Origin of the sequence: Rhizobium sophoriradicis, assembly GCF_003939025.1 — a bacterium.
GTDB lineage: Bacteria > Pseudomonadota > Alphaproteobacteria > Rhizobiales > Rhizobiaceae > Rhizobium > Rhizobium sophoriradicis.
Genome location: NZ_RQIH01000013.1, coordinates 1 through 112,468, shown reverse-complemented (window position 1 = coordinate 112,468; position 112,468 = coordinate 1). Strand labels below are relative to the sequence as shown.

The window sequence follows — 112,468 nt, the reverse complement described above, 5'->3', positions numbered from 1 at the left end:
GGGATGTCAGCGGCTCCGGAGGAGCCGCCGAGAGGTCGACGAGGAATGCCGGGAGCAGGCTGTTTAACGTCTCAGCCTGCTGTTCGCGCAGGGCCTTGCCCTTACGGCGACCGAAAAAGGCTTCGGTCGCCCGGCCCCGGCGTTCCATATCCGTCATGCAGCAGCCTTGATCTTGACGGCTTCCTTCAGCGCCTTGACGAGGTCGGTGCGCTCCCAGGAGAACGAGCCGTCGCGGCCGGCCTTGCGGCCGAAATGGCCGTAAGCGGAAGTCTTGGCGTAGATCGGCTTGTTGAGGTCGAGGTGACGGCGGATGCCCGACGGCGACAGGTCCATATTCTCGCGGATCGCCGCTTCGACCTGGTCCTCGGAAACGCCCTTGCCGGTGCCGTGCAGATCGACATAGATCGACAGCGGCTGGGCGACGCCGATCGCGTAGGAGAGCTGGATCGTGCAGCGGTCGGCAAGGCCGGCGGCCACGACGTTCTTGGCGAGATAGCGGGCAGCATAAGCGGCCGAACGGTCGACCTTGGTCGTGTCCTTGCCGGAGAATGCGCCGCCGCCATGCGGTGCGGCGCCGCCATAGGTATCGACGATGATCTTGCGGCCGGTGAGACCGGCGTCGCCGTCCGGGCCGCCGATGACGAACTTGCCGGTCGGGTTGATGTACCACTTGCAATCATCGGCAATCTTCAACTCGCCGAGCGCTTCGCGGATATAGGGTTCGACGACGGCGCGGACCTTCTTCGAATCCCAGCTCTCATCGAGATGCTGGGTGGAAAGCACGATCGAGGTCGCTTCCGACGGCTTGCCGTCGAGATAGCGCACGGTCACCTGGCTCTTGGCGTCGGGGCCGAGCTTGGCGACTTCGCCATCACCCTTCTTGCGGGCGGCCGCCAGCAGCTGCAGGATCTTGTGGGAATAATAGATTGGCGCCGGCATCAGGTCCGGCGTCTCGCGGCAGGCATAACCGAACATGATGCCCTGGTCGCCGGCGCCCTCGTCGCCCTGCTGGTCGGCGGCGCTGTCGACGCCCTGGGCGATGTCGGCCGATTGCGAGTGCAGAAGCACGTCGATCTTTGCCTTCTTCCAGTGGAAGCCGTCCTGCTCGTAGCCGATATCCTTGATCGCGCGGCGGGCGGCGGCCTTGAACTTGGACGGATTGATGACGTCGTTACCGTCCTTGTCCTTCTTCATCAGGCTCGGCGGCAGGCGGACCTCGCCGGCGATGACGACGCGGTTGGTCGTCGCCAGCGTTTCGCAGGCAATGCGCACGCCCCACGGATTGACGCCGGTCTTGGCCGCTTCGCGGTAGACCAGATCGACGATCTCGTCGGAGATGCGGTCACACACTTTGTCCGGGTGACCTTCGGCAACAGATTCGCTGGTAAAGAGATAATTCGCGCGCATTCCGGGATTCCCCTCAAAGAATAAAAGCCTGCTAGTAGGTACTCAGTTCGTGCGCTGATGACAAGCGCAGAAGGACATAAATATATCTTTATATCTGCGGCAAAGTGACAAATTTTGCCCCAAAAACGCAAAAAAGCGGCCTTTCGGCCGCCTCCATGCTGCGAAGGGAGCTGTGATCAGTCGGCGTCGGCTTCGGCTGCGAGCGCCTTGACCAGTTCCACGACCTTGCGGCGAACCTTGGGATCGGAAATCTTCACGAAGGCGCGGTTCAGCTGCAGGCCTTCGGAGGAGGAGAGGAAGTCGACGACATAATTCGAGCTCGAGGTTTCGGCCATGCCGCCGATGGCGCCGGAATGTTCGCCGGGCGCATCCTCGAAGAAGAAGGAGACCGGAACATTCAAGATGCTCGAGATGTTCTGCAGACGGCTTGCGCCGACGCGGTTGGTTCCCTTTTCATATTTCTGGATCTGCTGGAAGGTGATGCCGAGGCTTTCGCCAAGCTTTTCCTGGCTCATGCCCAGCATCGTTCGGCGAAGGCGAATGCGGCTGCCAACATGGATGTCGATCGGATTTGGCTTCTTTTTGTTTTCAATCATGGTCGTGCCCTAGCTACGAATTTCAACCTGTTTCTAACCGGCATGCCCCTGATCCATCCCAAAACGCCACGTTGCAGTTGGTGGGAACCCACCTTCCAACATCCGTTAAGAACGCCGATTGTCATCACTATGCAATTTTAGGGGTTTTTGGTCAATTCAACCCTAAAATAAAACCTCCGCGTGAAATCAGCGCAATCAAAATCAGCAGAGCCTCGGTCAACCAGAAGTATGTCTGGTGGGGGTATGTGGTTCCGAACCCTTCACCGAAGCTATCGACAGTTGCATCAATAAAGCCGGTTTCTCCAAGATCGAGGCCGGCGATTATTTCTCCATGGGCGTTCACCAGCGCCGAAATACCGCTATTGGCATCGCGAATCAGCGGCAGGCCGGTCTCGACCGCCCGCACCCGCGCCTGCTGGAAATGTTGGTAGGGGCCAGGGGTCATGCCGAACCAGGCATCATTGGTGAGGTTGAGGAGGGCGTTGGCGTCTTTTATGTCGCCGGTCATTTCACCCGGAAAAATGATCTCGTAGCAGATCAGCGGATAAAGATTGAGGCCGCCGGGCAGCGCCAGCAGGTGCCGGCTTGCGGCAGCCGAAAACCCGCCCGGTATCTCGACGACGTTCTGGATTCCGAATTCGGTGAGCAGGTCTTCGAAGGGCAGATATTCGCCGAAGGGCACCAGATGCACCTTGTCGGAGGCGGCGATGATCTGACCGCGGCCGTCGATCACATAGATGGAATTATAGTAGCGCACCGGCGTGCCCGGCCCCATTTCCTCGGCGCGCACTGCGCCGGCGATCAGGATCTGGTCATCGTCGAGCGTATCGGCGATCCGCGTCAGCGCATCCTGGTTGTCGGTCAGGATGAAGGGGATCGCGGTTTCCGGCCAGACGATGATATTGGGCTTGCGCCCGCCATTTCTGGGCGCCTCGGCCGAAAGCTTCAGATGCGTCTCGAAGATCGCATTGCGATCGGCGTCGTTGTCCATCTTCGCCGCCTGATCGATATCAGGCTGCACCAGCCGCACCACCGGCCGCTTGTCCTCGGGCAACGGCGCCGGCCGCGGCGCCAGATAGAGAGCGTAGGCGCCGTAGCCGAGATGGGCGGCAAACAGCAGGACGGCAAGCGCAATGCCGGTGCGTGCGCCCTGCCGGGTCCCGACAAGGGCGGGCGCGGAAAAGACGAAGACGGCAAGGGCAGTCACGCCCATCGCCCCGATCACGTGCGCCGACTGCATCATCAGCGGAACCGGCATCAGGCCGTAGCCGATGGCGTTCCAGGGAAACCCGGTAAGGATGACGCTGCGAAGCCATTCCATCAGCCCGAAGCCAGCCGCAAGTGCGGCGATCCGCCCCATGCCGTCGGACCAGAAGATGCGGGCCAGCGCAACAGCCAGCCCGTAGAAGATCGCCAGACAGGCCGGCAGACCGAGGATGGTGAGCGGCAGCGCCCAGGCGAACTCCTCCGAATCGACCAGCAGCGCATGGCCGAGCCACCAGAGGCCGGCGACGAAATAGCCGAAGCCGAACAGCCAGCCGACCGCAAAGGCTGGCCACAGCCTGCCGATCAGGCCGCTTTCAGGCGAAGCCGCTGCCCCGTCGATCAGCCAGACGAGCAGCGTGAAGGAGAGAAACATCGCCGTGAAAAAACCGAAGGGCGGCAGCGCCAGCACCGCGAACGCCCCTGCGCCGATCGCCAGCAACGACTGTTTGAACCCCCAGACGAGGATAACCCTGTCCGCAAGCCGCTCCATGCACACTCCCGTCAAGCCGCGAATCAACCGATCCGCAGTCTTTCAAAAAAGCGGCGCTTTGTCCTGTTAGAGCATGTCGCGCAAAAGTGTGCCGCGGTTTTGCGGCAACGACATGCGCAAAAACAAAGAGCCAAATTAAAGCGCAAGGAGCGAATCTGAAAGATCGCGACACGCTTTAATGCATGTCGTCAGGAACTGTGCGGCAGTTCCTGACGACATGTTCAAGCAAGGGACTAGTTGGCGGTCGATTCGGCCGGCCGGTCGTCGCCGGTCTCGGAGCCGGGCGTGATGTCGCCGGCCTCTTTGGCGCGGCGGCGGATCGCGTGGCGCTTGCGGGTGATGCGCAGCCGTTTGATGCGGCGCGGATCGGCGTCGAGGATGTGAAACTCGAAATTCGGCAGCGCCTGAACGACCTCGCCGCGCACCGGAATGCGGCCGAGTGCCGAGAAGATCAGCCCGCCCAGCGTATCGACCTCGTCGACCTGCTCGCTGATGTCGAAATCCGGCCCGATCGCTTCGGCGATCTCTTCCAGTTCGACCCGGGCGTCGGCGATGAAAACGTCTTCGGCGACGCGTTTGAACATCACCTCTTCGTCATCATGTTCGTCGTCGATGTCGCCAACCACCATTTCGACGATGTCCTCATGCGAGGCGAGACCGTCGGTGCCGCCATATTCGTCGATGACGAGGGCCATCTGCGTGCGGTTCACCTGCATGCGGCGCAACAGATCGGAGGCCAACATCGACGGCGGTACGAACAGGATCTTGCGGATGATGCCGGCCTCGGCCAGCGTCTTCTGCAGATCGACGCGGGCAAGATCGAAATTCGACTTGGCCGAACGCGGCGGCTTCTGGATATTCTCAGGCGCAACCTCGATCGCCGGCACCGCGACCGAAGGTTTCGTCGGGCCGCGGCGCTTGTTGCGCGCCTGCTTGGCGACATAGGAGAGCAGGTCGCGGATATGCACCATGCCGCGCGGATCGTCGAGTGTATCGGCATAGACCGGCATGCGCGAACGGCCGGATTCCTCGAACAGGATCATCAGCTCGCCGATGGTGATGTTCTGATCGACCGCCTCGATGTCGGCCCGCGGCACCATCACGTCGGCAACGCGCACCTCGCGGAAGCGCAGGATATTGTGCAGCATCGCCCGCTCGTCGGGAGAAAAGGCGTCGTCGCCGGCCGCGTCGGTCATCAGCGCGTCGGCGAGATCCTCGCGCAGTCGTGAACCTTGTTGTGGGCGAAGTATGCGCGCGGCGCGCGACCAGAAGGATTGGGATCGGCCGGATGGCCGACTACTACTGCCCGCCTCGTCCGAAGAAGAGGATGGCTCAGAGTCCTTGGCGTCTGCCGCCGGCTTCGTCGTAAAGTCGCTCATGGTTCCATTTTAAGGTCTTGACCCTCGTAAGGATCAGATAGGCCGAGCTGCGCCAAAATGCGAGTCTCCAGCCCCTCCATAATTTCGGCTTCGGTACTATTCATATGGTCGTAGCCGAGAAGATGCAAGAAACCGTGCACCAGAAGATGGGTCAGGTGGTCGTCGAAGCTTTTTTCGAGCTCATGGGCCTCCCGCTCCACCGTCTCCCGGGCGATGATGATGTCGCCGAGCATCGGGCCGGGCATTTTGCCTGGCTTGACCGGAAAGGCCGGGAAGGACAGCACGTTGGTCGCCTTGTCCTTGCCGCGCCATTCGGCGTTGATGTCCTGGATCGAGGCGTCGTCGGTAAAGACCAGCGACACCTCGGGCGGCATCGTCGGAAAGGGCTGCTTTTCGCTGTCGCGGAGATAGATCGCCGCTGCCCCGAGCACGTGGCCGCAAAAAGCCAGCAGCGTCTCCTCCTCGGGCCAGCCGATGTTCTCGATGCTGATCTGGATGTCGAGCTCGGCCATCAGTCGGGCCGGCTGACGTCTTCGGCTTCGACGGCATAGGTGGAATCATAGGCTCTGACGATGCGCCCGACCAGCGGATGACGCACGACGTCGGTATCCTTGAAGCGCACGATCGAGATGCCCTCGACGCCGTTCAGCAGTTGCAGGGCCTCGACGAGGCCGGATTTGACGCCGCGCGGCAGGTCGATCTGGCTCGGGTCGCCGGTGACGATCATCCGGGCATTCTCGCCGAGGCGCGTCAGGAACATCTTCATCTGCATCGATGTGGTGTTCTGCGCTTCGTCGAGGATGATCGCGGCATTGGCGAGCGTGCGACCGCGCATGAAGGCGAGCGGCGCGATCTCGATGACGCCGGCGGTGATCGCCCGGTCGACCTTGTCGGCCGGGATCATGTCGTAGAGCGCATCATAGAGCGGACGAAGATAGGGATCGACCTTTTCCTTCATGTCGCCCGGCAGGAAGCCGAGGCGCTCGCCGGCCTCGACGGCCGGACGCGACAGGATGATCTTTTCGACGGCGCCGCGTTCCAGCAGCTGGGCGGCATGGGCGACGGCGAGATAGGTCTTGCCGGTACCGGCCGGGCCGACGCCGAAGACCAGTTCGGAGCGTTCCAGTGCCCTGATATAGGCGTCCTGGGTCGGCGTGCGGGCAATGATCGTTTTCTTGCGGGTGGAGACCTGCGCCATCGTCAGCTTGGCCTTGCGCTCCATCGTCGGCAGGCTGAGCTGGTCGTCGGCGGCGACCGCCATGCGGATTGCGCCCTCGACGTCGGATCTTTCCACGCTGCCGCCTTTCTGAAGCTTTTCATAGAGATAATCGAGCGTGCGCCGTGCCTGGTTGGTGGTCACGACATCGCCCGATATGACGACGGAATTGCCGCGCGCCCGCGCATCGATGTTGAGCCGCTCCTCGAGCAGCTTGAGGTTCTGGTCGAATTGACCGAAGAGCTCGCTGGCGAACCGATTGTTCTCGAACGTCAGGACGAAGTGATTGGTGTCGCTCGGCGTGCGGGGGTGGCGCGGTGAAGAAGAAACCAATTCTTGTCCGTTCAAGCGGTCGGGCTCCTTGGGTTAAACCGCAGCCTCTGCGCGCTCGGCAAACAGGCTGTTCGTTCCGGTTCCGGTGATTCGCACTTTAATAATGTCACCGATTTGCGATGCTTTTGCATCAACATTCACAGACTGAAGCCAGGGAGAACGTCCGATTAACTGGCCGGGCATGCGGCCGGGCTTTTCGAGCAGCAGATCGATCTCTTTGCCGATGCAGGATTCGGCAAATTCCTGCTGCTGCTTCAGGAGAAGCGCTTGCAGGCGTTCCAGCCGTTCTGCCTTGATTTCTTCCGGCACCTGGTCCTTCAGTTCCGCGCCGGGTGTGCCCGGCCGTGTCGAGTATTTGAATGAGAAGGCCTGCGCATAGCGCACCGTCTTCACAAGTTCTAATGTATCCTCAAAATCTTCGTCTGTCTCCCCCGGAAAGCCGGTAATGAAATCGCCGGACAGGGCAATGTCGGGCCGTATCGTGCGGATGCGTTCGATCAGCGAAAGATATTCGGCCGCCGTGTGGCGCCGGTTCATCGCTTTCAGGGTGCGATCGGAACCCGATTGCACCGGCAGATGCAGATAGGGCATCAATGCTCTGAGGTCGCGATGCGCCTCGATCAGCCGGTCGTCCATGTCGCGCGGATGGCTTGTGGTATAACGGAGCCGGGCGAGGCCGGGGATTTCGGCAAGGCGGTAGAGCAGGTCGCCGAGGCTCCATGTCCCGCCCCGCGGTCCGGCGCCGTGCCAGGCATTGACGTTCTGCCCGAGCAGGGTGATTTCGCGCACGCCGGCTTCGACGAGTTTTTCTGCTTCCTCAAAGATCTGGGAAACCGGCCGCGACACTTCCGAGCCGCGTGTATAGGGCACGACGCAGAAGGTGCAGAATTTGTCACAGCCCTCCTGCACCGTCAGGAAGGCGGTGACGCCGCGGGCGCGGATCTTCCGGCTCTCGGCGATCGGCAGGTGCTCGAACTTGTCCTCGATCGCATATTCGGTGTCGACGACGCGCTGGCCCTGTTTGGCCCGACGCAAAGCTTCCGGCAGGCGGTGATAGGTCTGCGGGCCGATGACGACGTCGACGGCCGGCGCCCGGCGCAGGATCTCCTCGCCTTCGGCCTGGGCGACGCAGCCGGCAACGCCGATCATCATCTCCCGGCCGTCTGCCGCCTTCTTTTTCTTCATCTCGCGCAGCCGACCGAGCGCGGAATAGACCTTCTCGGCCGCCTTCTCTCTTATATGGCAGGTGTTGAGAAGGACGAGGTCAGCCTGTTCCATGTCTTCCGTCGGCTCGTAACCGTCGCGGGCGAGCGCATCACTCATGCGCATGGAATCATAGACGTTCATCTGGCAGCCATAGGTCTTGATGAAGACCTTGCGGCTGTTGGAGCCGTCGCGGAGCATCGGCTCCGGGGCCTGGAGAAGGGCGCTGTCCTGTGTCATGCCGCGCTATTTAGTGGGTTTTGCCGCCCGAGAAAATCGAAATCTTGTTTTCGCAGCTTGCTAGGAGATTTCCCTCCCGCGCAGGCGGCTGTTGAGCAGGTTGCGAATGCGGGAAGCAATGGTCGCGCTGACCTCCTTGCGATTGCTGTCGGCGCGGTAATCCACCGCCTCGCCGAAGGAAACCTCGGCGTCGATGGCGCCGCAGCGCACGATGTCGAGGAGGTGCGGTAAAAGCTCGATATCCCCCGGCCAGGCGGCGAGCGGCCGGTGATAGCGCCCCATGGCGATACCGTGCACCCTTGTATAGGCGACGGCCACCGGCTGAACCACGACGGTTCCGGTCGGCGAGGCGGGCACGGCCATCGCGGCGGCGCCGAACAGCGAGGATTTCACCTCCAGCAGCCGGTTGCCGTCAGAGGTCGTGCCCTCGGGGAAGAGCACGATGATTTCGCCGTCGGCCATGCGCCCGGCGATCTCATTGGCCTGATGGCCGGTTTTGCGCCTCTCCTCGCGCACGACGAAGACGCTTTTCTGCAGCTTGGCAAGCGTGCCGAAGATCGGCCACTCGGCCACCTCGATCTTGGCGATGAAGGCGACGTCGGCAACCGCCGACATCACCATGATATCCATCCAGGACGAATGGTTGGAACAGAGCATCAGCGGCCGGCGGTCTTCCAGCCTGCCGGTGACGCGCACACGAATGCCGAGACAATAGCAGATGATGCGGTGCCAGACTCGCGGCAGCCGGCGGCGCAGCCGCCAGTCGAAACTGAGCGCCAGCAGTTGCAGCGGTATGAGCACGATGCTGACGGCGAGGATAACGACCGCAGCCAGAGCAATGCGCAGCCAGGCGATCAAATGTGCTGCTCCCGGGCACCCATTGCTTCAGAGATCGTCCTTCTTCAACGGAATGCCGTAGAGCTCCAGGCGGTGGTCGACCAGCTTGAAGCCATGCTCGCGGGCGATGCGCTCCTGCAGCGCCTCGATCTCCGGCGAGCGAAATTCGATAACCGTACCGGTTTTCAGGTCGATGAGGTGGTCGTGATGCTCTTCCGGCACTGTTTCGTAGCGCGAGCGCCCGTCACGGAAGTCGTGGCGGGCGATGATGCCGGCATCCTCGAACAGTTTGACGGTGCGATAGACGGTCGAGATCGAGATTTTCGCATCGACTTTCACCGAGCGGCGGTAGAGCTCTTCGACGTCGGGATGGTCTGCCGAATCTTCCAGGATACGTGCGATCACGCGGCGCTGCTCGGTCATGCGCATGCCGCGTTCGGCGCAAAGCTCCTCAAGGGTCTTGGCTACATCAGGCATGGCCCGCCTTCAAAACTATTCACGTTTCGACAACGCCCGCACGGTCGTCGCGCCAGCCTGTCTTCTCTGCCAGGGAACTATCGAAGAACGCGCTTCATGACAAGCGCCGTGGAAAGGGCGCCGTTTTCCTGCTTGTAATAGCCCTGGCGCTCGCCGACCTTCTCGAAGCCGAGCTTGCGGTAAAGGCCGAGTGCGGCCGTATTGCCGTTATCGACCTCGAGAAACATGCTCTCGCCGCCGCGCGCCCGCGCTTCCCGCATCGCGGCCTGCATCAGCCGCCAACCGAGCCCGGCCCGGGCCGCCTTCGCCTGCACGGCAATCGTCAGGATTTCCGCTTCGCCGGCGACCTGGCGGGCAAGGATGAAGCCGGGAAGCGGCTTTTTCAGGATGGCATTGGTCTGGCGCGCGACGAAGCCGAACACGGTCTCCTGCGACAGCAGGCTATGGAACTCGCCGTCGCCCCAGGGCCGCGCGAACCGCTCGCCATGCAGCACGGCAACATCGCGGCAATCCTCGCGCTCCATGGCGATGATTTCGAATTCGGGCTTCAGCGTCAGATAGGCTTCCAGCATCGTCATACTCGTCGGGCGATCGCATATCCGGACTGCGGTTTGGCATCCGGTCCGCGCAGATAAAGGGGCTTCGGCTTTCCGGCATCGGGGGAGGCGGCAGCACCGAGGCGCGCCACAATGGAAATCGGGAATCGGTTGGCGTGGTCGCCGCCGGCGCCGGCCTTCAAGAGCGGCGTCGCCGAACCGGTAATCTCGCCGTCGAAGCCGGCGGCGAAAGCCTGGGCCTCGGCGACGCTTGCCGCCCGCGGCGCATCGAGGGCCGAACCGTCGGCTGAAAAGGATTGGAGGTAGATCTCGTCGCGCTTGGCGTCCATTGCCGCGAGCACCGCGCGGCCGGGCGTCTTCTCGCGCTGGGCTGATGCCATGACCTCGAGCGTGGTGACGCCGACGGCAGGCACATTGAGGGAAAGCGCAAAACCCCGGGCTGCTGCAACGCCGACGCGGATGCCGGTAAACGAGCCGGGGCCGACGGTGACTGCAAGCCGGTCGATGTCGGATAGTGCCAGCCCGGCCTGATCGAGTGCGCGATCGACGATACCGATCAGATGTTCAGCATGCCCCTTGCCGATCATGTCCGATGCCTCCCCCAGCATCGTATTCCTACCGCTGTCATAAACGGCGGCAGCGCAGTCTACACCTGCCGTGTCGAGCGCCAGAACAATCATGCCATCAATTTCCGAAAAATCTATTGTCGCTGGATCATAATTTCATCCGGCCGAACGGGCGGCCGGACGAAGCTACGTTTTTAAGCGGCAATCACTTCCTGCACTTCGGGTACGAAATGGCGCAGCAGGTTCTGGACGCCGTGCTTCAGCGTCGCCGTCGAAGACGGGCAGCCGGAGCAGGAGCCCTTCATGTTCAGATAGACCTTGCCGTCCTTGAAGCCGCGGAAGGTGATGTCGCCGCCGTCCTGGGCAACGGCCGGGCGCACGCGGGTCTCCAGCAGCTCCTTGATGGTCAGCACGATCGATTCATCGCCTTCGTCGAAGAATTCGTCGCCGGCATCGGCGTCTTCGGAAAGGATGGAGGCGTCGCCCATGACCGGCTTGCCGGACATGAAATGCTCCATGATCGAGCCTAATATAGCCGGCTTAAGATGCTGCCATTCGGCATCGTCCTTGGAGACGGAAATGAAATCATAGCCGAAATAGACACCGGTCACCCCAGGGATTTCGAACAGCCGGGCGGCAAGCGGCGAGGCCTGAGCTTCTTCGGCGCTGCGGAACTCGGCCGTACCGTTTTCCATCACCACCTTGCCCGGCAAGAACTTTTGCGTGGCGGGATTGGGGGTGGCTTCGGTCTGAATGAACATCTGGGTCTCCATGCGGCTGCCCACGGCTTCGCCGTCTTTAGAACTCTTCAAAAGAAGATAAGCCGATTGCCGGTTCCATTCAAGAGATTTTTACTCAAGAATTTCTCAGCAGAGGGCGTCGATTTCCTCATTGGTCAGCGTATCCGGCAGCACCGTGACCGGGATCGGAAACGCCGCCGCGCGGCCGGCGATCGATGAGACCAGCGGTCCCGGACCTTCCTTCGCCGAACCGGCGGCTAGGACCAGGATCGCCACATCGCGGTCGTCCTCAATCACCGCGTTGATCTGTTCGGCCGCACCGCCTTCGCGGATGACGATCTCCGGCTCGATGCCGATCGTCTCGCGCACGATCTGGGCGATCTTGGCGACCACCGCCTCGGCCTCTTCACGCGCTTCCGCCCGCATGATCGCCTCGACGCCCAGCCATTGCTGGAAATCGCCATCGGGGATGACGTAGAGCAGCACCAGCCCGCCATTGGAATTCTTCGCGCGCCGGCCGGCATAGTGAACGGCGCGCTGGCATTCGGGTGTACCGTCGATCACCGCCATGAATTTGCGGCGATGACCTTCGAGCCGTGAGAGTCGCTTCGATACCATGGGACGGACTCTGACACCCGAAGCGAAAAAATTGCAAGCTCAGTTTTTGCTCCTCTTCGCCCAGCAGGGAGAAGAGGAGATCGGCCTCAATATAGGAAGCCGATGACGTCGCGTACCTGTTTCATCGTCACCTCGGCTCGCTCCCTTGCGCGCTCGCCGCCCTTGCGCAGGATGGCGTCGATATGGCTGGTGTCGTCCATAAGCCGGCGCATCTCGCCGGTGATCGGTGCGAGCACGTTGATTGCCAGGTCGACCAGCGCCGGCTTGAAGACGGAGAACTGCTGGCCGCCGAATTCGGCCAGCACTTGCGACTTCGACGTGTCGGCGAGCGCGGCGTAGATCGCCACCAGATTGTCGGCTTCCGGCCGGCCCTGCAGCCCGTCGGTCTCGCTCGGCAAACCATCAGGATCGGTCTTTGCCTTGCGGATCTTCTTCGAGATCGCATCCTCGTCATCCATCAGATTGATGCGCGACAGGTCGGAAGGGTCCGATTTCGACATTTTCTTCGTGCCGTCGCGCAGCGACATGACGCGCGGCGCCGGCCCGCCGATCAACGGTTCCACCATCGGGAAATATGCATGCACCGGCTCGTCGCCGACGGTGATGTCGACGCCGTAGCCGGTCCTGCCGATATGCTCGGCATAATCGAGGTTGAACTTCATGGCGATATCGCGGGCGAGTTCCAGATGCTGCTTCTGGTCCTCACCGACAGGCACATGGGTGGCACGATAGACGAGGATGTCGGCGGCCATCAGGCTCGGATAGGCGTAAAGGCCGAGCGAGGCCTGCTCGCGGTCCTTGCCGGCCTTGTCCTTGAACTGCGTCATGCGGTTCATCCAGCCGATGCGGGCGACGCAGTTGAAGATCCAGGCGAGTTCGGCATGCTGCGGCACGGCCGATTGATTGAAGACGATATGTTTTTCCGGATCGATGCCGGCGGCGATGAAGGCGGCGGCGATCGAGCGCGTCTGGCTCGGCATGTCCTCGTGGACGAGCTGAGCGGTGAGCGCATGCATGTCGACGACGCAATAGATGCAGTCATTGCCTTCCTGCAGCGCCACGAAGCGGCGGATCGCGCCGAGATAGTTGCCGAGATGCAGATTGCCGGTCGGCTGCACGCCGGAGAATACGAGTTTCTTGAATTCGCTCATGTCGTCCTCAAAAGGCTGGTGGAGGGCCTACAGCGCGCGCGTCTCTCAGACGCGCAAAGTGGGCTTTTCGCCTATGTTGCTAACGCCGCGGCTTATGCACGGGCAACCCGTCGCAATCAAGGGGTTCAGCCTGCGGCATGCTGGATCAGATCGAAGCTGTTGCCGTAAGGATCGGCAAAGACCGCGACCGTGCCGTAAACCTCATGCCGTGGCTCCTCCAGAAAGCGCACGCCGGCTGCAAGCATCGCGGCATGATCGCGAGCGAAATCGTCGGTCTTCAGGAAGAAGCCGACCCGGCCGCCCGTCTGGTTGCCGATTGCTGCCCGCTGTACTTCGTTTGCTGCCTGCGCCAGCAGAAAGGCGGCGCCGTCTCCGCCTCGTGGCTTCACCACCACCCAGCGTTTCCCCGCCGGCTGCTTCTCGTCCTCAAGGCAATCGAAGCCGAGGGCGCCGCAATAGAAGGCCTTGGCGCGGTCGTAATCGTCGACGACGAGGGTGACCAGGAAAAGAGACTGGATCGTCATGCGACCTCCTGCGTTTGGATGTTTTTTTTATTTTGAGGCAGACACTGCCCCGATTTTAAGCCGAATTGATCAGACGGTTTAGTTATAATTGAGTATAAAATTTCACAGAAAAGCTTTTATTGAACTGAAAATCCTCAACCGCGCGCAGTGTCGGCGGAAGGCCGCCGTTCCAACCGCCCGGAGGGATCATGCAGAACCTCGCTTCGCTCGCCATGGCAGGCCTTTTCGCCCTACAATCAGCAACCAGCGCCGTCGGTCAAGACAACAAAAGGCCGGCCATTCATCTGACGAAACACGAGGCGCGTCTCGCCTATACGGTCCAGACCGTCAGTGTCCGTGCCGGGTGTTTTCCAAATCGTCTTCGGGCGATCCTGTCGCATATCGCTGCAAAAACCGGCCGCCGACCGGTAATCACCTCCGGTCACAGGCCGCATCCCCGCCGTCATGGCTCCCTGCATGGCAAATGCCTTGCGGCCGATTTCAGGATGCCGGGCCTGTCGGAGCGCACCATCATCGCCGCCGCAAAAAGCGCGCCGGGGATCGGCGGCATCGGCAGCTATTGCAACGGCATCATTCATGTCGACGTTGGGCCGCAAAGGCGATGGGTCGATTGTTAGAGCTTACGCATCTTCCGCCGCCGCCGGCTTGCGGTTCAGATTGCGCCGGATCATGCCGAGATTTGCCCCGCCGATCAGGAAGGCGATGGCGAAATAGACCAGCATGGAAATCGCGATCAGCAGCCCCAGCGTGCCGATCTTGGTCAGAAGCGGCGCGCCCGATGCAAGCCAGGACGCGAAATATTGCTTGAGGAAGACGATCGCTGCGCCCATGACGGCGGCAGCGACGATCAACAGGGCGGCGCGTTTTGCCAGCGCCCATTCCCATGTCAGGTGGCCGCGGCGCAGCAGCGTGGTGAACAGCAGCACGGTGCTGATCCAGCCGGCGGTGGCTTCGGCGACCGCGATGCCGGGTGCGCCCATATAGGGGAAGAGTGTCAGCGCCATGGCGCAGTTGGTCGCAACCGCGATCGCCGAGAAACGCATCGGCGTCTTGGTGTCCTCGCGGGCATAGAACCCGGGCTGCAGCGCCTTGATCAGCACGAAGGCCGGCAGGCCGATGCCGTAGATCGCCAGGATCGAGCCGACGACGGCGGTGTTTTCCTGATGGAAGGCGCCGCGCTCATAGAGCACGCGGATGATCTCGTCGGACAGGATCCACAGCGCGAAGGCGGCGGGAATGGTCAGGAACAGCACGAATTCGATCGAGCGGTTCTGCAGGTTGCCGGCCTCGCGCAGCGCCCCGCCCTTCAGCGCCCTGGCGAGCTCCGGCAGCAGCACCACGCCGACGGCGACGCCGACGACGCCGAGCGGCAGCTGGTAGATGCGGTCGGCATATTGCAGCGCCGCGATCGCGCCGTCGCGCGAGGAGGCGATCGCCTGGCCGATCAGCTGGTTGATCTGGGTGATGCCCCCGGTGACCGCGGCCGGCACCGCGAGGATCAGCAGCCGCTTGACGTTCGAGGTCATTTTCGGGAAGCGGAAGCCGATGCTCATGCCGGCGGCAAGCACGCCGACATAGACGACGGCGAGCTGCAGCACGCCGGCGGCAAGAACGCCCCAGGAGAGATACCAGGCGGTCGCCAGCGGATCGGCGCCGGTATAGAGCGCATAGAACAGCGCCCCGATCATCACCACGTTGAGGAAGACGGGAGCGATGGCGGCGGCGAAGAAATGATGCAGCGAATTCAGCATGCCGCTCATCATCGCCGTCAGCGACATGCACATGAGATAGGGAAACATCACGGCCGCCATGCGGATCGTGATCGAGAACTTCTCGGGGTCGTCGGCAAAACCCGGCGCGATGACGAAGCGCACGAGCAGCGGCATGCAGAGCTCCATCACGATGGTGATGAGGAGCAGCACCGAAAACAGGACGCCGAAGACTTCCTCCGAAAAGCGCTTGGCGCCGTCCGTGCCGTTCGCCTCGATCTCCTTGGCAAAGAGCGGCACGAAGGCGGCGTTGAAGGCGCCTTCGGCAAACAGCCGTCGGAAAAGGTTCGGAAAGCGAAAGGCGGCGTAGAAGACGTCGGCCATCGGTCCGGTGCCGAGCGCTGCCGCCATCAGGGTTTCGCGGGCAAAGCCGAAGATGCGGCTGCCGAGGGTGGCGCCGCCGACGGTCGCGAATTTCTTGACGAGACTCATGCTGGGGAATCGGCTTTCTTTTCGGCTGTGGTCGAAGTCCGGGCGGTGGCGGCGGGCGCGATGATGCCGGAAGGCATGCGCTCGCGCAGTTCGTCCTCCTCCTCGGCCATCACGGCCTTCATCCGGGCGGTGATGTTGGCGCGCTTGCTGTCGCCCGAGATTTTCTGTCCCACAAGATCAGTGACGTAGAAGGTGTCGATCACCTTCTCGCCGAAGGTGGTGATGCGGGCCGACTGGATGTCGAGCGACAGATCGGAGAGCACCGCGGTGATCTCCGACAACAGGCCCGGCCGGTCGAGGCACTCGACCTCGATGACGGTGAACTTGTTCGACAGGCTGTTGGTGATGTTGACCGACGGCGGAATGACGAAGGCCTTGTTCTTCTTGCGGTTGCGCGCCCGCGTGGCGATCACCTCGGGCAGGCGCTTGCGCCCCGACAGCACGTCCTCGATCATCCGTCCGATCGTGCCGGCACGGCGCAGCTCGTCGGCATCGTCGGCAAATTCACGGCTGACATGGATCGTGTCGAGCGCCCGTCCGTCCGAGGTCGTGAAGATCTGCGCGTCGACGATGTTGGCACCCGCCGCCGCACACGCCCCGGCAATGACGGCGAGCAGGCGCGGATGGTCGGGCGACAGCACGGTGATCTCGGTGATGGCGTGGAAACTGTCGGTGCGCACCATGGTGGCGAGCGCCTGGCCCGCCTTGTCGGCCTGGCGGATGAACTGGGCGTGGCGGAGCTGGTCTTCCAACGGTACCGAAAGCAGATAGGGCTGGTAATGCAGCTTGGTATAGGCGTTGCGATCCTTCTGGCTCCAGTCGGAGAGCGCACCGCGCAGCGCCTCGGCGGCGGCATTCGCCCGCTCCTTGCGGGAGACCTCCGAGAAGCCGCCGGCCAAGAGCAGCTCGGTTTCATAATAGAGCGTACGTAGAAGCTGGCCCTTCCAGCCGTTCCAGACGCCGGGGCCGACGGCGCGAATATCGCAGACCGTCAGGATCAGCAGCATCTTCAGCCGGTCGAGCGACTGCACCCGGTCGGCGAAATCCGTGATGGTCTTGCGGTCGGTGAGGTCGCGGGTCTGCGCCACCATCGACATGGTCAGATGTTCCTCGATCAGCCAGACGACGATTTCCGTCTGCTTCTGCGACAGGCCGAAGCGGGCGCAGAGCTTGCGGGCGACGCGGGCGCCGGCGATCGAATGATCCTCCAGCCGGCCCTTGGCGATATCGTGGAGAAGAACGGCCAGGTAGAGCGCCTCGCGGTCCTCGATATTCGAAATCAGCTTGTTGGCGAGCGGGTGCAGATCCTCCGAACGCGACTTGTCGATCTCGGAGAGAACGTCGACGGTGCGGATCAGATGTTCGTCGACCGTATAGTGGTGATACATGTTGAACTGCATCATCGCGACGATTTTGCCGAAATCGGGAATGAAACGGCCGAGTACGCCGGCCTCGTTCATCCGCCGGAGGATCAGCGCCGGGTCGTGTTTCGATGTCAGGATCGACATGAACAGGCGGTTCGCCTCGTCGTTTTCCCGTAAGCTGTTGTCGATCAGGGCAAGCGAACGGGTGACGCGTTTCAGCGCATCGGGATGAAATTCCAGGCCGTTGATGTCGGCGACATGGAAGAGCCGCAGGATGCTGACCGGATCGCGCTTGAACACCTCCGCGTCGGCGAGTGCGATGCGGCCGCGGTCTTCGACGAATTCGACGCTGCCGGCGATCTTGCGGGTGCGATGGGTGAAACGGCTGATGACGCCGGTGAGGCCGGGGATCGACTTCGCCTGCTGGTCTTCGAGTGCGGCGCATAGGATGCGGGTCAAATCGCCGACATCCTTTGCAACGAGGAAATAATGTTTCATGAAGCGCTCGACGGCCGAAAGGCCGGGGCGGGTGTGATAGCCGAAGGCTTCGGCAATCTCGCGCTGGATGTCGAAGGACAGCCGCTCCTCGGCCTTGCCGGTCAGGAAGTGCATATGGCAGCGAACCGCCCAGAGGAAATCATCGGCCTTCTCGAGCAGGCGGTATTCGTGTTTTGACAGGACGCCGAGCTTGACCAGCTCCGCCTGGTCGCGCACGAGATAATAATATTTCGAGATCCAGAACAGCGTGTGCAGGTCGCGAAGCCCGCCTTTGCCTTCCTTGACGTTAGGTTCGACGAGATAACGCGTGTCGCCGGCCTTGCGGTGTCGTTCGTCGCGCTCGGCAAGCTTGGCGGCGATGAACTCAGGGCCGGTGCCGGTGACGATTTCTTTGTCGAAGCGGGTCTCGAGCTCGGTTTCCAGCCGCTGCAGCCCGCAGATAAAGCGCATCTCCAGAATGGCGGTGCGGATCGTCATGTCGGATTTGGAAAGCGCGATGCATTCCTCCACCGTGCGGGTGGCGTGGCCGACCTTGAAGCCCATGTCCCAGAGCACGTAGAGCATGAATTCGACCGCCTTGTGCGTCTCTTCCGCCGGCCGCGGCAGGAAAAGGAAGAGCAGGTCGATATCGGAGCCGGGCGCCAGCGTATCGCGGCCATAGCCGCCGACGGCGGTGACGGCGAACTTGTCCTTCTGCTGCGGAAAGATATGGGCGGTGGCGAAATTGTAGAGGACGGTGATGATCTGGTCCTGCAGCCAGGAAATCCGGTAGGCGCAATTCAAGCCGCTGCCGTCGGCGGCAAGGGCCGCGCGCGCCTTCTGCCGGCCTTCGGTGCTCGCCTTTTTCAGCACGGCGAGGAGATCGGTGCGCATGACATCGGGCCGATTGCGGTTGGCTTCGGCAACGGCGTCGCACTGCTTCTGCAGCAGCTCGGTGTCAAGGATCGTGGAGAAATCGAGGTCGCGCATTGCTTTCGCCGGAGTGGCGTCCTGTTCATGCCGGGCTGCCGGTTCGCGGCCTGCCGCTGGTTTCGTCTGCATGCGCTATAGCCTCTTTATCAGGCGATTGACACAGGTCCTCATACTGCAAGACCCTTTAAATTTGGCGAAATGGTGTTGGCCCTGCGGCAGGGTCGGGACGCTTTGACGCAAGCAGTGGCTTTCGGCAAAAGCCTCAGTCGGCCGCCTGCGCTCTCAGCGCATAGAGCACTTGGCGTGTCTCGCTCAGGATCTCCTCGAGCGTCTGCCTGTCGCATTCGCGATAACCCGCCTTGGCGATCGCGGTTGCGAGCTCCGAGATCATAGCGCAACTGCGGGTGATTTTCAGCAGGCCGATCGGGGAGGTCCAGCCGCGCGCATTGCGGTCCCGGTCGGCGCGCCGCATCGTGTCGAGCATGGAGCAGATCAGCGAGAGGCGCTCGGTTTCGCGAACCAGCTTTTCCATGAACATCGGCCGCGCTCCTATTTCAGCTTCTTCTTGAGATCGTAAAGCGCATCCATCGCCTCGCGCGGCGTCATGTCGTCGAGGCTCATCGCCTTCAACGCCTCCTCGACCTTGGACGGACCGCGGGCCGCGTCCTCGCGGCGCACGGCCACCTGGAAGAGCGGCAGGTCGTCGATCAACTGGCTCGCCGGGTTCTTGCGGTCGGCATCCTCGAGGCGGGTGAGCACGTCGCGGGCCCGCGCCACGACCGAGGCCGGAAGTCCCGCGAGGCGGGCGACCTGAATGCCGTAGGAGCGGTCGGCCGCACCCGGCCCGACCTCATGCAGGAAGATGACGTCGCCGTCCCATTCCTTGACGCGCATCGTGGCGTTCGATAGCCGGCCAAGCTTCTCCGACAGCACGGTCAGCTCGTGGAAATGCGTGGCGAACAGGCCGCGGCAGCGATTGGCCTCGTGCAGGTGCTCGACGGCCGCCCAGGCGATCGACAAGCCGTCGAATGTCGCGGTGCCGCGGCCGATCTCGTCGAGGATGACGAGCGAGCGGTCGCTCGCCTGATTGAGGATCGCAGCCGTCTCGACCATCTCGACCATGAAGGTCGAGCGCCCGCGCGCCAGGTCGTCGGAGGCGCCGACGCGCGAGAACAGCCGGTCGACGATGCCGATATGGGCCGATGTCGCCGGCACGAAAGAGCCCATCTGCGCCAGGATCGCGATCAGCGCGTTCTGGCGCAGAAAGGTCGATTTACCGCCCATGTTCGGGCCGGTCAGCAGCCAGATGGCGCCATCCTTGGCGCCATCCTTCGGCGAAAGATCGCAATGGTTGGCGACGAACGGGCCGCCCGCCTGCCGCCGCAGCGACTGCTCGACAACAGGATGACGGCCGCCCTCGATGGCAAACATCTTCGAGCCGTCGACCTGCGGCCGGCAGTAGGCCTGCTCTTCGGCGAGCAGCGCCAAGCCGGCGGCGACGTCGATCACGGCAAGTGCGCGGGCGCCCGACTTGATCGCCTCGGCTTCAGCCACGACGGCCGCCGTCATCTTGTCGAAGGCCTCGAGTTCGATCGAAAGCGCCCGGTCGGCGGCATTGGCGATGCGGCTTTCGAGATCGGCAAGTTCGGTCGTGGTGAAGCGCATCGCGCTCGCCATCGTCTGGCGGTGGATGAAGCGGGACTTGGCTTCGGCCGTATCGGTCATCGGGGCGGCATTGCCGGCGGTGACCTCGATGAAATAGCCGAGAATATTATTGTGCTTGATCTTCAGCGACCGGATGCCGGTTTCCTCGGCATATTGCAGCTGCAGCCCGGCGATGACGCGGCGCGACTGGTCGCGCAGCGCCCGAACCTCGTCGAGTTCGGCGCTGGCGCCGTCGCGCAGGAAACCGCCGTCGCGCTTCAGCAGCGGCAGTTCATCGGCGAGCGTCTCGGCAAGCAGCCTTTCCAGGCTCGCGGGAAGCGCTTTCAGCCCGGACAATGCCTCGCCGAGTTCTTCCGGCAGCATGGCCTTGGCGAGCAGATCCGCGAGGCCGCTTGCGGCCTGCAGGCCCTGGCGGATGGCCGCGAGATCGCGCGGACCGCCGCGGTCGAGCGCCAGCCGGGAGAGCGCTCGCGGCATGTCGGGCACATGTCTCAGCGTGTCGCGCAGCTTGCCGCAGAGCGACGGCTCGTCGATCAAAAAGCCGATCGAATCGAGCCTGGCATTGATGCGGCCGGGATCGGTGAGCGGCGACATCAGCCGCTCGGCCAGAAGCCTGGCGCCGCCGCCGGTGACGGTGCGGTCGACCGCCTTCAGCAGCGCACCGTTGCGATCGCCTGACAGGGTGCGGGCAAGTTCGAGATTGGCGCGGGTGGCCGGATCGATGAAGAGCGTTGAGGCGGCACTTTCCCGCTCGGGCTGCCCAAGCGGCGGACGCTCGGCGATCTGAGTCTTCTCGACATAGGCGACGGCGGCTGCGGCCGCCGCAAGCTCGGCGCGCGAGAAGCTGCCGAAGCCGTCCAGCGTCGAAACCCCGAAATAGCGGGCGATCCGGCCTTCGGCGCTGGCGCTGTCGAAGAGAACCGCCGGCTGCGGCACCGCCGTTCGGCCGAGCACGTCAAAGACGGGTTTCAGCTCGGCATCGTGGAAGATCGTATCGGGCAGGATGAGCTCGCGCGGATCGATGCGCAGGATGTCGGCGAGCAGCCGCGAACTTTCCGTCTCCGCCAGCCGGAAGACGCCGGTGGAAATATCGATCCAGGCAAGCGCCAGCGCCGGTTCGGCCCCGCCGCGAATGCGGGCGAGCGCCATAAGATAGTTGGATTCCGAGGGCGACAGCAGCTTTTCCTCGGTGATCGTGCCCGGCGTGACCAGGCGCACGACATCGCGCTTGACGACGGATTTGCCGCCGCGTTTCTTTGCTTCGGCCGGATCCTCGACCTGCTCGCAAACGGCGACGCGGAAGCCGAGCGAAATCAGCTTCTGCAGATAATCGTCGGCGGCATGGACGGGCACGCCGCACATCGGGATATCCTGGCCCATGTGCTGGCCGCGCTTCGTCAGCGTGATGCCGAGCGCGCGCGACGCCTCCAGCGCATCCTCGAAGAACAGCTCGTAAAAGTCGCCCATGCGATAGAAGAGCAGCGAACCCGGATTGTTCGCCTTGATCTCGATATATTGCTCCATCATCGGCGTCGCCGAGGCGCGGCTTTCCGCCGTGGCAAGCTCGGCAGCCGAAAAGGCTTCATTTCCTGTGTCTATTCGTGCGTTCACGGAGGTGCAGTTTTTCCCAAAAAAACAGGTGCCAACCCTATCCGCGCGCCGCTATAGATGACAACAGCATTTGAGGAAGAGCAAAGCGTCGCCCACAGGACGTTGGAGGATATATGCCCGATATCGATAAGAAGGACCGGCCGGTGACCTCGGTGACGGACCAGGAGGCGCTCGATTTTCACGCCATGGGCCGCCCCGGCAAGCTGGAGATCAACCCGACGAAGCCGATGGCGACGCAGCGTGACCTGTCGCTCGCCTATTCCCCCGGTGTCGCCGTCCCCGTCAAGGCGATCGCCGCCGATCCGCAGACGGCATACGACTATACGGCGCGCGGCAACATGGTCGCCGTCATTTCCAACGGCACTGCCATTCTCGGCCTCGGTAATCTCGGTGCTCTCGCCTCGAAGCCGGTCATGGAAGGCAAGTCGGTACTTTTCAAACGCTTCGCCGACGTCGATTCCATCGACCTCGAGATCGACACGGAAAACGTCGACGAGTTCATCAACTGCGTGCGCTTCCTCGGCCCCTCCTTCGGCGGCATCAATCTGGAAGACATCAAGGCGCCGGATTGCTTCGTCATCGAAAGCCGGCTGCGCGAGCTGATGGACATCCCGGTCTTCCACGACGACCAGCACGGAACGGCGATCATCGCCGCCGCCGGCCTCATCAACGCGCTGGAGCTGACCGGCCGCGACCTGAAGACGACGAAGCTCGTCTGCAATGGTGCGGGAGCGGCGGCGATTGCCTGCGTCGAACTCATCAAGGCGATGGGTTTTGCGCCTGACAATATTATCCTCTGCGACACCAAGGGCGTCATCTACCAGGGCCGCACCGAGGGCATGAACCAGTGGAAATCGGCGCATGCGGCAATGACCGACGCGCGCACGCTGGAAGAGGCGATGAAGGGAGCGGACGTCATCTTCGGCCTGTCGCAGAAGGGCGCCTTCTCGGCCGACATGATCCGCTCGATGGCCGATCGGCCGATCATCTTCGCCATGGCCAATCCCGATCCCGAAATCACCCCGGAAGAGGTGGCCCGCATCCGCGACGACGCCATCATGGCGACCGGCCGCTCGGACTATCCGAACCAGGTCAACAACGTCCTCGGCTTCCCCTATATCTTCCGCGGCGCGCTCGACGTCCGTGCCTCGACGATCAACGACGCGATGAAGATCGCCGCCGTCAAGGCGCTGGCAAATCTTGCCCGCGAGGACGTGCCCGATGATGTGGTTGCCGCCTACCAGGGCAACCGGCCGCGTTTCGGCGCGCAATATATCATCCCGGTTCCGTTTGATCCGCGGCTGATCTCGGCAATCCCCGTCGCGGTCGCTGAGGCCGCGATCGAGACCGGCGTCGCCCGCAAGGTCATCACCGATATGGCCGGTTATGCCCGCGAGCTTTCGGCCCGCCGCGATCCGATCGCTTCGACGCTCGCCAGCCTCTACGAGCGTGTCCGCCGCCGGCCGAAGCGAATCGTCTTTGCCGAAGCCGAGGAAGAGCAGGTCCTGCGCGCAGCACTGTCCTATGCCAACCAGCAGCTCGGCACCGCGCTCCTGCTCGGCCGTGAGGACCTGATCCGGGCGACGGCGGAGCGCGCCGGTATCGATCTCAACCGCCCCGGCCTCGAGATCGTCAATGCCCGTATCTCCACCCGCGTCGACGCCTATATCGACTACCTCTATGCCAGGCTGCAGCGGCACGGTTATCTCCACCGCGATGCCCAGCGCCTGATCCACAACGACCGCAACCATTTCGCCGCCACCATGGTGGCGCTCGGCGACGCCGACGGCATGGTGACGGGCATCACCCGCAACTATTCGACTGCACTCGAGGATGTGCGCCGCTGCATCGACGAGAAGCCCGGCCACCGCGTCATCGGCGTGTCGCTGGCGCTCTGCCGCGGCCGCACCGTCTTTGTTGCCGATACGGCGGTGCACGACATGCCGACGGCCGAGCAACTTGCCGATATCGCCGAAGAGGCCGCCGGTCTGGCGCGGCGCATGGGTTATCCGCCGCGTGTCGCCATGCTCGCCTATTCGACCTTCGGCCATCCCTCCGGCGAACGCTCCGAGCGGGTGCGCGAGGCGGTGAAGATCCTCGACAAGCGCCGCGTCGATTTCGAATTCGACGGCGAGATGGCCGCCGATGTCGCGCTGAACCGAAAGGTGATGGAGCAATATCCCTTCTGCCGGCTCTCCGGTCCGGCCAACGTGCTGGTCATGCCGGCCTTCCACTCGGCCTCGATCTCGACCAAGATGCTGCAGGAACTCGGCGGCTCGACGGTCATCGGCCCGATCCTCGTCGGTCTCGACAAGGCCGTGCAGATCACCTCGATGGGCGCCAAGGACAGCGACATCGTCAACATGGCGGCGATCGCTGCCTACGGGGCGGGTTCGTAAACTCGCCTCAGCCTCCCATTAGGCGGCATTTAGCGCCCGGCCGACAGCACGTCGGCCGGGCGCACCTTTTTGTGGCTTGCTCGCCGAGGATATGGTTGAAAGGGTTCATCCGATAAGTCATACTTTTGAACAATGCGCGCGGCATAAATCCGATATTTCATCAGCTGTCTGGATTCCCATGCCGGAAAACGCCTCCCCGAATTTCACAGCCCGATTTCAGGGGACAACCTTCGACGATATGGTCGAGGCTCTGACCAAGGGGTTCGGTTCGTTCGACGCATGGCGAAATGGTCGCGAGAAAGCGCTCGACTGGAAGGTGGGGTTTTGGGGTGATGAGCGGGTGTCGCTGGTCAGCAACCAGGATTCCGGCGGCTGGGGTGCAAGAACGGCAGATGGAACGCCGGAAACGCTGGCAATCGTCGTTCCGCGAACGGGTGGTCTCGACGTAGCCTTTGGTCGGACTGTGGCCGAAGCGACACCCGGGCGGCTGTTGTTGATGAACAATCTTGAGCCGGAACGGGTTTCCGTGAGGGCAGCGCCTCACCGGTCAGACACACTCAGTCTGAGTTGGCCGATCTTAGCTCAGACCGTCGCCGCCGTATTGGAGACCCCGCTGATCGGGTCATTGGATTTGTCGCCGGTCGTTGATCGCTCCACCGCGGCGGGGCAGTTGATCGGCAGTCTCGCCCAGACGATGATCATCGGCATGCGCAACGACGGCCCGCTCCTTCACTCGCCAATTGCCATGTCGAACCTGACCCAGGCATTTGCCGATCTGGTCGTGCGCTTGGTTCCTCATCGGCTCTCGCATCTTCTGGACAAGAAAATCCATCTGATCGCACCGCGGCATGTCCGCCGCGCAATGGAATTCATGCATGCGAACATCGCGCAGCCGTTGACGATGCAGAATGTTGCGGAGGCGGCGGGCATTTCCACTCGCGCTCTCGAAGTCGGTTTTCGGGCTTTCAAGGCAACCACACCGTCCGCATACCTCCGGACGATCCGTTTGCAGGCGGTCCGGGAGGATCTGCGCGATCCTTCAAACCGGCAGCCATTGCGGGACATCTGTTTGAAGTGGGGATTCTTCCACTTTGGCCGTTTTGCGGCGATCTATCGGGCGGCCTATGGAGAGAACCCGTCGGATACGAGAAGGCGATCCGATCTATGAGGGCGCCGATCGGAGAGCCTGGCGGGTTTGCGCCAGGGCAGCATGCTGCAAGCCGATCAGGAAATATTTAGCTTGCGAAGCGGCCGGCGTCGGCGCCGTAATAGTTCAGGTAGCGGTCGGAAATGCTGGAGATCGGCAGCACGATCAGCACGTCTGTCGTGTTGAAGGCATGATCGACGACGGCGCTGGAGCCGACCATCGCGCCGAGGCGCAGATACCCCTTGATGAGCGGCGGCAGGGCCATCAGCGCCCGTTTCGGATTGACCGCCTCGACCGGCATCAGGTCCATGTTGCGGGCGAGATGCGGCAATGCGCCGACGGCCCATTCGTCCTTCGCCAGCACAGTGTGATAGAGGAAGGACAGCGCCAGCGCGTGGCTTTCGAGATAGACGCCGGGGAATGAGGCGCAGCCGAACATGGCGCTCATGCCATGCTTCAGCGCATAGGCCCAGTTGCCCTGCCACAGTAGCTCGACGGTGCGCTTGGTGCGGTATTCCGGCAGCACGCAGGAACGGCCGAGCTCCATGAAGCGCTTGTCCGGATGCTTGGCGAGAAGCCCCTCGATCTCAAATTCGGAAGCCGAGTAAAAACCGCCATTGGCCATGGCGACATCCTGGCGCAGCAGCCGATAGGTACCGACGATCTGGTCTTCAGAGTCGCCCTCTATCGCACGGTCGAGAACAAGAAGATGATCACAGACAGCATCATAGGCGTCGACATCACGCTGGCGGCGCATGGCGTCCAGCGGCAGCTGCGCTTTCATTTCGTCGACGAAGACACGGTAGCGCACCGCCTGGGCGGCGTCGATCTCGCGTGTCGTGCGGGCAAGGCGCGTTTCCAGATTGCCTATGCGGCCAAGGATATCGCCGTCCTTCTGGGCAGCAGCCGTCGACGGCCGTGCAGCCTCCGCGGTGACGTCACGATTGAGGATGTCGATGGAGGACATGGCGATTCTCCGGTTGCCGGCTTATCGACGCCATAAAACACTTCTGTACGACAGGAAAGTGACATATTGCATTTCCCGAGGCAAGGCGCGTGGTGGCCGCACAGGCTCTATCGCGCCTCTGCCCGACGGGCCGAAAGTGCGGCGACGGCCTGTACTTCGGTCAGCAGCCGCAGCGGGTCGACCGGCTTCACCATGACGCGGTTGGCGCCGTTGAGCAAGACCTGGCGGCGGGATTCGTCGCTCTTGTCGGCGGTCAGCACGATCACCGGCACGGGGGCAAGATCGAGCCGCCGTTCGTGGCCGCGCAGCCGTCCCAGCATGTCGATGCCGTTGCCGCCCGGCATCGACAGATCGCTGATGATGATGTCGGGGCGGGCATCCGCCTCGCCGAGGGCGCAATCGAGCAGCGTCTCGAAATCTTCGACATGGCGCACCTTGTGCCCACCTTTTTCCAGGACGACGCGCACCAGCATGGCGTTGATCGGATCGTCCTCGCCGAGCAGGATGCTGAGCCCGCTCGCCGCCACCCTCGTCTCCGCCACCGAAAGCCCAAACCCCGGCTGATTGTCGTTCAGCGCGTCGCGCTTTTCCATGCCGCGCATGCGCCCGCGAAGCACATCGATCAGCGACTGTTCGCGCAGCGGCCGGATGAGCCAGGCATCGAACAGGTCGAGCGGATGGGCGCTGCGCTCTTCCGGATTGACGAGCAGAACCTTGCGCAGGCCGAGCGCGGCGATTTCGGCGCGATCGGCAAGGTGAGTGGAAAATTCCGCCGACATGCGGTGGTCGACGATGATATCGGTCGGTCGGCCGCCGCCATTGGCCATTCCGAGCAGCTTTTCCCGCGCCGTCTCGCCGTCGCCGACGAGATGGCAGATGCCGCCGAGCGCGGTGATGGTCTCGGCGATGGCGGTGCGCGCCGCGCCTGCCGGCGCCAAAAGCACGATGCTGTTGCCGGCAAGCAGCGTGTTTCGCCGCTCGGACCTTTCGCCGCCGACATCGACGGGAAAGCGGATGGTGAATTCGCTGCCCAGGCCCTTTTCGCTGGCAACCGTCAATGCGCCGCCGAATTCGCGCATGATGCGCGCCGAGATCGCCAGGCCGAGCCCGGTGCCGCCGCTCTTCTCGGCGACGGTGCCGCCCTGCTCGAACTCGCCGAAGACGCGCGCCTGCTCCTCCGCCGTCATGCCGGGACCGCTGTCGGCGACGGTGATCAACAGGTTGCCGGCGTCAAGCGCCACGCGGATGAAGACGCCGCCAACCTGGGTGAACTTCACGGCGTTGCCAATGACGTTGAACAGAACCTGGCGCAGCCGCGCCGGATCGAAGCTCATCTGCTCCGGCACGTCCGATGACACGGTGGCGCCGATCTCGATACCCTTTTCATGCGCCCGGTGGGCAAGCATCTCGACGACGCTCTCGAGAAGCTTGCGCAGCGATTCGGAGCGCGGGTGCAGTTCGAAACGGCCGACCTCGATGGTGGAGAAATCCAGCAGGTCTTCGACGAGTTGTGTCAGCGCGTGGCCGGATTGGCGGATATTCGCCAGATAATTCTGCTGCTCCTGTGTCAGCCGCGTCTCGGCGAGCAGGTGCGTCATGCCGAGGATGCCGGAAAGCGGCGTGCGCACCTCGTGACTGACGGTGGCAAGCAGCCTGGACTTGGCGGCGCTGTTATACTCGGCCTTCTGGCGGGCTTCCTCGCGGCCCTGCGCGATCAGCCGCTCTTCGGTGACGTCGCGGGCAACGCTCTGCAGCAGCAGGCGGCCGCTCGCAGGATCGCGGGTGACGACGTCGCGCCAGACGAAAATCCGCTGGCCTTCCGGTGTCGAGATTTCGACATCGTAGCAATGCGGGATCGGACCGGGGCGGAAGGCGAGGCCGATCTCCTCGCAGCTGCGTCCCTCCGGATGCAGTCGACCGGTCAGACGGCGAAACGTATCGTTGGCGGAGACGATGCGCCGGTCCATTGTACGGCCGAGGGTGATGTCGCCGAGCACGTCGTGCACGTCGGCGAAGAGCTTTGCGCCGTCGTTGCGCTCCGGCAGGGATTGGCGGCCGGGCTTGTTTGCCCCGTGCCGGCGGATCGTCAGGAGTAGGTAGCCGGCAATCACCGCAAGACCGAGAACGACAAGCCCGCCTGGAAGCAGCAGCGGATCGCCGGCATGGGCAAGCAGCATGAGGATCGTTGCGGCAAGCAGGCCGGCGCCGCTCAGCCAGTAGAACAGCAGGCGCTGTGTCGGCGCTGGCGCTCGGGCCTGATTGGCTTCCTGAGGTGCCGCTGCACGTGGTCGCGGGGAGGACTGCCCCATCCGCTCCTGATGCGGCTTGGCGGCGGGTCCGCCGAAGGCGGCGGACAATCTTTCCTGCAACTGTCCCAGGTTCTGCATGCTATATGGCTAACATGAGGCCCGTTCCGAATGCCTTCAGGAATTCGATAAGATTTTAGCGGCCGGCCTTTTTCGGCAGCAGCAGCTCGTCGAGAATGACGCAGGCCGCACCGATGGTGATGAAACTGTCGGCGAGATTGAATACCGCGAAGGACCAGCTTTCGGTGTAAAAGAGGATGTAGTCGATCACATGCCCGTAGGCGAAGCGGTCGATCAGATTGCCGATCGCGCCGGCGATGATCAGCGCGTAACCGAGATGGGCGAGCCAGCGGTCCTTGGCGGTGCGATACCACAGCCAGATGACGAAGGCGACGATGATGAGCCGCATGCCGACGATGAACCAGCCGTCCATGCCCGACAACATCGAAAAGGCGACGCCGAGGTTATAGGTGCGGTAGAGCGCCAGCATCGGGATGACGGGCACTACCTCCTGCAGCGGCAGGTAGTGGTCAACGGCGATCTTGACGATCTGGTCGATCAGAACGGCGGCGACGATGAAGAAGAAGATCGGCGCCGGACGCGAAAACAGCGCGGGGCGCACATAGGTCTGTTCAGTCATTTGCCCTCGGCAAGTGAGAGGAGATGGCGGCGCGCCTCGAAAAGCATGACGGCGGTGGCAACGGCGAGGTTCAGGGAATCGGCGCGGCCCTGCTGCGGAATGCGGGCAAGCGCGTCGGCCTCTTTGGCGAGCTGCTCGGGCAGGCCGGATTGCTCGTTGCCCATCAGGAGCACGATCGGCTTCTTCCGGTAGTCGATGGTGCGGTAATCGACCGCGCCGGCAAGATGCGTCGCGACGACGGCAACGCCGGCTGATTTCCGCCAGGCGAGGAATTCCTCCGGCGTTGCGCGTGCGACCGGCACGGCGAAGACCGAGCCCATGGTGGCGCGCACGGTCTCGAGCGAGAAGGGATCGGTTGCCTCTCCGACCAGAATGACCCCGGAAGCCCCGGCTGCATCCGCTGTGCGGATGATGGTGCCGAGATTGCCGGGATCGCGCACGCGGTCGAGCGCCACCCAGGTTTCGCCCTCCCTGGGTCGGATGTCTTTGAGCGGCTTCCAGCGCTGGTCGAAGATGCCGACCACCATCTGCGGATTGTCGCGGCGGGTGATCGAGCCGATCACCTTTTCGCTGACTTCAAGCACCAGCCCGCCCGAGGCGACGGTCTTGGCCGCCATCTGCTCGACCAGCGGCTTGCCCTTGGCGGCCTTGGCGTAGACCAGCGTGCGGATCGTCCAGCCGAGTTCGATCGCATCGATGACGAGCTTCAGCCCTTCTGCGAGGAAAGTCCCGCTTTCCTCCCGCGACTTCTTGTTCGTCAGCGCCTTGATATCCTTGATGATCGGATTGGCGAGCGAGGTGACTTCCTTCACCTGGCCGACCCTGCGCGGTCCCTGATCGTGGAAGTCCTTGCTCATTTCGGCACCCAGCGGGAAAAGAGGGAGGTGGAAAGTGCGCGGCCCGGCGTTTTGCCGTCGAGGCCGGCCTCGCGGATCACCAGCTCGCCGGATTCGACCGCGCCGCCCGCACCCCGCATCGTCTCGCGCATCAGCTCGTGGATCGAATAGAAGCTGGCGCGGATCGAATAGGCAGTCAGCACGAGGCCGGCCGCCTTCGGTGACAGGATCGCGCGGCAGACATCGAGCATCAGCGGCAGATGCTCGAAGAGATGCCAGACTTCGCCATTGGGGCCGCGGCCGAATTTCGGCGGATCGGTAAGAATGATGTCGTACTGGCTGCCGCGGCGCTCCTCGCGCAGGATGAATTTCATCGCATCCTCGCAGATCCAGCGGATCGGCAGCTTTTCCATGCGTCCGAGCGCCTGGTTTTCGCGTGCCCAGCCGATCGCCTTTTTCGAAGCGTCGACATGGGTAACCTCGGCGCCCGCCGCGGCGGCGACCAGTGAGGCGACGCCGGTATAACCGAAGAGGTTCAATACCTTCAGCGGTCGGCCGGCTTTTTCGACCTGGTCCTTCATCCAGCTCCAGTGGACGATCTGCTCGGGGAAAACGCCGACATGGCGGAAGGAGGTGAAGCGGCCGAGGAAATCGACGCCGAGCAGGTTGAGCGGCCAGGTCTCGCCGAGTGCGGCCTTCGGGAAGCGCCAGCGGCCGGTGCCTTCCTCATCGGTATCGCCGGTAAAGACGGCATCGACCTTTTCCCAGACATGAGAGGGCAGCGAAGGCTGCCACAGCGCCTGGGCCTCCGGCCGGATGATGCGATAGGGGCCGTATTGCTCGAGCTTCTCGCCATCGCCGCTGTCGATCAGGTGGAAATCGCCGGCGCCGAGCGAGTCGAGAATGACAGGTACGCGCTCGGCCGGACGTTCGCCGCTGCGCGCCGTCAACGGACGCTCGACGGCGGCAGGCACGGCAGCTTCGCGCACCGTCTCGCGGCTGGCCGCAGGCCGCGCAACCGGCTTCGGCGGCCGTCCGCCCCGGTCGTCCCTGCGGCTTTCGCCGGAAGGACCGGAGGTTTTCTTCTGGCCCGGCCGGCGTTCTCTTTGTTTCAACGTGCTCTTCCGCGTCTCTATCGGGGTATGTTGACGGGGCTGCGTCCTCTGCCGCACCCTTTGAATTATGCAGTAGCCTAGAAAACCGTGCCGGATCAACTGCGTGTCGGCGCGGGCGTCTATTTCAAGCCGTCTGAGGCGCGCGTAGTCAAAATATCAGCATAGCTTTGACTGGACGTGCATGCGCGGAAGGGCAGCGGACACGGACTGCGGCTCAGGATGAGGAGCCTTAGAGAATGCCGCGCCGCCTATTGCCTGCTCGGGATTGGCAGATAACATTCCTCTGCGCCTTGGCAAAAGGCCTTCCCACTGGGATAAGATAGGCGAATCGGAGATAGGGCTGTCGAATGGATTTCACCGGCGAAGAACGCATCGCCGCGCCGCGGGACGTCGTCTGGGCGGCGCTCAACGATCCCGAGATCATGCGCGGCTGCATTCCGGGCTGCCAAAATATCGAGCGGCTGTCGCCGGAAAACTTCGAGGCGACGATCAAGGTCAAGTTCAGCCTGCTGTCGGCTACTTTCCATGGGCTGCTGACGCTTTCCAATGTCGATGCGCCGAGAAGTTATACGCTGTCCGCCGAAGGCAAGGGTGGTCTTGCCGGCTTCGCCAGGGGAGCCGCCGATGTCGTGCTCGAAGAGCGGGGCGCGGAGACGATCCTGCATTACCGGGGCAGGGCCGAACTCGGCGGCAAGCTCGCCCAACTCGGCGCGCGCCTGCTCGATTCGACCTCGCAAAGGCTGGCCGAAGGTTTCTTCTCCGATTTCAATGCCGCCGTCGTTGCAAAAATGGTGGCCGATTGAGTGCCGTTCGCTGTGAACTTGGCGCCGGCAGGAGCTTGGTTTAAGGGCTCATCATGACGTGGACCATCAGGCCACCGCGGGCAGAAGACCAGGACATGCTCGCGGATATCTATCTGTCCGTTCGGCGCCAGACATTCGTCTGGGTCGATCCCGGCAAATTCCATCGCGAGGATTTTGCCGCCCATACCAGTGGCGAAACGATCCTCGTCTGCGAGCATGCCGATGGCAGACTTGCCGGCTTCCTGTCGCTCTGGCCGGAAGACGATTTCATCCACATGCTTTACATAAGAGCGGAATTCCAGGGTCTCGGTGCCGGCAAGGCGCTGCTGCAGGCGCTGCCGGAATGGCCGCAACATAAATACCGGCTGAAATGCCTGGTGAACAACCGGCGAGCGAAGGCCTTCTACCTCTCGCACGGTTTCCAGGTGACCGGCAACGGCGCGTCGCCGGAGGGGGATTATGAGGAGCTGAGCTTCTTGCCGGTTTGACGCGCCGGCAACAACATTACCGCGACGGCAGCTGGCCGGCGATATCTTCGGCGCGCGTCCGGTGGCGGTCGGCCTCTCCCTGCCAACGAATGGCTTCCTTGGCCTCTGTGCGGGCCCGTTTGCGGTGTTTGCCCTGGGTGAACCAGGTGGCGGCAGAGCCGATCAGCATGCCCGCGATCAGCGCGATGAACAGGAAGACGAAGAAGGGCGCCGAAACCGCAAGCACCGAATCGTCAGGCCGGAACGGATTGAAGGCGAGGGTGACGCTCTGCCGGTTGGCGACGCAGAAGACGATGAGAATGACGCCGAGCGGCAGCAGAATCAAGAGGTTGACGATCTTCTTGGCCATTTGAGGTCTCCATGCGCGGCGTTTTGTATCTACGCATCGGCCCGAAAATCGCTTCCGATTTTCGGGCCGATGCGTCAGCAGAATAGGAAAACCGCCGTCGAGTTCAAGTGCGGTTTCGCCGCAGACAGCCTGCGCTGCTCAATCCTCTTCGTCGGCCTGGCCGGGATTGAGCCGCTCGCGCAGCTCCTTGCCGGTCTTGAAAAAGGGAACCCACTTCTCCTCGACGAAGACGGTATCGCCGGTGCGCGGGTTGCGCCCGGAGCGGGAGGGGCGGTTCTTGACCGAAAACGCGCCGAAGCCGCGCAATTCGACGCGGTTGCCCGCGGCCAGTGCATCGGTGATCTCGTCGAGAACCGCGTTGACGATGTTTTCGACGTCGCGGTGATAGAGATGCGGGTTGCGTGCCGCAACAATCTGCACCAGTTCGGATTTGATCACAGTCGCCCCCTTAAATTATTGATTTCTTATCAATCGTGGCCAACCTGCCAAACTGAAAGCAGCCCGTCAAGAAGCAACTTTGGGGGTAGGATTCCATTAATATCCTGGCCTTTGACGAGATCATCATAACCGAGGATCGTAATCAACCGCGAAACAGCCCCAGCGAGCAGAAAGGGCGTGTTGCTCTTCTTGTCCCAGTCCACCATCGGCAGATCGGCATCGACGCCGCGGGACTTGAGATAGGCGCGGATTTCGGGCTCGCCGCCGATCGTATCGATGAGCTTCGCCTGGAGTGCCTGCCGGCCGGTAAAGATCGTGCCGTCGGCGAGCTTCAGCGCCTCCTCTCGCGGCAGCTTGCGCCGGTCGGCGACCAGGTCGACGAACCAGTTGTAGCTGTCGACCACCATGTTGCGGATCATCGCCTTGGCTTCCTCGCTCGCCTCGTGGAAGGGCGAGGGCTCGGCCTTCAGCGGCGAGGATTTGATCTCCTGCAGCGACACGCCAATCTTGTCGAGCAGCGGCTGGATCTGCGGATATTGAAAGATGACGCCAATCGAGCCGGTGATCGAGCTGTCGCCGGCAATGATCGTATCGCCGGCAGTGGCGACCATATAGCCGGCCGAGGCGGCAAGCGTGCGTACGTCCGAGACGACGGGCTTCTTGGCCGATATGGCACGGATCGCCTTGAAGATTTTTTCGCCGCCATAGGTCGTGCCGCCGGGCGAGGAGATCGAAATTACCGCTGCCTTCACCTGATCGCTGGTCTCGACCTTCTTCAATCGCTCCAGAAGCTCGTCGTCATCGACGATCAGTCCGGAGATCGTCACATGGGCGATATGCGGGCGCTCGGTTCCGGCACCGCCGAAGGCGAAGCCGTAGAAGGCCAGACCAAGCGCCACGACGAGGGCCACCGCGACGATGCGCCAGAAGCCGAGCTTGCGGCGCAGCCGCCGGCGATCGGCGATGATCGAACTGTCCATGAGGTACCTCCAGCACTGGCCCGGCGTCGGCATGGCGCCGGTCGTCGGTGAAATAGATGGCAGCGGCGCGTACGAATGCCACTTTTTAATGTTTTTCCATTTTGTTGCTTGTTGCAGAAAAAATTCCATATTGGCAAGCCAATGTAATAATGCGAAACGAACTGTGATTGGCGGCCGGCTTTGTTACGAAGGCGCGGCGATCACCGCACATGGAACGAGACCTATGCTCGATACCCTGAAGAACAACGGACAGGCCGCCTATGCGGGCTCCGGCAGGAGCGCCTATGGCGACGCGTTGTTCCATTCCGCCCGGGTGCGGCGGCTGAAGATCCTGCTGCCGGTGGCGGCCCTCATCGTCGCCGCTGGCCTCACGGCGGTGGCGCTGGTCAGCATCTACCTGCCCGAAAACGTCAAGTTCGAAGGCGCCAAGATCGAGAACGGCAAGGTCGTGATGGAAAAGCCGGCGATCGCCGGCCGCAATTCCGACGGCATCAACTATTCGATGCTCGCCGAACGGGCGCTGCAGGATATCCGTAATCCCGATTTCATCACGCTGGAGACCATCAAGGCCGCCGTGCCGATGAATGACGGCCTGATCGCCCGCGTCGTCGCCTCGACCGCCGATTACAACCGCGCCACCGACAATCTGCATATGACGGCTCCCTTCACCCTGGTGCTGAGCAGCGGCCTCAACGCGCAATTCCAGTCCGCCCGGCTCGATATCAAGGGCGGCAACATGCGCAGCGACGACCCCGTCACCATCACCAAGGATAATGCCTCCATTGTTGCGAAGACGCTTGAGATAACAGATAAGGGGCGGGTGATCACATTCGAGGGGAATGTTCGCATGAATGTCGATCCATCCACCATCCATAAACAGGGCACCTAACCAGCCGGGTCACCATGACAAAAGATTGTCGCATTTCAGCTTGCAAGACTGGCGTAGCATTCATTGCCGGCGCATTTGCCCTTATTCTGACGGCCGCGGGCGCGGGCGCACAGTCGACGACCATGTCGGGCATGAAGCTTTCCAACGACCAGCCGATCCAAATCGAAAGCGATAAGCTGGAGATCCACGACCAGGAGCACACGGCCCTTTTCACCGGCAATGTCAAGGTCGTCCAGGGCACAACAACGCTGCAGTCCGGAAAGATGACCGTCTATTACAAGGACAAGGCGGCAAAGCCGGGCGCCGACGCGGCGGCGCAACCCGAAGCCAAACCGGAGCAGTCGGCCTCGCTGGCATCGGGAAGCGCCGATATCGACAAGATCCTGGTGACGGACAAGGTCTACCTGGTCTCGGGCACGCAGACGGCGACGGCTGATGACGGCAGTTTTGACATGGCCGCGCAGACGTTCATCCTCACGGCGGACCAGGGAAACAAGGTTATTCTTTCGGATGGGCCGAACGTCTTCACCGGCTGTAAGCTGACCGTTCATATGCAAACCGGCCGGGCGGAGCTTGAAAGCTGCGGCGGGCGTGTCCAGATTCAGCTCGATCCGAAATCGCAGCCGAACTCGCAGAAGCAGAACTGAACCGGCCTCCCACGTGAAATTATCATCGCTATCCACCATGTTCGGCCAGCCCGAGCCACAAGCTGCGGGTGCCGCCGACAAGAGTCGCTATCAGGGAACGCTGATCGCCCGCGGTCTGACGAAGACCTATGCGACGCGTCGCGTCGTCAACGGCGTTTCTCTGGTGGTGCGCCGTGGCGAGGCCGTCGGCCTTCTCGGTCCGAACGGTGCGGGCAAGACGACCTGTTTCTACATGATTACCGGCCTTGTGCCGGTGGATGAAGGCACGATCGAAATCGACGGCAACGACGTCACGACCATGCCGATGTACCGCCGCTCCCGCCTCGGCGTCGGTTATCTGCCGCAGGAAGCCTCGATCTTTCGTGGGCTGACGGTGGAAGAAAACATCCGCGCCGTCCTTGAAGTGCATGTCAAGGACAAGGCCGAGCGCGAGCAGAAGCTGAACGAGCTGCTGGAGGAATTTCATATCCAGAAGCTCAGAAAGAGTGCTGCCGTCGCTCTTTCCGGCGGCGAGCGCCGCCGTCTCGAAATCGCCCGTGCGCTGGCGACCGACCCGACCTTCATGCTGCTCGACGAGCCATTTGCCGGTGTCGACCCGATCTCGGTCGCCGACATCCAGAACCTCGTCCATCACCTGACGGCGCGCGGCATCGGTGTTCTCATCACCGACCACAATGTGCGCGAGACCCTCGGTCTCATCGACCGCGCCTATATCATTCATGCCGGCGAAGTGCTGACCCATGGCCGGGCGAACGATATCGTCAATAATCCGGAAGTGCGCCGGCTCTATCTCGGCGACAAATTCAGCCTCTGACGCTGGATCAGGCTGATTTTGGGCTAAAACGGCCTGAAATCGGCATCCGTCATGCTCTCGCCGGCGCGGAAATTCACCTTGTCGCTTAGTTCCGCTTGACCAAATGAGATAAAAAAGCAATTTTTGGGCCAACTGGATTTCCGTGGCCCGAGGCGTTAACTGGACGCGGTTTCCCGGAGGAATTGAGGGGAGTTTCGCGTCCGTCATGGCACTGTCCGCCAATCTTTTCCTGCGCCAGAGCCAGTCCCTGGTGATGACGCCGCAACTGATGCAATCCATCCAGTTGCTGCAGATGACGCATTTCGAGCTTAATCAGTTCATCGCCCAGGAAGTGGAAAAGAACCCGCTGCTCGAATTCCCGTCTAACGACGGCGAAGCGGGTGACGAACGGGGTGCCGGCGAGGACGAGCCGTTCGGCCAGCCGCCGGAAGATGCCGGCTCTGACGACGGCGCCGACAATCGCGCTGAGGCGCTCTCCAGCGACTGGTACGACAATGGCGGCAGCGAGAGCACCGGCCGGCTGAACGACGAGCTCGACGCCAATTATACCAATGTCTTTCCCGATGACGGCGGCCCGCAGCGCCTCGATGCGCCCGAGCTTGTCGGCCAGTGGAAGTCGATGCCGGGCAGCACCGAGGGCGCCGATTATGATCTCGACGATTTCGTCGCCGGCCAGCTGTCGCTGCGCGACCATCTCGCTCAGCAGATCCCCTTCGTCCTGCCTGACATGACCGACCGGTTGATCGCGCAGAATTTCATCGATCAACTCGACGATGCCGGCTATCTCCAGACCGATCTCGTCGAGACCGGCGAGCGGCTCGGCACGAGCGTCGAACAGGTCGAACACGTGCTTGCCGCCCTCCAGACACTCGATCCGCCGGGTGTTTTCGCCCGCAGCCTGGCCGAATGCCTGGCGATCCAGCTCAGGCAGAAGGACCGCTACGACCCTGCCATGCAGGCGCTCGTCGACAATCTCGAACTGCTGGCGCGGCGCGATTTCGCCACGCTGAAGCGGCTCTGCGGCGTTGACGAGGAAGACCTTCTCGACATGCTCGGTGAAATCCGCCAGCTTAATCCGAAGCCCGGCAGCGGCTTTGAGGCGGGTGTTTCCGAAGCGATCATGCCCGATGTCGTCGTCAGGCCCTCCGCGGACGGCGGCTGGTTGGTCGAGCTCAATCCGGATACGCTGCCGCGCGTGCTGGTCAACCAGTCCTATTTTTCGCGCGTGACCAGGAACGGTGAGGATCATGCCTTCCTTTCCGAGTGCCTGCAGAGCGCCAACTGGCTGACGCGCAGCCTCGATCAGCGGGCAAAGACGATCATGAAGGTGGCAAGCGAGATCGTCCGCCAGCAGGATGCCTTCCTGCTCAACGGCGTCGACCACCTGCGGCCGCTGAACCTGAAGACGGTGGCAGAGGCGATCAAGATGCACGAATCCACCGTCAGCCGCGTCACCTCGAACAAATACATGCTGACGCCGCGCGGCCTTTTCGAGCTCAAATATTTCTTCACAGTGTCGATCAGCGCCGTCGAAGGCGGCGACAGCCATTCGGCCGAGGCTGTGCGTCACAAGATCCGCGCCCTCATCATGCAGGAGAGCCCGGACGCGGTGCTCTCCGATGACGATATCGTCGACATGCTGAAGAAGGGCGGCATCGATCTCGCCCGCCGCACGGTGGCGAAATACCGGGAAGCGATGAACATCGCCTCCTCGGTCCAACGCCGCCGCGAGAAGCGGGCGCTGGCCAAGGTTGCGGGCTTCTGACGCGGGTCTCATCCAAGTGCCGGGCTCGGTCGGAACCGCATCGCCAGCCGTCCGAATTTGGTGGACTCGCTGCACGGCGTTGATTCTACTGGTATCAGACGTTTCTCAGCGTTTAGACAATTCAATTGTCACTCTAAGAGATCGCCGCCCGCCACCAACCGGGTCGAGCCGCGGCCTCGACCCCGGTGGGTTAGGGTGAGGGGCAGCCGTCGACGCCAGCCGGCCAGCAGTGATCACCGCCATAATGTTACCCGTAAGGCGGCACAGCTTAAGCGCGAAGCGTTGAAAGCCACCTAAGCGGTGATCGGCGTGGGGCGCCTGTCGGCAAGGAATCCTCCGCACGTTTCCCGCGCATCGGCGCAGGCGATTTTCCGCCCTATTGACTTTTTGGTAAGCTCTGGCTAGAAGCCCGCCGCAATCGACGCCGTGAGCGCCTTTTGAAGTTATCCCCATCATCCCAAGGGCACCGAGGGCCCGCAGGCCCACGCCGATCTTGCTTGAGATTGCGCGAAGTGCTTGGATGAACCTGAGGCTTGGCGTAAACTGATACCCGCAAACGACCATAAGAAGGGAAACTCCATGAGTGTGCGTGTATCCGGGAAACATATGGAAATTGGTGAATCGTTCCGTCAAAAGATCGAGGACCAAATTGGTATGGCCATCACGAAATACTTCGACGGGGGGTATTCCGGCCAGGTGACCGTGGAAAAGGCGAGTTCTCGTTTCTCGGCAGACTGCAAGCTTCATCTCGACAGCGGGGTGGTGCTGCATGCCGCCGGCGAAGCAACCGATCCGCAGCTTGCCTTCGACGCCGCTTCCGAGCGCATCGAGAAGCGTCTGCGCCGCTACAAGCGCAAGCTGAAGGACCATCATGCCGGAAACCACCTGAATGGTTTTGCAGAAGTCTCCTACACGGTCATGGACTCCGTTCCTGATCACGAGGATGAAATTCCCGACGATTTCGCCCCGGCGATCGTCGCTGAAAGCACGAAGCAGCTGAAGACCATGTCGGTCGCCACCGCCGTGATGGCGCTCGACATGACCGACGAGCCGCTTCTCCTGTTCCGCAGCCCCGGCAAGGAACATCTGAACATTGTTTACCGTCGCCACGACGGGAATATTGGCTGGATCGATTCGGCCAATATCAAAGGCTGAGATCAGGGCGGTAAGCGGCGGTATCGCCGCCGCTTCCCCGCACATCTGATCCCGGCGACAGAAGGAAAAAGAAATGGCATTGGCAGATTTGCTCCATCAGGATGCGATCATTCCCGCCCTCAGAGTAAATTCCAAGAAACAGTTGCTTCAGGAATTGGCGGCAAGAGCCGCAAGGATCACCGGGCTCTCCGAACGGGAGATCTTCGACGTCATCCTGCAGCGTGAACGCCTGGGCTCGACCGGCGTCGGCAACGGTATCGCCATTCCCCACGGCAAGCTGGTGAACATTCATTCGATCGTCGGCATCTTCGCCCGGCTGGAGCAGCCGGTCGATTTCGAGGCGCTGGACGACCAGCCGGTCGATCTCGTCTTCCTGCTGCTGGCGCCGGAAGGCGCCGGCGCCGATCATCTCAAGGCGCTGTCGCGCATCGCCCGCGTCCTGCGTGATCACGATCTCGTGGCAAAGCTGCGCGCCACCGATTCCGCCTCGGCGATCTACGCCTTCCTCAACGAAGAGCAGACCTCGAACGCGGCCTGAACTGCGTCTATTCCTGACAAAAAAGGCGCCTGATTTCGCAGGCGCCTTTTTTCATTATAGACGGAACGGAACGATCAGAACTCTTCCCAATTGTCCTGCGCCAAGGCGGCGGAGCCGTGCGATGGCGCGGCCGGTCGGCGGGCTGCCGGGGCTGCGGTCCTGGGCGAAGCGGCTGAGGTTGCCGGCGCGCGCATCTGCTGGGCGACGGCGGTGAGCTGAGCGGCGTTGCCCGAACCGGAGACCCGGAAGCGTGTGGCGAGCGCTTTCAGCGTCTGTGCCTCGTCGTTGAGCGCTACGCTGGCGGCGGTTGCTTCCTCGACCATCGCCGCGTTCTGCTGCGTCACCTGGTCCATCTGGTTCATGGCCTGGTTGATTTCCTTCAGCCCCACGGCCTGTTCGCTGGCGGAGGCCGAGATCTGCCGGATGAGGTCGTTGATGCCCATCACCTGTTCGGCGATCTTGTGCAGCGTGCCGCCGGCGCGCCCGACGAGATCGACGCCTTCCTTGACCTGGACGGCCGAGGTGTTGATCAGCGTCTTGATCTCCTTGGCGGCGTTGGCCGAGCGCTGGGCGAGTTCGCGCACTTCCTGGGCGACCACGGCAAAACCCTTGCCGGCCTCACCGGCCCGCGCCGCTTCGACGCCGGCATTCAGCGCCAGCAGATTGGTCTGAAAGGCGATCTCGTCGATGACGCCGATGATCCGCGATACCTCCGTCGAAGACTGTTCGATCCCCTGCATCGAGGCGATCGCCTTCTGCACCACTTCGCCGGACCTTTCGGCGTCCTGGCAGGCGAGGCTGACGTTGTCGGCCGCCGTTCGGGCATTATCGGCGCTGGAATCGACCTGCGCGGTGAGCTCGTTGAGCGCGGCCGCCGTCTCCTCCAGGCTTGCCGCCTGCTGTTCGGTGCGCTTGGCGAGGTCGGACGCGCTGTTGCTGATCTCGCCGGTGCCGGAGCCGATATTGGCGACGCTGAGGCTCATGGTGTTGATGGTCTCTTCGAGGCTAGCAAGCGCCGCGTTGAAATCCTGCTTCAGCTTGCCGTATTCGCCGGGGAAGTCCTCGGTGATGCGGTGGCCGAGATTGCCCCGCGACAGCTCGGAAAGGCCGGCGCCGACGATCGAGACGATACGGCGCTGCAGCGACACCGATTCCTGGCGTTCCGATTCCGAGCGGCCGCGCTCGGCCTCCGCCGCCTGCCGCTCTCTGGCAGCCTCGTCTTCGAGGCGCCTTGTATCGGCGAGCGCAAAGCGGAAGCCTTCGAGCGTCTTGGCGACCGAACCAACCTCGTCGCTCCGATCCTGAGCTGCGACCGGCTCCTCATATTGGCCGTCGCTCAGCGCCTTGACGCTGGCCACCAGCCCGCCGAGCGGCCGCTGAACGAGGGAACGGACGGCGAAATAGAGCGCAAGCATAACCGCGCCGAGCACGATCAGGCCGTTGATGATCATCATGTAGGTCTGGTCGTTAACCGGCGCGTTTATCGCGGTGTGCGGGACATCGACGAGCACGACCCAGGTGGCGTTGACGCCGGGAACGGCGAAGGGATAGACGACGCGGTCGAAGGGATCGAGGCCGTCATAGGCGAGGTTCCTGACGAGGCCGGGCTGCTTGTTCGACAGCGCCGCCTTGACGACGTCGGCGCCTTCGCCGTCATATTGCTTGGTCATCAGGTCAGGGGTCGGGGCGACGATCCAGTTGCCGGCCTGCGACAGCAGCGTCACGCGGCCGGAGTCGAAAGGATGCAGCGCCTGCAGCTTGTCGGTAAGCGACTTCAGCGAAATGTCGACGCCGGCGAGACCGATCATCTTGCCGCCCGCCGTGACGGGATAGGCGATCGAGGTCAGCAGCGTCGGGACATCGGTTCCCTCGGCAAGGTAAGGCGTGGTGATCGCGCCCTTGCCGCTGTCGGCGGCGAGCTTCCACCATTCGGCGGTATAATCATTGTCGAAGGTCGAGTACTGGACGCCGCCATCCTTGGTCTTCGACCAGTAAGGCGTGAAGGCGCCGTTCTTGTTCGTGCCTTCGTCATTATTGTTGGCGATTTCGGTGGTCTTGCCGTCGAGCGCGCCGAGCTGCTCGCAGAACCAGCTGCCGAAGGCGAAGGCGTTCTGCTCGAGATTGGCCTTCAGCACATTGATCATGCCCTTGCGGTCGAGCGACTTGCCCTCATGGCCGCGGCCGATCACGCCCGACATAGTGCGCGCGGCACTGGCGAGTTCGCCGACATTGGCGGCGATTTCGTTGGCGATCGATTTCGCCTCGAGGTTGGCCTGATCCATCGTCAGCGTCTGGACGCGATCCCGTGTCTGGCCGATGAGAAAAAAGTTCGAGACGATGAGAACAAGCGCGATGGCGATGCCGGTGATGACGAGAAGTTTCGCCGCAAGCGATTTCATGCGAAAAATAAACATGGGGTCCTCGGGCAAGGATACGCCGAACGGGCATTCTCCGGCGATAGGAGCGAAGGCATCGCCCCGTCATGGAGCAGCCGCCTGCAGCGGCGCGCGTCTTTCAAGACACCACGTGACGCTGCAGCACTTTGAACTGGCGGCCGGCTGCAAAAACGAAGGGCGCCGGCGACCATGAGGAAGATCGCCGGAAATACCTTAAATTTGAATGAAACTCGAATGGTCGAGGCAAGGAAAGCCGCAGAAATTCCCTTAAAACTAACGGGTTTTCTCGGCGGCTTCGCAAAGAGACTGAAACTATATTCTGTCCGCGACGTCCTTGCTTGACGGGATCGAAGGCTGCGCCCCCGCCTTGAGGCATGCGAGCGAGCCGGCGACGGCCGCGCGGCGTAGCGCCGAGGCAAAATCGAGGCCTTCGTCGAGGCTGGCGGTGAAATAGCCGCAGAAGGTATCTCCCGCACCGACGGTATCGACAGGTTCGATTTTCAGGCCTTGCGCCCTGGAAATAACGCCGTCGCGAATGGCGATGACACCATCACCGCCGAGTGTGACGATCAACGTCTGGCCGGTCTCCTGGTGCAGGCGGTGAAGGGCCGCCTCGCGTGCCTCGGCGTCCATGCCGTCCTGTCCGGCGAGCCGCTCGAACTCGGTTTCGTTGGCGATGACGATATCGGCCAGGCGCCCGAGACGCGGCGCATCGGCAATCAGCGGCGCCAGGTTGAGGATGCTGGTGACGCCCTTGGCGCGGGCAGCCGAGAGTGCACGTTCAACGGCATCGACCGGCACTTCGAGCTGCAGCATGAGGATATCGCCTTCGCTCATCTTGCCGACCGCGGTCTCGGCATCGGCAGCCGTCACCCGGCCGTTGGCGCCGGGGACCACGGCGATCATGTTCTCGCCATCGCCGCCGACGAGGATCAGCGCCGTGCCGGTGGGGCCGTCGACATGTTTGACGAGGGAGAGGTCGGTTCCGGCGTCATCGAGCAGGGCGAGCGCGTCGGCGGCAAAGCCATCCTTGCCGACGGCGCCGACCATATGCACATAGCGGCCGGCGCGCCGCGCCGCCAGCGCCTGATTGGCGCCCTTGCCGCCGGCGGCCGTGGCAAAGCTATTGCCGGCCACCGTCTCGCCGGGCTTCGGCAGGCGGCCTGTCGTGGCGATGAGATCCATGTTGATGGACCCGAAAACTGTGATCATGAGGATGTCCCGTCCTTTGGAACATGCCGGCGACGTCATGCTCCAACTCTTGTCTGAAATGCGCGGCAGACACTGCCCGAAGCGGTCACTCCTCGTCAACCACCCGAAGCTTGAGAAGACCGGTGCGGCTTTCCACCGATTTGGCCGGGGCTTCGTCGTCGCGGGCCGGCCTGATATCGCCGCCCGCCTCGAATTCCAGCGCTTCGATCTTGGCGCCGCGCCTGGTCAGCTTGTCGGCCGAGGTGACCACCATGTCGATATCCTTCTGCGCCATGGCGAAATGGCCCTGCAGCTTGCGCACCCGCTCGTCGAGACGGCCGAGATCGTCCATCAGGGCCGCGACCTCGCCCTGGATCAGATGCGCCTGCGCCCGCATGCGCTGGTCCTTCAGCACGGCCTGGATGACCTGGATCGACAGCATCAGCAGCGACGGCGAGACGATGACGATGCGCGCCCGGTGCGCCTTCTGCACGACCGGCTCGAAATTTTCGTGGAGTTCGGCAAAGATCGATTCGGACGGCACGAAGAGAAAGGCCGTATCCTGGGTTTCTCCCTGGATCAGGTATTTCTCGGCAATATCCCTTATATGGATTTCCATGTCGCGGCGGAACTGCTGACCGGCGAGCTTGCCGGCCTCGGGGCTGCCGGCGTCGCGAATGGCGTTCCAGGCTTCGAGCGGGAATTTCGCGTCGATGACGAGCGGCGGCGCGCCGTTCGGCATGCGGATCGTGCAATCCGGCCGCGAGCCGTTCGACAGCGTCTGCTGGAAGGCATAGGCGCCCATCGGCAGGCCGTCGGCGACGATCGTTTCCATCCGCGACTGGCCGAAGGCGCCGCGCGTCTGCTTGTTGGAAAGAATGGCCTGCAGCCCGACCACATCCTTGGCAAGCGTCTGGATATTGTTCTGGGCGGCATCGATGACGGCCAGCCGCTCCTGCAGCCGCTGCAGGTTCTCATGCGTCGATTTGGTCTGCTCGGTGATCGTCGAGCTCATGCGCTGCGACATGCCATCGAGGCGTTGGTTGATCGACTGATTGAGTTCGCTTTGCCGCGCGCCGAAGACCTCGGCCATGGCGGTGATGCGGCCCTGCATCTCCGCCTGGATCTTCAAAAGCTCGGCCATGCGCATCGCACTCTCCCTGGCGCGCAGATCCGCCTCCTCCGCCTGTTCGCGGCGAAGGCCGGCGGCGCGCAGAAAAAGCACGATCACCAGCAGGATGAGGGCTGCAAGAACGCCGCCGGCCAGCGCCAGCATGGCCGGGCTGATGGAGGCGACGGAAGCTGCGAGCGATTCGGAAGTGACGGTCATGGCGCAACCATAACAGAAGATGCGGCAAGATATAGATCAAAACGTGAACGCAACCGGCGATCCTCAATATCTTCCGAGGCCGCGCGTCTTGTTCGCAAAGCCGAAAATCGCGGCCGAGGTGGAGAACCTGATCGCGCTGCGCAGCGCTTCCGGGCAAGGCCGGACGGCCGTTCGGTCATTGCTGCCCGCCGGGCGGCGTGAGACAAATATGGCGGAATTCCGGGCGGGGATGCAAAAAACAGCAATCCCCGCCTGCCGGATAATTCCATAGTGGGAAAAGATGGGTTATGGGAACGCCCATGACCATCAAGCCACTCATCATTCTTCCCGATCCCATTCTCCGCCAGCTGTCCCAGCCGATCGAGCGGGTGGACGCCGACCTGCAGCGCCTTGCCGACGACATGCTGGAAACCATGTACGACGCGCCGGGCATCGGTCTTGCCGCCATCCAGATCGGCGTGCCGCGCCGCATGCTCGTCATCGATGTGTCGCGCGAGGGCGAGGAAAAGCAGCCGCAGGTCTTCATCAATCCCGAGATCGTCAAATCCTCCGACGAACGCTCGGTCTATGAGGAAGGCTGCCTGTCGATTCCCGATTATTATGCCGAGGTCGAACGCCCGGCTGTCGTCTCGGTCAAATATCTCGACCGCAATGGCAAGGAACAGACGGTGGAAGCCGACGGCCTGCTCGCCACCTGCCTGCAGCACGAGATCGACCATCTGAACGGCGTGCTGTTCATCGATTATATTTCGCGGCTGAAGCGAGAGATGGTGATCAAGAAGTTCACCAAGGCGGCGAAATCCAAGACGCTCTGAGCGTTGCGTTGAAAATGATTCGACAAAGCATTATGATATCGTTGATATCATAATGGAGGTGCCGAATGGGTGACCTGCTTATTCGCGATGTTCCAGACGCAATGAAGCGGCAACTTCAGGAAAGCGCGCAGCGTAATGGCCGCAGCCTTTCGGAAGAGGCGATCGAAATCATCCGCCGGCAGATTGCGGTCGGGCGTTCGGGGGCTTCCGCCGGGCAGCGCCTGCGCTCGCTGATGAGCGATGAAAAGTTAAGCGATGAGGAAGTGGAAGCTATCGCCGCATCTCGTCACGAACACGACCGCGAACCGCCGCGCTTCGACACATGATCGTCCTCGATACGAATGTGATTTCCGAGTTGCAGGGGAGGACCCATAGCGAGCGGATATTGAGCTGGCTTGATGGTTACGACGTCGAGATGCTTTTCCTGACGACGATCGCCGTCGCTGAAATGCGCTATGGTCTTGAACTTCTTAATGACGGCAGGCGGAAGGCAACATTGATATCCGACTTCAACAGGATCGAGTCGGAATTTGCCGGCCGCGTGCTCGGTTTTTCCCTGAGCGCGGCCAATCGTTACGGCCTCCTGGCCGCGCAGCGCAGGAAGGCGGGACGGCCGATGGAGACCAAGGACGCGATGATCGCCGCCATCTGCCTTGCAAACGGCGCCACGCTCGCCACCCGCAACACCAGAGATTTCGAGGGGCTTGATCTCAAGCTCGTAGACCCGTTTGAAGACGGTTGATCCTCAATTGGCGAGATAGAATGTCTCTTAGCATCATTTTCATGGGAACCCCGGAGTTTTCCGTTCCGACCCTGCGCCTGCTCGTCGACGCCGGCCACAGGATCGTCGCCGTCTATACGCAGCCGCCGCGGCCGGGCGGGCGGCGCGGGCTCGATCTCCAGAAATCGCCGGTGCATCAGGCGGCCGAGCTGCTTGGTCTCCCGGTCTTCACGCCGGTCAATTTTAGGGATGCGGAGGAGCGCGAGAGGTTTGCCGCGTTCAAGGCCGATGTCGCCGTCGTCGTCGCCTACGGGCTGCTGCTGCCCGAGGCGGTTTTGAACGGCACTCGCGACGGCTGCTATAACGGCCATGCCTCGCTACTGCCGCGCTGGCGGGGTGCTGCGCCGATCCAGCGGGCGATTATGGCCGGCGATGCAAAGACCGGCATGATGGTGATGAAAATGGACAAGGGTCTCGATACCGGCGCCGTCGCCCTGACCCGTGAAGTCGAGATCGGCCCGAACATGACGGCTGGCGAATTGCACGACCGGCTGATGCAGGTCGGCGCCAAGGCGATGGCGGAAGCCATGGTGAAGCTTGAAATGAACGACCTGCCGCTGACGCCGCAGCCGCAAGACGGCGTGCTTTACGCCGCCAAGATCGACAAGGCCGAGACGCGCATCGACTTCGCAAGAGATGCCAGGGATGTGCACAATTATATCCGTGGCCTGGCGCCATCCCCCGGCGCCTGGTTCGAGCTTGAGATCGGCGGCAGGCCGGAACGGGTAAAGGTGCTGGGCTCGGAGCTGGCTGAGGGGCAGGGCGCCGCCGGTGAGCTGCTGACGGACGATCTCGTCGTTGCCTGTGCTTCCGGCGCGGTGCGGCTGACCAGGCTGCAAAAGGCAGGCGGCAAGCCGCTCGCCGCGGCCGATTTCCTCCGGGGCACGCCGCTTGGCGCAGGCACGAGGCTCTCCTGATGCCGCGTTACCGCATGACCGTCGAATATGACGGCGGCCCCTATGTCGGCTGGCAGCGGCAGGAGAACGGTCCGTCGGTGCAAGGTGCGCTCGAAGCCGCGGTGCTGTCGTTGACCGGCGAGACCGTTTCGGTCCGCGGCGCCGGCCGCACCGATTCCGGCGTCCACGCCATGGGACAGGTGATTCATGTCGATCTTTCCAAGGAATGGTCGCCCTATCAGCTGCAGAATGCGCTGAATGCGCATCTGAGGCTTGCCGGCGAGCGCGTCTCCATTCTCGACGTCGAGGCGGTTCCCGAATTCTTCGATGCCCGCTTCTCGGCGCTCCGTCGCCATTATCTCTACCGTATCGTCAGCCGCCGGGCGCCGCTGGCGCTCGAAGCCGGCAAGGCCTGGTGGGTGCCGAAGACACTCGACCATGAGGTCATGCATGCCGCCGCCCAGCGACTGGTCGGCCGGCACGATTTCTCCACCTTCCGCTCCGCCCACTGCCAGGCAAACAGCCCGGTGCGCACCCTCGACCGGCTCGACGTGACGCGCAGCGGCGCGCTGATCGAAATCCGCGCCACCGCGCAGAGCTTCCTCCACAACCAGATCCGTTCCTTCGCCGGCACGTTGAAGCTCGCCGGCGAAGGCAAGTGGACGCCCGACGATGTCGAGGCGGCGCTCGAAGCGCGCAACCGCAAGGCCTGCGGCCCGGTGGCGCCGCCCGACGGGCTTTATTTCCTGCAGGTGGATTATCCCGAGGTGATCACCGACCGCCGCAGGCCGCTCACTGACACCGATGACGGTGACGATCTATCGTAGAGCCTCCGCGTCCCGGCTCATGCGGGATAGATGCCGAGGAAGTGCTGCAGATATTCCGAAAGGATCATCGACGGCACCAGCAGCACCAGCGTCAGCGCGCCGACCATCAGCGCGTGATCATGGCAGATCATCCGGAGGATTCGTGCCAGCGCGAAGACCTGCGCCAGCATGAAGGCGAGCAGCAGCAGCGAGACGAGGCCGACGGTGCCGGGCAGGAAGAACACCAGCGCCAGCAGCAGGCCGTTGATATAGGAGAGCGGCACGCCGAGCCAGTTGACGCTGACGACGACGGGGGCGAAGCGCTCGCCCATGCGGAAGGCCAGCAGCAGCAGCCCGGCAAAGACCAGCGGCACGAACCAGTTGGCGACCTCGACGAGGCCGAGCCTGATAAAGAAGGCAAAATCGACGTCGGCTTCCGGCGGCATCGACCGCAGGAAGGCCTGTCGCCACCACAGCCAGGAAATACCCATCGGCGGCAGGCACCAGGCCATCGCCCAGAACGATCGGTTGACGCCGCGCTCCGACAGATCGAGGAAGCGGAAGCCGCGCGGATCCATCCGGATCAGCAGCCACAGGCCGGCCAGATAATACTGGACTTCCTTAAGACCCGGCATGGGCGAACCAGCGGTCGATGAAGGTCTCGTAGATCGCCGTCAGCGTCTCCAGATCGGCAACGGCGACACGCTCGTCGACCATGTGCATCGTCTGACCGACCAGGCCGAACTCGACAACCGGGCAATAGTCCTTGATGAAGCGGGCATCGGACGTGCCGCCGGTGGTCGAAAGCGCCGGCGACCGGCCGGTGACGCTTTCGACGGCCGAAGACAGCGAGGCGATCAAAGCATTGTTGCGGGTGAGAAAGACGTGGCTCGGCCGGTCGGCCCAGACGATATCGTATTTCACCGGCTCCCGGCCCGGACGCAGTTGACCGTCGCCTGCGGCGGCATCGAGCCGCCGCAGGATTTCCGCACGCAGCGTGTCGACCGTCCAGCTGTCGTTGAAGCGGATGTTGAAGCTTGCCGATGCCTTTGCCGGAATGACGTTGGTGGCAGGATTGCCGACATCGACCGTCGTCACTTCGAGGTTCGACGGCTGGAAATCGTCGGTGCCGCCGTCGAAGGGCGGATCCATCAGCGCCTGCGTCAGCTGGACGATGCCGCGCACCGGATTGTCGGCGAGGTGGGGATAGGCGGCGTGGCCCTGCACTCCGTGCACGGTGATCCTGCCCGACAGCGACCCGCGCCGGCCGATCTTGATCATGTCGCCGAGCCGGTCGGGATTTGTGGGTTCACCGACCAGGCAGGCGTCCCAGTGCTCGCCGCGCTCAGCCGCCCATTGCAGCAGCTTGACCGTGCCGTTGATCGCCGGACCTTCTTCGTCGCCGGTAATCAGCAGGGAGATCGAGCCGGCCGGCTCGCCGTTCTTTTCGATATGGCGGGCGACGGCTGCGACGAAGCAGGCGATGCCGCCCTTCATGTCGACGGCGCCGCGGCCGAAGAGCTCGCCCTTTGATATCTCGGCGGCAAACGGCGGATGTGTCCAGGCGCCCTCGTCGCCGACCGGCACGACGTCGGTGTGGCCGGCAAACATCAGGTGCGGGCCGTCGCGGCCGAGGCGGGCATAGAGGTTCTCGATATCGGCTGTGCCCTCTTCGCGTGCCGTCACCTTGTCGACCGTAAAGCCGAGCGGCGTGAGCATGGCGTCGAGCGCCGCGAGCGCGCCGCCTTCGGCGGGCGTCACGGACGGGCAGCGAATCAACGTCTGGAGATTGGCGACGGGGTCGGTAGCGGTCATGGCGTCGAACTATCCGGCGGGAATGGCAAAGACATGGCAAGGCGGAGCCGCCTCGCGTAAAAGAAGCCGTCTGTTTACCGGATCAATGTGCCGGTGTCATCAATCTCTGAGCAGCTCGTTGATGCCGGTCTTGGAGCGGGTCTGTTCGTCGACGCGCTTGACGATAACGGCGCAGTAGAGATGCGGCGCCGGCTGGCCGTTTGCCATCGTCGCATTGGCCGAAGCCATCGAACCGGCGACGACGACCGAATAGGGCGGCACTTCGCCGTACATCACCTCGCCGGTGGCGCGGTCGACGATCTTGGTCGACTTGCCGATGTAAACGCCCATGCCGAGAACGGAGCCTTCACGGATGATGCAGCCCTCGACCACTTCGGAGCGGGCGCCGATGAAGCAATTGTCCTCGATGATCGTCGGGCCGGCCTGCATCGGCTCCAGCACGCCGCCGATGCCGACGCCACCGGACAGATGCACATGTTTGCCGATCTGTGCGCAGGAGCCGACGGTCGCCCAGGTGTCGACCATCGTGCCTTCGCCGACATAGGCGCCGAGATTGACGAAGGACGGCATCAGGATGGCGTTCGGCGCTATATAGGCCGAGCGGCGCACGACGCAGTTGGGAACGGCGCGGAAGCCGGCGGCGCGGAACTGGTTCTCGCCCCAGTTTTCGAATTTCGAGGGAACCTTGTCCCACCAGGTGGAATTGCCGGAGCCGCCCTTGACCACCTCCATGTCATTGAGGCGGAAGGACAGGAGCACCGCCTTCTTGAGCCACTGATTGACCCTCCAGATGCCGTCGGTGCCGCGTTCGGCCACGCGGACCTTGCCGCCATCAAGCAGATCGAGCGCCGCGTCCACCGCATCGCGGACCTCGCCCTTCGTCGACATGTTCACATTGTCGCGATTGTCGAAGGCGGTTTCGATGGTTTTTTCGAGGGATGCGAGGTCGGTGGCGCTCATGAGAATTCCTTAAACTTCGATCTCTATCGTGGAGACGCCGAAGTCTCCTGAAATGCGATCGGTGTGGGTATATCCTGCTCTATAGCATGCACCCGTAGAACGGAATGATTTTTCCGACAAGATCATATCTGGTTTCAAGGCGTTATAGCGACATATCCGGCAGTTGATGCTGGCAATACTGAAAGGCATTTGGACATGTCGAAGGGACGAAACGGCGGTTCTAGGCGTAAGGATGGCGTATGGGACCCGCTGAAAAGCAGTTCGACCGACCGGCAGCGGGCGCAAGCCGTGCCGAAGACGCCGCAGACGATGTCGCCGGCTTATCGTCTTGCCTATGTCGACGAGGATTTCCTCTGCCGCGAGGAGCTGCGGCCGATCCGCCTGCAGCTGGAACTGCTGAAGACCGAGATGATGCTGACGGAACGCGGCATCCGCTCCACCGTCGTCATGTTCGGCGGCGCCCGCATTCCTGCCCCCGGCCAGAGCGCCTGGGCGGCGCGCAACGACATCCAGCGCGCCAATCTGGAGGCGGCGTCGATCTATTATGACGAAGCCCGCAAATTCGCCCGGCTCTGCTCGAAATATTCGGCGAGCTTCGATTTCCAGGAATATGTCATCGTCACCGGCGGCGGTCCCGGCGTCATGGAAGCGGGCAATCGCGGCGCGGCCGACGAGGGCGCACCCTCGATCGGCCTCAACATCGTGCTGCCGCATGAGCAGGCGCCGAACGCCTATGTGACGCCGGAGCTCAGCTTCAACTTCCACTATTTCGCCATTCGCAAGATGCATTTCATGGTGCGCGCCAAGGCGATCGCGGTCTTTCCCGGCGGCTTCGGAACGCTCGACGAATTCTTCGAATGCCTGACGCTGATCCAGACCGGCCGCATGGAGCGCCTGCCGCTGATCCTGTTCGGAGAGGCCTTCTGGCGAAGCATCATCAATTTCGAAGCATTGGCCGAATTCGGCACGATCGCGCCTGATGACGTCAAGCTGATCAGCTTCGTCGACACGGCCGACGCCGCATGGAAGATCGTTCAGGATTTCTACGAGCACTGATGCATGTCGCCCGGAAGTGTGCATCGGTTCCGGGATTACGACATGCATAAAATGAAAAAGTTATAGCGCGTCGCATGGTTTCATCGACCCTTTGACATGGCTCTTTCCCCACCGGAGCGGGGAAAGAGGGCAATGGTTCGACGAGCCTTACAGAAGCGGCCGGTCGGGCATATCGTCGATCGAGATGACGCCGTCCTTGTTGCGGTCCATGCGGGTGAACAGCTTATCGAATGCGGCGACCGCTTCCTGTTTGGAAATCTGGCCGTTCTCGTCGGTGTCGGCCCGGCGCATCATCATCGAGGCGCGCATGAAATTGCCGCCATGGCGCATCCAGTGATGATCATCACGACCGCCGCGGTTCGGCCGCCCCGGCTCGCCGTCAGACATGTCGGCCGCGGCCTTCGCTTCCTTTTCGTCGCCGGTCTCCTGCTTGTGCTGATCTTTCATCGCCTGCAGCTGCGTCTGCCGGTACTGGCGGATTTCGCCGGGGGTCAGCGAGCCGTCATTGTTGGTGTCGATCGCGGCGAAGATCTTGTCGAGGCCGCTGGTCGCTTCCTCCTTGGAGACCTTGCCGTCCTTGTTCGCGTCGAACTCCTTGAGCATGCGGACATAGGTGATTTCGAGGAAGGCGTCGCGGCCCGGACCGTCCATGCCGGCATGATGCGGGCGCGGCCCGTTGCCCGGTGCGGCAAAGCTTGTCCCGGCGGCTGCGCCGAAAACGAGGACGGAGGAGAGCGCTGCCAGTATCAGCTTGTTGCGGTACATCGTGTTTCCCTTTCGTAAGGTGTCCCCTCACGAAAGACGCTATGGCAGCGGGCCGGAAAGACCCAGTTAAACATCGGTAAGCTGGGTGAAACTTTGGTAAGGTGACGTCAACCGGATCTGGTCACCTTGCCGAGAAATGCAGCAAGGTCATCGGTGACGAAATCGATGTGATCCTCTTCGCCGCTCGTCTTCTCCCACCACTCGACGACTGTCTCTTCCAGATTGCGCGGCACGAGCAGCACGGTCTGCATGCCGAGCGCTTTCGGCACCGTCAGATTGCGCGGCAGATCTTCGAACATCGCTGCCTTGCCCGTGTCGACGCGCTTCAGCGCAGCAAACTTGTCATAGGTCGCCTGCGCCGGCTTGGGCACGTAATCGGCGGCGACGATGTCGAAGATATCGTCGAAATGCTCCAGAATGCCGAGCGCTCCTGCCGTCATCTCGGCGTGCTTGACGCTGCCGTTGGTGAAGATGAATTTACGTCCCGGCAGCGCCTTGATCGCCTGCCCGAGTTCCGGCTGCGGCATCAGCGCCGAATAGTCGATTGCATGCGCCTTTTCGAGAAAGTCGTTCGGATCGATGCCGTGATGGATCATCAGACCCTGCAGCGTCGTGCCGTGCTCGAGATAATATTGCTTCTGCAGCTTGCGCGCCTCTTCTCGCTCCATCTGTAAGAGCGCGGCGACATAGGCGGTCATGTTCCTGTCGATCTGCGCGAAGAGATTGACATGATGCGGATAGAGCGTGTTGTCGAGGTCGAAAACCCAATCCGTAACGTGGTCGAAATCGGCTTTTTCGGGGGTGCGGTCGATCTTTGTCATGGCGGTCTTATGGCATGGCTGCCGTGGGAAACCAAAGGGCTTTTGCTCGAGTGTCCGCTTTCCCGTCGCCTTCTTAAAAATGCCGCTAGATTTTCACAACTTTAAAGAGATTCTGGCTGAATATCGCCATTGATCGCTGGTGACTTTCTGCCTGCGTCAGACAGGGGGACCCGCAAGGGTAAAGTCGCATGAAGATCGTTCTGATCAATCCGCCGCATACCGCGATCGGCAGCCGTATTCCCGATGATCACCTTCCACCGCTCGGCCTTCTCTCGGTCGCAGGTCCGCTGATCGATGACGGTCATGATGTCGGCCTCATCGATGCGGAATTCGGACCGCTGACCATTGCGGAAATCACCGACCGGATCACGGCGAACGGCCCTGATCTGGTGCTGATCGGCCATTCCGGCTCGACTTCGGCCCATCCTACTGCCCGCGCAATCGCGGAAGCGGTCAAGCGCTGCGATCCCGCCATCCGCATTGTCTATGGCGGCGTGTTTCCCACCTACCATTGGCGAGAGGTGCTGGCCGAGACCGAGGCATTCGAAATTGTCGTGCGAGGGGAGGGCGAGGAAACGATGCGGCGCCTCGCCGATGCCCTGGCCGCCAACCGTCCGCTTGATTCCATTGCCGGCGTCGCCTATCGCGACGGCCACGGCGAAGTCCAGGCAACCCAACCGGCGCAGGCGATCGCCGATCTCGATGCCTATCGCATCGGCTGGGAACTGATCGATCATGCCCGCTACAGCTATTGGGGTGGCAAGCGGGCGGTCGTTATGCAGTTCTCGCGCGGCTGCCCGCATCTTTGCAACTATTGCGGCCAGCGCGGCTTCTGGACCCGCTGGCGTCACCGCTCGCCTGAACTGTTTGCCCGCGAGATCGCCAGGCTTTATCGCGAACAGGGTGTCGAACTCATCAACCTCGCCGACGAGAACCCGACCTCGTCGCGCAAGGCCTGGCTGGCCTTCCTCGAAGCGATGATCGCCGAGAATGTGCCGGTGCAGATCGTCGGCTCGACGCGGGCGGATGACATCGTCCGCGACGCCGATATTCTGCACCTCTATCGCAAGGCCGGTGTCGTGCGCTGGCTGCTCGGCATGGAAAATACCGACGAGGCAACCCTGGCGCTGATCAAGAAGGGCGGAGCCAAGGCGACCGACAGGGAGGCAATCCGCCTTCTGCGTCGGCACGACATCCTCTCGATGGCGACCTGGGTCGTCGGTTTCGAAGAAGAGAAGCTCAGCGATCTCTGGCGCGGCTTCCGGCAATTGCTCTCCTACGATCCCGACCAGATCCAGGCGCTCTATGTCACCCCGCATCGCTGGACCCCTTTCTTCCGTATCGCCCGCGACCGGCAGGTGATCGAGGCCGATATCCGCAAATGGGATTACAAACATCAGGTCTTGAAGATGCGGTACCTCCACCCCTTCGTGCTGATCGCCTGCGTCAAGCTCATCGAGGTTGCGGTCCAGGCGCGGCCAAAGGCGCTGATGCGCATCCTCTTTCATCGCGACCGCGAGCAGCGCCATTCCATGCGCTGGTACACGCAGATGGGGCGCCGCGTCTGGTTTCATGAGGTTCTCGAATTTCTTTTCCGCCGCCGCCACCTAAAGAATGGCCCAACGCTCGAGAATTTCTGGGGCGCGCCGCAGGATGCCGAGGAGGAGTCCATGCTGCGCCCGCAGCGGCATATCAAAAGCCTCGACGCGGCGGAATAAAATAGACGCCTGATTTTCGGCGGACGCGACAGGCCCGGGATGCTAGAAAGCGGATATGCTTTTCGAACGCCCCGATGACGATATCCTCTATGACGCCCTGATCGCGCGTAGCGCCGATTACGAGGGTCAGGCCTATGTCTGCGTGAAGACGACAGGCGTCTTCTGCCGTCTGACCTGCCCGGCGCGCAAGCCGAAGCGGGAAAACACCCTGTTCTTCGAGACGATCGCCGCCTGCATGCATTCCGGCTTTCGTCCCTGCCGGCGCTGCAAGCCGCTGGAGCAGCCGGGCCGGGAGCCGATCGTCGATACCCTGCTTGCCCGGATCGACGACGAGCCGGAGGTGCGCTGGAGCGAAGACGAGCTCGTTCGCCGCGGCCATGATCCCTCGACCGTGCGCCGCGCCTTCAAGCGGGCGCTCGGCATGACATTCCATGATATCGTCCGCTACCGCCGGCTCGGCGAGGCGGCCAGGCAGCTCGCCGCCGGCGCGCGTGTCATCGATGCGCAGATCGACGCCGGATATGAATCGCCAAGCGGCTTTCGCTCGGCTTTCCAGCGGCTCGTCGGCAAGGCGCCGGCGCTTTCGCAGAACCGCGAACTGCTCTTTGCCGATTGGTTCGACACCCCGCTCGGGCCGATGATCGCGGTTGCCGACAAGACACATCTGCATCTTCTCGAATTTCACGATCGCAAGGCGCTGCCGGCCGAGCTCGAAGCGCTGCAGAAACGCGTCCGCTCCTCGGTCGCGATCGGCCGCACCCCTGTCATCGATCAGATCGGAGCGGAGATCCGGGATTATTTCGAGGGGCGGCTCAGCCTCTTCAGGACGCCGTTGGCGCTCGGCGGCACGCCCTTCGAAAAACATGTCTGGGCAAAGCTGATGGAAATCCCTGTCGGCAAAACGCGCACCTATGGCGATCTTGCAAGGGAGATGGAAAGGCCGGAGGTGGTGCGCGCCGTCGGCCGCGCCAATGGTGCCAACCAGCTGGCCATCATCGTGCCCTGCCATCGTGTCCTCGGCGCAGACGGGTCGCTGACAGGCTACGGCGGCGGGCTTTGGCGCAAGCAATGGCTGCTGCGCCATGAAGAAAAGATCAGCACGCAAGCAAAGACGGAGGAGACAGCATGAACCAGACTGAAAAGGCCAAGGCATTCCACGCGCTTCACCAGAAGGGCAATCCGATCGTGCTCTACAATATCTGGGATGCCGGCACGGCGAAGGCTGTGGCGGAAGCCGGCGCCAAGGCGCTCGCGACCGGAAGCTGGTCGGTCGCCGCGGCCCACGGTTTTGCCGACGGCGAGAAGCTGCCGATGTCGGTGCTTGTCGAGACGGCAAAATCCATCGCGGATTTCGTCGACCTGCCGCTTTCGGTCGATTTCGAAGGCGCCTATTCGGCGGAGCCCGAGGGGGCGGCGGCCAACGTCGCCAGGCTGGTCGAGGCCGGCGCCGTCGGCATTAATTTCGAAGACCGGGTGGTTGCCGGCGAGGGGCTCTACCCCGTCGAGAGCCAGGCGGCCCGCATCCGCGCCATTCGCGCCATGGCCGACGGCAAGGACATCCCCTTCTTCATCAACGCCCGTACCGACCTCTTCCTGGCCGAGAGCGATCTTGCAAAACATGCCGGTCTGGTGGACGAGGCGATCGAGCGCGGCAGGGCCTATGCGGCCGCCGGCGGCAACGGCTTCTTCGTGCCCGGGCTGATCGATCCCGGTCTGATCGAAAAGATCTGCGCGGCATCGTCGCTGCCGGTCAATGTCATGATGCGGGCGGGCGCCCCCGATGTGAAAACCCTGGCACGGCTCGGCGTCGGCCGCATCAGCTATGGGCCGGGGCCTTACCGGTCGATGATGGATAAGCTGAAACAGGAAGCGGCGGCGATTTACAGCCTGCTCTGAGATCTTTGCGGGCCGCATCCGCATGAAAGGCTGCGGCCCGAAAACGACATCCCGCTCAGGACCGGAAGCGCAGATTGCTCCGCGTCAACTGGTCGACGGAGGTGCAGCCCATCAGCTTCATGCCGCGTTCGATCTCGGTGCGCATCGTCTCCAGCGCCCGTTCGACGCCGGGCCGTCCGGCCGCCGCAAGCGGGAAGAGATAGTAGCGGCCGAGGCCGACGGCCTTTGCCCCCAGCGACAGGGCCTTGAGAACATGCGTGCCTCGCTGCACGCCGCCATCCATCATCACGTCGATCCGGTCGCCGACGGCATCGACGATCTCTGCGAGCTGATCGAAGGCACTGCGCGAGCCGTCGAGCTGGCGCCCGCCATGATTGGACAGCACGATGCCGGTACAGCCGATTTCGACGGCGCGTTTGGCGTCTTCGACCGACATAATGCCCTTCAGGCAGAAATGCCCGCCCCAGGCCCGCACCATCTCGGCCACGTCGTCCCACGACATGGAGGGGTCGAGCATTTCGGTGAAATAGCGGCTGATCGACAGCGCCCCGCCATCCATCTTGACGTGGTTTTCGAGCTGCGGCAGCCGGAAGCGCTCATGCGTCAGCCAGTCGATCGCCCAGGAGGGTTTGATCGCAAACTGCGTCATGCCGGCGAGATTGAGCTTGAAGGGGATGGCAAAACCCGTGCGCTTGTCGCGCTCGCGGTTGCCGCCGGTAATACTGTCGACCGTCAGCATCATTGCCTGCACGCCGGCATTTTTCGCCCGCGCCATCATCTCGTGGTTGAGACCGCGGTCCTTGTGGAAGTAGAACTGATAGACCTGCGGTCCGGCGCTGATCTGCCGGGCTTCCTCCAGGCTGATCGTGCCGAGCGAGGAGACGCCGAACATCGTGCCGTGTTTGGCCGCCGCCGCCGCGACCGCCCGCTCCCCCTGATGGTGAAACAGCCGCTGCAGCGCCGTCGGCGAGCAATAGACCGGCATCGCCAGCTTCTGCCCCATGACGGTCACCGACATGTCGATGTCGGCCACCCCGCGCAAAACGTTGGGCACCAGATCGCAAGCATCGAAGGCTGCGGTATTGCGCCGATAGGTCACCTCGTCATCGGCCGCACCGTCGATATAATCGAAGATCGGCCCGGGAAGCCGCCGTTTGGCCATGCGCCGGAAATCGTGAAAATTATAGCAGTCTGTAAGGCGCATCTGTTTTCTCGACCCAGTTAGTTTTCGGGGGCAACCTAAAGCACGATTCGAAACCTTGCCAAGGCTAGATCGTGCGATTTGCGGCCTGTCGGCTGATATTGCTGTCTGGGTGGGCTTGCAGGCGGACGATGATCTGCGGCGGCCTCCGACGTGTCTCATGCAGAGGCTGTGCCGTCTCTCCCCGGCCTGTGCCTCGGCGCGCCATTCTCCAACCTCCCTCATCCTGAGGTGCGCAGCCCGCAGGGCGAAGCCTCGAAGGACACGCCGCAGCGCCGCTCCTTGCATTCGTCAGCTGCTGGCCCAGGATTGCGTCGGCAAACGCACCCAAAGCCAATGTTCAAAACTGTTCGACAGGATGAGCCCCACCAGCGTCTCCGGAGATTTCAACACGTCTCAACCCTTCCCGCGGCACGATTGTGTGCGGAAGCTTGATCGCCGAAGCCAGACCGAGCTCTGCCAGCAGCCGGATAAAATGCCAGCCGAGGTCCAGCTGCCCCGGCTCGATGCCGAGCCGCGCCGATTCCGGAAAGGCATGATGGTTGCCGTGAAAGCTCTCGCCGAAGGTCACCAGCCCGAAACGCGGCAGATTGTATCCCTGCACCGCGACGTCATCGACGCTCCAGCCTTGATGGCCGTTCCGATGAGCGAAATGACCGACCAGCCAGTGTCCGGTCAGCGACACCGAGATCCGCACGGCAATCCCCCAGACCAGCCACGGCAGTCCGCCGAGAATGAGGAGCACGAGTCCCAAGGGAATTTGCTGCGCCATCCATGTCGACTCCAGGAGGCGATAGAAGCGGTCGCGCCGGACACGCTCTTCAATGACGAAACGTGGCGGTTCGTCGAGCGCCACGGCGCAATGCATCTGCCAGAAGGCGTCGGTGAAGAAGGGCCGCCGATGGGCATAGAGGTCATGGCAGTCTCGTTGCCGTTGCGCCCAATCGCGAATGTCGTGGGCGTAGATCATGCCGAAGGGACCGGCCATGCCGACCAGCGTGCCGAGATAGACGAGTAAGTGCTCGATCCAGAGAGGGGTGCTGAAAGAACGATGGAGCAACAGCCGATGCATGCCCACCGAATGACCAAGGCAGATCGTGATGGCGGTCAGGAGGACAAAAACGGCAAAGGCGCTCCAGGTGAAAGTCAGCGGCCCGCCGATAATGGCAACCAGGGTCATGGCAGAGATCCAGACCGACTTTGCCGGCATCCAGACCACTCTGCCCTTCACGGGATCGCTGCTATCGTCGATCATGCGTCCGGTGGAAATACTGCTCATGACAAACCCCTTCCCATCGGGCGCATTCTCCACTTGAAAATCGCCCGGCAATTCGTTAATTAAGCAATTACCTAATTACCTTGCGCCAAGAAAAACAATTAAGCAATACACTAATTGCTTAATTGTTTCACAGATCGACGCGATGATTGCCGCAGCCACGGAGACCGGCTTTGGAAGACGAGACTTTCGATGAGACTTCAGAAGGCAGCTCTGTCGGCGCCGCCCAGCGTGTATTCCATGCACTTTCCAGTGCGCCGCGGCGGAAGATTCTCGCCTATCTCTCGGCATCGGGCCTGACCGCCGGCGAGATCGCCGACCGTTTCAATATGTCCAAGCCGGCAGTTTCGCAGCATCTTTCCATACTGGAAACTGCGGGGCTGATCAGACGGGAAAAGCAGGGTCAGTTCGTTCACTATTCCTTGATCGAGAACAATCTCGTCAATACGCTCAACGGCTTCGTGCAGGAGGTCTGCCCGGTCGGTCGGCCGATCAAGAAAGAAAGCCAGGCGCGCGCCCGCGCCAAAGAATCGCCTTGAGTGTGAATTCGAGTCACTTCCTGACTTTGGAGAAATCAGGAAACGTCCGGCGTGAGAAGAGATGCGCCCTTGTTCCCGAGCGCAGCCTCGATCAGGGAACGATCAGTGTCCCGATGCCGTGCTCGGTGAAGATTTCGAGCAGGACGGAATGGGCGGTCTTGCCGTTCAGGATGACCACGCCCTGGACGCCGGCCTTGATCGCGTCGATGCAGGTCTCGACCTTCGGGATCATGCCGCCGGAGATCGTGCCGTCGGCGATCAGCGCATGCGCTTCGGCGACGGAAAGCTCCTTGATCAGCTGGCCGTTCTTGTCGAGAACGCCGGGCACGTCGGTCAGGAACAGCAGGCGGGTGGCGTTCAGCGCCCCGGCAATGGCGCCGGCGAAGGTGTCGGCGTTGATATTATAGGTCGCACCGTCGCGGCCGGGGGCGACCGGGGCGATGACCGGGATCATTTCCGAGCGGGCAAGCAGATCGAGCAGCGTGCGGTCGACCTCGACCACCTCGCCGACAAAACCGAGGTCGAGCACGCGCTCGATATTGGAATCCGGATCCTTGATGGTCTTGCGCGCCTTTTCGGCGAAGACCATGTTGCCGTCCTTGCCGCAAAGGCCGATCGCCCATTCGCCGGTCTGGTTGATGAGCGCGACAATCTCCTTGTTGATCGAGCCGGCGAGCACCATCTCGACGATCTCGACCGTCTTCTGGTCGGTGACGCGCAGCCCGCCTTCGAATTTCGATTCGATGCCCATCTTGTTCAGCATGGCGCCGATCTGCGGACCGCCGCCGTGAACGACGATCGGGTTGACGCCCGACTGCTTCAGAAGCGCGATATCACTGGCAAAGGCCTTGCCGAGTTCGGGGTTGCCCATGGCGTGACCGCCGTATTTCACCACGATCGTCTTGTTTTCATAACGCTGCATGAAGGGCAGCGCCTGGGCGAGAAGACGTGCCTGGATTTCGCTTTCGGACTCGTTCATGGGAACCCCGCAGGAATTGATCGCGGCCTTTTATCGCAACTTTCCGACAGAGGGAATAATCCAGAACGCAATAGTTTTTCGTATGTGGCACGGAGACCGAGGGTTCGCCTCGGCCGCACGGTGCAAGCACGATATGAGGAACGGCATGCAAGGCGATGAGATCAAGGACCTGATCGGCCGCGTCGCGCTCGGCGACCGCACGGCATTCGCTGCCCTCTACCACCAGACCGCACCGAAACTTTTGGCAATCTGCCTGCGTATCTTGAAGGACCGCGGGCAAGCCGAGGAAGCGCTGCAGGACGTCTATATCAGCATCTGGCAACGCGCCCGCAGCTTTAGAGCCTTTCCTGATTAGATTGAAGCATTCTGCCGGAGCAGGTTTTCGTCAGGGCAGAGGCGATTGGCGACGGGCATACCCCAAGGTATGTCCGAGCCGATCGCCTCTGATCCTGGCGGAAAGATGCCCGGCCCACCGGCCGCACCGCTTCGCTATGGCGAAGCGATAAGTGCGTCCGGCGATTCCCAAGTCTTGCAGATTTGCCTGGGAAATCTGCGGGAGGGTTGGCTGAAACGGGCCGGCTGATCGACCGGCCGGCTTGGTCGTAGAGCTGGGCTACGACGCGCGCCGGCCGGTCGACCATCCGACTCCGTTTGAGCCAACAGAATGCTTCAATCTAACCAGGAAAGGCTCTAAGGCCGCCTCGGGCTCATCCTCGGCGTGGCTTTCGGCAATTGCCCGCAACCGGTCGATCGATCTGCTGCGCGCCCGCAAGCCCGGCGCCGACGAACTCGACAGCGCTTACGATCTTGCCGATTCCGCACCCGACCCGGAAAGGCAGACAGTGACGAGGGATGAAGGAAGGCGGATTGACACCTGCATGGAAGAGTTGGAAGCTGATCGTGCGGTCGCGGTGAAACGGGCTTATGTCGAAGGGCTGAGCTACCAGGAACTGGCCGATCAGTTTGGTGTACCGCTGAATACGATGCGGACTTGGCTCAGGCGCAGCCTCTTGAAACTGAGAGAGTGCATGGAACGATGACATCGCCCGACAAAAGCAAGGGAGACCGCTCTCGAGACGAAGTTCTCGCCGGCGAGTATGTGTTGGGCGTCCTGTCGCTGCAGGACCGCCGGGTGGTGGAAGAGCGCATGCGCCACGATCGCACATTTGCGGCGATCGTCAGCCGTTGGGAAGCCAATCTCTCCGCCTTCAACGACGAATATGACGGCGTCGCGCCGAACCGCGAAACCTTCAAGCAGATCGAGTCCCGGCTGTTCGGCGATGCCGGCAAGCCCGCCTCCTTCTCGCATGGACTGTGGAATTCGGCGGTCTTCTGGCGCTCGCTGGCCTTCGCGTGCATCGTCGTCGCCGTCAGCGCCGTCATCTTCGCCTCCGGCGTTGTGCCGCAGCCAGAGGGGCCGGCACCGTTGGTAGCCGAGCTTTCCGGTGAAAACAACGCGATCAATCTCCGCGCATCCTACGAGCTGCAAAGCGGCCGGCTGAAGATCGTGCCGGTCGCTGCCGGCAAGCCGGAGGAGAAATCGCTGGAACTCTGGCTCGTGCCGGGCGGCGGCTTGGCAAAATCGCTCGGCGTCTTTCAGCCCGGCGAAAGCGGTGAGCTCGTCATTCCCGCCGAACTGCGCAACCATGTCACCGATGGCGCAAGCCTTGCCGTCAGCCTCGAACCCTTCGGCGGCTCGCCGACCGGACAGGCGACCGGCCCGATCGTCGCAAGCGGCAAGGTGCACCGGCCATAGGCCCGCGCGTCCGCAAATCAATTTCTCCTGTCTGAAACTCTTCGGCGCGGACCTCCGTAGTTCGAAATATCCGGCGACGCTCAGGCATAAAGCCCCGCGGATGATGTCCGGTGAGGAGAAAATCATGATCAAGTCCCTCTTGCGCGGTTTCGCGCTCGCCACCGTCCTTTCTGCTGTCGCCTTTGCCGCCGCCAAGAACCCAATGGTTGGCGGCGCGGCGATGTTCGACAGCAAGAACATCATCGAAAACGCCACGAATTCCAAGGATCACACGACGCTGGTTGCTGCCGTCAAGGCCGCCGGCCTCGTCGGCACACTCGAGGGCAAAGGCCCATTCACCGTCTTTGCGCCGACCAACGAAGCTTTCGCCGCTCTGCCGAAAGGCACCGTCGAGACGCTGCTGAAGCCGGAAAACAAGGCGACGCTGACGAAGGTCCTGACCTGCCACGTCGTGGCTGCCGATGCGATGGCCGAGACCGTCGCCAAGATGATCAAGGCTGACGGCGGCGAACACGACATCAAGACCGTCGGCGGCTGCGTGATCAAAGCCCGGGAAAATATGGGCAAGATCACCCTGACAGACGAGAACGGCGATGTCGCGCATGTGACGATCGCCGACGTCAAACAGTCGAACGGCGTAATCCACGTCGTCGACAAGGTGCTACTGCCGAAAATGTAAGTGTGTGCATCGGCGGAAGGCGCGCTCGTCGGGCGCGCCCCAACCGACTGCGGATAGTGCCCAGCGTCAAGCGTTTCGGCGAATAGGGCGCCAGCACCACTGACACAGCTATTGGGCCGCTTCGATCCTTGGGAAAACGAGCGAGACACTCATGCCAGTGCCGGGGGAAGAGCTTACTTCGATCTCGGCGCGGGCGTTCTGTTTCAGGGATTGGATGATCATTGCGCTCAGTTTTCCGGGGTTCGGCCAGGCTGCATCCTGAGGAAGGCCGACCCCATTATCGGCGACGGTGATCCTGCATCCGGTTTCGCTGACGACACAGCGCAGAGTGATCTCTCCGCTATCCCGCCCCACGAAGGCATGCTTGAACGTATTGGTCAGCAGCTCGTTAATGACGAGTCCGGCAGGCATCGCCACGTTCACAGAAACCGGCCAGGTGTCCACCTTCATGTCGAGCCGGATGCCTTCCACAGCGTGGGCGGCCATAACCGACGCGGCGATCTGGCTCACATAGCTGCCGAGATCGATCATCGCGCCCTTCTCGTCGTCCGACAGTGCGCGATAGAGGAGAGCCAAGGCTTCAATCCGACCCGCAAGACGTGCGAACCGCTCGCTTTCCTCGTTCTTTTGAGCATTACGCGCTTCCATTCGGATCAGCGCCGTTATCATCTGCAGATTGTTCTTCACGCGATGCTGAAGTTCTCGAAGAAGGACATCCTTCTCGGCCAGCAGCTCGCTGAAGCTCTGGCCACCCGTCACCTCATTGCGGGCAGCAAAGGCGACCAGACGAAACAGCGGGATGTCATCATCGTTGACGATCGTGTTCGACCACACGTCGATAATCACACTGCTTTCGGGTTCTGCCACGAGCGAGAAGGCGCCAATATATTCCTCCGCCGTGGTCACAGCGGCTGTAAGCGTTGCCTCGCCGGAGACTGCAGTGCAATTCACCTCGATGTCCGACCAGCGCTTCCCCTCCACCTGTGTGGCGGTGAGCGCTGTCAGCCGTTCGAATTCGAGGTTGACGTAGACTAGCTTCTCACAGGTGCCGAGCTCGGAGACCGCCACTGCAAACGGAACATGATCGAGAAAGTGTCGAAACCGGTCATCGTCGAGGGCTTCGGCAAGATGGGGTAGGTTGCCGACGCCTTCTGGCGAAAGGGCTTCGTCTGTGCTGTCTGTCATGAATGATTTCTCGCGGACGCCGCTGCTCTTCAACAGTATGAGATCAAGCGTTGCTGCAAAAACTGCGATGGCGCAAGTACAATCGATGTCGCAGGTCTAATCAGCCGGTGCCTAAATGCGCCAACTGTCGGGGATCTCGAAACCGCCGTGAGCCACGGTCGACATGACTGTCGGCAGGCCTCTGTTGGCCGCAAGGTCATGCGTCAGCGTCAGTCGCGAGCTTACGCCCGGTCATAGGTGAATGAGGTTAGCAGCGTGGTGACAAAATTGCTGGCCCTTTCTTTGACCAGAAGTTCGGTCCACTCATCCGTCCCGCGCAGCCGCAAATCCGTATAAATACTGTCCACGGCGGCCTCTTCTATGCGCTTAATATGGGACTTGAACGAGGCCTCGCCGCCGCCATGATACATATCTCGGATAACCATGCGCAAAATCTCCTGGATGGCGATCTGCCATGCTGTATTGATCGACTGAAGTTCCTTCGTATCCTCTGCCATTACGGCGTCCTTTGGTATGAGTGAACTGTCAGCACGGCTCTGCCCGTGCCTGTTGACGCCCCTTGGCGCGAAAGCTTTCTTTGAAAGTGCGTCGGGAGAGGGCGATGCGGCGCGGTTCGTGCACGAGAAGATATTCGGCGCAGCTCGGCATGCCACGTCTCCGGGCCACCTGCATCGGTGTCGGCCGCAACCTCTTGCCGGTGATCAGCAGGCTTTGGCGCGTTTCGCAAGAAGGGCAGACATCGCCGAGGCGCGATCGTCGCGTTGCTTAGCAAGCCGTGCTTCCCGCAACCGCAAGGTTTTTGCCTGTTGCGACTGGGCGTCGGATTCCAGCTCTTCCATCGCCTTATTCTTCGCGAAAAACTCGGACTGGATGTTGCCGAAGGCGATCTCCGCCCGCTGGCGGGATTTGCTGTATGTTTCTGTCATTTCTTTTCCGATATTGAAGGCTCGACTGCGAGCGAAAACAAAAAGGCCAGGCAGAGCGCCCGGCCTTGAATAAATCGGTGCTTCCGGCAGTGCCAGTACATCCGTGGTCAAAGGGAAGCAGATACCGATTTAAGCCTTCTGGAGATTGCAAGCGGACATCTTGCCCGACTTGTGGTCTCGCTCGAGATCGAAGCCGATCTTCTGGCCTTCGACGAGTTCGCGCATTCCGGCGCGCTCGACGGCGGAGATATGAACGAAGGCGTCAGCGCCGCCGTTGTCCGGCTGAATGAAGCCGAAGCCCTTGGTGGAGTTGAACCATTTAACTGTGCCAGTGGTCATGATGAACCCTTTCATAGCAATATTGAGAAACCGCAAGGCGTTAAGGCGATGCGGATGGCGGTAACGATTTTTGAAAGGAAGTTCGTTCAGGCCGCGGTGCTAATCGCGCGATAACCAAGCCAGCAAGCAAAATTCGGTAAGCACTATATAGGCCACCCAATCCGGATCGTCAACCTTTAGTTTTCGTTTGACCGGTAAAATAAACTTTTAGCTGTTTTGGTGAGTACAATAGAGGTCGGGTCATTATTTCCAGTTTGCGATTCCGACCGTTTCGGCGATCGCCTGGCGTAGATCGTCGAGCCCGTCGCCCTTCTCGGACGAGGTGGAAAGCACGAAGGGATAGGCGGCCGGGCGCTTGCGGATCTTGTCTGCGGTCTCGGCCAGCAGCTTCGGCACGGCCGGCGCCTTGATCTTGTCGGTCTTGGTCAGCACCAGCTGATAGGAGACGGCGGCCTTGTCGAGCAGGGTGAGCACGTCCTCGTCATTCTTCTTGATGCCGTGACGGCTGTCGATCAGCACGTACACCCGCTTCAGCGTCGCGCGGCCGCGCAGGTAATCGAAGACGAGTTTGGTCCACTTGTCGACCTGCTCCTTCGGCGCCTGGGCATAGCCGTAACCCGGCATGTCGACGATCGCCATCGGCGGCAGGTCGCCGCCTTCGCCGGAATAGCCGTCCGGGACGAAGTAGTTGAGTTCCTGCGTGCGCCCCGGCGTGTTCGAGGTGCGCGCCAGGCCCTTCTGGCCGACCAGCGCATTGATCAGCGACGATTTGCCGACATTCGAGCGGCCGGCAAAGGCCACTTCCGACGGCCCCTCCGGCGGCAGGAAGGTGAGCGACGGGACGCCGCGGATGAAGATCCAGGGGTGGCCGAAGAGCGGCTTTTCGGTTTCGGGCATGCGGGCTCGGCAATCCTAGGGTTCGGTCTTCTGTCGGCTTCGTGGTTTTGCGGGCGGATGTCAAGCTTTCTGGCGGTCCGCGCCTCGTTTCAAGGGCCGGCCGGAAATGAATAGCCCCGCCGGAGCGGGGCTCGAGAGCATCATTTCGAAGGCGCCGGTTTTCGCCGGAACATGCCCTTCAGATTGTCGAAGAGTTCGATCTTGACGCCATGGCGCTTCATGATCAGTCCCTGCTGCGCCACCGAGAGCGTGTTGTTCCAGGCCCAGTAGATGACCAGGCCGGCCGGGAAGCTTGCCAGCATGAACATGAACACCAGCGGCATCCAGTTGAAGATCATCGCCTGGGTCGGATCGGGCGGCGTCGGGTTCATGCGCATCTGCACGAACATTGTGATGCCCATGATCAGCGGCCAGACGCCGAGATGCAGCAGCGCCGGCCCCTCGAAGGGCAGCAGGCCGAAGAGATTGACGATCGTCGTCGGATCGGGAGCCGAAAGGTCCTTGATCCAGCCGAAGAATGGCGCATGCCGCATCTCGATGGTGATGTAGATCACCTTGTAGAGCGAGAAGAAGATCGGGATCTGCAGCGCCACCGGCCAGCAGCCGGCGATCGGATTGATCTTCTCTTCCTTGTAGAGCTGCATCATCGCCTGCTGCAGCCCCATCCGGTCGTCGCCGAATTTCGTCTTCAGCTCCTCCATCTTCGGCTGCACGCGCTTCATGTTCGCCATCGAGGCATATTGCTTGCTGGCGAGCGGGAAGAACAACAGCTTCACGACGATGGTCGTGCACAGGATCGCCACACCGAAATTGCCGAAGAAGCGATAGAAGAAGTCCATCATCTTGAACATCGGCTTGGTGATGAAATAGAACCAGCCCCAGTCGATCAGCCGGTCGAATTTCGGGATCGAATAGCTGGCCTCGTAGCCGTCGATGACGGGAACTTCCTTGGCGCCGGCAAAGACCAGGTTCTTGAGCTCGATCGATTGGCCCGGCGCGACGGTGAAGGCATCGTCCTTGTAGTCGGCCTGGTAGCGTGGCTGGCCATCGGCAAAATGCGAGAAGCGCGCTTCATAGGCTGACGTCTGCGGCGGAACGATCGTCGCCGCCCAATATTTGTCGGTGATGCCAAGCCAGCCGCCGGTGGATTTCGCCGGCATGACGGCTTCCTTCTCGACGGCGGAGTATTTTGTTTCGACGAGGCCGTCATCGCCGATGACGCCGATGAAGCCTTCGTGCAGGACGTAGACGGAGGGCGTCGTCGGTTTGTTGTAACGCGTGACACGGCCGTAGGAAGACAGTGATACGGGAGCTTGGCCGGTATTTTCGATCTTGTCGGCGACGGTGAACATGTAGCGCTCGTCGACGGAAATCGTCCGGGTAAACGTCAGGCCCTTGTCATTGGTATAGGAGAGCGTCACCGGCGTCTTTTCGGTGAGCTTGGCGCCCTCAGGTGCGGTCCAGAGCGTCGAGGCGCCGGGAACGGCGCCCGTCGCGTCGCTGCCGATATAGCCGAGCTCGGTGAAATAGCCGTCCTTCGTCTCTGCCGGGCTGAACAGGGTAATGATCGGGCTCGAGTCGTCGACGGTCTCGTGGTAGCCCTTGAGCTTCAGGTCGTCGAGCCGGGCGCCGGCAAGGTTGATCGAGCCGGAAAGCGCAGGGGTGTCGATGACAACGCGCGGGTTCTTTGCCAGCGCCTGCTCGAGGGTCGCCGTTGCGGCGGCCTGGCCGGAAGGTGCCGTACCGCTCGTCGGGGCCGGCGTCGTGCCGCCGGCGGCAGGCTGCTGCACCTGCTCTGTCTGCTGCTGCGCCTTCTGGGCTTCCTGCGCCTTGCGCTGGGCCTCGATGCGCGGATTCATGTAAAGAAACTGCCAGCCGAGGACGATCAGCACCGAGAGAGCGATCGCAATGAAGTAATTGCGGTTGTTTTCCATCATACGTTCCTGGGGCGTCCGTCTCCGGAGCGCCGGTGTTTCGGCCTGGTTTCCACGCGAAGCTTCAGCTCCGCGGCCAATTCCTGGAAGGACGCGTCAAGCACGTCCCTGCGCGCGACAACCACATAGTCGTGTCCGGGCCGCATTGCAAATCCCGCATGAAGCCGCACCGCCTCTTTCAGGCGGCGGCGCATGCGGTTCCGTTCGACCGCGTTGCCATGTTTTTTGGTGACTGTGAATCCGACGCGGGCCTGGCTGTCGGGTTCCTTCCGGTCGAGGACTTCGAGAAGGAAGAGAGCTCCGCGGCGTTTTTCGCCCTCGCGCACGGCAAGAAACTGCGGGCGGCTCTTCAGCCGCCCGACAGTGTATTTCTTCTCACTGGTCGTCAATTCGCCCGCCATCTCTTACCGGGCAACCCGGCCTTAAGCCGAAAGACGCTTGCGGCCCTGCGCGCGGCGGGCAGCGATGACCTTGCGGCCACCCTTCGTGGACATGCGCGCACGGAAGCCGTGGCGGCGCTTGCGAACAAGCTTGGATGGTTGGTAGGTACGCTTCATTTATTTAAACACCGCGGAGTGCGGCCCTTCTTGAATTTGCATGATGCAAGGAGCGTTGTTTTTCGAACGGGCGGGCCATGAAAGGCTTGAATGACCGGACGTGCGGCGGCTTATACGGATGAAGCCCGGCAAAGTCAATTATAGCCGATAATTTCACTTGCGCGGGCGCCGCCAACTGCGGTTTTCGCATTGTGGTGTTAATAAATCCGCGACGCTCCGAAAGGTTGTGCTTCGCTCAAGAATCAACAAAAACACCTTATTTTTCAATGATTTGAAGCCGTAGGAGATGGCTGGATCGGCAATAATTCCTGCGCATAATCGTAAATACTGGAAATCTAACTTTAATCAATTTCGCCGATATTCAGCGTATCGGCTGGGGGAACTGCTTTCCAAGCTGTGGTGTAGCTAGGAGGCATTGCATTGAAGATCCGCGGGAAAATTAATCTGCTGGTTTGCGTGATGGGCGCGGTGGCGCTTCTGATCGGCGCAACGGCGTTATCCGCCATGCGTGAATACAGCCGCAATCTCACGGCTTACGAGCATGCCGCTGCCCGCGCCTATGCCGGCGAACGCCTCAACCGTTTCGTCACGGCCGTCGTCATGGAATCGCGCGGTATTTACGCGGCCAAGTCGATCAAGGATACGACGAACTTCGCCAAGGGCTTGATGGCCGGCCTCGACGAGATCGACAAGGTCATCGCCGGCTGGGCGCCGCTGGTGCCCGAGGACGAAAAGGACAGTTTCGCCAAGCTGGTCGCACGCGCCGCCGAATTCCGCACCTTCCGCACGGAAACGGCACGGCTGGGCACCGAGGTCGGCCCCGAGGCCGCCAGCGCCCAGGGCAACAACGAGGCGAATCGCGCCAACCGCAAGGCATTCCAGGCCGAGATCGACGTGGTGGTCGCTATCGACAAGGCTGCGCTTCAGGCCGTCAATGATGAGGTCGAGAGCTTCCGTTCCTGGGTGTTGATGCTCGTCCTCGGCATCACCGGCATCGGCATCGCAGTAGGCGTCGGCATGGGCTTTTATATCGGCACCAGCCATCTCAGCCGTCCGATCAAGCGCGTCACCTATGCGATCAAGGAGGTCGCCGACGGCAATTTCGACGCCGAGGTTCCCTTTGCCGGCCGCAAGGACGAAATCGGCGAGATGGCCGCCGCGGTCGCGGTCTTCAAGCAGAACGGCCTGGCCATCAAGCGTCTGAACGCCCAGGAAGCGGCGATGCGCGCCAAGAGCGACGATCTGCAGTCGAGCATGTCCGTCGTCGTCGCCGCAGCTGCGGCAGGCGATTTCAGCCACCGCATCGACAAGGATTATCAGGACGAGAACCTCAACCGGTTCGCCGGCAACATCAACACGCTGCTGTCGAGCGTCGATGCCGGCATCGGCGAGACCCGCCGTGTGATCGCAAGCCTTGCCGAAGGCGACCTCACCCAGACGATGAACGGCAGCTTCCAGGGCGCCTTCGCCGAGCTGCAGCAGAATGTCAACAACAGCTTCGTGACGCTGCAGGCAACGATGCGCGAAGTGCGCCAGACGACGGAAGCGATGAACGGCAACACAGCCGAGCTGCGCAATGCCAGCGACGACCTGTCGAAGCGCACCGAACAGCAGGCGGCCGCCCTCGAGCAGACCTCGGCGGCGCTCGATCAAATCACCGCCGTCGTCCAGAATTCCACCGAGCGGGCGCATGAAGCCACCGTCATGGTGTCGGAGGCCAAGGAAAATGCCGGCCGCTCCGGCGTCGTCGTTCGCAATGCCGTCGAGGCCATGGGCCGCATCGAGCAGGCCTCGCGCGAGATCAGCCAGATCATCAACGTCATCGACGAGATCGCCTTCCAGACCAATCTACTGGCACTGAATGCCGGAGTTGAAGCGGCCCGCGCCGGTGAGGCCGGCAAGGGTTTTGCCGTGGTCGCCCAGGAAGTGCGCGAACTTGCCCAGCGATCGGCAACCGCCGCCAAGGACATCAAGGCGCTGATCACCAAGTCGGGCGACGAGGTGCAGATCGGCGTCAAGCTCGTCCAGGCGACTGGCGAGGCGCTTTCCGAAATCGGCACCCGCGTCATCGCCATCAACGATCATATCCATTCGATCGCCACCGCCGCGGTCGAACAGTCGACCGGCCTCAAGGAGGTCAACACCGCCGTCAACCAGATGGATCAGGTGACGCAGCAGAACGCCGCGATGGTGGAGGAAACCTCCGCCGCCACCCACAGGCTTTCGGCCGAGGCGAACGGGCTGGTGCACCTCATCGCCCGCTTCAAGCTGTCGGATGGGGCAGCACCCGTGGCGCTTGTCCGCAACGAGGCGCACCGGCAGCCGGTCGCCTCCCCCGCCCGCCGGGCGATCGCCAAGGTCGCCCGCGCCTTCGGCGGCGGCAGTGCCGCCCCTGCCGAACAGAGCTGGGAAGAGTTCTGATCCTTACTAATCACTCTCCATTTTAACGCCGCCTCCGGGCGGCGTTAGTTTTTTCTGCCCGGTCCGTGCTGGGCAAAGACCCCGCCCCAAACCCCTCCCCACAATGGGGGAGGGGCTTAACCTGTCGCACCGGCGCTTCCCACTTCATCTTCTCATCCGCGGAAAGGCTGATATTTGCTGCGCGGGCGCCGCAAATTAGTCCCTCCCCCTTGTGGGGAGGGGTTGGGGAGGGGCCTTCCTCCTCCCGGCCGGGCGTTTCTTTGTGACGACGTGACGCTGATCGCAAAGATTTGAAAGCGGAGCCTGTTGGTCTAATATAAGGCTCCAGAGCATGATGCCGAAAAGTGTAAGCGGTTTTCGGACGACATCATGCTCTAACTAGCGATAGGGCGGCCGCATGCCGCTAATCGGGCGAGACTCAAATGCCGGTTCGAAACCAGGGCAACGATCCTTCGGCAGACATCCCGGCGGCCGGCGAGGCCGCCAAGGGGCGGTGCCCGTCTGCCGGCATGTTCGGCGGATTGTCCGGCAAGCTGCTCTGGCTTACCGTCGTCTTCATCATGCTCGCCGAAATCCTGATCTTCTTTCCCTCGGTTGCCAGCATGCGCATGCGCTGGCTGCAGGACAGGCTGAACACGGCCGCCGCCGCCGCCATCGTCATCGATGGGCTGCAGCCGATCGAGCTGCCGCGTGCGCTGCAGAAGGAGACGCTGGAGGCGACCGGCACCAAGGCGATCGTGCTGCGCAAAGAAGGCACCTCGCGGCTCCTGGCGACAACGGACATGCCGGCCTCGGTCGACGAATCCTACGACCTGACGGACGTGCCGCCGCTGACGGCGATCCGCGACGCGCTCGACACGCTGATTTTCGGCGGCGGCAGGATAATCCGCGTCTACGGCCCCGTCGGCGACACCCAGGTCGGCGTCGAAGTGGTGATGAAGGACCGGCCGCTGCGCACGGCGATGTTCGCCTATTCGCGCAATGTGCTGCTGCTGTCGGTGCTGATCTCGCTGTTCACGGCGACGCTGATCTTCTTTGCGATCAACCGCCTCCTTATCGGCCCGATCCGCCGGCTGACCGGCAGCATGCAGCAATTCTCTTCCGATCCCGAAAACCCGGCCCATGTCTATATCGGTGACGGCGGCCGCGACGAGCTGGCGGTCGCCGGCCGCAATCTCACCTCGATGCAGATGGAGCTGCAGAAGACGCTGAAGCAGCAGAAGAACCTCGCGGCCCTCGGCCTTGCCGTTTCCAAGATCAACCACGACATGCGCAATATCCTGGCTTCCGCCCAGCTGATGTCGGACCGGCTGGTCGATGTCGATGATCCGATGGTCAAGAGCTTCGCGCCGAAGCTGTTGCGCACCATCGACCGGGCGGTCGGCTATACGACCGAGGTGCTGTCCTACGGCAAGGCCAGTGAATCGGCGCCGCGCCGCCGCCATGTCCGGCTGCTGGAGCTGACCCAGGACGTTAGGGACATGCTGGCGATCGACCCGCAAAGCGGCATCGAATTCATCGAGCAGTTCGCTGCCGACCTCGAGGTCGATGCCGATGGCGAACAGCTTTTCAGGGTCATTCACAACCTCTGCCGCAACGCGCTGCAGGCGCTGACCGCGCCGGGTGAGGGCGGCCCGGGTGCCGTCAGGCGCATCACCGTCTCCGCCCAGCGCGTCGGCAGTGTCGTCAGCATCACGGTGGACGATACCGGTCCCGGCATGCCGTTGAAGGCGCGCCAGAACCTCTTTGCCGCCTTCCGCGGTTCGGCCCGCTCCGGCGGCACCGGCCTCGGTCTCACCATTGCCCGCGAGCTGGTGCTCGCCCATGGCGGCACCATCGCGCTTGTGGAAAAACCGACGGTCGGCACCCAGTTCCGCATCGAAATCCCCGATCGCCCGGTTTCGCTGGACGATTACCGCAACCGGACGCACAGCGAGAAGTGAGGGAATTTCACCCGCTGTGGCCGCAAACAGGCAAAGACGCGATTTTTTCAGAAATGCTCTTGCATTGTCCGAAAGGACCCTTTAGAGGATCGCCCACGCAAGCGGCACCGCCGCTTCTGCCACGCACCCGTAGCTCAGCTGGATAGAGCACCAGACTACGAATCTGGGGGTCAGGAGTTCGAATCTCTTCGGGTGCGCCATTTTCCATTCATTGTCGCTTGCCACGCTATTTTGCCTTTTTGGCCACTATGTTGCCTTTCCGGCTAAGCGTCGGGGCTCCATCGGGGTTCAAGCCCTTCTCCGGGATCGCGGTGCAACCGCTATTGGAACCACTCCTCATCCGACGGAACCCTGCAACTGTCCTCGATGATCGAGAGATGCGCCGAGCAGAAGTCGAGATAAGCCCGAACAATCGTGGATGGATGCCGTTGGCGCCTGTAGACGAGGTGCAAAGCAGTGTCCGGGAAAGGATGCTTGGGCAGCAATTCTAGGAGCTCGCCCTTTTCTAGAGGTTCCGCGGCGAGGAACGAGGGCAATTCCGTCGCAATGTCCCCCGCAACGGCCCTTGCCCTCAAGTGAAGATAGTCGTTCACCGTAAAAGTGGCTGAGACTTGGTTCGCATGACCGCCAAGCATCCAGACGGGGCGGGCGTCGAGGGCGGACCCCCATGCGGCGCAGGGATATCGGCTGAGATCGGCCGGCTGGTTCAATCTGCCATGCCGTTCGACCAGCCTGGGACTGGCGACAAGGACATGCCGGAACGTGAGCATATGTCGGGCGACAACCGTATCGTCGGCGATCGCGCCAACCCGTAGCGCGACATCGACCCCGTCCGACAAGAGATCAACACGTCTTTCCGTCGAATAGACGCTGATCTGAATGTCCGGATGGGCGCGTTGGAACAGGCCTAGCAGCTCCCACCAGGGCTCGAAGGATTGCGGTAGCGACAGGCGAAGGCGTCCGACCAGTCGCGCCTGCGCACTCACGATCAAGCGCTCGGCCTCCTGCAGCGCCTCTATCCCGCCGCTGGCGTGCTCGAACAATCGCGATCCGGCTTCCGTCACTCGACAGCCACGGGCGGTGCGCTCCAGAAGCTGCACCTTCAGGTGACTCTCGAGTTCCGCGATTTTGCGACTCAACGTTGGGAGCGGAACTCCCATTCGCGTAGCGGCAGCAGAGAGACTGCCCGTCTGCGTGACCGCGATGAACATGCTGACAGCGTTGTAATCCATAAGGTGCCTATCGCTGATGAGAGGCTGCTTGTCAAATCGCGGGCTACTGTTTTGTAAATGAGCATCTTACTTTTCGCCCTCACTTAGAGCGGCCGAATGCTGGCCGCTGGCCATTTTGGAGATAGGGGTAAGATGTCAGGCTCATTGAAACGCAAAGTAGGAGTCGTCATGGCTATCGCAACAACACTCGGGATGACGGCTCCGGCTTTCGCTGCCGACGATTTCTCAGGTCGAGACAGGCTGAGGGCGCACTCGCAGGAATTTCGCAAACGCGTCGAGAAAGTTTCCGAGGGCGTCTACGCCGCGATCGGCTACTCCGCCAGCAATGTCACCTTGATTCAGGCCGAAGGTGGCTCGATCATTGTCGATACTTCGGCCAATCCGGTCGATGCCAAGGCGATCGTTGAAGCCTTCGGTGATCGGATGACCCACCCTGTGCATGCGATCATCTATACCCACAATCATCCCGACCACACAGGGGGTGCAACAGTATTCGCAGGCGGTGACAAGCCTCGAATCTATAGCCACAAGCTTCTGGTCACGGCCAAGCCGGACATAGGTCGAGGACGTCGTGACGGTGGCGATGCGTTTGGTATCGCTCTGCCTAACGATCAGTTCGTCAACGCCGGCACGCAGTTGGAATACGGCAGGGTGACGCCTCATACCCGCGAGGGGTTTTTGCCGCCCACCCAGACCTTCGACGGCGAGGAAGAAAGCCTGACGATCGCGGGCGTGCCGATGCAACTGATCCTCACGCCCGGCGAGGCCGACGAGAACATCTCTGTCTGGTTGCCGGATCGTAAGGTCTTGATCGCGGGCGACGTGTTTTTGAAGACCTTTCCCAACATAGCGCCGCTGAGAGGTCTTCCGACCCGTCCCGTGGAGAAATGGATCGCCAGCCTGGACAAGCTGATTGCGCTCAACGCTGACTTCGTCGTGCCTGGCCATATGGGCACGATCACGGGCGCAGACGAAGCGAAGGACGCGCTCATGTCCTACCGGGACGGTATCAAGTTCGTCTACGACAAGACGATCGAAGGAATTAGCAAGGGCAAGACCCCCGACGAGTTGGTTCGGGAGATAAAGCTGCCCGCGGAGTTGGCGCACCATCCATACCTGCAGGAATATTACGGTACTGTCGCCTGGGCGGTGCGCGGAATCTATTCGCAGAACGCCGGCTGGTTTGACGGCAACCCGACACATATCTTCCCGCTGACCGACAAGGAACGGGCAGAAAAGCTGGTGGCGATGGCTGGCGGGCCAGCGAAGATGATTGAGCATGCTGAGGCGTCGCTTTCGATCGGCGAATTCCAGTGGGCGGCGGAACAGGCTGATTATGTTCTTGCCCTTGAGCCACAGAACGGCGCTGCAATGATGATCAAGATCCGTGCGCTCCGGGAACTCGGCGAACGTCAGATGAATGCGACCGCCCGCAACTACTACCTGACGGTGGCGCAGAGCTTGGAGAACGACGCTCAAGACAACCGATCCAAGTAGACTCCGTTCAAGAGCTGCGCTGGTTGGATCACAGCTGGGGGCATACGTGTGTCCCCTAATCGCTTTCAATTGGCCGGACGACTAGCACTAAGGCCGGCGGCGATCCAAGCACACGCCGTCATCCTCCTGCACTCGATCTTGAGCGCGATAGAGGGAAATGTCTTGGCAAAAAGGGCAACTTGCTGCAGGCGGCAAAGCTGCGTCGCGATTCTCAATGGATTACCCTATCTCCAGAAGCAAAATAGCGTGGCAATTGACAATCAGAAGTTCCGCATGGCTCCTGAACGGTAAGGTCATCCGACGCTTCTCCCAGCCTGTGCGCAGAAACTTTTGCCGCCGGCTACGATGAAGCTCTTCCGGTCGCAGCAGAGTTGCTGTGCTCGGTGACTTATGTGCGCGGAGGAGGTTTGCCGTGACGATCTCAGAATTATTGACGGTCTCCAACCGACATCAATTCGCCTTGCCGGATTTTCAGAACGGCGATGAAATCAGGTTCCCCGGCGCTTTGGTGTCGGCATTGCTTGATCGGTTTACAAAACCAGGAGACGCCGTCTTCGATCCCTTTGTCGGCTTTGGAACGACGTTCTTTGTCTGCGAGCAGAGGGGCAGGCTCCCTTATGGGATAGAAGCCGACCGGCAGCGATATGAATGGGTCAGGGAACGCATCACGGCAAAGCATCATCTCATCTGCGGTGATAGCGCGGAGCTGGCAGCCTTCGATCTTCCCGAGATGGATTTCTGCATCACATCGCCGCCATACATGCCCCATTGGCACAAATGGAACCCGCTCTATAACGGCGATCCCGATTATGACGGCTATGATGTCTATCTGAAAAGAATGCAGGAAATATACGGCCGGATCTGCCAACGCATGAAGACGAACGCCTATCTTGTCGTTCAAGCCGACAATCTGACCAACGAACAGTTCTCCCCACTTGTCTGGGATCTGGGAAGAGCTTTGTCAGAGGTTATGACGCTCCAAGGGGAGATTATGGTGAATTGGTCTGAAGCAGTCGAAAGCGGCAACGGATTCACCCAGTGCCTCGTGTTCAGGAATACGGGCGGATAACAAACTTGCCGCGACGTGGCGGCCCCAAGGCAGCGAAGCGAAACTATTGAGCGGTCGGGAAGTCTCTCTCAAAGGCTTCCCTTTCTCTCTTCCCGAACGCGGATGAGTAATAGCCACTGCAGATCAGATAAGAGCACTCATCCGGATTGCCCATTTGCCAACCCGGCAGGCAGGTTACGACTCGCTGGAATTTTTCGTTGCAAAGGCCGTGGTTTGCCAAGAGCCGCGGCTCGTTTCCGAAATACGCGCTTATGGCTTTCTGGCGAGTCCATGCAGGAACGACTTTCCAATCAGCGTCGCCGCCCTCAGCGCTAACATTGCCGGTTGCACAGAGCGACCAGTTGGAAATCACGATCGGCTGATCGCAGGCAAAAGTCTGGGCGGCGCTTCCCAACAAGATCGAAACCAGCGCCAGCAGCCGCTGGCCATAGATCATCGCGCCCTTCTCCCTCATGTCTAACTTTCGCATCCTGGCCTCCACCGCGCGCAATTAACCTGTCACCATTCTTCAGATGACATTCAGAATTGAGCTAAGATTATTTTCCTAGTTCATGAAACGTTCTTACGCTAGATTGCCGAGCGTTGCAACCATGGAATGTTGAATGTCGAAGAATATTGTAGCGATTGCCGATGTCTCCGCTTGGGCCGATCTTTCCCTCCGCAGGCGTGAAAAAACGAGTTCCTCTGTCGTCTCTCGCAAGGGCGTGCCGGCAGCCGAGGTGATGGTCTGATGGCGGAATTCAACCCTCGTGACAGGAGCCGCACCAGTGCCGGCAAGACGCGGTCGCTGGTGCGCAAATTTACCAAGCCGCCGAGCGGGAGTGATGATGGCAGCCTTCGCTGGCAATGGTTGACCATCCAGCTGCTGGAATCGCCGGCGTTCACCTCACTGAGCGCCAATGCCAGCCGCGCCTTCTTCCGCATCATCATCGAGCACACCGCACACGCCGCCCTCGCAAATGGCAGGCTTGTCGTCACCCATCCGCAGTTCGTTTCCTACGGCGTCACCGGCGAATATGTGGCCGATGCCCTCGACGAGCTGGACTATAAGGGCCTTATCAAGGTCCGCCGCGGCCGGGCGGGCAGCGGTGTGGCGCATCCGAACCTCTTCACCCTGACCTTTGTCGGTGACCATGAAGGCGCTCCGCCCACGGATGATTGGCGGCGATGCACGGCGGAGAGGTGCCGGAAGTGGTCGGAGATCGACCGCAAGCTTGCCGCCGAAAAACGCGGGCGGGTCGGCCGAAAGAAAAAAGCGCCACTTCGGGATGCCGAAATTCCCCCGCTTCGGGATCCCGAAATTCGCCGCGCCTCGTGAGCGGTCGGGGCGAGGGAAGAGGCAATGATTTCAATGCCCCTACCAATTTCGGGATTCCGCAGTGCTATATAGATTCTGGTGGGAATTCCTGATGAGCCCGCAAGATCAAACCGGAAGCTAGCAGAGCGGTTGCCTGCTGCCCGCATGCCTAGAGCCTTTCCTGGTTAGATTGAAGCATTCTGCCGGAGCAGGTTTTCGTCAGGGCAGAGGCGATTGGCGACGGGCATACCCCAAGGTACGTCCGAGCCGATCGCCTCTGATCCTGGCGGAAACCTGCCCGGCCCTTCGGGTTGGCTGAAACGGGCCGGCTGATCGACCGGCCGGCTTGGCCGTAGAGCTGGGCTCCGACGCGCCCCGACCGGTCGACCATCCGACTTCGTTTGAGCCAACAGAATGCTTCAATCTAACCAGGAAATGCTCTAGCTTCGCGCAACCTTGCTGGTGTATCCGCGAGCGTGACGATGTTTGACGCGCTTTCGGCCGGAGGAATGCATGGCGATGGGAATTTTTCGGGCTCTGGGCGCGGCGGCGATGTTGGCGGTAATTGCCGGCTGCATCGACCATGCCAACGACCCGGTGCTGCTGGCCGTCGGCGTGCCGGTCAATCCGCCGGCCGTTGCACGCGGCATCTGCATGACCGACGGCAATGCCATGTATGAAGAGGCGAAGCGCCAGTATGAGCTGCGCGCCCAGCTGACCGGATATGCGCAGGCCGATGCGCTGGAAGCCGAAACGACGGCACGTGCCGCCGCCCACCGGCAATATGTCGCCTGCCTCTCCGGCCAAGGCTACCGCACATTATACGCGAATTGAGAACAGAGAATTCATATTTACTTGCCAGCGCCGTCGGTGCGCTTCGCCTGATTGCGACTTTTCACAAATTCTCGCGGTAAGGTCACGCCGGATCGCCTGCAATCACGAGTTTTGGAAGCTGCGCGTGATGGCGGAACTCCACTCGCCGCAAAGGCATTTTCTTGAGGTAAATCCACAAAGGAGGGTTTATCATGAAGATATTCAGCCTTGTCCCTTTGACCGCCGCCCTCGGCACCCTTGTCGCCCTCGCGGCAATCCCGCCGGCTGAGGCCGCGCCCGTTCCCACGCTTCGGCCGCCCATCATCTCTGAGGCGAAAGCAGTGCAATATAAGGCACATGCCGGCACCTGGCACGGCTATCGGGGCTATGCCGCGGAACGCCCCGGCACCCGCCGCCATTCCGATGGCTATTGGTATCCGCTGGCCGCCTTCGGCGTCGAGCCCGGCATGACAGGCTCGGTCATCCGTCAGCCGGTGAACAGGCCGGCAGCTCCGACAATGTGCAACCCTACGTTTTCGGGATCGATCGGTCCCGGTAGCATGCCCTGCGATAACGGCTATTGAGCCGGCAAAGGAAAGAGGCGGCGATGAGCCGCCTTTTTCTATTTCGGGGCGCCGCTCACATGTTCGTGACCCCTGTTGCGGTGCGGTAATATGTGACAGATCCGCTTCCTAACTCCTCGGCGTAAATTCCCTCAAATCCTCCCAAGGAGACGATCATGATCACGACGTTCAAGAGCGGCCTGGCGGCCGTCGCCATCGGCGCAATGCTCGGCCTTTCCTCGTTCTCGGCCGAAGCGGCTCCCCTCCAGTCGAGCGCGACGGAGCAAGGCGCGGTCAAGCAGCCCGTTGCCCAGGAAGAAACCCAGATGCAGCACGACAGGCGCACCACCGGTTCGATCGGCGAGCGCGGTCCAAATAATATGGCTTCACCCTATATGATGAACCCGAAGAAGCCGCTCAACATGGATTGCAAACTCGGCTTCAACCCGTCCAGCAGCTCCAGCTGCAACTATTGAGGCCGCGCGATCAGTGTGAGAGGCGGCTTCCGGGCCGCCCCTTTTCCATCTGGATGGTGGCCGAAACGGCCATGGATGCTCAAACATGCCGGACGCCGATCGAAAAATTCGTCGCAAACGCCGGCTTGCACAGGCGATTGACGTCTCTGCCTTGGAATTGCCATGCTGGCCGCGATGGTCGCATTGATACTCAATTGAATTTCAGACAGGTGGAACAGTCATGACCGCAAAGGCTGCATGCTCCGACTTCCTGCATTTTTTCCGCTCCTGGGTCAGCAACCCGCTTCGGGTGGCGGCCATCGCGCCGTCGGGTGATTCGCTGGCGAGGATCATGACCAGCGAAATTGCCGCACTGGATGGGCCGATCATCGAGCTCGGCCCGGGCACCGGCGTGTTCACCCGGGCGCTGCTCGCCCGCGGCATCAGCGAGGCGGATCTCACCCTGATTGAATATGGGCCTGAATTTATCGATGCGCTGCAGGCGCGTTTCCCGGCGGCGCGCGTCTTGCAGATGGATGCCGCCCACCTTGTCCAGGCCGATATTTTCGAGGACGAACCGGTCGGCGCCGTCATCAGCGGCCTGCCGCTTCTGTCGATGTCGCCGCGCAAGATCGCCTCGATCCTTGCCGGCGCCTTCACTTATATGCGGCCTGGCGGGGCGATCTATCAGTTCACCTATGGCCCGCGCTGTCCGGTGCCGCGGCCGATCCTCGACCGGCTCGGCCTGAAGGCCGTGCGCATCGGCGGCACGGTGCGCAACCTGCCGCCCGCTTCCGTCTACCGAATTTCCCGCCGCAAGCCGCTCGAACTCTCGCGCGAGCGCCTTCGGTACCGGGACAGCGAGGCGGACATTGACCTCGTCGCCTTTTCCGGCGAAACGGGCAGCTGAAAAGCCGGTATCCTTATCGCCGCTCCGGCGTCGCTTTGACGCCGATGTTTCCGGCGCCATCCCTGTTATCCCGATAGTGCCGTCCTATATCTCAAGCGTCGCAGCCGCCGCTTGCCGATGCCGCGGCGAGGGCCGGCTCATCACCGCCAGGGCGGGCCGGGCGCTTTCGGCCTTCCGCTGATTTCAAGCATTCCATTGATCAGGAGAGGAAAGATTATGGCCAGTCACAACGCAGCCAAGTCAGGCACCTTCAGGATCGGCGGCGAGATCGAGGTCAATCGTCTCGGTTTCGGCGCCATGCGCGTCACGGGCAAGGGCATCTGGGGCGAGCCCGAAGATCATGCCGAATCTATCCGCACCCTGAAGCGTCTGCCGGAGCTTGGCGTCAATTTTATCGATACGGCCGATTCCTACGGCCCCGACGTTTCCGAATGGCTGATCAAGGAGGCGCTGCATCCCTATGGCGGCAAGTCCGTCATCGCCACCAAGGGCGGGCTGACCCGCCACGGCCCCGACATCTGGCTGCCGGTCGGCCGGCCCGAATATCTGATCCAGCAGGCGCATAAGAGCCTGCGCAATCTCGGGGTCGAGCGCATCGATCTCTGGCAGCTTCACCGCATCGATCCGAAATTGCCGGCCAGGGAACAGTTCGATGCGATCAGATCGCTGCTCGACGCCGGCCTCATCCGCCATGCGGGCCTCAGCGAAGTCTCCGTCGCCGAAATCGAGGCGGCCTCGAAACACTTCAAGGTCGCCACCGTCCAGAACCGCTACAATCTCGTCGATCGCACCAGCGAGGACGTGCTCGATTATTGCGCCAAGCACAATATCGGCTTCATCCCCTGGTACCCGCTGGCCGCCGGCGACCTCGCCAAGCCGGGCTCGCTGCTCGACACGATTGCCAGGAAGCATAATGCCGCCCCCAGCCAGATCGCGCTCGCCTGGGTGCTGAAGCGCAGTCCTGTCATGCTGCCGATCCCCGGCACGTCCAAGGTCAAGCATCTGGAAGAAAATGTCGCGGCCGTCGACATCACGCTGTCGGATGAGGAGTTTTCGGCACTGGATGCCGAAGGCCGGAAGCTATTCAATGCGGCGTGAGGGGACGACGGCAGCCGATGAGAGTGCGCTTGGCTTGCCCCTCACCCTAACCCTCTCCCCGTTTTACGGGGAGAGGGGACGTGCCCTGCGAGAGGTTGGTGGGGAACGTAGAGGTCGCGGCATATCCCCTTCTCCCCGCGAGCGGGGAGAAGGTGGCGGCAGCCGGATGAGGGGCGCCCGTCGGCGATCAACGAGGCCACATTTTCCGGCAATATTTTGACCACCTGGTCAAACATGCCGCAAAATGAGGCGTCGATCTGTCATTTCGAGGGCAAGCATTGCACTGGATGCATTGCTGCATTGCGGTATTTTCGCTATTCCCGATCAAATGAATGGGCTATCACTATCTTCGTAAGCAGCGCACTCCTCCTCCCAGCGCTCTTACATCGGACTGACAACACTCCTCCTCCCAGTTGTCAGTCAGGATCAAGAGCCTGGCGCACCTCCTCCCGCGCCAGGCTCTTTTCTTTTTTCCCCAAAGTTTTCACCGCGGTTTGACTCGGCAGGCGTCGACGGACTATTTGAACGGGCGCCCCTGTCCGGTGCGCGCACCGGTTGGAGTTTGATCATGATCGGCAGATGGCGCGTCCCGCATGGGGCCCAGACAGGTCTTCTGCTTGCAGCGCTGGTGCTCGCCGGCTGCGGCGGCAGGCCGGTCGGCGTCATGCAGGCGGCCGGCACGGTGCCGCCGGGCACCTCGAAGGTCGATCTGCTGGTGGCGACGACGCGGGCTGCCGATGACAATCCCGCGGTGCTTTTCTCCGGCGAGCGCGGCACCGGGCTTGCCGTCAACGCCGTCGATGTCTCCATCCCGCCGGATGCCAATCGCAAGGTCGGCCAGGTGCAATGGCCAAAGCGGCTGCCGGCCGACCCCTTGCGCGATTTCGCCACCGTGTCCGTCGATCCGCTCGAAGGCGAGCGGGCGGGCGAGACCTGGCTGAAGACCCATATGCCGAAAAGCCGCCGCGTGCTGGTGTTCGTGCACGGCTTCAACAATCGTTATGAGGACGCCGTATACCGCTTCGCCCAGATCGTCCATGATTCACATGCCGACGTGGCACCTGTCGTCTTCACCTGGCCCTCGCGCGCCAGCATCTTCGATTATAATTACGACAAGGAAAGCACCAATTATTCCCGCGACGCACTGGAGGAACTGCTGACGCGAACCGCCGCCAATCCCGCCGTCAGCGACATCACCATCATGGCGCATTCGATGGGCACCTGGCTTACCGTCGAAGCACTCAGGCAGATGGCGATCCGCAACGGCCACGTCGCCGGCAAGATCAACAATGTCATCCTCGCCTCGCCGGATCTCGATGTCGACGTCTTCGGCCGCCAGTTCGCAAGCCTCGGCAAGGACAGGCCGCATTTTACCATCTTCGTCTCGCGGGACGACCGGGCGCTCGCCTTGTCGCGGCGCATCTCCGGCAATATCGATCGCCTCGGCCAGATCGATCCCTCGGCCGAGCCCTATCGCAGCAAGCTCGAAGCGGCCGGCATCACCGTGCTCGATCTCACCAAGCTCAAGGGCGGCGACCGGCTGAACCACGGCAAATTCGCCGAAAGCCCCGAGGTGGTGAAGCTGATCGGCGACCGGCTGATCGCCGGCCAGACGATCACCGATTCCAATGTCGGCCTCGGCGAGGCCGTCGGCGCCGTGGCGATGGGCGCTGCCCAGACCGCCGGAAGTGCCGTTGGCGTCGCTGTCAGCACGCCGATCGCCATCTTCGATCCGCGCACCCGGCGCAATTACGACGCCCAGCTGAAACGTCTCGGCCAGTCGGTGGACAATACCGTCGGTTCGGTCGGCGACAGCGTCGGCGCCGGCCTGCCCGCCACCCAGTAAAAATTTCATAGGCAATCATTCTCGTTCTGATATATCAGGCTGGCGAAGCGGCGGTTTGTCTGCCGTGCGGTTGGGTTGATGGCATGGCTGAAGAGACGAAGAAGAGGGTTGTTGTCGTCGGCGCGGGGGTGATCGGCGCCTCCATTGCTTTCGACTTGCAGCGACGTGGCATTCAAGTGACGCTGATCGACAAAGGCGAGCCGGGACGCGGCACCTCCTTCGGCAATATGGCGAGCATCGCGCTCGATTTTGCCGCTGGGTCCGGCCCTTCGACCTGGAAGAAAATGCCTGGATGGCTACTCGATCCAGAAGGCCCGGTCTGGTTGCGGCCCTCCTATGCAGCAAAAATGCTGCCCTGGTTCCTGCGCTTCCTTGCGGCCGGCCGCCCGTCGCGCCTCAGGGAAATCGAAGATGCCGGCATGAGCCTGTCGCAGCGCGCGCTCAGCGATTTCAGGCAGATGCTGCAGGCGATCGGCGCCTCCGAGTTGATGACGGAGGAGGGGTGTCTGGCGATCTACGAGACGGAAGCGGAATTTGCCGCCGACCGCGGCCACCTCGCCATGATGCAGCGTTACGGTCTCGAATTCGAAGTCTTGAGCAACGGCGCCATCCAATATTATGAGCCGGCGCTTTCGCCTGTCATCGCCAAGGCCGTGCTGCTCCCCGACAATAAGTCGATCCGCGATCCCTATAGACTGGTGGTCAAACTGGCCGAGGCGGCCAAAGCCGCGGGCGCGGCTTTTGTCTCCGGCGCTGTCAGAAATATCGAGCGCAAGGGCGCCGGCGCCGTCGTCGTCCTCTTCGAAGATGGCGGCCGCGCCGAGGCCGATTCCGTCGTGCTCGCCGCCGGCGTCCACACGCGATTCCTGGCCAAAAAACTGGGCGAGCCGATCCCGCTCGAAACCGAGCGCGGCTATCACACCCAGATCATGAAGCCGGGCATATCGATGCGCTATTCGGTGATCTGGCCGGCGCGGGCCTTCATGGTGACGCCGACGGCCGGCGGCCTCCGTGTCGGCGGCAATGTCGAACTCGCCGGGCTCGATGCAGCGCCGGACTTCCGCCGCCCGCGCGTGCTGGTGCGCCACGCCCAGCGGGCGCTGCCCGGCCTGAAACTCGAGGAGGCGACGGACTGGATGGGCCATCGCCCGGCTCTGCCCGATACGATCCCGATCATATCGCCGTCCTCGAAGATGCCGGGCGTTTTTTATGCGACCGGCCACGGCCATCTCGGCCTGACCTATGCCCCGACGACAGCGCGGCTGATCGGCGATATGGTGACCGGCATTGAGCCGCCGGTCAACATGCGCCCGTTCCGCATCGACCGATACTGATGAGAGCCGTGACCTCAGAACCGGAGTTTTCGATATGAGATGGAAGCGCACGATCCAGTTGCTGGATGTCCATGCCGAAGGCGAGATCGGCCGTGTTGCGATCGGCGGCGTGCCGAAGATCCCCGGCGAAACCATCGCCGCCCAACTGCATTGGCTGAACACCGATCCGAAGGGCGACGAGCTGCGCCGCTTCCTCTGCCTCGAGCCGCGCGGCGCCCCGATCGGCTCGGTCAACCTGCTGCTGCCGGCAAGGCATCCGGAAGCGGACGCCGCCTTTATCATCCTGCAGCCCGACCAGGCGCATGCGAGCTCCGGCTCGAACTCGATCTGCGTGACGACGGCGCTGCTCGAAGCCGGCATCGTCGAGATGCAGGAGCCGGAGACCATCGTCACGCTGGAAACCGCAGCCGGCCTCGTCAAGGCGACGGCGACCTGCCGCGACGGGCGCTGCGAGAAGGTCAAGCTCACCATGGTGCCGTCCTTCGTGCATGAGCTCGACGTCGAGATCGACACGCCGCATTGGGGCAGGATCAAAGCCGATCTGTGCTATGGCGGCATCTTCTATGCCCTCGTCGATGTCGGCCAGATCAATCTGACGATCGAGAAGGCCAATGCTGCCGGCCTCGTCCAGGCCGGCATGATCCTGAAAGAGCTGATCAATCGCGACATCAAGGTCGTCCATCCCGAAATCCCGGCAATTTCGGACGTCGCCTATGTGATGTTCCGTGATACCGAGGCCGACGGTACGGTGCGCACCTGCACCACCATGTGGCCGGGCCGGGCCGACCGCTCGCCCTGCGGCACCGGCAATTCCGCCAATCTCGCCGCGCTCCATGCCCGCGGCAGGGCAAAAGTCGGCGACGTCTTCACCTCGAAATCGATCATCGGCTCTGAGTTCGAGGTCGGCCTGCAGGCGGTGACGGAAGTCGCCGGCCGCCAAGCCGTCATCCCCACCATCACCGGCCGCGGCTTCACCTTCGGCCTCACCCAGGTGGCGCTCGACCCCTTCGACCCGCATCCCTTGGGCTTCGCGCTGACGGATGTCTGGGGGCCGTCGGCGGGAGAGATTTGATTGCTCTGCCGCCTGGCCGGAGGCGTATGACCTTGCCTGCGACTTGCTCGAAAGGGGTCCTTTTAACGTTCCGCTTCTTGCAGCAGCCCGCTGAGACGGGTCGCCCACAGCCGATTGCCATCCCGAAACGGTCCAAGCGCATCGCCGGCAGATTCGGGAATGCCTTTGGCAGCAGCGGCAAAGCGGCGAGCCTGCTCAATATGTCCCGTGGCCATATGGCAGCAGGCCTGAAGGCGCATGAGCGCCGGCCAGTCGGGCCGCGCCTTTAATGCCGTGTGCCCGACGTCGAGGGCGCCCTCGACATCGTCCGAAAAGAGCCGCGCGAGCATCAGCAGACTGAACCAGACACCATTCTGCGGATCATGCGGATTGAGTTCGAGGCCGCGAGACAAAGGCTTTCGTGCGCCGGCCGCATCACCGGAATAGAGCCGGGCCATGCCGAGGACGAGATGCCCGAGGGCGAAGCTCGAACCGAGCTCGATCGACCGTTCCGCGGCGAGGATCGCCTGGTCGGCGCGGCCAGTGTAAGCCGACACGATCGCGAGCGCATAATGTGAATAGGGGTTTCGCGCGTCGAGATAGATCGCCCGCAGGGCTGCCGTTAACCCTTCCTGACCATCCGCGGCGGGATCGTCCGTCCAGCCATAGGCGATGAGGCCGGCGTTGACCCGCGCCCGCCAGATCTGCGCCTCCGGAAGCATGGGGTCGAGCTCGGCGGCCTCGCGGAAAAATCGTCTTGCCAGAAGGTGGGTTGGCTGTGAGACCTTGTGGAAATTGAATGTGCCTTGGCGGACAAGGTCCCAGGCCGTGATGTTGCCGGTGTGGGGAGCGACCGCAAGCCCGTGGCGCAACAGCAGCTCCGGTTCGATCGCCGCGGCGATCCGCTCGGCGATGGCGTCTTGCACCGCAAATATCTCGGCAAGCTGAAGGTCGTAATGCTCGGACCAGACCGTCGCGCCCCTGGCCGCGTCGGCGAGGTGCACCGATATCCGGATCCGATCGCCGGTATACCGGATAGCCCCATCCACCAGAAAATTGACACCGAGTTCGACCCCGACGGTGCGCGGATCCCTGGAGCCATTCCATCTTGCGAAACTCGCTCCGCGTGACGCGACGCGCAGCCATCTAAACCGGGTGAGCGCGATGATCAGGTCGTCGGCGATACCGTCGGCCAGATATTGTTTCTCAGTATCGCCGCCCAGATTTTCAAACGGCAGGACTGCAATCCCGGGGTTGGGTTCGGCTCGCGCATGCCACCCGCTATCGGCTCCGTCGCTTGCGGTCTCCACCCGGCCGGAAAACCTGTAGCCGAGCCGTGGGACGGTGACGATCCATTCGCCGCCGTCCGATGCTGGGCCGAGCAGCTTGCGAAGCGCGGCAATCTGAACGGAAAGATTGCTTTCCTCGACGGCCAACCCCGGCCAAACGGCGTCCATCAGCGCCGATTTGGAGACCACGCCCCCTTGTGCCGCAAGCAGAACGGCAAGCAGCGAAGCGCCGCGGACGCCGATGGCGACAGGCCGATCGTCACGAAGCAAGCATCCGTTCTCGGCAATGAACTCGAAATGGCCGAATGCAAGGTGCTGGGTGTTCATGGCCGGCTATGATACGCCGATTTCGCAGCTTTTCGGAATTTTTCGGCATCGCTTCAGGACTTGCGCCGGCTGAGCGCGCAGAGTCTGTTTCATCGCCGCCACGAAAATGGTGAGAGCCATGAAGAACGAAGCAGCCCAGCCGAAAAATCCTTCTGCAGTAACCGCAAAAGTCATCAGCGGCGGCGACAGCCATATTGCCAAGCAGGGATCTGTCTACCGATCGGGCGTCTCGGCTGAGAGCGTCGGATCGACCATGCTTTGGCTCGGGAGGATTTCGCTGCCCGCAGGCAGGCGAACCAGCGCCCATCGCCATGAGGGGCACGAGACCGCCCTTCTCATGACCGCCGGCCAGGAGATCGAAATCTGGTCCGGGCCGGAGCTCGAACGGCGCGAAACGGTGCGCCCCGGCGACTACCTGTTCATTCCGGCCGGCGTTCCGCACGTGGCCGTCAATCGCAGCCTGGAGGACGCCGAGTTCCTCGGTGCCCGCAACGACCCCGCGGCGAACGAGAGCGTCATTCTGATGCCGGAGCTTGACGGCATCGTGCCCTAAGCGGGTCGCGATCCTTGGATTTGGCCGCCACGCCCTAAGCCCCGGTCGCATATCGCTATCGCAAAACCACTGGCCGCTTTGGCGCGATCTAATCACATGGGAGGTGCATCATGGCCATCATCGAACAGCGTCTGGCCGAAATGGGTCTGCAATTGCCGGAACCTTTGAAGGTTCGCGACGGCCTGAAATTGCCCTTTGCCTGGGTTCGGGTGCGCGGCGCCCGCGCTTATATTTCGGGTCATGTCGCCTGCAACCCGGATGGGACTTTGGCAAAACCGCTGGGCAAGGTCGGAGCCGAAGTTTCGCCGGAGCAGGGTTACGCATCGGCGCGGCTCGTCGCCTTGGCCCATCTCGCAAGCCTCAAACGCGCCGTCGGAGACCTCGATCGGGTGACGGCGTGGCTACGCGTTTTCGCCATGGTGAATGTTGCGCCAGGGTTCAATGAGACGCCGCTGGTTACAAACGGCTATTCCGATCTGATACTGGAGCTCTACGGTTCCGACGCCGGCGCCCACGCCCGCTCATCCATCGGCATGGCCATCCCATTGAATGCGCCGGTAAACTGCGAAGCGGAAGTTGAAATCGACGGTTGATCTCACCGGGCGAGGGGGAAACGATTGTCACTCCTGCCCTCGTCAGGCGAACGCATGGTTTCGTCAACGGCGCTGCAGAATCCTGCTGTCGACCTGATGTGCGGTGATCTCCTCAATCGGCGCAGGTCTGCCCAGCAGGTATCCCTGGCCGAAATCACAGCCGAGATCCTGAAGCCGCTGAAGTTGGCTCTCCTCTTCGATGCCTTCGGCCGTAATCCTCACGCCCAGTCCGGTGCCGAGAGCGACGATGGCCTTGATCACCTTGTCCTGCTTGTCATTGGTCTCGAACGAAGCGACGAAACTCCTGTCGATCTTGATCTTGTCGAACGGGTAGCTGGACAGCTGCGAGAGGCTGGAAAAGCCCGTTCCGAAATCGTCGAGAGCAATCCTGACCCCCGCATTCACCAGATCGTCGAGGACAATCCTTGCCGTGACCGCGTCCTGGATGATGGCGCTCTCCGTCACCTCAAGCTCGACCCGGTGCGCGGGCAGGCCGACATCGCCCAATATCTTGAGAATTCTGAGGCCCAGCAACCGGTCGCTCAGCTGGATCGGAGAAAGATTGAAGGACAGGACAAGCTCGCTTGGCCAGGAAAGCGCATCGGTGCAGGCGCTGCGAAGCAGCTGGTCCGTCAATTCGACGATCAGGCCGGCTTCCTCCGCCACTGGAATGAATTCGCTCGGCGGGATGAATTCGCCGGACGCCGTTTTCCAGCGCGCCAGCGCCTCAAAGCCTATGATCTTGTTCGCCTTCAGATCCACGAGCGGCTGATAATAGGGAACGATCTCGCCCTTCCGGATGGCCGCGCGCAGATCGCCTTCTATCCTGACCCGCTTCGCCAGCTCGTCTTGCATCGAAGGCACGAAGGGCTTCACCAGATTGCGGCCCTGCTTTTTGGCGACATACATTGCGCAATCAGAATGCCGGATGACCTGACCGAGCTCATCGCCGTCCTCTGGATAAACTGCGAAGCCGACACTGGCGCCGAGGTCGACGGCGACACCATTGAACGTGAACGGTTTGCCGATGGCGCTGACGATGCGGTTCCCCAAAGCGACGAGATCGGGATGTCCGCTGCGGCGCGCCAGGACCACAAACTCGTCTCCGCCGAGGCGGAAAACGTGCTCACGGGGAAAGAGCGAGGAGAGCCGCTGAGCAACGGTCTTCAGCACCGCATCACCGTGATCGTGGCCGAGGAGATCGTTGACCTTCTTGAAGCCGTCGAGATCGATGCTGAACACGGCATAGGTTTCTTCTGCCCTTTGATCGATCATCGCCTGCGCGCATACGGACTCCAGAAATCTGCGGTTCGGCAGCTCGGTCAACGTGTCATGACAGGCAATCCAGTCGACATGCTTTTCGGCCTGCAGCCTGCGATGAACCTCCCTCGAGAGATCCCGGATCCTCAGCGCGGAATAGACGACTCCCAAAAACCCGGAGACATTCAAGGCAAGCAGCGCATGGTCCAGGGGATAGCCGTGATACCGTTCGATGAACCCATCCAGCCTCTCGTGCCAATCGAAGAACCAGGACAGGCAGAAAAGAAGCAGGAAGATCGAGAGCCAGCCCAATATCTCCATCTGGGGTCTGGTCGGTTGGGTGCGAGGCATGTGAACGGGCTCCTGTTTCATAAAGAGCCATCATGGCCAGTTCGCAGGACCGCATCGTCCTTGCGGTATCGAGACCGCCACAAATCATTCGGGCGGAATTGAAAGGCCGGCTTGCGGTCGCGGTCAAGCGCGCAGTCAAGTTCGAAAGACTATTGTGAGCGTCGAAGGTTAACGGTGAGTTGCCCTGACCAGGGGTGCCGGGGTTTCGCTGCGCACAACGGATAGCTTCGCCGCAAATTGGATGAAGCGTCAGATCGGAAATATCGCTTGACAACTTTGATGATGAGTATCATTAATCATCTATGATGATAGATATCATTAAAATGACCGATGACAATCGGGGCCGCACCGGCGGTTCAATGGCTGATGGCAATGGCGAGGATGGGAGGCGGGGCGCATCGGGAAACGATGTTCTCCCCGGCATCGACCGGCATCGGCAAGGTTCTCAAGCGTGCTGGTGAGATGATGGAGTGAACGATGAAAACGTCTATCAGCTACCTTCGGTCGGCGACGTGCTACGCCGAGGCGCCCAATCTCTGGATCAATGTTGGGGGAACCCCTTTCGTCTATCGCGACCTTGGCCCCCAAGGCGGCGTTCCGATCATTCTTCTCAATCATTGGGGCGCGGTGCTGGACAATTTCGATCCCGGTCTTGTCGATGGTCTCGCCGCCAAACATCACGTCATTGCAACAAATTACCGGGGTATCGGCGCCTCAGGCGGAACGGCCCCTCTGACCATCGACGAGATGGCGCGCGACGCTATCGCGTTGATCCGGGCGCTCGGCTTCCAAAAGGTCGATCTGCTCGGCTTTTCCCTTGGGGGATTTGTGGCCCAGGACATCGCCCTGAAGGCGCCGAACCTTGTGCGTAAACTCATCTTGACCGGAACCGGCCCAGCGGGCGGCACTGGAATCGAGAAGGTCGGAGCCGTGTCCTGGCCACTGATCATCAAAGCCTTGCTGACGCTACGCGACCCAAAAACCTATCTGTTTTTTACGTCGACCACCAATGGCCGCCGAGCCGCGAAAGCCTTTCTGAATCGCCTCAAAGAGCGCAAGGCCGGAAGGGACAAGGGCCCCACCCCGAGGGCTTTCCTGCGGCAACTCAAGGCGATCAAGGCTTGGGGGCGACAGGCGCCCCAGGACCTTGGCCGCATCAATATCCCGGTCCTGATCGCCAATGGCGACAATGACATCATGGTCCCGACAATAAACAGCACCGATATGGCCCGGCGCATTCCGGGCGCGCAATTGGTGATCTACCAGGACGCCGGGCATGGCGGGATTTTCCAGAACCACGCCGATTTCGTGCCGAAGGCTTTGTCCTTCCTTGGCACCTGACGCCGGAACAGAATTCGAAATGGAGAAAGCCCGATGAAGGCATTCGTCGTTGATAAGTACAAGAAGAAAGGCGCTCTGCGCCTGGCCGACCTGCCGGAACCGGAATTGCGGGACAATGATGTCCTCGTGCGGATTCAGGCCGCAGCCGTGAACCAGCTGGACTCCAAGGTCCGGGATGGAGAGTTCAAGCTTATTCTGCCCTATCGGCCGCCCTTCGTCCTCGGGCATGATCTTGCTGGAACGGTTGTCAAAGTCGGATCCAGGGTGAAGCGGTTCAAAGCGGGTGACGAGGTCTATGCGCGGCCGCGCGATCATCGGGTCGGGACATTCGCCGAATTCATTGCCATCGATGAAGCCGATGCGGCGCTGAAGCCGAGCAACCTCAGCATGACAGAAGCGGCGTCCATCCCGCTGGTGGGGCTGACCGCCTGGCAGGCGCTGGTCGAAGTGGGCAAGGTGAAGCCGGGCCAAAAGGTCTTCATTCAGGCCGGTTCCGGTGGTGTCGGCACGTTTGCCATTCAGCTCGCCAAACAGCTCGGCGCGACGGTGGCGACGACGACGAGCGCTAAAAACGCCGAGCTGGCGAGAAGTCTCGGGGCGGATGTGGTCATCGACTACAAGACGCAGGATTTCGAAAAGGTCCTGTCGGACTACGATCTCGTGCTGAACAGCCAGGATCCGAAGACGCTCGAAAAATCGCTGGGCGTGCTGAAGCCGGGTGGCCGGCTCATCTCTATTTCCGGTCCGCCCGATTCTGCATTCGCCAGGGAGCTCGGCCTGAACTTGTTCCTGAAACTGGTGCTGCGGCTGCTCAGCCGCGGCGTTCGCAAAAAGGCCAAGCGTCTCGGCGTCGCTTATTCATTCCTGTTCATGCGCGCAGAGGGGCGGCAGCTGGGTGAGATTGCCAACCTGATCGAACAAGGCGTGATCCGGCCGGTCGTCGACAAGGTGTTTCCGTTTGAAAAGACCGGAGATGCGCTGGCCTATGTCGAGACCGGGCGCGCCAAGGGCAAGGTGGTCATCGCAGTCGCGAAATGACGTAGGTCGCGCCGGTCTAGGCGTGCCCTTTTCGTTCCCGCATCCGATTCTCAATGGCGTCGCGGCAATCCGCCCGGCAGGCGTCGAGCAGCTCGTCCGCCAGCGGGGAATCGTCCGGGCATGCCCTCGAAAGCACAATTGCGCCAACAGCCTGAGCGAGGATGGCGATGGCTTGCGCCCGCCCGCCGGCGCCGGAAGCGTGATGTTGGGCAATGCCACCCTCCACCGCGCGCACCAGCTTGTCTATTCCGGCAGCGAAAACCGCCTTGGTTTCCTCAGGCTGTCGAGCGGCATCGCAACTCAGTGCCGCGGCCGTGCACCCCTGGCCGCGCCCATCCCGGTGTTCGCGTGCAAGATAAAGCTCCATGACATCGAGGACGTCATAACCGGCATAGCGCTGCAAGGTCTCGCTCAAACCATTTTCGATCGATTCCGCGATCAACTCCTCCTTGGAGCGGAAGTGATTGTAGAAGCCGCCATGGGTGAGCCCCGCGCGCTCCATCAATTCCGCCACGCCGACGCCATCGAAACCGCGCTCGCGAAACAGCTCTGACGCCGTTGCGATAATCCGGTCGTAGTTTTCCTGCTTCTTTTCCTTCGTGATCCGCACGTCACGATCCTTTCGACGGCCATTTTAAACTATGATGTCAGCCGTCATTATAGCTCGAATCATTGATGATGCATATCATTAATATTGGCGGTCAACAAAGGCAGTTCTTGCGGCGGCGATGCGCCTGCACGCAGGCGGCACCACGTCTCCTCACAGGCGCGGTGCCGTCTGTAGCAACTTCGGCTTATGTAGGCCCGTCGCCGTCAAGCCGGATCACGCGTTCCTCGCTCCTCTCGGCTAAACTGTCAGGACGCTACTTGGCATTCTCGCCGCCGACATCAGGGGTTGGGCAACCTGATCCAGCAACTGTCCCGCATTCTGCTCTTCGCCCAGCGACAGTGTGAGCAGTTGAGCGACCGCCGGCTGCGCAAGTTGAAGGGCCAGATTGCGAGCGGTGGTGTAGGCGGCAATCTCGTAGTGCTCGACGCGCAACGCCGCTCCGATCAAAGCCAGATCAGCGGGAGCGTCTTCCTTTTTCTTGCCTTCCGCCATCACCTCCTCGCCTTCCTCTACCAGGCCGGCCATGCCCTTGCATGGTTTGGCGCGAGGCGACGTGCCGACAATGCGCAGACATTCGTTCAAGCGCTCGACCTGCCCCTCCGTCTCGACAAGATGGTTGCGCAGCAAGGTCTGGAGCTGTTGAGTGCGGGCGGCTTTCTGCATCTTGGGAAGCGCCTTCAACAGCTGCTTTTCCGCATGCAGGAGGTCACGGAGTTCATCCACAAGGACTTCCTGGATCGCTTCTGCTCCGTTCGGAGGGGCGCTTCGAGCGTGGATTGCCGTTCCCCCGTTTTCCACTCCCGGGAGATCATGGAAGGCCGGCGCCTCGACAAACTCCCACGGTTTTCCTTCATTCCAGGGGCCGCGGGTGTCGACCTCACCCAAATCCCCTTCACCGGTGGAATCGTTGAAGAACTGATCGACCAGTCCTGCAGTCGGCGCAATCCTGCCGACGCTCAGCGGCGGCTTGCCCATGCTTTCGAGGGCCAGGGCGAAAGCACGCATGTGGGTGATCTCTCTGGTCATCAGGAACTGCAGCGCATCCTTGGTCCCCGGATCGCGGCAGAAGTCGATCAGGCGTTCGTAGACGATCTTGGCACGTGCCTCCGCGGCTATATTGCTTCGCAGATCCACGTCCAATTCACCCGTTATTTTGAGATAATCGGCAGTCCAGGGGTTTCCCATCGAATTGAAAAGGTTCACCCCACCTCCGCCTGCAATGGCGATCAGCGGGTCGGCTTCCGCCTCTTCTCTGACGGACTTCAGCGGCTTGAGGTGCATCCTCGCAAGAGTCCCGACGATCTCGAGGTGGCTGAGTTCTTCGGTCCCGATGTCCATCAGGAGGTCCTTCCGGCCGGGATCCTCGCAGTTCAAACCTTGAATAGAGTATTGCATGGCGGCGGCAAGTTCACCGTTTGCGCCACCGAACTGCTCAAGCAGCATATTGCCGAATTTGGGATCAGGTTCGTCAACTCGAACGGTATACATGAGCTTCTTTACATGGTGATACATTGGGGTCCTCCTGGTTGGATGCCGACTAACCGCCTTATCTCAGGAATGTTCCCGGTCTGTGGCTGCTGCTGCCGCATCTGATTGGCGTTCAACATCAGCCACGCCGGTCGCCTCCATGACTCGTTAAATTCCGAACCAACGCTAGATCAATCCAAGGTACGCGTGATGCCGGCGATCACCGGTCGCGTATTTGGGAACTGATCTTCTTGCGGGATGTTCGAGGGATTCGACATGACACGTCCGAGGAAGCAAGTGCTGGATCATGGTCAGCTACTCAAGCGCCAGAAAGTCCTCGCCGACTTCGGGGAATTCGCACTTCGCTCAGATGATCTGGACGCCATCCTATTCGAGGCCTGTCGTCTGGTTAGCGATGCGGTCGAAACGCAGCGCTCCAAGGTATTGGAAATTCACGAAGGTGGAAAAAAGCTTCGAGTGCGAGCGGCCATCGGATGGCAGCCTGACATCGTCGGCCTCGAGTTGGACATGGACGACTATTCGTCCGAAACCTATTCGATCCGGACTGGCGAGCCCGTGATCACTCAGGACATCACCAGGGAAGAGCGGTTCAGAATTCCCATGTTTATGAAAGAGGCCGGTGTCGCCGCGCTCGCCAATGTGCCGATCTTCTTGCCGGCCAACCGTGCTTACGGGCTGTTGCAGGTTGACGACGTCGAGCCGAGGGATTTCGGCGAAGAAGACACTCAATTCCTTCGTACCTACGCCACGATCCTCGGACCCGTGATCGACAGGCTCCACAAGGTCCAGGCCCTTCAGGCGACAACGGAACGTTTCTCTATCGTCGTGGAGAAGGCCCGCGACTATGCGATTTTTGTCGCAGACGCGCAGGATCGGATCGTCGACTGGCATAAGGGCGCTGAGAAGGTCTTCGGGTGGACGGCCGAGGAGGCTGCGGGAATGTCGTGCAGCGAATTATTTACGCCTGAAGATCGGACGCGGGGGGAGGATCGCAACGAGATCGAGACGGCCAGACGCGAGGGTTCGGCGCCCGACGTGAGATGGCATTTGCGCAAGGACGGCTCGCGGGTCTTCGTCGACGGCTCGACCGTTTGCCTGCGAAACCCGGACGGCTCGGTGAGGGGCTTCCTCAAGGTCGGCCAAGACGTCACGGAGCGGCGGCGAACCGAACAGCGGCTTTATGAAAGCGAAGCCTTGCAGCGCTCGCTTATAGCAGGCGTTCCCCAACTGGTCTGGCGAGCGCGATCGCTCGGCCATCGCATCTGGTCGAGCCCGCAATGGGAGAGGTTCACTGGACAGCGCAACGAAGACAGCGCTGGAATGGGCTGGCTGGACGTCATCCATCCCGAAGACCGCGACCTTGTGATGGCGGCCTGGAGGGACGCGGAAGCCAAGGGCGGGCTCGACTGCGAAAATCGTATTCGCCGCGCTTCGGACGGTGAATATATCTGGCACCACAGCCGCTCGCTTCCGGCAACCGGCCTGGAATTCGAGTGGCTGGGGACCTGCACCGATGTGCAGCAACTGAAGGAACTCCAGGGCAGGCAGGAGGTCATGCTGGCGGAGCTCCAGCATCGAACCCGCAACATCGTTGCCGTTATACGCTCGCTGTCGCTGAAGACGATCGAGTCAAGTCTGACGCTGGATGACTTCGCCGAGGCATTCAGTCGTAGGCTTGCTGCCGTCGCCAGAGTGCAGAGTCTTCTCTCCAGGCTGGGCGAAGACCAACGGGTCACATTTGACGAACTGCTTGAGGCCGAATTGGCTGCCCATGTCGGTGGTAAAGAAAAAATAGTGCTCGATGGACCGCGCGGAATACGGCTGCGATCGCGGGCGATCCAAACATTCGCGTTGGCGCTGCACGAACTGGCGACCAACGCCGTCAAATATGGGGCTCTGGCGTCTCCACGGGGCGGCCTGACGATCCGGTGGCGCCTCAGGAATGAAGGCGGCGGGGCGCCGGCCCTGTTCCTGGAGTGGGTGGAAACCGGAGTTGAAAACATGCCGTCTGACGACGCTCCACCGCAGGGTTCCGGCTACGGTCGCGAACTGATTGAGCGGGCACTCCCGTATCAGCTCAAGGCGAATACCACTTATGAAATAGGCGCCGATGGCGTTCGCTGCACCATTCTGGCCCCCATAGCCATAGATGGGGGAAAGGAATGAAAGACATGACGACGATGAACTCTCTTGCCAGCCTCGCCATTCTCGTGGTCGAGGACGACTATTTCATCGCCGACGAACTTGTGCGCTCCCTTTCTCGTGCCGGTGCCCAGGTGGTTGGCCCGGTCGCTTCCGTGGGCGACGCCCTTGCGCTTCTCGACGCTACCGCTCATCTGGACTTCGCCATGCTCGATCTCAATCTGGACGGGGAGTCGGCTATTCCGATCGCAGACAGGCTGGTGGCACGGAACATTTCCTTCGCCTTCGTCACCGGGTACGGTTCCGGTGGAATTCCCCCGAGGTTCAAGACAATCCAACGGCTAGAGAAGCCTGTGGAGATGGCGTGGGTCGTCAAGGTAATAACGAAAGACTTTTAGCGGGCATCGGGCGGCCGGCCGGAAAAGCTCTAGTAGACGAACGGATCCACCTCGGTCTGGCCGCCTTCCCTCGGATAGATCACGCCCTTGCGCAGGATGATGTTGGCATAAAGCCTGGGCTCGCTGGTCTGGATCAGCGCATGGGCGGCCCGCACCCGGCCGTAGAAATCCTGGCCGACGAGCGGCACCACCTGCCGATGGGGCTCGTGACGGGCGCAGCAGTCGATCATCTCCTCATGCACGGGATCGAGCTTGTCGCGCTCGGCCTTGACGGTCGAGCGGAAGATCGCCTCCGGCACGAAATCGTCGATCGGCAGCACGCTGAGCACGGCATTGAGCACCGGAATGAGATGATGGCCGTCGAGCCGGATCAGCCGGCGGGCATGTTCGACGCCGGGATAGTTGCCGTCGACAATGGCGATCTCGTCGCCGTGGCCCATCGCCCGAAGTGTAAACAGCAATTCCGGGCTCAGAAGCGGATCAAGTCCCTTCAGCATGGTCTATCTCCTTGAAGAGTACGTTCTGGTCTGTGAGGTAGCGCGCAAAGATCGGCAGGCTGGCGCCGCCGATGGCGCGCGCCTGCGCGCCGACCGCGCCCTCGATGATCTCGGGCATGACGACGCCCTGCAGGTCGAGCTTGGCGGCTTCGTCGATCGTCGCCTGCACGACGCGGCTGCGCACCCAATGAGGAAAGCCGCCGTCGATGACGGCAGCGCTGAAATCGACGATCGAGGCGGCCGCAACGATTGCCTGCGCCAGCGCCTTGGCGGTGTCCTGAATCCAGATCTCCATTGGCTGGCCGAAATCCACCCAGTCGTCGGCGGAATACCAGAGCGGCTCGGGATCGATGCCACGCTCGCGCAGCATGTTTTCCAAAACGAAGATCGAGGCGATTTCGAGCAGCTGCTTGGTTTCGCCGTTTCTGTCGCGCACGGGCAACGGCCCGATCGCGCCCGCCGTGCCGGTACGGCCGGAAAAGATCGCCGAATTCAGGACGATGCCGCCGCCGATAAAGGAGCCGATGAAGAAATAGACGAAGTCGGGATATGAGGGGCCGACGCCGAAGACGAGCTCGGCCCCGCAGGCGCTAGTCGCATCGTTCTGCAGGAAAACCGGGTGGGAAACGCGCGCGGCGATATCGGCCTGCAGGTCGACGTCGCGCCAGACCTCCATGGCGCCGGGCGGCGCTCCGACTTCTTCGGCCCAGTTCCACAGCTCGAAGGGGGCGGCGATGCCGAGGCCGGCGATACGGCTGCGCTGCTTGTCGTCGAGCCGGCTCTCGATCTCCTGAATGCCCGACGTGACGAAGGCGAGGATTTCGTGCGGCAGCGGATAGGCATAGGTCCGGTGCAGCTGCATGCGGATGCGGCCGACGAAATCCATCAGCACCAGATCGGCGCTGCGCCGGCCCATCTTCAGGCCGAAGGAATAGACCGCGTCGGGATTAAGATGCATCGGGATCGACGGCTGGCCGACGCGGCCGCGCACCGGCGCGCCGCGAGACAGCAGCCCTTCCTTTTCCAGGACCCGCATGATGACCGACACCGTCTGCGCCGAAAGCCCGCTGCGGCGCGCAATGTCGGCCTTCGACAGCGCGCCGTAAAGGCGCACCAGCGACAGCACGAGCCGTTCATTATAGGCCCGTACCCTGACCTGGTTCGCGCCTCCGGCCGGATTTAGAATTGGCGGCGGGACCGGTGTGTGTTCCCGTCCATCCAAAGACGACATGGCCGCTCCTCCCGATTGTTGGCCTATGCCCTAATTCAATCGAGCATGCCACATCGAATTAATAATTCAATTGGATTTATTTATTGACAAGCCAATTTCTTTCGCTCTTAATTGCCAGCGTCAAGGGCACGGGCGGCTTCGGGAGCGACAAGCGACCGAAGCGAAGTGTCACATCTCGAAAATTCCGGCCCGCACGGGCGGCGCCGGCAAACTCTGGGAGGAGTTCATGAAGAAATCAGTTCTCGCTTTCGGCGCGCTCGCGCTCGGCGTCGCTTTTTCCGCACCTGCCATGGCGGCTGATGTTTCCGCCTGCCTCATCACCAAGACCGACACCAATCCCTTCTTCGTCAAGATGAAGGAAGGTGCGACGGCCAAGGCCAAGGAACTCGGCGTTTCGCTGAAGTCCTATGCCGGCAAGGTCGACGGTGACAGCGAAAGCCAGGTTGCGGCGATCGAAAGCTGCATAGCCGACGGCGCCAAGGGCATTCTGCTCACTGCCTCGGACACTAAGGGCATCGTCTCTTCGGTCAAGAAGGCGCGTGATGCCGGCGTGCTGGTTATCGCGCTCGACACGCCGCTTGAGCCGGCCGATGCCGCCGACGCCACCTTCGCCACCGACAACCTGCTGGCAGGCAAGCTGATCGGCCAGTGGGCCAAGGAAACGCTCGGCGACAAGGCCAAGGACGCCAAGGTCGGCTTCCTCGACCTGACGCCGTCGCAGCCGACGGTCGACGTTCTGCGCGACCAGGGCTTCATGATGGGCTTCGGGATCGACCCGAAGAACCCGGACAAGATCGGCGACGAAGACGACAAGCGCATCGTCGGCCATGACGTGACCAACGGCAATGAAGAAGGCGGCCGCAAGGCCATGGAAAACCTTCTGCAGAAGGATCCTAGCATTAACGTCATCCACACGATCAACGAGCCGGCCGCTGTCGGTGCCTATCAGGCACTGAAGGCTGTCGGCATGGAAAAGAACGTGCTGATCGTCTCGGTCGACGGCGGCTGCCCCGGCGTCAAGTCGGTCAAGGAAGGCGTCATCGGCGCCACCTCGCAGCAATACCCGCTGCTGATGGCGTCGCTCGGCATCGAGGCGATCAAGAAGTTCGCCGATAGCGGTGAGAAGCCGAAGCCGACGGAAGGCAAGTCCTTCTTCGACACCGGCGTCTCGCTCGTCACCGACAAGCCGGTTTCCGGCGTCAAGTCGATCGATACCAAGGAAGGCACCGACAAGTGCTGGGGCTGAGCCCGATCTATTGAAAGAGAAAGTGGCCGGGGCTTGATCCCCGGCCGTTTTGGACGGACGATGTGCCGTCACCCCACCGGCTAACCAACGAACGGATGACAATGGGTGGCGGCCTCCGCGCGGGTTCGGCGCGCGGATGCGGAGGAGGAACCATGACCGGAGCACAGGAATTCGAACGCGTCCTCGACGGCAGCGACAAGAACGTCGCCTCCTTCGAGCACCAGGGCGTCCCGCTGATCAAGCGTGCGCAGCATTTTCTGCACTCGACGCCGGCCGCCGTGCCGCTCATCGTGCTGGTGCTGGCGATCATCATCTTCGGGATAACGCTCGGCGGACGGTTTTTCTCGTCCTACACCCTGACACTGATCCTGCAGCAGATCGCCATCGTCGGCATTCTCGGCGCCGCCCAGACGCTGGTCATCCTGACGGCCGGCATCGATCTTTCGATCGGCGTCATCATGGTGATCTCGGCCGTTATCATGGGCAATGTCGCCATCACCTACGGCATACCGACGCCGATCGCGGTCGCAGCCGGCATGCTTGTCGGCGGTCTCTGCGGCTTGCTGAACGGCTTCCTTGTCGCCTTCATGAAGCTGCCGCCCTTCATCGTCACGCTCGGCACCTGGAACATCGTCATGGCGACGAATTTCATCTATTCCGCCAATGAGACGATCCGCGACGCCGATGTCGACGCACAGGCTCCGCTGCTGCATCTTTTCGCCATGAGCTTCAGGGCCGGCACCGCCGTGCTCACCCTCGGCGTCATCGCCATGGTGCTGCTCGTCCTGCTGCTCTGGTATGTGCTCAATCACACCGCCTGGGGCCGGCATGTCTATGCGGTGGGCGACGATCCCGAGGCGGCCAAGCTCTCCGGCATCCAGACCAAGAAGGTGCTGCTCACCGTCTACACCATATCGGGCGTCATCGCCGCCTTCGCCGCCTGGGTTTCGATCGGCCGCAATGGCTCGATCTCGCCGTCCTCGGCGGTCACCGATTATAACCTCCAGGCGATCACCGCGACCGTGATCGGAGGCATCTCCCTCTTCGGCGGACGCGGCTCCATTCTCGGCACCCTGTTCGGCGCCATGATCGTCGGCGTCGTGTCGATGGGCCTCAACATGCTCGGCGCCGACCCGCAATGGAAAGTCCTGCTGACGGGCGTGCTCATCATCGCCGCCGTCGCCATCGATCAGTGGATCAGAAAGGTTTCGGTGTGACCATGGCTGTCGAACCCATTCTCACCGCCCGCGGTCTCGTCAAGCGCTATGGACGCGTGACCGCGCTCGACAATGCCGATTTCGACCTCTATCCGGGCGAGATCCTTGCCGTCATCGGCGATAACGGCGCCGGCAAGTCCTCGCTCATCAAGGCGATCTCCGGCGCTGTCACCCCCGACGAGGGAGTGATCACGCTGGAAGGCCGGCAGGTGAATTTCCGCTCGCCGATGGAAGCGCGAGAGGCCGGCATCGAGACTGTCTATCAGAACCTCGCTTTGTCGCCGGCGTTGTCGATTGCCGACAACATGTTCCTCGGCCGCGAGATCCGCAAAAAGGGCCCGCTCGGCTCGCTGTTCCGCATGCTCGACCGGCCGGCGATGGAAAAGCTGGCGCGCAACAAGCTCTCCGAACTCGGCCTGATGACCATCCAGAACATCAACCAGGCGGTGGAGACGCTGTCGGGCGGCCAGCGTCAGGGTGTCGCCGTCGCCCGCGCCGCCGCCTTCGGCTCGAAGGTCATCATCATGGATGAGCCGACCGCGGCTCTCGGCGTCAAGGAAAGCCGCAAGGTGCTGGAACTGATCCTCGACGTGCGCGCTCGCGGCCTGCCGATCGTGCTGATCTCGCACAACATGCCGCATGTCTTCGAGGTGGCCGACCGGATCCATATCCACCGCCTCGGCCGGCGCCTGACGGTGATCAATCCGAAGGAATACACCATGTCGGATGCCGTCGCCTTCATGACCGGCGCCAAGACGGTGCCGACGGAGCCGGTTGCGGCATGAGTGTACGCATCGACGAAATCGCCGGCGAGGTTCTTAGCCGCGCCGGCGACGCCAGACGTTTCCTGATCGGCATCGCCGGGCCGCCGGGTTCGGGCAAATCGACCATGGCCGACAATCTGGCAGCGGCGCTGAAGGCCAAGGGCGAAAGCGCCGCGGTCCTGCCGATGGACGGCTTCCACATGGACAATGCCATCCTGATCGAACGCGGCCTGCTGGCGCGCAAGGGCATTCCCGAGACCTTCGACGTCCGCGGCTTCCTCGATATCATCGCCGCCGTCAAGCGGGCCGACCAGGAGGTGCTGGCGCCGGTCTTCGACCGTTCGCGCGAGCTCGCCATCGCATCGGCCCGGCCGATCGATCCGAACGATCGCTTCATCATCGTCGAGGGCAATTATCTGCTGTTCACGCAGGGCAAATGGGCCGAACTCGACGGCGTCTTCGACTTCTCGATCATGCTGGCGCCGCCGATCGAGGTGCTCGAGGAGCGCCTCTGGGCCCGCTGGCGCGGTTATAATCTGAGCGAAGAGGCGGCCAGCGCCAAGGTCTACGGCAATGACCTGCCGAACGGAAGGCTGATCCTCGAACACCGCCGCCCGGCCGATGTGACGCTGGAGATCGCGCTGGCCTGATTCCGCGACGATTGTTTTCAGCTGGGTTATAATGCTATCGAGGCCGCAGACGCATCGCTTCGGAGGCCTGCCATGCAATCGATCACCATCCGCCGTCCCGACGACTGGCACCTGCATCTGCGCGACGGCGACATGCTGGAAGGCGTGATTGCCGATACGAGCCGCACCTTCGCCCGCGCCATCATCATGCCCAATCTGTTGCCGCCTGTTGTCACCACATCGGATGCCGCCGCCTATCGCGATCGCATCCTGAAAGCCTTGCCGGCCGGCCACCGCTTCCAGCCGCTAATGACGCTTTATCTCACTGAACATACCAGCGCTGACGATGTCGAGGCGGGGGCGGAAAGCGGCCTCATCACCGCCGTCAAGCTCTATCCCGCCGGCGCCACCACCAATTCGCACGGCGGCGTGCGCGACATGGAAAAGGCGATGCCGGTGCTGGAGCGCATGGCTGAGATTGGCCTGCCGCTCTGCGTCCATGGCGAGGTGACCACCCCTGAGGTCGATATTTTCGACCGCGAGGCCGTCTTCATCGATACCGTGCTCGATCCGCTGCGCCGACGCCTGCCGGAGCTGAAGGTGACGATGGAGCATGTGACGACCGCGGACGGCATCGAATACATCAAGGCGGCCAAGGCCAATCTCGCCGGCTCGATCACCACCCACCATCTGATCATCAACCGCAACGCCATCCTCGTCGGCGGCATCAAGCCGCATTATTACTGCCTGCCGGTCGCCAAGCGCGAAAACCACCGGCTGGCGCTGCGCGCCGCCGCCGTGAGCGGTAATCCCCGCTTTTTCCTCGGCACGGATTCGGCCCCGCATGTCGACCCCTTGAAGGAATGCGCCTGCGGCTGCGCCGGCATCTACACCTCGATCAACACGATGAGCTGCCTTGCCCATGTCTTCGAAGCGGAAGGCGCCCTGGACAAACTCGAAGCCTTCGCCTCGCTGAATGGGCCGGCCTGGTATGGGCTTTCGCCGAATGAAGAGCGGATCACGCTGTCAAAGCAGGCTGACCCGGTCGTTTTTCCCGCTAAGATAGAAACAGGCGCGGGCCCTGTTACCGTGTTCGATCCAATGTTTCCCTTGCATTGGCAGGTCGCGGCTCCGGCGTAGGTCGTCCGGAATTCAATTTTAAATCGAAAATTCATCATTATCTCAGGCGCGACGTTAAACGCGTAACATTTGCATTGTGCGGTGCATCATTTGTTAACGGATGCATAAGACAGTCCTCGTCGCGGACCCGATGAGTTGCCCATATTCCGGCGCGGCAACAGCTGCGGAGACTGAAGAGCATGACGCTTGACTATAACTCCCTCCTGCTGGCGCTCGGTGTCTCCGCGGCGTGTCTTGCCGTGACCCTGATGGGCAGCTGGCTGGTCCGCCGGGCCGAAACCGTGTTGCTGACCGCCACCATCGGCCTCGTCTTCGTGGTTAGCGGAATCTTCGTCTACAGCGCCTATGTGAATAGGCCGCAGATATGGCTCGGCGTCGCCAGCTTCGTGCTGTTCCATGCCGGTTTCGCCACCATCTGGGGCGCCGGCAAGCAGTTCCTCACCGGTCGGCTGCCGATCCCGGCCCTTGCCATCCGCGCGCTGGCCGCGATGATCTTTTCGGTCGTGCCGATGCTGGCAGGTTATGACGGCCTGGCCTTCATCGCCGATAATCTTGCGATCGCCCTGCTGCTTTTCGCCACCGCCCGGCAATATTGGCTCGCCCGCGCTGAGGCGCCGGCGCCGATCCTCGGCATCGCCGCACTCTATATGCTGACGGCGATCTCCTTCGTGCTCTGCGCCGGCGTGCTGATTGCCGACGGCAAGCTGGTGCTCGGCGCAGCACCAAACAATTGGGCCGAAGATCTGAGCCTCGCCGTCTGCATCGCCGGCATGACCGGGATCGGCGCGCTGTCGCTGGCGCTGCATCAGTGGCGGCTTGCTGCCCGCCATCGTCTCGAGGCGATCACCGATCCGCTGACCGGCCTGCTCAACCGCCGCGCCGTCTTCGACCAGTATGGCACGCGCCCCATGGGTTCGACCGCCGCCGTCATCGTCTTCGATATCGACCATTTCAAATCCGTCAACGACCGTTATGGCCATGCCGCCGGAGACCGCGTGATCACCGTCTTCGCCGACGAACTGACCGCCCACTGCCGCCCCGGCGACACCGCTGCCAGGCTCGGTGGCGAAGAATTTGCGCTTGTGCTGAAGGAGATCATGCCCGGCCGGGCTGAACTGACGGCTGAGCGAATCCGCCGAGCCTTCGAGGCGCGCGAAATCCCGATCGACGGCGACGTGCTGAAATGCACGGTCAGCGTCGGAGTGGCGCCCGGCCGCTCTACGCCGCTCGATTTCGATGCCATGCTGAGCGCCGCCGACAAGGCGCTTTACGCCGCCAAGCGCGGCGGCCGCAATCGCGTCGAGCTTGCCGGCCACCTGCAGGCGGTGCCCCTCGAGGTATCGCGCACGGCGTCTTGATCCCGGACTGCGCGTGTCTTAGTATCGGCCTCGGCCGGATGCGGCCAGCCGCCCCGCGACGCCGACGTTTTGACAATGGCGTTATGGTGAATGCATCCCGATACCAACCTTCACATCCCTTGCCGTTTGGCGATCGATGGCGAACGGGTCAGCAGACGCGGGCACTGATCTTCCTGTTTGCCGCCAACGGAAGGATGACATCATGCGCGATTTTCGCGATGCCAAGCTCATGGCAAAGACTTTGCGGCAGGCCCTTGCCGACCGCCACATTTCCCTCACTCACAGCGAGACCCTCGAAATCGTCGCCCGGCAGTTCGGGCTCGACCAATGGAATATCCTCTCGGCGAAGATCGAGGCGGCCGGGGCCTCGCCTTCGGCTATCGGCATAGAGCCGCCGACGCCGATCTTCCGCATCTTCTCGGTCGAGAAAGCCATGGAGTTCTATTGCGGCTTCCTGGGTTTCCACCTCGATTGGGAGCACCGCTTCGGCGAAAACTTCCCGCTCTATTGCCAGGTCTCGCGTGACGGCATGGCGTTGCATCTGAGCGAACATTCCGGCGACGCCAGCCCCGGCGCCAAGGCCTTCGTCCGCGTGGCCAATGTCCGCGCCTACCACGCCGAACTCGCCGGCAAGGACTACCGCTACATGAAACCCGGCGTGGAGGAAGCGCCCTGGGGACTGGAGATGACCGTCACCGACCCCTTCAGCAACCGCATCGCCTTTTGCGAGCAGAGATAGGCGGAGCGCTGACAAGGTCAGTCTCTTTGTCATATGCGCGGTCTCGACCCTCAAGTCAGTTTAGGCCGTGACTGGCATTGTCTGGTTTCGCTAGCGGATGGCGTCGTGACACGGCGTCTGCGCTGTGAATGGGTTTCTCCTGCCCACCCCACCCTCCGTCATGCTCGGCCTTGAGCCGAGCATCCACACCGCATCCAGCAGCAGCAGTCGTATGGATCCCAGGCTCAGGGCCTGGGATGACGGAGAGTGTGGTTCGCATTGTCGCCAAACGCGGCTGTCAGCGTACAGAGACACACAACAACGGGTGCTTCATTAGGCCGGCAATCACCATCCTCCTTCCTGTGACAGGCACAGGAAGGAGGATGGGTGATTGCCGGCGCTTGCATCCGGGTGCTTTAAACCTACAGTTACAACAAGATATCGAGCCGCGCTGAAGGGCTGATCGCCCGAGGTCACTTGTGACGGCGATTTTTCAACTCACAATAACTCCCAGCCGGCGGGCAGGAACAAAATGAAATATGTTTCAGTCTTGGTTTCAGCGCTTCTGTCGATCTTTTTCGGATGGCTGTTCTATGAAAGATACTGGAGGTTTCGAGATTGCATATCTCAAGCATTATCCAGTTGCCTCACGCCAGACGGTGGCAACCTGACGCAAGGCGGCTCCCTGTGGGGCGGTTTTGCAGGGTTGTTCCTGCTGCTCGCCATGATCTCGGCCTGGCGTATTTTCCGACGCCGGGACGCCGGTAAATAAACGGACGAAGGCGGGTGCGAAACCGCGGCACCCGCCAACGTCCCTAATCCTGAGGTGCGGAAGCCGGAGGCTGTAGCCTCGAAAGACAAGCCGCAACGCTGCTCCTGCATGCCTCCAACGCCGGCGCACCCGCCTCGCCCTTCGAGGCCCCTTTGGGGCCCCTCAGGATGAGGCTCTCTTGGCTGCCGGCGCCTGCTTCTCAAACCAGCATCAGCGCCCGCACGAAGGCGACCGAGGCAAGCAGCGAGGCGATCGTCCTGACATGGTTCCACCATGTCCAGTCCCTGAGATAGGTCGCCCAGAGCTCGGCCGCTTGCGGCTCTTTGCCGCTCACCTTCTCCAGCGCATCGTTCATCGGCACGTTGAAGACGATGGTCGAGACGAAAGAAGCGAGGAGATAGAGGGCGGCGCCTGCCAGCATCAGCGCCGACGCCCCGCCGCGCCAGTTGATCACCGCCATCACTGATATGACAAGGCAGAGGATCGCCGTCGGCACGAAGAGCGCCATGAACGGCGAGCGGACGATCGTCACATTGATGGAGTTCATGGCGGCAATGCCCTGTTCCGCCGGGATCCTGGAAAAGGCGGTCATGATGAAGGTCGAGAAGGCAAAGAAGATGCCGGCGATGAGGCCGCTGCCGATAGCGGCAGCGACGAGCGATAGGATCAGGATCGTCTGCATCGTCAGACGCTCCATATTCCCGATGCCGCGGTCCGGCGGGCAAAGTGGCTGAAATCGGTGGCGGGGCGGCCGAGAATGTCGGGCACACCGCTCATGCTGCTGGAATTGCGCCCGTCGAGCACCTGGCCGAAAAGCTCCTCCAGCAGATCGATGAGGTCCTGGGGCAGGCCGGCAGCCGCAAGTCCGCCGATGAAATCGGCCATCGAGACCTGCTCATATGTGATCGGCCGTCCCGCTGCCGCGGCGATCTCGGCGACCGCCTCGCGGAATGTCAGCGCCCGCGGCCCAGTCAGCTCGTAAGCCTTGTTGCGATGGCTCGGATCGGTCAAGGCGGCGACCGCCACATCGGCGATGTCGTCGGCATCGATGAAGGGCTCGGGGATATCTCCGGCCGGCAATTGCAGCCGGCCGGCAAGAATCTGCTTCAGAAACGCGCCTTCGGAGAAGTTCTGGCAGAACCAGGAGGCGCGCAGGATGTTGTAGCCGATGCCTGAGGACTTCAGCGCCGTTTCGCTGCGCTGCGCGCCCTCTTCGCCGCGGCCCGAAAGCAGCACAATATGCTCGAGGCCGCATTCCACCGCGGTCTTCGCGAGCGCCTCAATTGCCTCGGCTGCCCAGGCGACGGAAAGATCGGGCTGGAAGGCGACATAGGCGCTCGACGCGCCCTGAAGCGCGCCCGGCCAGGTTAAACTGTCCTCCCAATCGAACGGGCGGACGCTGGAGCGCGATGCCACGCGAACCTTGAGACCGCGCTCTTCCAGGCGTTTCATGATGCGGCCGCCGGTCTTTCCGGATCCACCGACGAGGACGATTTCGGAATTCTGCATGTCGTAGCTCCTTCCTTTTCCAAAACAAGAGAAACTCTCTTATTTGCAAAATGAGATAATCTCTCTTATTTTGTTTGTCAATCGCCAAAGGAGAAACGATGTCGCAACCTCCAGCCGCAACGCGCAGACGCTCGTCGGAGCAAACGGGCCAGCCTCGCCGCATTCCCAGCCAGCAGCGCGGCCGCGAACGCTTCGAAAAGATCCTCGCCGTTGCCGCGGAACTGATCGAAAGCCATGGCAGCGACGGCTTGAAGATGAGCGAGATCGTCGAGAAGGCAGGCCTCTCCTTCGGCGCCCTCTACCAATATTTCCCCGACAAGAGCTCGATCATCCGGACATTGGCCGAGCGGTTCAACGAAGAGGGCAGGCGGTGTGTGGAGGAGGAACTGGCGAAGGTGACGGACGTTTCGGCCGTCCAAGGCGCGCTCGCCAACATCGTCGACCAATACTACGCCTTCTTTCGCCGAGAGCCCGTTATGCGTGACATCTGGCATGCGACCCATACCGACAAGCTGCTGCAGCAGATTGATGCCGAGGACATGGAATTTCATGCTCGGACCTTTCTCGTCGTGCTCGTCCGCCTGTGGCCGCAGCGTGAATCCAGGGAGCTTCTGGCGATCGCGCGGCTGACGATGCAGCTTCTCGCTGCCGCAGTGCGCTATGCCGTTTCGTTGGAAGAGGAAGAGGGCGCCCAGGCGATCGCTCTGTTCAAGAAGATGCAGATCGCCGATATCGGCCGCCTGCTGAGGTGAATAGGTAAGCCTGCGTCTGGAAACCGAGGGCTCTTGCTGCTATTGCCGGAGACGCAAAGCCGAAGGAGAGCCGCATGATCCAGACCACATTTCCCGACCGCGCCCTGATGGCCGAACTGGTGGCCAAGATGCTCTGGGAGATCAAGGCGGTGCACTTCAACGCCGCTCAGCCTTACAAGCTCTCCTCCGGCATGGCGAGCCCGGTCTATATCGATTGCCGCAAGCTGCTCTCCTACCCGCGCATCCGTTCGACGGTCATGGATTTCGCCGCCAGCACGCTGATGCGCGACGCCGGTTTCGAGCAGTTCGATTGCATCGCCGGCGGCGAAACCGCCGGCATTCCCTTTGCCGCCCTGCTTGCCGACCGCCTCGGTCTGCCGATGGTCTATGTCCGCAAGCAGCCGAAGGGCCATGGCCGCAATGCCCAGATCGAAGGCAATATGCCGGAAGGCTCGCGCGTGCTCGTCATCGAGGACCTGACGACGGCCGGCGGCAGCATGTTCAAGTTCATCGATGCGGTCCGCGCCGCCGGCGGCACCGTCGATCACGGCATCGCGCTGTTCTTCTACGACATTTTTGGCCAACAGCGCTTTACCGAGGGCAAGGTGAAGCTGCATCATATCGCCACCTGGCGCAATGTCCTGGCCGTCGCCAAGGCGCAGCAGCTGTTCGACGACAAGACGCTCGAAGAAGTCGAGGCCTTCCTCGACGGGCCGCTCGCATGGTCGGGAAGGAATGGTGGCGTCAGTGAGCTTTCGCTCTAGCCTTTTGACAAAAGCTCGCTTAATCGATTGAAGAACGCGTAAGTCCTGTTGGGAGGAACCGATGATTTTGTGTTGCGGCGAAGCCTTGATCGACATGCTGCCGAGGGAAACGACCCTTGGCGAAAAGGGCTTTGCCCCCTATGCCGGCGGCGCGATCTTCAACACCGCGATCGCGCTCGGCCGCCTCGGCATACCGACGGCCTTCTTCACCGGCATTGCCGACGACATGATGGGCGAAATCCTGCTTGCGACGCTGAAGGCCGCCAATGTCGACTACAGCCCCTGCGCCATCACGCAGCGCCCCTCGACGATCGCCTTCGTCAAGCTCGTCAACGGCCAGGCGACCTATGCCTTCTACGACGAGGGCACGGCCGGCCGGATGATCACCGAGGCCGACTTGCCCGTCCTCGGCGATGATTGCGAAGCGCTGCATTTCGGCGCGATCAGCCTGATCCCGAGCCCCTGCGGTGAAACCTATGAAGCGCTTCTCGACCGCGAAGCCGAAAGGCGCGTGATCTCGCTCGATCCGAACATCCGCCCCGGCTTCATCAAGGACAAGCCGGCGCATATGGCCCGCATCAGGCGCATGGCGGCCAAATCCGATATCATCAAATTCTCCGACGAGGATCTCGACTGGTTCGGCCTTGAAGGCGACCATGACGCGCTCGCCGCCCATTGGCTCGCCCACGGCGCAAAACTCGTCGTCATCACCAAGGGCGCCGAAGGCGCTTCCGGCTATACCAGGGAGCGCAAGGTGACGGTGCCGAGCCAGCGCGTTGCGGTCGTCGATACGGTCGGCGCCGGCGACACTTTCGATGCCGGCGTGCTGGCCTCGCTGAAGAGGGATAACCTGCTGACCAAGGCGCAGGTCGCTTCGCTCGACGAACAGGCGGTGCGCAACGCCCTGACGCTCGGCGCCAAAGCCGCCGCCGTCACCGTCTCCCGCGCCGGCGCGAACCCGCCCTGGGCGCATGAGATCGGGCTTTAAGTCCCCTTCTCCCCAGCGGGGAGAAGGTGCCCGCAGGGCGGGTGAGGGGGCCGGCGGCACCGGCTTTGCGCTTCTGCAGGATGGCCGTGATTGAAACGTTTCGGCCCTGTTAGGGCGCGGCATTGAATTTGGGATCGGTATGTGAGGCTTGTGCCGGGCGGCCCCCTCATCCGCCTGCCGGCACCTTCTCCCCGAGGGGGACTGTTGCATAACCGGCGTTGCAGCTTGGGTCAGGCGATTGCCGTCATCTGTGCTTGCCCCGCTTCGGTGTGTGGCGGGGTGATGGTGGCTGAATTTGATGATTTGGCAGGCAGCTGGACGGA

112 protein-coding genes, 1 tRNA gene and 1 pseudogene (1 of these 114 cut by a window edge) are annotated in these 112,468 nt (G+C 61.9%); 57 read left to right on the top strand and 57 right to left on the bottom strand.

Annotated elements, in window-relative coordinates:
* The 16 genes from trmB to EFR00_RS21950 form a co-directional block, all read right to left on the bottom strand.
* A protein-coding gene (trmB, locus tag EFR00_RS22025) for a tRNA (guanine(46)-N(7))-methyltransferase TrmB (protein ID WP_009991540.1) crosses the window boundary here: on the bottom strand, positions 1–157 show its beginning. Its footprint begins 545 nt before the window's first position; only the first 157 of its 702 coding nucleotides appear in the window; its start codon is at positions 155–157; its stop codon lies beyond the left edge, outside the window.
* Positions 154–1,407, bottom strand: a complete 1,254-nt coding sequence (metK, locus tag EFR00_RS22020; RefSeq protein WP_038686468.1) for a methionine adenosyltransferase — start codon at positions 1,405–1,407, stop codon at positions 154–156. The genes trmB and metK overlap by 4 nt, the downstream gene beginning before the upstream one ends.
* A gap of 176 nt (positions 1,408–1,583) precedes the next feature.
* Complete coding sequence (locus tag EFR00_RS22015) at positions 1,584–2,003, bottom strand: helix-turn-helix domain-containing protein (protein ID WP_038686469.1); 420 nt, start codon at positions 2,001–2,003, stop codon at positions 1,584–1,586.
* A gap of 151 nt (positions 2,004–2,154) precedes the next feature.
* Complete coding sequence (gene lnt, locus EFR00_RS22010) at positions 2,155–3,759, bottom strand: apolipoprotein N-acyltransferase (protein WP_077991217.1); 1,605 nt, start codon at positions 3,757–3,759, stop codon at positions 2,155–2,157.
* Between the two features lie 233 nt (positions 3,760–3,992).
* Positions 3,993–5,138, bottom strand: a complete 1,146-nt coding sequence (locus EFR00_RS22005; RefSeq protein WP_039617524.1) for a hemolysin family protein — start codon at positions 5,136–5,138, stop codon at positions 3,993–3,995.
* Positions 5,135–5,650, bottom strand: coding sequence for an rRNA maturation RNase YbeY (gene ybeY, locus EFR00_RS22000; protein ID WP_038686475.1), 516 nt, complete (start codon positions 5,648–5,650; stop codon positions 5,135–5,137). The genes EFR00_RS22005 and ybeY overlap by 4 nt, the downstream gene beginning before the upstream one ends.
* Entirely contained in the window at positions 5,650–6,702 is a 1,053-nt protein-coding gene (locus EFR00_RS21995) for a PhoH family protein (protein WP_038686477.1), read from the bottom strand. Before EFR00_RS21995 ends, ybeY begins: the two co-directional genes overlap by 1 nt.
* 18 nt (positions 6,703–6,720) lie before the next feature.
* Entirely contained in the window at positions 6,721–8,130 is a 1,410-nt protein-coding gene (gene miaB, locus EFR00_RS21990) for a tRNA (N6-isopentenyl adenosine(37)-C2)-methylthiotransferase MiaB (RefSeq protein ID WP_077991215.1), read from the bottom strand.
* A gap of 60 nt (positions 8,131–8,190) precedes the next feature.
* A complete protein-coding gene (gene olsA, locus EFR00_RS21985; RefSeq protein WP_039617528.1) occupies positions 8,191–8,988 on the bottom strand; it encodes a lyso-ornithine lipid O-acyltransferase in 798 nt (265 codons plus the stop codon).
* Positions 8,989–9,015: 27 nt separating this feature from the next.
* Positions 9,016–9,444, bottom strand: a complete 429-nt coding sequence (locus EFR00_RS21980) for a Fur family transcriptional regulator (protein ID WP_009983216.1) — start codon at positions 9,442–9,444, stop codon at positions 9,016–9,018.
* 77 nt (positions 9,445–9,521) lie between these two features.
* Positions 9,522–10,022: a GNAT family N-acetyltransferase gene (locus tag EFR00_RS21975; RefSeq protein ID WP_010004257.1), complete on the bottom strand. Its 501-nt coding sequence runs from the start codon at positions 10,020–10,022 to the stop codon at positions 9,522–9,524.
* Positions 10,019–10,681, bottom strand: a complete 663-nt coding sequence (gene tsaB, locus EFR00_RS21970) for a tRNA (adenosine(37)-N6)-threonylcarbamoyltransferase complex dimerization subunit type 1 TsaB (protein WP_039617532.1) — start codon at positions 10,679–10,681, stop codon at positions 10,019–10,021. Before tsaB ends, EFR00_RS21975 begins: the two co-directional genes overlap by 4 nt.
* A gap of 80 nt (positions 10,682–10,761) precedes the next feature.
* On the bottom strand, positions 10,762–11,328 hold the full coding sequence (locus EFR00_RS21965) for a NifU family protein (protein ID WP_009993091.1): 567 nt from the start codon (positions 11,326–11,328) through the stop codon (positions 10,762–10,764).
* 105 nt (positions 11,329–11,433) lie between these two features.
* Positions 11,434–11,925, bottom strand: coding sequence for a universal stress protein (locus EFR00_RS21960; RefSeq protein ID WP_003583845.1), 492 nt, complete (start codon positions 11,923–11,925; stop codon positions 11,434–11,436).
* Between the two features lie 86 nt (positions 11,926–12,011).
* A complete protein-coding gene (gene trpS / locus EFR00_RS21955) occupies positions 12,012–13,076 on the bottom strand; it encodes a tryptophan--tRNA ligase (protein WP_009993088.1) in 1,065 nt (354 codons plus the stop codon).
* Between the two features lie 125 nt (positions 13,077–13,201).
* Positions 13,202–13,600, bottom strand: a complete 399-nt coding sequence (locus EFR00_RS21950) for a VOC family protein (protein WP_039617540.1) — start codon at positions 13,598–13,600, stop codon at positions 13,202–13,204.
* A 188-nt stretch (positions 13,601–13,788) separates the two neighbouring features.
* Between EFR00_RS21950 and EFR00_RS21945 the strand changes: the two genes are divergently transcribed.
* Positions 13,789–14,217, top strand: a complete 429-nt coding sequence (locus EFR00_RS21945) for a YcbK family protein (protein ID WP_009987329.1) — start codon at positions 13,789–13,791, stop codon at positions 14,215–14,217.
* A gap of 3 nt (positions 14,218–14,220) precedes the next feature.
* On the opposite strand, the gene murJ is transcribed toward EFR00_RS21945, so the two are convergent.
* The 4 genes from murJ to mutS all read right to left on the bottom strand — a co-directional run bounded on the left by murJ (position 14,221) and on the right by mutS (position 21,851).
* Positions 14,221–15,801: a murein biosynthesis integral membrane protein MurJ gene (gene murJ / locus EFR00_RS21940; RefSeq protein ID WP_077991214.1), complete on the bottom strand. Its 1,581-nt coding sequence runs from the start codon at positions 15,799–15,801 to the stop codon at positions 14,221–14,223.
* Positions 15,798–18,704, bottom strand: a complete 2,907-nt coding sequence (locus tag EFR00_RS21935) for a [protein-PII] uridylyltransferase (RefSeq protein WP_077991212.1) — start codon at positions 18,702–18,704, stop codon at positions 15,798–15,800. The genes murJ and EFR00_RS21935 overlap by 4 nt, the downstream gene beginning before the upstream one ends.
* 133 nt (positions 18,705–18,837) lie before the next feature.
* A complete protein-coding gene (locus EFR00_RS21930; protein WP_038686496.1) occupies positions 18,838–19,113 on the bottom strand; it encodes a hypothetical protein in 276 nt (91 codons plus the stop codon).
* A gap of 11 nt (positions 19,114–19,124) precedes the next feature.
* Positions 19,125–21,851, bottom strand: a complete 2,727-nt coding sequence (gene mutS / locus EFR00_RS21925) for a DNA mismatch repair protein MutS (protein WP_077991211.1) — start codon at positions 21,849–21,851, stop codon at positions 19,125–19,127.
* A 113-nt stretch (positions 21,852–21,964) separates the two neighbouring features.
* Here mutS and EFR00_RS21920 point away from each other — a divergent pair, with 113 nt between their 5' ends.
* Together EFR00_RS21920 and EFR00_RS21915 are read left to right on the top strand one after the other, a co-directional pair.
* The gene (locus EFR00_RS21920) at positions 21,965–24,250 is read left to right on the top strand and encodes an NADP-dependent malic enzyme (RefSeq protein ID WP_077991207.1); all 2,286 of its coding nucleotides are present in this window, start codon (positions 21,965–21,967) and stop codon (positions 24,248–24,250) included.
* Positions 24,251–24,428: 178 nt separating this feature from the next.
* A complete protein-coding gene (locus EFR00_RS21915; protein WP_077991205.1) occupies positions 24,429–25,418 on the top strand; it encodes a helix-turn-helix transcriptional regulator in 990 nt (329 codons plus the stop codon).
* Between the two features lie 67 nt (positions 25,419–25,485).
* On the opposite strand, the gene olsB is transcribed toward EFR00_RS21915, so the two are convergent.
* From olsB to EFR00_RS21890, 5 genes are all read right to left on the bottom strand, one after another.
* Positions 25,486–26,364, bottom strand: coding sequence for a l-ornithine N(alpha)-acyltransferase (olsB, locus tag EFR00_RS21910; protein WP_077991204.1), 879 nt, complete (start codon positions 26,362–26,364; stop codon positions 25,486–25,488).
* A 107-nt stretch (positions 26,365–26,471) separates the two neighbouring features.
* Entirely contained in the window at positions 26,472–28,751 is a 2,280-nt protein-coding gene (locus tag EFR00_RS21905; RefSeq protein WP_077991202.1) for a hybrid sensor histidine kinase/response regulator, read from the bottom strand.
* Positions 28,752–28,806: 55 nt separating this feature from the next.
* Positions 28,807–29,310 (bottom strand): signal peptidase II, encoded by a 504-nt coding sequence (gene lspA, locus EFR00_RS21900; RefSeq protein WP_039617555.1) that lies wholly within the window; start codon positions 29,308–29,310, stop codon positions 28,807–28,809.
* Complete coding sequence (locus tag EFR00_RS21895) at positions 29,307–30,167, bottom strand: TrmH family RNA methyltransferase (protein ID WP_077991200.1); 861 nt, start codon at positions 30,165–30,167, stop codon at positions 29,307–29,309. Before EFR00_RS21895 ends, lspA begins: the two co-directional genes overlap by 4 nt.
* Positions 30,164–31,261, bottom strand: coding sequence for a class I SAM-dependent methyltransferase (locus EFR00_RS21890; RefSeq protein WP_077991199.1), 1,098 nt, complete (start codon positions 31,259–31,261; stop codon positions 30,164–30,166). The genes EFR00_RS21895 and EFR00_RS21890 overlap by 4 nt, the downstream gene beginning before the upstream one ends.
* Before the next feature lie 347 nt (positions 31,262–31,608).
* On the opposite strand from EFR00_RS21890, the gene EFR00_RS21885 reads away from it, so the two are divergent.
* Together EFR00_RS21885 and EFR00_RS21880 are read left to right on the top strand one after the other, a co-directional pair.
* Entirely contained in the window at positions 31,609–32,064 is a 456-nt protein-coding gene (locus EFR00_RS21885; protein ID WP_077991198.1) for an SRPBCC family protein, read from the top strand.
* A 53-nt stretch (positions 32,065–32,117) separates the two neighbouring features.
* Complete coding sequence (locus EFR00_RS21880) at positions 32,118–32,552, top strand: GNAT family N-acetyltransferase (RefSeq protein WP_077991197.1); 435 nt, start codon at positions 32,118–32,120, stop codon at positions 32,550–32,552.
* Positions 32,553–32,568: 16 nt separating this feature from the next.
* On the opposite strand, the gene EFR00_RS21875 is transcribed toward EFR00_RS21880, so the two are convergent.
* From EFR00_RS21875 to sppA, 3 genes are all read right to left on the bottom strand, one after another.
* Positions 32,569–32,901: a LapA family protein gene (locus EFR00_RS21875; RefSeq protein WP_009987670.1), complete on the bottom strand. Its 333-nt coding sequence runs from the start codon at positions 32,899–32,901 to the stop codon at positions 32,569–32,571.
* A 138-nt stretch (positions 32,902–33,039) separates the two neighbouring features.
* Positions 33,040–33,339: an integration host factor subunit beta gene (locus tag EFR00_RS21870; protein WP_003544934.1), complete on the bottom strand. Its 300-nt coding sequence runs from the start codon at positions 33,337–33,339 to the stop codon at positions 33,040–33,042.
* A 29-nt stretch (positions 33,340–33,368) separates the two neighbouring features.
* A complete protein-coding gene (sppA, locus tag EFR00_RS21865) occupies positions 33,369–34,319 on the bottom strand; it encodes a signal peptide peptidase SppA (RefSeq protein WP_038686520.1) in 951 nt (316 codons plus the stop codon).
* Positions 34,320–34,542: 223 nt separating this feature from the next.
* On the opposite strand from sppA, the gene lptC reads away from it, so the two are divergent.
* The 6 genes from lptC (at position 34,543) to ptsN (ending at position 40,127) form a co-directional block, all read left to right on the top strand.
* The gene (lptC, locus tag EFR00_RS21860) at positions 34,543–35,208 is read left to right on the top strand and encodes an LPS export ABC transporter periplasmic protein LptC (protein WP_038686522.1); all 666 of its coding nucleotides are present in this window, start codon (positions 34,543–34,545) and stop codon (positions 35,206–35,208) included.
* A gap of 14 nt (positions 35,209–35,222) precedes the next feature.
* Positions 35,223–35,855, top strand: a complete 633-nt coding sequence (locus EFR00_RS21855; RefSeq protein ID WP_038686524.1) for an LptA/OstA family protein — start codon at positions 35,223–35,225, stop codon at positions 35,853–35,855.
* 37 nt (positions 35,856–35,892) lie between these two features.
* Positions 35,893–36,669: an LPS export ABC transporter ATP-binding protein gene (lptB, locus tag EFR00_RS21850; RefSeq protein WP_038686526.1), complete on the top strand. Its 777-nt coding sequence runs from the start codon at positions 35,893–35,895 to the stop codon at positions 36,667–36,669.
* A 205-nt stretch (positions 36,670–36,874) separates the two neighbouring features.
* Positions 36,875–38,434, top strand: a complete 1,560-nt coding sequence (rpoN, locus tag EFR00_RS21840) for an RNA polymerase factor sigma-54 (RefSeq protein ID WP_077991195.1) — start codon at positions 36,875–36,877, stop codon at positions 38,432–38,434.
* A gap of 579 nt (positions 38,435–39,013) precedes the next feature.
* The gene (gene hpf, locus EFR00_RS21835; RefSeq protein ID WP_003570772.1) at positions 39,014–39,589 is read left to right on the top strand and encodes a ribosome hibernation-promoting factor, HPF/YfiA family; all 576 of its coding nucleotides are present in this window, start codon (positions 39,014–39,016) and stop codon (positions 39,587–39,589) included.
* A gap of 73 nt (positions 39,590–39,662) precedes the next feature.
* Positions 39,663–40,127 (top strand): PTS IIA-like nitrogen regulatory protein PtsN, encoded by a 465-nt coding sequence (gene ptsN / locus EFR00_RS21830; protein ID WP_003570770.1) that lies wholly within the window; start codon positions 39,663–39,665, stop codon positions 40,125–40,127.
* A 74-nt stretch (positions 40,128–40,201) separates the two neighbouring features.
* Here ptsN and EFR00_RS21825 read toward each other — a convergent pair whose 3' ends face one another.
* From EFR00_RS21825 to EFR00_RS21815, 3 genes are all read right to left on the bottom strand, one after another.
* Complete coding sequence (locus EFR00_RS21825; RefSeq protein ID WP_077991194.1) at positions 40,202–42,541, bottom strand: methyl-accepting chemotaxis protein; 2,340 nt, start codon at positions 42,539–42,541, stop codon at positions 40,202–40,204.
* A gap of 294 nt (positions 42,542–42,835) precedes the next feature.
* Positions 42,836–43,735: a ribokinase gene (locus EFR00_RS21820; RefSeq protein WP_077991192.1), complete on the bottom strand. Its 900-nt coding sequence runs from the start codon at positions 43,733–43,735 to the stop codon at positions 42,836–42,838.
* 85 nt (positions 43,736–43,820) lie between these two features.
* Positions 43,821–45,044, bottom strand: a complete 1,224-nt coding sequence (locus tag EFR00_RS21815; protein ID WP_077991190.1) for a DNA recombination protein RmuC — start codon at positions 45,042–45,044, stop codon at positions 43,821–43,823.
* A 299-nt stretch (positions 45,045–45,343) separates the two neighbouring features.
* Between EFR00_RS21815 and def the strand changes: the two genes are divergently transcribed.
* From def to truA, 5 genes are all read left to right on the top strand, one after another.
* Positions 45,344–45,859, top strand: a complete 516-nt coding sequence (def, locus tag EFR00_RS21810; protein WP_009991320.1) for a peptide deformylase — start codon at positions 45,344–45,346, stop codon at positions 45,857–45,859.
* Between the two features lie 65 nt (positions 45,860–45,924).
* Positions 45,925–46,185: a FitA-like ribbon-helix-helix domain-containing protein gene (locus tag EFR00_RS21805; protein ID WP_009991317.1), complete on the top strand. Its 261-nt coding sequence runs from the start codon at positions 45,925–45,927 to the stop codon at positions 46,183–46,185.
* Positions 46,182–46,601 carry a type II toxin-antitoxin system VapC family toxin gene (locus tag EFR00_RS21800; RefSeq protein ID WP_077991188.1) on the top strand — a complete coding sequence of 140 codons (420 nt, stop codon included), beginning with the start codon at positions 46,182–46,184 and terminating at the stop codon, positions 46,599–46,601. Before EFR00_RS21805 ends, EFR00_RS21800 begins: the two co-directional genes overlap by 4 nt.
* A gap of 20 nt (positions 46,602–46,621) precedes the next feature.
* Positions 46,622–47,557, top strand: coding sequence for a methionyl-tRNA formyltransferase (gene fmt / locus EFR00_RS21795; protein ID WP_077991187.1), 936 nt, complete (start codon positions 46,622–46,624; stop codon positions 47,555–47,557).
* Positions 47,557–48,363 (top strand): tRNA pseudouridine(38-40) synthase TruA, encoded by an 807-nt coding sequence (truA, locus tag EFR00_RS21790; RefSeq protein WP_077991185.1) that lies wholly within the window; start codon positions 47,557–47,559, stop codon positions 48,361–48,363. Before fmt ends, truA begins: the two co-directional genes overlap by 1 nt.
* Positions 48,364–48,380: 17 nt before the next feature.
* Here truA and EFR00_RS21785 read toward each other — a convergent pair whose 3' ends face one another.
* The 3 genes from EFR00_RS21785 to dapD all read right to left on the bottom strand — a co-directional run bounded on the left by EFR00_RS21785 (position 48,381) and on the right by dapD (position 51,117).
* Positions 48,381–48,977, bottom strand: coding sequence for a hypothetical protein (locus EFR00_RS21785; RefSeq protein ID WP_009989997.1), 597 nt, complete (start codon positions 48,975–48,977; stop codon positions 48,381–48,383).
* On the bottom strand, positions 48,964–50,157 hold the full coding sequence (dapE, locus tag EFR00_RS21780) for a succinyl-diaminopimelate desuccinylase (RefSeq protein WP_077991183.1): 1,194 nt from the start codon (positions 50,155–50,157) through the stop codon (positions 48,964–48,966). Before dapE ends, EFR00_RS21785 begins: the two co-directional genes overlap by 14 nt.
* Positions 50,158–50,256: 99 nt before the next feature.
* Positions 50,257–51,117 carry a 2,3,4,5-tetrahydropyridine-2,6-dicarboxylate N-succinyltransferase gene (gene dapD / locus EFR00_RS21775; RefSeq protein ID WP_077991182.1) on the bottom strand — a complete coding sequence of 287 codons (861 nt, stop codon included), beginning with the start codon at positions 51,115–51,117 and terminating at the stop codon, positions 50,257–50,259.
* A gap of 195 nt (positions 51,118–51,312) precedes the next feature.
* On the opposite strand from dapD, the gene EFR00_RS21770 reads away from it, so the two are divergent.
* The gene (locus EFR00_RS21770; RefSeq protein ID WP_077991181.1) at positions 51,313–52,173 is read left to right on the top strand and encodes an LOG family protein; all 861 of its coding nucleotides are present in this window, start codon (positions 51,313–51,315) and stop codon (positions 52,171–52,173) included.
* Positions 52,174–52,320: 147 nt separating this feature from the next.
* Here the strand turns inward: EFR00_RS21770 and EFR00_RS21765 are convergent, their stop codons facing one another.
* Both EFR00_RS21765 and EFR00_RS21760 read right to left on the bottom strand, forming a co-directional pair.
* A complete protein-coding gene (locus EFR00_RS21765; RefSeq protein ID WP_077991179.1) occupies positions 52,321–52,938 on the bottom strand; it encodes an EF-hand domain-containing protein in 618 nt (205 codons plus the stop codon).
* Positions 52,939–53,045: 107 nt separating this feature from the next.
* Positions 53,046–53,759: a pyrimidine 5'-nucleotidase gene (locus EFR00_RS21760; protein ID WP_038686552.1), complete on the bottom strand. Its 714-nt coding sequence runs from the start codon at positions 53,757–53,759 to the stop codon at positions 53,046–53,048.
* A 188-nt stretch (positions 53,760–53,947) separates the two neighbouring features.
* Between EFR00_RS21760 and bchE the strand changes: the two genes are divergently transcribed.
* The 3 genes from bchE to EFR00_RS21745 are packed head-to-tail and all read left to right on the top strand — an operon-like array spanning position 53,948 to position 57,373.
* Positions 53,948–55,477, top strand: a complete 1,530-nt coding sequence (bchE, locus tag EFR00_RS21755) for a magnesium-protoporphyrin IX monomethyl ester anaerobic oxidative cyclase (protein WP_077991178.1) — start codon at positions 53,948–53,950, stop codon at positions 55,475–55,477.
* Positions 55,478–55,532: 55 nt separating this feature from the next.
* Entirely contained in the window at positions 55,533–56,606 is a 1,074-nt protein-coding gene (locus tag EFR00_RS21750) for a bifunctional transcriptional activator/DNA repair enzyme AdaA (protein ID WP_077991177.1), read from the top strand.
* Positions 56,603–57,373, top strand: a complete 771-nt coding sequence (locus EFR00_RS21745) for an isocitrate lyase/PEP mutase family protein (RefSeq protein WP_077991176.1) — start codon at positions 56,603–56,605, stop codon at positions 57,371–57,373. Before EFR00_RS21750 ends, EFR00_RS21745 begins: the two co-directional genes overlap by 4 nt.
* A gap of 55 nt (positions 57,374–57,428) precedes the next feature.
* Here the strand turns inward: EFR00_RS21745 and EFR00_RS21740 are convergent, their stop codons facing one another.
* Both EFR00_RS21740 and EFR00_RS21735 read right to left on the bottom strand, forming a co-directional pair.
* Positions 57,429–58,577, bottom strand: coding sequence for an alpha-hydroxy acid oxidase (locus EFR00_RS21740; RefSeq protein WP_077991169.1), 1,149 nt, complete (start codon positions 58,575–58,577; stop codon positions 57,429–57,431).
* 337 nt (positions 58,578–58,914) lie between these two features.
* On the bottom strand, positions 58,915–59,853 hold the full coding sequence (locus EFR00_RS21735) for an acyl-CoA desaturase (protein ID WP_009992781.1): 939 nt from the start codon (positions 59,851–59,853) through the stop codon (positions 58,915–58,917).
* 170 nt (positions 59,854–60,023) lie between these two features.
* On the opposite strand from EFR00_RS21735, the gene EFR00_RS21730 reads away from it, so the two are divergent.
* On the top strand, positions 60,024–60,389 hold the full coding sequence (locus EFR00_RS21730) for a metalloregulator ArsR/SmtB family transcription factor (RefSeq protein WP_009992782.1): 366 nt from the start codon (positions 60,024–60,026) through the stop codon (positions 60,387–60,389).
* Between the two features lie 91 nt (positions 60,390–60,480).
* Here the strand turns inward: EFR00_RS21730 and argB are convergent, their stop codons facing one another.
* Positions 60,481–61,368: an acetylglutamate kinase gene (gene argB / locus EFR00_RS21725; RefSeq protein WP_012482454.1), complete on the bottom strand. Its 888-nt coding sequence runs from the start codon at positions 61,366–61,368 to the stop codon at positions 60,481–60,483.
* 145 nt (positions 61,369–61,513) lie between these two features.
* Between argB and EFR00_RS21720 the strand changes: the two genes are divergently transcribed.
* From EFR00_RS21720 to EFR00_RS21695, 4 genes and pseudogenes are all read left to right on the top strand, one after another.
* Entirely contained in the window at positions 61,514–61,723 is a 210-nt protein-coding gene (locus EFR00_RS21720; protein WP_420228741.1) for a sigma factor, read from the top strand.
* A 325-nt stretch (positions 61,724–62,048) separates the two neighbouring features.
* Positions 62,049–62,408: pseudogene (locus EFR00_RS21705) on the top strand (sigma-70 family RNA polymerase sigma factor); the annotation flags it as partial.
* Complete coding sequence (locus EFR00_RS21700; protein ID WP_039617604.1) at positions 62,405–63,124, top strand: anti-sigma factor; 720 nt, start codon at positions 62,405–62,407, stop codon at positions 63,122–63,124. The pseudogene EFR00_RS21705 and the gene EFR00_RS21700, both read left to right, overlap by 4 nt.
* A gap of 124 nt (positions 63,125–63,248) precedes the next feature.
* Positions 63,249–63,803 (top strand): fasciclin domain-containing protein, encoded by a 555-nt coding sequence (locus EFR00_RS21695; RefSeq protein ID WP_077991167.1) that lies wholly within the window; start codon positions 63,249–63,251, stop codon positions 63,801–63,803.
* Positions 63,804–63,911: 108 nt separating this feature from the next.
* Here EFR00_RS21695 and EFR00_RS21690 read toward each other — a convergent pair whose 3' ends face one another.
* The 8 genes from EFR00_RS21690 to rpmH all read right to left on the bottom strand — a co-directional run bounded on the left by EFR00_RS21690 (position 63,912) and on the right by rpmH (position 69,641).
* Positions 63,912–64,988, bottom strand: coding sequence for a sensor histidine kinase (locus tag EFR00_RS21690; protein ID WP_039617606.1), 1,077 nt, complete (start codon positions 64,986–64,988; stop codon positions 63,912–63,914).
* A 221-nt stretch (positions 64,989–65,209) separates the two neighbouring features.
* On the bottom strand, positions 65,210–65,485 hold the full coding sequence (locus tag EFR00_RS21685; RefSeq protein WP_039617608.1) for a hypothetical protein: 276 nt from the start codon (positions 65,483–65,485) through the stop codon (positions 65,210–65,212).
* 204 nt (positions 65,486–65,689) lie between these two features.
* Complete coding sequence (locus EFR00_RS21680; protein ID WP_039617609.1) at positions 65,690–65,914, bottom strand: hypothetical protein; 225 nt, start codon at positions 65,912–65,914, stop codon at positions 65,690–65,692.
* Positions 65,915–66,043: 129 nt separating this feature from the next.
* Positions 66,044–66,253, bottom strand: a complete 210-nt coding sequence (locus tag EFR00_RS21675; protein ID WP_016737600.1) for a cold-shock protein — start codon at positions 66,251–66,253, stop codon at positions 66,044–66,046.
* Between the two features lie 243 nt (positions 66,254–66,496).
* Positions 66,497–67,150 carry a ribosome biogenesis GTP-binding protein YihA/YsxC gene (gene yihA / locus EFR00_RS21670; RefSeq protein WP_009991862.1) on the bottom strand — a complete coding sequence of 218 codons (654 nt, stop codon included), beginning with the start codon at positions 67,148–67,150 and terminating at the stop codon, positions 66,497–66,499.
* Between the two features lie 140 nt (positions 67,151–67,290).
* The gene (gene yidC, locus EFR00_RS21665) at positions 67,291–69,084 is read right to left on the bottom strand and encodes a membrane protein insertase YidC (RefSeq protein WP_077991165.1); all 1,794 of its coding nucleotides are present in this window, start codon (positions 69,082–69,084) and stop codon (positions 67,291–67,293) included.
* The gene (gene rnpA / locus EFR00_RS21660) at positions 69,084–69,485 is read right to left on the bottom strand and encodes a ribonuclease P protein component (protein ID WP_039617616.1); all 402 of its coding nucleotides are present in this window, start codon (positions 69,483–69,485) and stop codon (positions 69,084–69,086) included. Before rnpA ends, yidC begins: the two co-directional genes overlap by 1 nt.
* 21 nt (positions 69,486–69,506) lie before the next feature.
* The gene (rpmH, locus tag EFR00_RS21655; RefSeq protein ID WP_008524438.1) at positions 69,507–69,641 is read right to left on the bottom strand and encodes a 50S ribosomal protein L34; all 135 of its coding nucleotides are present in this window, start codon (positions 69,639–69,641) and stop codon (positions 69,507–69,509) included.
* Between the two features lie 420 nt (positions 69,642–70,061).
* Between rpmH and EFR00_RS21650 the strand changes: the two genes are divergently transcribed.
* The 3 genes from EFR00_RS21650 to EFR00_RS21640 all read left to right on the top strand — a co-directional run bounded on the left by EFR00_RS21650 (position 70,062) and on the right by EFR00_RS21640 (position 74,205).
* Entirely contained in the window at positions 70,062–72,062 is a 2,001-nt protein-coding gene (locus EFR00_RS21650; protein WP_077991163.1) for a methyl-accepting chemotaxis protein, read from the top strand.
* A gap of 422 nt (positions 72,063–72,484) precedes the next feature.
* On the top strand, positions 72,485–74,005 hold the full coding sequence (locus EFR00_RS21645; RefSeq protein ID WP_077991161.1) for an ATP-binding protein: 1,521 nt from the start codon (positions 72,485–72,487) through the stop codon (positions 74,003–74,005).
* Positions 74,006–74,128: 123 nt separating this feature from the next.
* Positions 74,129–74,205 (top strand) — tRNA-Arg (locus tag EFR00_RS21640).
* 120 nt (positions 74,206–74,325) lie between these two features.
* Here EFR00_RS21640 and EFR00_RS21635 read toward each other — a convergent pair.
* Positions 74,326–75,237: a LysR family transcriptional regulator gene (locus EFR00_RS21635; RefSeq protein WP_077991159.1), complete on the bottom strand. Its 912-nt coding sequence runs from the start codon at positions 75,235–75,237 to the stop codon at positions 74,326–74,328.
* Positions 75,238–75,405: 168 nt separating this feature from the next.
* Here EFR00_RS21635 and EFR00_RS21630 point away from each other — a divergent pair, with 168 nt between their 5' ends.
* On the top strand, positions 75,406–76,734 hold the full coding sequence (locus EFR00_RS21630) for an alkyl/aryl-sulfatase (protein ID WP_245435267.1): 1,329 nt from the start codon (positions 75,406–75,408) through the stop codon (positions 76,732–76,734).
* A 412-nt stretch (positions 76,735–77,146) separates the two neighbouring features.
* On the top strand, positions 77,147–77,803 hold the full coding sequence (locus EFR00_RS21625) for a DNA methyltransferase (RefSeq protein WP_077991157.1): 657 nt from the start codon (positions 77,147–77,149) through the stop codon (positions 77,801–77,803).
* A 43-nt stretch (positions 77,804–77,846) separates the two neighbouring features.
* Here EFR00_RS21625 and EFR00_RS21620 read toward each other — a convergent pair whose 3' ends face one another.
* Positions 77,847–78,272, bottom strand: coding sequence for a hypothetical protein (locus EFR00_RS21620; protein WP_009986467.1), 426 nt, complete (start codon positions 78,270–78,272; stop codon positions 77,847–77,849).
* Positions 78,273–78,405: 133 nt separating this feature from the next.
* On the opposite strand from EFR00_RS21620, the gene EFR00_RS33930 reads away from it, so the two are divergent.
* The 10 genes from EFR00_RS33930 to EFR00_RS21560 all read left to right on the top strand — a co-directional run bounded on the left by EFR00_RS33930 (position 78,406) and on the right by EFR00_RS21560 (position 87,191).
* Positions 78,406–78,534 carry a hypothetical protein gene (locus tag EFR00_RS33930; protein ID WP_009986466.1) on the top strand — a complete coding sequence of 43 codons (129 nt, stop codon included), beginning with the start codon at positions 78,406–78,408 and terminating at the stop codon, positions 78,532–78,534.
* The gene (locus EFR00_RS21615; RefSeq protein ID WP_009986465.1) at positions 78,534–79,121 is read left to right on the top strand and encodes a hypothetical protein; all 588 of its coding nucleotides are present in this window, start codon (positions 78,534–78,536) and stop codon (positions 79,119–79,121) included. The genes EFR00_RS33930 and EFR00_RS21615 overlap by 1 nt, the downstream gene beginning before the upstream one ends.
* 492 nt (positions 79,122–79,613) lie before the next feature.
* On the top strand, positions 79,614–79,934 hold the full coding sequence (locus EFR00_RS21600) for a hypothetical protein (RefSeq protein WP_009983982.1): 321 nt from the start codon (positions 79,614–79,616) through the stop codon (positions 79,932–79,934).
* Positions 79,935–80,125: 191 nt separating this feature from the next.
* A complete protein-coding gene (locus EFR00_RS21595; protein ID WP_039617632.1) occupies positions 80,126–80,497 on the top strand; it encodes a hypothetical protein in 372 nt (123 codons plus the stop codon).
* 155 nt (positions 80,498–80,652) lie between these two features.
* Positions 80,653–80,952, top strand: a complete 300-nt coding sequence (locus EFR00_RS21590) for a hypothetical protein (RefSeq protein WP_009994192.1) — start codon at positions 80,653–80,655, stop codon at positions 80,950–80,952.
* Positions 80,953–81,172: 220 nt separating this feature from the next.
* Positions 81,173–81,841: a class I SAM-dependent methyltransferase gene (locus tag EFR00_RS21585; protein ID WP_009994193.1), complete on the top strand. Its 669-nt coding sequence runs from the start codon at positions 81,173–81,175 to the stop codon at positions 81,839–81,841.
* Positions 81,842–82,057: 216 nt separating this feature from the next.
* Positions 82,058–82,939: an aldo/keto reductase gene (locus EFR00_RS21580; RefSeq protein ID WP_038686582.1), complete on the top strand. Its 882-nt coding sequence runs from the start codon at positions 82,058–82,060 to the stop codon at positions 82,937–82,939.
* 568 nt (positions 82,940–83,507) lie between these two features.
* Positions 83,508–84,785, top strand: coding sequence for an alpha/beta hydrolase (locus EFR00_RS21570; protein ID WP_077991156.1), 1,278 nt, complete (start codon positions 83,508–83,510; stop codon positions 84,783–84,785).
* Between the two features lie 83 nt (positions 84,786–84,868).
* Positions 84,869–86,119 carry an NAD(P)/FAD-dependent oxidoreductase gene (locus tag EFR00_RS21565; protein WP_077991155.1) on the top strand — a complete coding sequence of 417 codons (1,251 nt, stop codon included), beginning with the start codon at positions 84,869–84,871 and terminating at the stop codon, positions 86,117–86,119.
* Positions 86,120–86,153: 34 nt separating this feature from the next.
* On the top strand, positions 86,154–87,191 hold the full coding sequence (locus tag EFR00_RS21560; protein WP_077991154.1) for a 4-hydroxyproline epimerase: 1,038 nt from the start codon (positions 86,154–86,156) through the stop codon (positions 87,189–87,191).
* A 62-nt stretch (positions 87,192–87,253) separates the two neighbouring features.
* Here EFR00_RS21560 and EFR00_RS21555 read toward each other — a convergent pair whose 3' ends face one another.
* Positions 87,254–88,786, bottom strand: a complete 1,533-nt coding sequence (locus EFR00_RS21555; protein WP_077991153.1) for a winged helix-turn-helix domain-containing tetratricopeptide repeat protein — start codon at positions 88,784–88,786, stop codon at positions 87,254–87,256.
* A gap of 118 nt (positions 88,787–88,904) precedes the next feature.
* Between EFR00_RS21555 and EFR00_RS21550 the strand changes: the two genes are divergently transcribed.
* Positions 88,905–89,339 (top strand): cupin domain-containing protein, encoded by a 435-nt coding sequence (locus tag EFR00_RS21550; protein ID WP_077991152.1) that lies wholly within the window; start codon positions 88,905–88,907, stop codon positions 89,337–89,339.
* 110 nt (positions 89,340–89,449) lie between these two features.
* Entirely contained in the window at positions 89,450–89,932 is a 483-nt protein-coding gene (locus EFR00_RS21545; protein WP_077991151.1) for a RidA family protein, read from the top strand.
* A 63-nt stretch (positions 89,933–89,995) separates the two neighbouring features.
* Here EFR00_RS21545 and EFR00_RS21540 read toward each other — a convergent pair whose 3' ends face one another.
* Positions 89,996–91,543: a putative bifunctional diguanylate cyclase/phosphodiesterase gene (locus EFR00_RS21540; RefSeq protein ID WP_039617649.1), complete on the bottom strand. Its 1,548-nt coding sequence runs from the start codon at positions 91,541–91,543 to the stop codon at positions 89,996–89,998.
* 477 nt (positions 91,544–92,020) lie between these two features.
* Between EFR00_RS21540 and EFR00_RS21535 the strand changes: the two genes are divergently transcribed.
* Complete coding sequence (locus EFR00_RS21535) at positions 92,021–92,884, top strand: alpha/beta fold hydrolase (protein ID WP_009995021.1); 864 nt, start codon at positions 92,021–92,023, stop codon at positions 92,882–92,884.
* A gap of 33 nt (positions 92,885–92,917) precedes the next feature.
* Positions 92,918–93,922, top strand: coding sequence for an NADP-dependent oxidoreductase (locus EFR00_RS21530; protein ID WP_077991150.1), 1,005 nt, complete (start codon positions 92,918–92,920; stop codon positions 93,920–93,922).
* A 16-nt stretch (positions 93,923–93,938) separates the two neighbouring features.
* Here EFR00_RS21530 and EFR00_RS21525 read toward each other — a convergent pair whose 3' ends face one another.
* Entirely contained in the window at positions 93,939–94,532 is a 594-nt protein-coding gene (locus EFR00_RS21525) for a TetR/AcrR family transcriptional regulator (protein WP_009995605.1), read from the bottom strand.
* A 237-nt stretch (positions 94,533–94,769) separates the two neighbouring features.
* A complete protein-coding gene (locus EFR00_RS21520; RefSeq protein WP_038686601.1) occupies positions 94,770–96,044 on the bottom strand; it encodes a DUF892 family protein in 1,275 nt (424 codons plus the stop codon).
* Between the two features lie 231 nt (positions 96,045–96,275).
* Here EFR00_RS21520 and EFR00_RS21515 point away from each other — a divergent pair, with 231 nt between their 5' ends.
* Complete coding sequence (locus tag EFR00_RS21515) at positions 96,276–98,186, top strand: PAS domain S-box protein (RefSeq protein ID WP_245345044.1); 1,911 nt, start codon at positions 96,276–96,278, stop codon at positions 98,184–98,186.
* Positions 98,187–98,191: 5 nt separating this feature from the next.
* Positions 98,192–98,560 carry a response regulator gene (locus EFR00_RS21510; RefSeq protein WP_039623003.1) on the top strand — a complete coding sequence of 123 codons (369 nt, stop codon included), beginning with the start codon at positions 98,192–98,194 and terminating at the stop codon, positions 98,558–98,560.
* Between the two features lie 29 nt (positions 98,561–98,589).
* On the opposite strand, the gene EFR00_RS21505 is transcribed toward EFR00_RS21510, so the two are convergent.
* Positions 98,590–99,057, bottom strand: coding sequence for an RbsD/FucU family protein (locus EFR00_RS21505; protein WP_009990160.1), 468 nt, complete (start codon positions 99,055–99,057; stop codon positions 98,590–98,592).
* A complete protein-coding gene (locus EFR00_RS21500; RefSeq protein WP_038686605.1) occupies positions 99,041–100,288 on the bottom strand; it encodes an ROK family transcriptional regulator in 1,248 nt (415 codons plus the stop codon). The genes EFR00_RS21505 and EFR00_RS21500 overlap by 17 nt, the downstream gene beginning before the upstream one ends.
* A gap of 226 nt (positions 100,289–100,514) precedes the next feature.
* On the opposite strand from EFR00_RS21500, the gene EFR00_RS21495 reads away from it, so the two are divergent.
* The 8 genes from EFR00_RS21495 (at position 100,515) to EFR00_RS21455 (ending at position 108,132) form a co-directional block, all read left to right on the top strand.
* A complete protein-coding gene (locus EFR00_RS21495; protein WP_011423843.1) occupies positions 100,515–101,534 on the top strand; it encodes a sugar ABC transporter substrate-binding protein in 1,020 nt (339 codons plus the stop codon).
* Between the two features lie 152 nt (positions 101,535–101,686).
* Positions 101,687–102,751, top strand: coding sequence for an ABC transporter permease (locus EFR00_RS21490; protein WP_038686608.1), 1,065 nt, complete (start codon positions 101,687–101,689; stop codon positions 102,749–102,751).
* A gap of 2 nt (positions 102,752–102,753) precedes the next feature.
* A complete protein-coding gene (locus EFR00_RS21485) occupies positions 102,754–103,536 on the top strand; it encodes an ATP-binding cassette domain-containing protein (protein WP_009989375.1) in 783 nt (260 codons plus the stop codon).
* Positions 103,533–104,165: a nucleoside triphosphate hydrolase gene (locus EFR00_RS21480; RefSeq protein WP_077991149.1), complete on the top strand. Its 633-nt coding sequence runs from the start codon at positions 103,533–103,535 to the stop codon at positions 104,163–104,165. Before EFR00_RS21485 ends, EFR00_RS21480 begins: the two co-directional genes overlap by 4 nt.
* A 72-nt stretch (positions 104,166–104,237) precedes the next feature.
* Positions 104,238–105,284 carry a dihydroorotase gene (pyrC, locus tag EFR00_RS21475; RefSeq protein WP_077991148.1) on the top strand — a complete coding sequence of 349 codons (1,047 nt, stop codon included), beginning with the start codon at positions 104,238–104,240 and terminating at the stop codon, positions 105,282–105,284.
* A gap of 179 nt (positions 105,285–105,463) precedes the next feature.
* On the top strand, positions 105,464–106,642 hold the full coding sequence (locus tag EFR00_RS21470) for a GGDEF domain-containing protein (RefSeq protein ID WP_009995851.1): 1,179 nt from the start codon (positions 105,464–105,466) through the stop codon (positions 106,640–106,642).
* A gap of 202 nt (positions 106,643–106,844) precedes the next feature.
* Positions 106,845–107,381 (top strand): glyoxalase superfamily protein, encoded by a 537-nt coding sequence (locus EFR00_RS21465; protein WP_009995852.1) that lies wholly within the window; start codon positions 106,845–106,847, stop codon positions 107,379–107,381.
* Positions 107,382–107,892: 511 nt separating this feature from the next.
* The gene (locus EFR00_RS21455) at positions 107,893–108,132 is read left to right on the top strand and encodes a hypothetical protein (protein ID WP_077991147.1); all 240 of its coding nucleotides are present in this window, start codon (positions 107,893–107,895) and stop codon (positions 108,130–108,132) included.
* Between the two features lie 199 nt (positions 108,133–108,331).
* Here the strand turns inward: EFR00_RS21455 and EFR00_RS21450 are convergent, their stop codons facing one another.
* Positions 108,332–108,814, bottom strand: coding sequence for an anthrone oxygenase family protein (locus EFR00_RS21450; RefSeq protein WP_038686618.1), 483 nt, complete (start codon positions 108,812–108,814; stop codon positions 108,332–108,334).
* A gap of 2 nt (positions 108,815–108,816) precedes the next feature.
* Entirely contained in the window at positions 108,817–109,641 is an 825-nt protein-coding gene (locus EFR00_RS21445; RefSeq protein WP_039617670.1) for an NmrA family NAD(P)-binding protein, read from the bottom strand.
* Positions 109,642–109,739: 98 nt separating this feature from the next.
* Here EFR00_RS21445 and EFR00_RS21440 point away from each other — a divergent pair, with 98 nt between their 5' ends.
* From EFR00_RS21440 to EFR00_RS21430, 3 genes are all read left to right on the top strand, one after another.
* Positions 109,740–110,393, top strand: a complete 654-nt coding sequence (locus EFR00_RS21440; protein ID WP_077991145.1) for a TetR/AcrR family transcriptional regulator — start codon at positions 109,740–109,742, stop codon at positions 110,391–110,393.
* Between the two features lie 74 nt (positions 110,394–110,467).
* Positions 110,468–111,157 carry an orotate phosphoribosyltransferase gene (locus EFR00_RS21435; RefSeq protein WP_039617674.1) on the top strand — a complete coding sequence of 230 codons (690 nt, stop codon included), beginning with the start codon at positions 110,468–110,470 and terminating at the stop codon, positions 111,155–111,157.
* A 61-nt stretch (positions 111,158–111,218) separates the two neighbouring features.
* Positions 111,219–112,145: a carbohydrate kinase family protein gene (locus EFR00_RS21430; RefSeq protein ID WP_077991144.1), complete on the top strand. Its 927-nt coding sequence runs from the start codon at positions 111,219–111,221 to the stop codon at positions 112,143–112,145.
* Positions 112,146–112,468: the final 323 nt, after the last annotated feature.

Coding starts and splice junctions, on each gene's coding strand:
- metK (WP_038686468.1), bottom strand. CDS start 1,407: ATGCGCGCGAATTATCTCTTTACCAGCGAATCTGTTGCCGAAGGTCAC.
- EFR00_RS22015 (WP_038686469.1), bottom strand. CDS start 2,003: ATGATTGAAAACAAAAAGAAGCCAAATCCGATCGACATCCATGTTGGC.
- lnt (WP_077991217.1), bottom strand. CDS start 3,759: ATGGAGCGGCTTGCGGACAGGGTTATCCTCGTCTGGGGGTTCAAACAG.
- EFR00_RS22005 (WP_039617524.1), bottom strand. CDS start 5,138: ATGAGCGACTTTACGACGAAGCCGGCGGCAGACGCCAAGGACTCTGAG.
- ybeY (WP_038686475.1), bottom strand. CDS start 5,650: ATGGCCGAGCTCGACATCCAGATCAGCATCGAGAACATCGGCTGGCCC.
- miaB (WP_077991215.1), bottom strand. CDS start 8,130: ATGACACAGGACAGCGCCCTTCTCCAGGCCCCGGAGCCGATGCTCCGC.
- EFR00_RS21980 (WP_009983216.1), bottom strand. CDS start 9,444: ATGCCTGATGTAGCCAAGACCCTTGAGGAGCTTTGCGCCGAACGCGGC.
- EFR00_RS21975 (WP_010004257.1), bottom strand. CDS start 10,022: ATGACGATGCTGGAAGCCTATCTGACGCTGAAGCCCGAATTCGAAATC.
- tsaB (WP_039617532.1), bottom strand. CDS start 10,681: ATGATTGTTCTGGCGCTCGACACGGCAGGTGTAGACTGCGCTGCCGCC.
- EFR00_RS21965 (WP_009993091.1), bottom strand. CDS start 11,328: ATGTTCATTCAGACCGAAGCCACCCCCAATCCCGCCACGCAAAAGTTC.
- EFR00_RS21960 (WP_003583845.1), bottom strand. CDS start 11,925: ATGGTATCGAAGCGACTCTCACGGCTCGAAGGTCATCGCCGCAAATTC.
- trpS (WP_009993088.1), bottom strand. CDS start 13,076: ATGAGCGAATTCAAGAAACTCGTATTCTCCGGCGTGCAGCCGACCGGC.
- EFR00_RS21950 (WP_039617540.1), bottom strand. CDS start 13,600: ATGACGATCCAGTCTCTTTTCCTGGTCACCCTCGTCGTCGACGATTAC.
- EFR00_RS21945 (WP_009987329.1), top strand. CDS start 13,789: ATGCAGAACCTCGCTTCGCTCGCCATGGCAGGCCTTTTCGCCCTACAA.
- murJ (WP_077991214.1), bottom strand. CDS start 15,801: ATGAGTCTCGTCAAGAAATTCGCGACCGTCGGCGGCGCCACCCTCGGC.
- EFR00_RS21935 (WP_077991212.1), bottom strand. CDS start 18,704: ATGCAGACGAAACCAGCGGCAGGCCGCGAACCGGCAGCCCGGCATGAA.
- EFR00_RS21930 (WP_038686496.1), bottom strand. CDS start 19,113: ATGTTCATGGAAAAGCTGGTTCGCGAAACCGAGCGCCTCTCGCTGATC.
- EFR00_RS21920 (WP_077991207.1), top strand. CDS start 21,965: ATGCCCGATATCGATAAGAAGGACCGGCCGGTGACCTCGGTGACGGAC.
- EFR00_RS21915 (WP_077991205.1), top strand. CDS start 24,429: ATGCCGGAAAACGCCTCCCCGAATTTCACAGCCCGATTTCAGGGGACA.
- olsB (WP_077991204.1), bottom strand. CDS start 26,364: ATGTCCTCCATCGACATCCTCAATCGTGACGTCACCGCGGAGGCTGCA.
- EFR00_RS21905 (WP_077991202.1), bottom strand. CDS start 28,751: ATGCAGAACCTGGGACAGTTGCAGGAAAGATTGTCCGCCGCCTTCGGC.
- lspA (WP_039617555.1), bottom strand. CDS start 29,310: ATGACTGAACAGACCTATGTGCGCCCCGCGCTGTTTTCGCGTCCGGCG.
- EFR00_RS21895 (WP_077991200.1), bottom strand. CDS start 30,167: ATGAGCAAGGACTTCCACGATCAGGGACCGCGCAGGGTCGGCCAGGTG.
- EFR00_RS21885 (WP_077991198.1), top strand. CDS start 31,609: ATGGATTTCACCGGCGAAGAACGCATCGCCGCGCCGCGGGACGTCGTC.
- EFR00_RS21880 (WP_077991197.1), top strand. CDS start 32,118: ATGACGTGGACCATCAGGCCACCGCGGGCAGAAGACCAGGACATGCTC.
- EFR00_RS21875 (WP_009987670.1), bottom strand. CDS start 32,901: ATGGCCAAGAAGATCGTCAACCTCTTGATTCTGCTGCCGCTCGGCGTC.
- sppA (WP_038686520.1), bottom strand. CDS start 34,319: ATGGACAGTTCGATCATCGCCGATCGCCGGCGGCTGCGCCGCAAGCTC.
- lptC (WP_038686522.1), top strand. CDS start 34,543: ATGCTCGATACCCTGAAGAACAACGGACAGGCCGCCTATGCGGGCTCC.
- EFR00_RS21855 (WP_038686524.1), top strand. CDS start 35,223: ATGACAAAAGATTGTCGCATTTCAGCTTGCAAGACTGGCGTAGCATTC.
- lptB (WP_038686526.1), top strand. CDS start 35,893: ATGTTCGGCCAGCCCGAGCCACAAGCTGCGGGTGCCGCCGACAAGAGT.
- rpoN (WP_077991195.1), top strand. CDS start 36,875: ATGGCACTGTCCGCCAATCTTTTCCTGCGCCAGAGCCAGTCCCTGGTG.
- hpf (WP_003570772.1), top strand. CDS start 39,014: ATGAGTGTGCGTGTATCCGGGAAACATATGGAAATTGGTGAATCGTTC.
- ptsN (WP_003570770.1), top strand. CDS start 39,663: ATGGCATTGGCAGATTTGCTCCATCAGGATGCGATCATTCCCGCCCTC.
- EFR00_RS21825 (WP_077991194.1), bottom strand. CDS start 42,541: ATGTTTATTTTTCGCATGAAATCGCTTGCGGCGAAACTTCTCGTCATC.
- EFR00_RS21820 (WP_077991192.1), bottom strand. CDS start 43,735: ATGATCACAGTTTTCGGGTCCATCAACATGGATCTCATCGCCACGACA.
- EFR00_RS21815 (WP_077991190.1), bottom strand. CDS start 45,044: ATGACCGTCACTTCCGAATCGCTCGCAGCTTCCGTCGCCTCCATCAGC.
- def (WP_009991320.1), top strand. CDS start 45,344: ATGACCATCAAGCCACTCATCATTCTTCCCGATCCCATTCTCCGCCAG.
- EFR00_RS21805 (WP_009991317.1), top strand. CDS start 45,925: ATGGGTGACCTGCTTATTCGCGATGTTCCAGACGCAATGAAGCGGCAA.
- EFR00_RS21800 (WP_077991188.1), top strand. CDS start 46,182: ATGATCGTCCTCGATACGAATGTGATTTCCGAGTTGCAGGGGAGGACC.
- fmt (WP_077991187.1), top strand. CDS start 46,622: ATGTCTCTTAGCATCATTTTCATGGGAACCCCGGAGTTTTCCGTTCCG.
- truA (WP_077991185.1), top strand. CDS start 47,557: ATGCCGCGTTACCGCATGACCGTCGAATATGACGGCGGCCCCTATGTC.
- EFR00_RS21785 (WP_009989997.1), bottom strand. CDS start 48,977: ATGCCGGGTCTTAAGGAAGTCCAGTATTATCTGGCCGGCCTGTGGCTG.
- dapE (WP_077991183.1), bottom strand. CDS start 50,157: ATGACCGCTACCGACCCCGTCGCCAATCTCCAGACGTTGATTCGCTGC.
- dapD (WP_077991182.1), bottom strand. CDS start 51,117: ATGAGCGCCACCGACCTCGCATCCCTCGAAAAAACCATCGAAACCGCC.
- EFR00_RS21770 (WP_077991181.1), top strand. CDS start 51,313: ATGTCGAAGGGACGAAACGGCGGTTCTAGGCGTAAGGATGGCGTATGG.
- EFR00_RS21765 (WP_077991179.1), bottom strand. CDS start 52,938: ATGTACCGCAACAAGCTGATACTGGCAGCGCTCTCCTCCGTCCTCGTT.
- EFR00_RS21760 (WP_038686552.1), bottom strand. CDS start 53,759: ATGACAAAGATCGACCGCACCCCCGAAAAAGCCGATTTCGACCACGTT.
- bchE (WP_077991178.1), top strand. CDS start 53,948: ATGAAGATCGTTCTGATCAATCCGCCGCATACCGCGATCGGCAGCCGT.
- EFR00_RS21750 (WP_077991177.1), top strand. CDS start 55,533: ATGCTTTTCGAACGCCCCGATGACGATATCCTCTATGACGCCCTGATC.
- EFR00_RS21745 (WP_077991176.1), top strand. CDS start 56,603: ATGAACCAGACTGAAAAGGCCAAGGCATTCCACGCGCTTCACCAGAAG.
- EFR00_RS21740 (WP_077991169.1), bottom strand. CDS start 58,577: ATGCGCCTTACAGACTGCTATAATTTTCACGATTTCCGGCGCATGGCC.
- EFR00_RS21735 (WP_009992781.1), bottom strand. CDS start 59,853: ATGAGCAGTATTTCCACCGGACGCATGATCGACGATAGCAGCGATCCC.
- argB (WP_012482454.1), bottom strand. CDS start 61,368: ATGAACGAGTCCGAAAGCGAAATCCAGGCACGTCTTCTCGCCCAGGCG.
- EFR00_RS21720 (WP_420228741.1), top strand. CDS start 61,514: ATGCAAGGCGATGAGATCAAGGACCTGATCGGCCGCGTCGCGCTCGGC.
- EFR00_RS21700 (WP_039617604.1), top strand. CDS start 62,405: ATGACATCGCCCGACAAAAGCAAGGGAGACCGCTCTCGAGACGAAGTT.
- EFR00_RS21695 (WP_077991167.1), top strand. CDS start 63,249: ATGATCAAGTCCCTCTTGCGCGGTTTCGCGCTCGCCACCGTCCTTTCT.
- EFR00_RS21690 (WP_039617606.1), bottom strand. CDS start 64,988: ATGACAGACAGCACAGACGAAGCCCTTTCGCCAGAAGGCGTCGGCAAC.
- EFR00_RS21685 (WP_039617608.1), bottom strand. CDS start 65,485: ATGGCAGAGGATACGAAGGAACTTCAGTCGATCAATACAGCATGGCAG.
- EFR00_RS21680 (WP_039617609.1), bottom strand. CDS start 65,914: ATGACAGAAACATACAGCAAATCCCGCCAGCGGGCGGAGATCGCCTTC.
- EFR00_RS21675 (WP_016737600.1), bottom strand. CDS start 66,253: ATGACCACTGGCACAGTTAAATGGTTCAACTCCACCAAGGGCTTCGGC.
- yihA (WP_009991862.1), bottom strand. CDS start 67,150: ATGCCCGAAACCGAAAAGCCGCTCTTCGGCCACCCCTGGATCTTCATC.
- yidC (WP_077991165.1), bottom strand. CDS start 69,084: ATGGAAAACAACCGCAATTACTTCATTGCGATCGCTCTCTCGGTGCTG.
- rnpA (WP_039617616.1), bottom strand. CDS start 69,485: ATGGCGGGCGAATTGACGACCAGTGAGAAGAAATACACTGTCGGGCGG.
- rpmH (WP_008524438.1), bottom strand. CDS start 69,641: ATGAAGCGTACCTACCAACCATCCAAGCTTGTTCGCAAGCGCCGCCAC.
- EFR00_RS21645 (WP_077991161.1), top strand. CDS start 72,485: ATGCCGGTTCGAAACCAGGGCAACGATCCTTCGGCAGACATCCCGGCG.
- EFR00_RS21635 (WP_077991159.1), bottom strand. CDS start 75,237: ATGGATTACAACGCTGTCAGCATGTTCATCGCGGTCACGCAGACGGGC.
- EFR00_RS21630 (WP_245435267.1), top strand. CDS start 75,406: ATGGCTATCGCAACAACACTCGGGATGACGGCTCCGGCTTTCGCTGCC.
- EFR00_RS21620 (WP_009986467.1), bottom strand. CDS start 78,272: ATGCGAAAGTTAGACATGAGGGAGAAGGGCGCGATGATCTATGGCCAG.
- EFR00_RS33930 (WP_009986466.1), top strand. CDS start 78,406: ATGTCGAAGAATATTGTAGCGATTGCCGATGTCTCCGCTTGGGCCGAT.
- EFR00_RS21615 (WP_009986465.1), top strand. CDS start 78,534: ATGGCGGAATTCAACCCTCGTGACAGGAGCCGCACCAGTGCCGGCAAG.
- EFR00_RS21600 (WP_009983982.1), top strand. CDS start 79,614: ATGGCGATGGGAATTTTTCGGGCTCTGGGCGCGGCGGCGATGTTGGCG.
- EFR00_RS21595 (WP_039617632.1), top strand. CDS start 80,126: ATGAAGATATTCAGCCTTGTCCCTTTGACCGCCGCCCTCGGCACCCTT.
- EFR00_RS21590 (WP_009994192.1), top strand. CDS start 80,653: ATGATCACGACGTTCAAGAGCGGCCTGGCGGCCGTCGCCATCGGCGCA.
- EFR00_RS21585 (WP_009994193.1), top strand. CDS start 81,173: ATGACCGCAAAGGCTGCATGCTCCGACTTCCTGCATTTTTTCCGCTCC.
- EFR00_RS21580 (WP_038686582.1), top strand. CDS start 82,058: ATGGCCAGTCACAACGCAGCCAAGTCAGGCACCTTCAGGATCGGCGGC.
- EFR00_RS21570 (WP_077991156.1), top strand. CDS start 83,508: ATGATCGGCAGATGGCGCGTCCCGCATGGGGCCCAGACAGGTCTTCTG.
- EFR00_RS21565 (WP_077991155.1), top strand. CDS start 84,869: ATGGCTGAAGAGACGAAGAAGAGGGTTGTTGTCGTCGGCGCGGGGGTG.
- EFR00_RS21560 (WP_077991154.1), top strand. CDS start 86,154: ATGAGATGGAAGCGCACGATCCAGTTGCTGGATGTCCATGCCGAAGGC.
- EFR00_RS21555 (WP_077991153.1), bottom strand. CDS start 88,786: ATGAACACCCAGCACCTTGCATTCGGCCATTTCGAGTTCATTGCCGAG.
- EFR00_RS21550 (WP_077991152.1), top strand. CDS start 88,905: ATGAAGAACGAAGCAGCCCAGCCGAAAAATCCTTCTGCAGTAACCGCA.
- EFR00_RS21545 (WP_077991151.1), top strand. CDS start 89,450: ATGGCCATCATCGAACAGCGTCTGGCCGAAATGGGTCTGCAATTGCCG.
- EFR00_RS21540 (WP_039617649.1), bottom strand. CDS start 91,543: ATGCCTCGCACCCAACCGACCAGACCCCAGATGGAGATATTGGGCTGG.
- EFR00_RS21535 (WP_009995021.1), top strand. CDS start 92,021: ATGAAAACGTCTATCAGCTACCTTCGGTCGGCGACGTGCTACGCCGAG.
- EFR00_RS21530 (WP_077991150.1), top strand. CDS start 92,918: ATGAAGGCATTCGTCGTTGATAAGTACAAGAAGAAAGGCGCTCTGCGC.
- EFR00_RS21520 (WP_038686601.1), bottom strand. CDS start 96,044: ATGTATCACCATGTAAAGAAGCTCATGTATACCGTTCGAGTTGACGAA.
- EFR00_RS21515 (WP_245345044.1), top strand. CDS start 96,276: ATGACACGTCCGAGGAAGCAAGTGCTGGATCATGGTCAGCTACTCAAG.
- EFR00_RS21510 (WP_039623003.1), top strand. CDS start 98,192: ATGACGACGATGAACTCTCTTGCCAGCCTCGCCATTCTCGTGGTCGAG.
- EFR00_RS21505 (WP_009990160.1), bottom strand. CDS start 99,057: ATGCTGAAGGGACTTGATCCGCTTCTGAGCCCGGAATTGCTGTTTACA.
- EFR00_RS21500 (WP_038686605.1), bottom strand. CDS start 100,288: ATGTCGTCTTTGGATGGACGGGAACACACACCGGTCCCGCCGCCAATT.
- EFR00_RS21495 (WP_011423843.1), top strand. CDS start 100,515: ATGAAGAAATCAGTTCTCGCTTTCGGCGCGCTCGCGCTCGGCGTCGCT.
- EFR00_RS21490 (WP_038686608.1), top strand. CDS start 101,687: ATGACCGGAGCACAGGAATTCGAACGCGTCCTCGACGGCAGCGACAAG.
- EFR00_RS21485 (WP_009989375.1), top strand. CDS start 102,754: ATGGCTGTCGAACCCATTCTCACCGCCCGCGGTCTCGTCAAGCGCTAT.
- EFR00_RS21480 (WP_077991149.1), top strand. CDS start 103,533: ATGAGTGTACGCATCGACGAAATCGCCGGCGAGGTTCTTAGCCGCGCC.
- pyrC (WP_077991148.1), top strand. CDS start 104,238: ATGCAATCGATCACCATCCGCCGTCCCGACGACTGGCACCTGCATCTG.
- EFR00_RS21470 (WP_009995851.1), top strand. CDS start 105,464: ATGACGCTTGACTATAACTCCCTCCTGCTGGCGCTCGGTGTCTCCGCG.
- EFR00_RS21465 (WP_009995852.1), top strand. CDS start 106,845: ATGCGCGATTTTCGCGATGCCAAGCTCATGGCAAAGACTTTGCGGCAG.
- EFR00_RS21455 (WP_077991147.1), top strand. CDS start 107,893: ATGAAATATGTTTCAGTCTTGGTTTCAGCGCTTCTGTCGATCTTTTTC.
- EFR00_RS21450 (WP_038686618.1), bottom strand. CDS start 108,814: ATGCAGACGATCCTGATCCTATCGCTCGTCGCTGCCGCTATCGGCAGC.
- EFR00_RS21445 (WP_039617670.1), bottom strand. CDS start 109,641: ATGCAGAATTCCGAAATCGTCCTCGTCGGTGGATCCGGAAAGACCGGC.
- EFR00_RS21440 (WP_077991145.1), top strand. CDS start 109,740: ATGTCGCAACCTCCAGCCGCAACGCGCAGACGCTCGTCGGAGCAAACG.
- EFR00_RS21435 (WP_039617674.1), top strand. CDS start 110,468: ATGATCCAGACCACATTTCCCGACCGCGCCCTGATGGCCGAACTGGTG.
- EFR00_RS21430 (WP_077991144.1), top strand. CDS start 111,219: ATGATTTTGTGTTGCGGCGAAGCCTTGATCGACATGCTGCCGAGGGAA.